Genomic DNA, 104,016 nt, shown 5'->3' on the forward strand with positions numbered 1-104,016 from the left:
TCAACATGCTCCACACGGTCAATCAGCCATCCACCGGTAATGGAGCGGTGGGTGCCGACTTTTTCCTTCAGGATATCTTTTTCCCGAAGCAGACCTTTTTTGAGAATATCGTTGACGAGAGTGGATTTGCCTGATCCGCTGACACCGGTTACACAGGTGAGAACACCGATGGGAAAACGAACATCGATATTCTTGAGGTTGTTCTGCATGGCGCCCTCAATGGCAATGCAGCTGCTGAAAACGGCCTCCCGGCGTTTCTCCGGAATGGGTATGCACCGCTTTCCCTGAAGATATTCGGCCGTCAGCGAGCTCCCCGACTCCTTCATGGCTTCTACCGAACCATGGAAGACCACTTCGCCGCCAAGCCTTCCGGCGCGGGGGCCAAGGTCAACAACTTCGTCGGCCGCTTCAATGATTTCACGGTCATGCTCAACCACTACAACGGTATTGCCAAGATCGCGCAGTTTGCAGAGGAGGGTAATGAGGCGGGCTGAATCGCTTTGATGGAGGCCGATGCTGGGTTCGTCAAGAATATAGATGGCGCCGACAAGAGGAGAACCGAGCGAGGTTGACAGATTGATGCGCTGGAACTCTCCTCCAGAGAGCGTGTGTGTCAACCGGTCGAGCGTCAGATAGTTGAGCCCTACATCAAGAAGATAGCCGAGCCGCTTCCGGATTTCCTGAAGCACCGCATCGGCTACTTTCCGGTCAAACGGGGAGATGTCGAGATTCTGGAAAAAAGCGTGCGCGTCGTCAATATTCATCCGTGCAACATCGCTGATGCTCTTCCCCGACACTCTGACCATCCGGGCATCGGGATTGAGCCGCGATCCCTCACAGTCGTGACAGGTGGCATAACCGCGATACCGGCTCAGAAAAACGCGCAAATGCATTTTATAGCCGGCATCTTTCTCGATCTCTGCAAAAAAGGGCCAGATTCCCTTGAATCCGCTATCGGGAATCCCTTTCCAGATACGGTCCCTGCTTGCCTGTGAAAGCTTTGCATAGGGCACATCAACTGCTATTCCAGCCTTTGGTGCTGCCGCAAGAAGCTCTTCAAGATTCCACCGGTATTTCTCTGAGTTCCAGCAGACAATGGCTCCATCTTCAAGCGTCAGGGACTTGTCGGGGATGACGGCATCTTCATCAATTCCTGCAATCCTGCCGAACCCCTGGCACGACGAACATGCACCGATAGGGGAATTGAAGGCGAAGAGCTGGGGAGAGGGCTCCTGATATTCAACTCCGTTGAGCTCAAGCCGGTCACTGAACCTGTAGGTTTTCCCCCCCACAACCCTCAGCACGGCATACCCTCCCGATTCAGCAAAGCAGCTCTCGGCAGCCTGGGCTACACGGCTGCTGAACTTCTCATCATGACGGGTCACAAACCGGTCGACAAGAACGAGAAGCGTGGCCCGATCGGCCTCACGCATTGCCGCAACCTTTTCCCATGAGGCGGCGTCGTTCAAATCAAGCAGCGTGTCTCCGAAAACAAGACGGAAAAAACCTTTTTTCTTGAGATTCGTCATCTCGTCACGAACCGGGCAGGCATGCCGGGAACTGTCGTGATGGGAGGGAAAGGGAAAACCTGCATAAAATTTTGTACCCTCTTCAAAAAAGCCGGCCTGCATGCCGACATCATCAGGGGTATGCTTCAGGACAAGTTCATTGGTATCGGCCGAATAAATTTTGCCTATCCTGGCATAGAGCAGCCGGAGGTAGTCATAAATTTCCGACACGGTACCTACCGTTGAACGGGGGTTTTTCGGTATGGGTTTCTGCTCGATTGCAATGGCGGGAGCAATTCCCTCCACCACTTCAATTTCCGGCCGGGGCATGCGTTCAAGGAACTGGCGGACATAGGCAGAAAGCGACTCCACATACCGGCGGTGCCCTTCGGCATACAGCGTATCAAACGCAAGGCTTGACTTGCCTGATCCGCTTACCCCGGTGAAAACGACAAAACGGTTTCTGGGTATGCGGACGGTAATGTTTTGAAGATTGTGAGTGGTAATGCCTTTCAGAAGTATATCCGGCAGACTCGATTCAGAGGGGACTGAATCCGTGAGCCTTTTCTTGGTCATGAGCGTGGAATGTCTTGAGCGTTAGTGTTCGTTGCGCTGCAGCAGTGTGGCAACGGTTGTGGAGGCAAGGAGACCCTGAATGCTGTTCTGCAGCCCTATAATGTAACCGCGCATTCTGCAGGAGGAATAAATTTCGCAGCTGTCGGCATTGACGATACAGCGGACCATATGAGGCTCTCCCTCAATGGCCAGGCCAATATCGGCAACAGTAATCTCCGACGGAAGCCGGGCAAGCATATATCCACCTTTGACCCCCTGAGCTGAAGAGGCAATGCCTGCACGGGTCAGGTTCTGCATTGCCTTGGCAAGGAACTCCTGCGAAAAACCGATATCCCGGGCCATCTCTTTGACGGTTACTGCTTCACCTGAGCCCTTCATCGCCAGATAGGCGACGGCATGAAGACCATATTCAAACTTTCTGGAAACCTGCAGCATTCTTCGCTTCACTCCGGTTGATTATCTATCGCTAAAGCTTCCCGTCTGCCATACCCACAAAGTACGCTGAGTTACTCCTGAAGCCCCTTCATCTACAAACAATATATGATTATGAAATGTAACAGGTATATTGTGAATAAAAATCATCATGAAAGCATCAGCAGCAGAGCGGTATTTCCAATGGGAACTTGATCAGGGAGTAACTGCCAAAATCCGTTACACAGAGCAGGGCACAGAGCAGGCCGGCAAACCGCCCATCCTTTTTCTGCACGGTTATGGCGGCATGATAGAACATTGGGACCTGAACATCCCGGAGTTCGCTTCGAACCATAAAATCTATGCCATGGATCTTATAGGGTTCGGACAATCCGAAAAACCCAATGTCCGCTACAGCCTGGAACTGTTTGCCACACAGATAGATGCTTTTCTGGAGCTCAAAAAAATCAGCAGGGTGGTCATTGTAGGCCATTCCATGGGGGCAGCAAGCGCAATTTTCTATGCCCACTACAAACCCGGCAATGTAGCGGCTCTTATTCTTGCCAATCCGTCGGGTCTTTTTGGCGACACCATGGACGGCATGAACAGCGTTTTTTTCGGACTTGTCGCCTCCCCGCTCATCGGCGAAGCGCTGTTTTCGGCTTTCGCCAATCCTATAGGCGTTGGACAGAGCCTGGCTCCTACCTACTACAACCAGAGCAAGGTTGACAGCAAACTGGTTACTCAGTTCACCCGCCCCCTTCAGGACCGTGGAGCATCATGGTCATACCTCTCTCCATCACGGCGTCCGAATGACTTCAAGCTCAACCATCTGGAAAAACCCTCTCACTACAAGGGGAAAACCTTTCTGATATGGGGAGCTGAAGATGTGGCTCTGCCGCCACATAAAATCATTCCTGAGTTTCAGGAACTTCTGCCGGAAGCTGCTGCATTCATTATACCTAAAGCGTCACACTGCGTCCACCACGATGCTCATGAAGCATTCAACCAGCGGCTCCGCCAGATTCTCAACACGCTCTGAATAGTGCCGTCAAGAGCCGCCGCCAAGTGATGTCCCGCTCTGTTTGAAACGGATGTCGCGAAGCTGCGGCGCCTTCAGGCCAATCTGAAGTGAGTAACTCTTGAACTCGCCGAACGGGACCCACTGAAACGCCAGCTGCCAGCAGTGGAGGTCGCGATGGATTTGCACCATCGGAAACGCCATCTCGTTTTTCTGAAGGTCATAGCCGGCATTGAGCCACAGCTGCCAATGGCTGGAAAGGCCGAGTTTCACCATGGCGTTGAGCAGCGACATTGTTTCTGCCGAAACTGTCCGGCCCGGATAGTTTGAATCAGTCCTGTCTTTGCTGAGGAGCAGCGACATCTGGATCTGCCACGGCAGGGTGTAATCAATGTCACTGAAATCACCCATGTTCATGCTTTCAAGAAATGTCGACTGATTGGCATTCATGACAAGCGGAGCCGCGGAGCTCCTTGAAGTGCCCGATACTTCCCCCCCGGGCCTGTCTCCTTCAAAACTCAGACTCATGTTGACAAACCCTTTCACAAAACGCATGATGCCATACCCTTCAGAACTGCTTGAACGGTCGATTCTTTCTCCGGTTGAGGAGTTGTAGCTGTAAGGGTCATACATCCCGCCCGCGCTCAACAGGAAATGATCAGAAAAAGGAGTGACCTCGGCTCTGAGGGTGAGGGGGGCCCACTTCAGTGAATCCGCTGCTGCATTGTATTCCGTTCTTGCTGTCAAGGAGAGGAGTTCCCGGCTCCTGTCGCTCCCTTCTTCTCCTTCAATACCGGGATACTCGCTGCCACGGAATTTCCCGTGAAGAAGGTTCTTGAGCGAAATGCCCAGTGTACTCTGGCCAGCAGGCACTCCGGTGAAGGAGGGGGCCTCGAACCTGCCGAAAAAGAGGGGGTTGTACCAGCCGTAGGGGTCATAGGAAAAATCAGTGCCCGAAAACGACGGGTTCCATGTATAGCTCACCGTCGGCACAATGGTATGGCGCAGGGCTTTCAGCCCCATAAGATGCTCAAGCCAGGGAGTGTCAACCGTGCCATAGAGCCGGGTGCTGATATCGGTGGAAAACACCACAGTTGACGAGGTGGTGGCGGAATCGGATTCGGGCTCGTAGTGGACAAAAGTCAGCGACGGGTTCACATTGAAATGACGGTAGAGGGTAGACTGCATCCGCAGCGGCATCACGACTCTTGCTCCCGTATAGGCTGTGGGGTAAAGGGTGGTATCGGGCTCGGCATTCTGAATGCTCAGCCCCTGGGTGAAGAGTGCGGTGAAGTTGTCGGAATAGCGTTTGTAATAGCCAACATCCACATTGGCATTGATGGCATTGCCGGTTGACTCGGTGTCGCCAGATGAAATGAAGTCTCCGGCATAGGAAACTCCGGTTGCGACGGAAACATTCGAGCGCCAGTCATTGGAGGTCAAAAAGGGATATATCCTGTTCTGGAAATACGAGGAGGCCACCCTCTGTGATGAGTTGTTGTTGCGCAGATCCTCTGACCGGTTGTATGAGAGCTCGGCAACACTGTTGTTGTCATGGAATGTTCGTGAAAGTGAGGCTGAAGCATTCGACTGTTCAGTGACAATGGTCTCCGAATCAATGGAGTTCAGGTCGGTCTCCCGCTCTCCTCCAATAAACTGCATGTTTGCATTGAGGGTGGTCTTTTCGTCAATTGCCTGACTGTGTATGATCCTTGCGTTCCAGCTGCTGCCTGCCTCCTCTTCACTGTATTCTCCTGTCAGTGAGCCCGAATAGTCTCCGCTCTTCACATACCGGAACCGCTCGCCGATCCTCCAGTCGCCACCTGCACCTATATCTCCCTCAAGGCGGAGATCCATGTAATCATTGATGGCCCAGAAATACCCGAGATTCGAGAGCATGAATCCGTCGCCATCCACCCCCGGCCGGGCAATCAGGAACCCTGACTTCCTGCCTGATGAAATGGGAAAGACCATGTAGGGAAGTGGAAGGAGGGGAATGACGGGAAGACGGTAGGAAAAAATTTCAGGGCGGACATACATCACAATCGGCCAGGCTGAAATCCAGCTGTCGGGCGCAATATGTGCACGGGAGGCTGAAAACCAGTAATGTGGTTCTTCAAGGTCACAGGTAGTGAACGAACACCCTTTGATGCTTAAATCGCCGTCGGGAAGGCGGGTAACATCATCGCCGTCAAAAATAATTCCATTGGACGATGAACTCGCCTCAAAGGTGCGACCCTTTCTGGTATCAAAATTATAGGTAATTACCTCACCGCTGAACCCCCCGCCGGAATCCGAAAATGCTGCCGGGTCGACAAGGGTTTTGGCTGAATCCGTTTTCCCGTATGCCGTCAGGGTTGAGGAGGCGTTGTTGATGATGATTTTCGGCGCTTTGATGGTAGCCCCTTCATGCGTCACAACTCCTTTTCCCCATAATTCAAGCTTCTTGGAGTCAAGCAGGTATACCATAGAATCCCGGGCAGCATAGACCACAGGACCTGAAACCCCTCCCCCGCTGCCGGAAAGGGTATCGGGCTGTGCTTTAAACAGCCCGCTGAATGGCTTGACTGGAGAGGAACTGCTGCTATCAGCTGCTGCAGGCTCCTGCCCCGAAGCCGCAGGAGACAAGCCGAGGCTTGAAAACGCCGGAAGAAAAAGGGTCAGGAGAAGTATCCTTATGGATTGTTGCAAGCTCTTCACGGAATGGCTGTCGGCAGTCTTTGGTTGTGATATTCTTGAGGAAATTATTAAATATAATTTTTATTGCCGTATGATACGGTACTTTCTGACAATCAGGGCTCTCCAGCCTGCTGCTGCAACCACTCGCATACAACTCATGTCGCCATCAACCTACTCTGCTCCCGATCACGCTGGAAAATTCGGTGAATTTGGCGGGAAATTCATACCCGAAACCCTTGTCCAGAACGCAGCGGCACTGGAAGAGGCATACATTCAGGCAAAAAATGACCCGAAGTTCCAGCAGACGCTGGACCGTCTTCTGGCCGATTATGTCGGCCGCCCGACACCCCTGTACCATGCCGAAGGGCTGTCAGCAAAATGTGGAGGCGCCCGGATTTACCTCAAACGGGAAGATCTCTGCCACACCGGTGCCCATAAAATAAATAACGCTCTCGGGCAGGTTCTTCTGGCCAGGCGCATGAACAGAAAACGGGTTATCGCTGAAACCGGCGCGGGGCAGCATGGCGTTGCCACTGCTACCGTCTGCGCGCTCTTCAACCTTGAGTGCGTCGTCTACATGGGAGAGGAGGATATCCGCCGCCAGGCTCCTAATGTTGCCCGCATGAAGCTCCTTGGTGCCGAAGTCCGTCCGGTGACGAGTGGCTCAAGAACCCTCAAAGATGCCACCAGCGAAGCCATCCGCGACTGGATGAACAACCCCGAAGAGACATTCTACATCATCGGCTCCGTCGTCGGCATGCACCCCTATCCCATGATTGTGCGCGATTTCCAGGCAGTCATAGGCCGCGAAACCCGTCGCCAGATTCTCGAGCAGGAGGGCCATCTCCCTGACCTCATCACTGCATGCATAGGGGGCGGAAGCAACGCCGTGGGCATGTTCTACGAGTTTCTTTCCGATACTCCAACCGTTGAACTCGTCGGTGTTGAAGCTGCTGGCGAAGGGCTGGAGGGCCGCCATGCCGCATCCCTCACCATGGGCAGCCCGGGAGTACTTCACGGAGCCATGACCAAACTCCTGCAGAACGAAGACGGTCAGATACAGGAGGCCCACTCCATATCTGCCGGGCTCGACTACCCCGGCGTCGGCCCTGAGCATTGCCACCTGCAGGAGCTCGGTCTCGTTTCCTACACTTCGGCGACTGACATTGAAGCGCTTGGGGCACTGAAAACCCTGGCTGAAACCGAAGGGATCATCTGCGCCCTTGAATCTGCCCACGCTATCCACTACGCCATACAGCGAGCCTCCACAATGCCGAAAGAGGCAATCATCATCGTGAACCTTTCAGGCAGAGGCGACAAGGATATGGAAACCATAATGAAGGAGCTCAACCTCTGAAAAAAGCTGTAAAAGAAAAATGTTCAACCGGCCGGGAAAGAAAAGCCGGAAAAATAAAGAGCGGGTTGCACAGAAAAAAAATATCCTTATATTAACAGCTCAATAATTGACGCGGGAATAGCTCAGTTGGTAGAGCACAACCTTGCCAAGGTTGGGGTCGCGAGTTCGAGTCTCGTTTCCCGCTCCAGAACACACAAAGCCTCTGATACCCTTCAGAGGCTTTTCTGCTTTCAGCGCTCCCCCGCCAGCATGAATAAAAACTGACACAATCATGCACACACCGCTTCAGAACCACCCCCGTACCCCAATTCTCAGCCAAAGCATCGCAAAGAAAACCTGCAGGGCTTGCCGGATCGGGTTCGCACTCCTCTCTCTCGTGGCAATAACCATTATCATGACCACAGGAACCCGGGACGCCTCAGCCAGGGAAAGAGAGCTCACTGTTGCCACAAAGCACTCCCCTCCTTTTGCAATGCAGAAGGAAAATGGAGAATGGGAAGGCATATCCATAGACCTGATGCGCGCCATAGCAAAAAAACAGGACCTGGGCATCACCTTCATACCGATGAGCCTGCCCGATATGATAGAAGCGGTTGCCGTGAGAAGGGTCGATATTGCAGCCGCAGCCCTCACCATGACCGTGGAACGCGAAGAGCAGCTTGATTTCTCCCACCCCTATTTCCAATCGGGCCTGGCCATTGCCGTCAGAGAAAAAGACGATGGGTGGGAATATGCCCTCCGGCGCCTGTTTTCGCCCGCATTCCTGAAAGTTCTTGGGGGGCTCTCTCTCCTGTTGCTTCTTTCGGGGTTTCTGGTCTGGGTGTTCGAACGGCGCAACAATCCCGACAACTTCGGTGGCGGGCCCGTGGAAGGCATCTGGTCGGGATTCTGGTGGGCAGCTGTAACCATGACCACCGTGGGATATGGCGACAAAGCACCCAAAACCCCTCCCGGACGGATTGTTGCTCTTATCTGGATGTTCACCAGCCTTGTTGTCATTTCCGGCTTCACCGCCGCAATGACAACCTCCCTGACCGTCGGCTCCCTCGGTACCGGAATCCGGCAGGTTGACGACCTGTACGGAAAAAAAGTTGGCACAGTCAAAGCATCAACCAGCAGCAGATTTCTGGATGAACTGGCAATCAGAGGCCAGAACTTCCCTACAGTCAACGATGCGCTCCATCTGCTTGAACAAGGAAAACTCGACGCCGTCGTCTACGATGAACCCATCCTGCGCTATCTCATCACAACAGGAGAAATCCACGGAATCAAGGTTGTCAACCGATCGTTCCGGCATGAATATTATGCCCTCGCCCTTCCCCCAAGAAGCACGGAAAGAGAAACGCTCAACCGGAACCTGCTCGAAATAATCAATTCGAAAGACTGGAAGGAGATCAGGTTCAAATACCTGCACAACGAGTAACCCGCTGACTCTTTGGGAATATCCCCCCATTTGTTAAATTCAAACCCCCCGAACTCCCTCAAAAAAAAACACCCCGGAGAGGTGGCAGAGTGGTTGAATGTGGCGGTCTCGAAAACCGTTGTGCGCGCAAGTGCACCGAGGGTTCGAATCCCTCCCTCTCCGCAAAACCCTGCCGCAAGGCAGGGTTTTGGCTTTCTGGGAGGGATTTGAACCCGAAGAGAGGGTTCGAAAACGGCCAAAGGCCGTTTAGACGGCGAGCGAATGCGAGACCGCCCCTTTAGGAGTGGAGGCCAAAGGCCGGAATCAATCCCTCCCTCTCCGCAGAAAAAAAAAGCTTCCAGCATATCGGAAGCTTTTTTGATTTAGTGAACTTCCCGCTCCGTCCGCCTTGCACTCACATCGTTCAACACAATTTGATCTGTGCATCAAGGGTATCCGGAAGAGAATTGTGTATTATCCCCCTACGCCACTCAATAAACAAGTATATGACTATATGACGAAGGTTAAAGATATCGACCCAACTGCTGCTTTTGCGATGACTAAAAAAGGTGCGCTGCTCATTGATGTGCGCGAAGCCCGTGAAGTGAAGAGAACGGCTTTTGATGTTGATGAAGTGATGCTGGTGCCCATGAGCCGGTTTTCGAGCATGATGAAGGAAATACCCACCAACCGCAAAGTGATTCTTGCCTGCCATACAGGAAGCCGCAGCATTATGGCAGCCCGCATGCTGGAGAAGCATGGGCACAAAAGAGTGCTCAACATGCAGTATGGCATTGCAAAATGGGAACGCACAGGTCTGCCTGTCAAAAAAGCACCGAAACAGCCTCCGTTCGCCTGGCTGAAAAAGCTGTTCGGTAAACAGTCCTAAGCATCCTGTTCCAATGCCAAATAAACTGCTTATTGTCCAAAACATCCGGCATGAAGGCCCCGGGCTTCTTGAAGAACTCGTGCTTCGCCGCAACATTGCCACCCGACGGGTTGATCTCTCCCTCGGCGACAGCGTTCCTGATCCCCTGCATTTCAGCGGCATGGTGGTGCTCGGCGGGCCCCAGAGCGTCAATGACGACACGCCGGCCATGCGCCAGCAGCTGAGGCAGATTGAGCAGGCTCTCTCTCACGGAATCCCTTATCTGGGCATCTGCCTCGGTATGCAGGCTCTGGTGAAGGCGGCAGGCGGCAGGGTTGTTCAGTGCCCTGTGCCTGAAACCGGCTTTCTTTCCCCATCGAATGAACCCTACCGGATGGTGGTAACAGAAACGGGGGCCGGGGATGCGCTTTTTGATGGCCTTGGCCAGAGGTTCAGGGTGTTTCAGCTGCATGGTGAAACTGTTGAACTGGCGGCAGGAACCGAGCTGATCGGACGGGGAACAGAGTGCCCGAATCAGGCGGTAAAAGTGGGTTCAAAGGCGTATGGTCTCCAGTGCCATTTTGAGATGACTCCCGCCTCGTTCAGCCAATGGATGGAGATTGACCCTTCGCTGAAGGCGATGGAGAGGGCGCTGCTTTTCAAACAGTTCAATGAAGTGGCCGATGAGTACCGGGCAACAGGGCTTCGGCTTCTTGGCAACTTTCTTGATAGTGCGGGATTCGGGGAGAACAGGAAACAATGATCGATCCACGATGCATTTCAAGACTGAACGAAGCAGAAGAGAAGCGTGGCCCGGTCATCTACTGGATGTCGCGCGACCAGCGGGTGCAGCATAACCGCGCGCTGCTCTTTGCGCAAATGAAGGCGAAGGCTCTCGGCCAGCCTTTGAGGGTCGTCTTTACTCTTGCGTCCTCTTTTATCGGGGCAACCTATCGTCAGTACCATTTCATGCTTGAGGGGCTCCGCGAGATTGAGCTCCTCCTGGGTGAGCTGAACATCGGGTTCGTCCTGCTGCAGTGCAGCCCGCAAAGCGGTGGTCCGGGAAAGGAACTTGAAGGGTACGCCGGCAGTTCCGGGGCAGGATGCGTTGTGACCGATTACTCCCCTCTCAGAATCAGCCGGCAGTGGAAGCAGCAGGCAGCTGCCTCACTCAAGGTTCCGCTCTACGAAGTTGACGCTCACAACATTGTCCCCTGCCATGCCGCATCAGGAAAACAGGAGTATGCCGCACGCACCTTCCGCCCGAAAATCAACCGGCTGCTCGGGGAGTTCCTGCAGCCGCTGCAGGCAGTTGAAGCAATGCCGCATAAGGCCGAGCTGCAGGAGGTGAACTGGAGGGAGGTTTTTGCCAACCTTTCAGTCGACAGAACGGTTGAGCCGATCGACTGGCTGAAACCCGGAGAGAGAGCCGCCGGTGAACATCTCAGGCGCTTCATCAGCGAGAAGCTTCCCCGATACTCCGAGCTTCGCAACGACCCCACGGCCGAAGGTACATCACTTCTCTCCGCCTACCTGCATTTTGGTCAGCTCAGCGCAGCGCAGGTTGCCCTTGAAGTTCAGAGCAGCGGTGCCCCGGAAGAATCGAAAGCTGCCTTTCTTGAGGAGCTGATTGTCCGGAGGGAGCTGTCGGACAATTACTGCGCACATCAGGAGCAGTACGATGCCTACGAGGGGCTTCCAGGATGGGCCCGTCAGAGTCTGGAACAGCATTCCCTTGACCCGAGGGAGGCTCTCTACTCCCCACAGGAATTTGAAACGGCAGCAACGCACGACCGTCTCTGGAATGCCGCCCAGAAGGAACTGCTGCACACGGGGAGAATCCACGGTTACATGCGGATGTACTGGGCAAAAAAAATTCTTGAGTGGAGCCCGTCTCCACGGGAGGCATTTGAGACGGCACTATGGCTGAACGACCGGTACGCACTTGATGGAAGGGACCCGAACGGGTACAGTGGAGTGGCTTGGTCAATCGGCGGCCTGCATGACCGGCCGTGGTTTGAGCGGCCGGTTTACGGGAAAATCAGGTACATGAACGCTTCAGGGTGCAGAAGGAAGTTCAATGTGGAGCGCTACATTGCGAAGCAGGGGGCTGGTTAGCCAAGTGTAAGGTCTATGGTGCGGCGCTGCATGTCTACTTCATGCACCTTCACTTTTACTTTCTGGCCAATCTGCAGGCGCTTTTTGCGGCGTTTGCCGACAAGTGAGTAGGATTTCTCATCAAATTCGTAGTAGTCGTCTGTGAGGTTGCGCATATGCACCAGCCCTTCAATGGCAAAGTCGACCATACGGACATAGATGCCGTATTCGGTTGCTCCTGAGATGACACCGGGATAAACCTTGCCGGTATGGCTCTGCATATACTCCACCTGCTTCAGCTTGATTGATTCCCGCTCGGCTTCAACGGCAATCTTTTCCCGTTCATTGGAAATGCGGCAGACCGTCTCGATTTTCTGGGTCAGTTCAGCAATCCTTGCAGGGGTAATCTTGCGGCGCTTTTTACGGAATGCTTCGTACTCAAAGAGCATACGATGGACGATGAGATCGGGGTAGCGTCTGATCGGGGAGGTGAAGTGGGTGTAGTGATCAAACCCGAGGCCGTAATGGCCGTCGTTTTCACCGGTGTAGACAGCTTTCGACATGCATCGGAGCACGAGCTCGTTGACGAGAAATTCAACATTGCTGCCGCGGACCTTCTGAAGGAGCTCCCGGAGCGCTTTGGCCGATACAATCGGGCCATCCTTGGCTTTATTGAGTTTGAGTTCGTAGCCCATCTTCTTGACAAAGTTGGCCAGAATGGTCACCCGTTCCTGCTGGGGAGAACCGTGAACACGGTAAATCACCGGCTGAGGCTCCTTCTTTCCATCCTTGAAGGTTTTGGTGAGATGCTCAGCCACCTTGCGGTTGGCCAGCAGCATAAACTCTTCAATGAGCCGGTGGCTGCCGAGTCGTTCCTTTTTCATCACCTCAAGCGGCTCTCCCTTGCTGCCGAGCCTGAAGCGGACCTCCTCGGTTTCAAAGTCGAGGCCTCCGTGACGGAAACGCTCTTCACGAAGAAGCACGCTGATCTTCTCGAGCAGCTGCAGCTCCATCAGGTAATCGCCTTTCCCGTTATTGAGTATGTCCTGTACATCTTCGTAGGTGAACCGGCGCTTGCTGTGAATTACTGTCTTGTGGAACTCCTGTTTGCTCACCTTGCCTTTTTCGTTCATGGTGAAAAACACCGAAAAGGCCATCCGGTCAACACCGGGGTTAAGGCTGCAGATATCCTCTGAAAGCCGTGAGGGAAGCATCGGAATGACGCGGTCAACAAGGTAGACGGAGGTTGCTCGTTTAAGGGCCTCTTTGTCGAGAGCCGAGTCTTCGGGCACATAGTGCGACACATCGGCAATATGGACACCGATACGCCAGTTGCCGTCGCCCAGGGATTCGACGGAGAGCGCGTCGTCAAAATCTTTGGCGTCAACAGGGTCAATGGTAAAGAGCACTTTGTCGCGAATGTCAAGCCGCTCCTTGAGATCTTTATCGGTCACACCCATTTTTATGGTTTCGGCCGCTTTGATAATCTCCTTTTCAAATGTTTCGTCAATACCCTTGCTGCGGGCAATGGCGCTTACTTCAACGGCAGAGTCGCCTGCAGTGCCGAGAATCTCAAGCACCTTTGCCTGAATGGTTCCCTCTTTGCTGAAGTCAAGTTCACCGACAAGCACTTTCTGGCCATCCTTGGCCTTGGCAGAATTCTTGATGGAGATGATGATTTCAGGCAGAATCTTCCGCTCGTCGGCTTTGAGGTTGAAGCGGCGATTGGCGCGGACAAGTGTTCCCACAATGGTGGTTATCCGGCGGTTGATGATATTGGTGATCAGGCCCTCACAGCGCTGGTGCGGCGAGGAGCGTGATGAGTAGGAGGAAGGGACCTTGGCAACAAGAACCTCGACCTCATCGCCGTGAATTGCGGAGTTCATGTCGTTGGCCTTGATGAACACATCATCATCGAAGCCATCAACCTTCACGAAACCGTAACCGTTGGGATGGGTGGTGATGAAGCCGGTATAGCTTTTATCAACCTTGTACTGTTCCTTGTCTGGAACAGGGAAAGTCTTCTGATGCTGGATATGTTCTTCATAGGAGGCATCGGGGCTCGCCATGCCGTAGCAGCGGTTGGAATCCTTGTCGACAGCACCCTCTTCCTGCAGCTTATGGAGAACATACCAGAATCCGGGGAGCTGGCGGGATTCGCCGTAACCCATCACCTTGGCAAGTTCTACCGAGCGGTACCGCTCTTTTTCATGGTCGGAAAGAAAGTTGACAATTTCAGCGGCCATGGAACTTTCGCCGCGTTTGAAAAGGAACTCGTTGATGAGGATATGATCATTGGGCTTTACCCTCTCGCCGCTTGACCGGGAGTTCGTCCGTGAATCCGGACGACGGCGGGTTCCTTCCTGGGGCTTTGTTTTTTTGCTGTATCGCTGTCTTGCCACTGCTTCTCTTCTTTTTTATTATTTCAATGTTATATAAGGTAATAACATTGATGGACAGTTCAGCAAAAAATCAGCAAATGAATGGGTCAGCGGAATGCGGGATTCCGGAGAAAATCTTCTGGAGGAACAAACCCCACCACCCTGCTGCCGGGAATTTCCGTTCCGGCTTGATCAAAAAAAACAATGGCGGGAGGGCCGAAAACACTGAACCGTTTCATCAAAAGGCGGTCATCCTCACTGTTGGCGGTTACATCAGCCTGCAGCAGCGTCATTGAACCAAGCTGCTTCATGACTGCCGGGTCACCAAAGGTGACATGCTCAAGCTCCTTGCAGGAGACGCACCAATCCGCATAAAAATCAAGCATCACCGGGCCGGTGGTGGAGTTGAGCAGGCTGTCAAGCTCGGCCGACGAACGAACCGGAGAAAACTGCAGTGTTGCAATCTCTTTCCTTTCGCTGGATGAAACGGGGCGGATTTCCGAGAGTGGCTGCAGCGGGTTCCTGGCTCCCGATAGAGACCCGGCAATTTCCAGAAGACCAATTGCAAGCATGACAATGCCAAGGGCATGACGAAACCTGCTGCCGGTGGTGGGCTTTTCTGGCAGCCGGCTCATCACTCCCAGAAACACTGCAGAGAGAATGGCGAGAGCTCCCCATAGAAACAGAAGTACCTGTGCCGGCAGCACCGGAGTCACCATCCAGATGGCAACGGCAATGAGAAGGATGCCGAACACATATTTCACCCCCTGCATCCACGCCCCTGCCCTCGGCAGGAGCCACCCGGCGGAAAGACCGATAAGCAGAAGCGGCACACTGATGCCAGCCGCCATTGAAAACAGTGCAAGGCCGCCAATCACCACATTTTTCGTCTGGCTGATATAGACCAGCGTGCCAGCCAGCGGTGCCGCTACACAGGGGCCGATAACCAGGGCGGAGATTGCTCCCATGAGAAACACCCCGAGAATACGACCGCCCTTCAGTTTGCCTGAGGCTGCGCTCAGCCTGTTCTGCATGGACGAGGGAACCTGCAGCTGGTATACATCGAACATTGAGAGGGAGAGCACAACGAGAAGAGCGGCAAAACCTGCAAGAACGGCAGGCTGCTGAAGGAAACCGGCAAGTCCCTCGCCGGCAAGTCCCGCCGCAATGCCCAGAAGGGTGTAGACCAGAGCCATGCCGCCGCTGTAGACAAGAGAGAGCAGAAAACTTCGCATCCTCGTACTCTCCCCTTCTCCGGCAATGATGGAGGAAAGGATGGGGAGCATCGGAAGAACGCAGGGGGTAAAGGCAATCAGCAAACCGAACACAAAAAATGCCAGAGCTATTTTCCAGAGACTCCCCTCCATAAGGGTAGCCGTTGCCAGAGAGCCTTCTTCACCCTGAAAGGAAGCCACGGCCGGTTCAGCCGGGAGTGTGGGCTCAGGGTTTATGCCAAAGAAGCCCGTTTGATGGACCGCAGCAAGAGCTCCCGGCTTTGCGGGATCCACAGTGAATTTCGTTGTTGAGGGGGGATAACAGAGCCCCTCTTCGGAACACCCCTGATGGGTAACACTGAGCCTGAAGGGTCCCGGTGCGGCACTGAAGGGAACAGAAACATCAAGCCGGTCATGATAGATGACAGAGGGCCCGCCCGTTTCGGAATCGACTGTTGCTATCCCTTCGGGCAGTTCGGGAACGCCGATCTCCGCGGAGCCACCCTCGGCCACAATCCTGATCTGGTCACGATAGAGCTTGTATCCTTCGGCTATCTCCCAATGGAGGGACACCGAACCGTCAGTTTCAAGAGATGCGCGGAGCCTGAAGGCTGAATCGGGATCCAGAAAATCGGCTGCCCTTAGAGAAACGGCACCAACGAGAAGGCCAAGAAGCGCCAGAAGCGGCAAGAGGATACGCCGAAAGCCGGCACCGGTGGAAGTAAAGGTTTTCATGCAGGTAAAGTACGCTTTTTCCAACTTTTCCATAACCCATAGAGAGGAGGCGAAAGTGTAGATTTCTTCTCACCAGAAAAATAAACACATTATTCGTCATAGAACACGAGATCAACACTCAAGAACACAGCCCTTATGCAGAATATTTTTTCCGGGTTTCAGGCAACGCCGACTCATGAAGCGGTTGAAGAGCTGCTTCGCTCGCCTCATGTGCGTATTGAACGCATTGTTTCAAACGGCCAGGCCTCTCCAGAGGGTTTCTGGTATTATCAGGATGAGTCGGAATGGGTGGCCGTTCTGGAAGGCAGAGCTGCAATAGGGTTTGAAAACGGAGAAGCCGTCGAGCTTTCAGCCGGAGACGCCATCACCATTCCGGCTCACACAAGGCACAGGGTGCTATGGACCCACAGTGAACAACGAACCGTGTGGCTGGCGGTCTTTTACCAGAGCTAAAAAAAAGGAAGTAGGGGACGTTGTTGAATAACGCAAATAAAAAATGAAGAGGCACAGGGCCTCCTCTCAATGCATCAAATTGATAGTTATTCACGATATTCAACAACGTCCCCTAGTTTTAGAGGACAAAGGAAAGCCCTGTAAGTCGTTATCTTACAGGGCTTTATGTAGGGTGTGGGCGATAGAAGATTCGAACTTCTGACCTCTACAGTGTCAGTGTAGCGCTCTAACCAACTGAGCTAATCGCCCTTCCTTGGTGAAGGGCTGTTAATATATGACACACTGCGTACATTTGCAACGCAAAACGGGTTCGCGCTGCTCTTTTATGCAGTTTTTTTCTTCTTCCCGTCCTCTGTGAGGTAGGTTGGGGAACCGGTGCCGTCAATGGTATCGGCAGTAATAATGCATTTGCCGATCCCTTTCATTGAGGGAAGTTCAAACATGATGTCAATCATCACATTTTCAAGGACGGAGCGCAGGGCACGGGCTCCGGTACCCCGCTCCAGGGCTATGGCAACAACCCTGTCAAGGGATTCGGGAGCAAATTCTAGCTCAACGCCATCCATTTCAAACAGCTTGGCATACTGCTTGATGAGAGCGTTCTTCGGCTCAACGAGAATGCTGCGCAGAGCGTGTTCATCAAGTGGCTCCAGGGAAGAGAGAACAGGAAGACGGCCGATGAATTCGGGAATGAGGCCATATTCGTGCAGATCGTCCTGCATCACGAATTTGAGGATTCCGGGGTCGTATCCAGCCTTTTTGTCTGCAACGCCGGCACCAAATCCCATTGATGATTTCGACATCCGACGGGCTATGAGACGATCAAGCCCTTCAAATGCCCCTCCGCAGATGAAGAGGATGTTTTTTGTGTTGATGTTGATGAGCTGCTGCTCGGGATGTTTCCTCCCCCCTTTGGGAGGAACACCGACAACGGCACCTTCAAGAATTTTCAGTAGAGCCTGCTGGACACCTTCTCCCGATACATCGCGGGTAATGGAGACATTGGCGGATTTGCGGGCAATCTTGTCAATTTCATCGACATAGATAATGCCCCGTTCAGCCCGCTCAAGATTGAAGTCGGAGGCGTGAAGCAGTCGGGCGAGAATGGTTTCAACATCGTCTCCCACATACCCTGCCTCGGTAAGGGATGTGGCGTCAACAATGGAGAAAGGAACTTCAAGCAGATTGGCAAGCGTCTGGGCAAGCAGGGTTTTTCCTGTACCGGTGGGACCGATAAGCATGATGTTGCTCTTTTCAATGACAACCTCGTCATCGTCATGTTGCCATTCCTGGGAATCAATCCGCTTATAATGGTTATAGACGGCTACTGCGAGGGCTTTTTTAGCCCGCTCCTGTCCGACCACATACTGGTCTAGCGACTCCATGAGTGCTTTCGGGCTGACCAGCTTGACAGGAAACGGCTGACCTGCTACCGGTTCGGAGTGCTGTATGGCGCTGAGTTCTTTGCGAAGAATATCATGGGATGTTCTAATGCAGCGGTCACAGATAAAGGCATTCGGGCCGGCAACCATACTGTCTACCTCCTGCGAACTTCTTCCGCAGAATGAGCAGTACACAGGTTCGCCAGGACCGCCGGATGTTCTTGCTTTTCCTTTCGCCGGAACTTTTTCTCTTGTCATCTAATTCTTGTGCGTCAACGGTTTATTGAAATCTGACAGGGCTCACAGCCCCATATTGGCCAGGCTGTCGAGCAGATGTTTGATGGTCATGCTGAGCTTGGGATGGTCCGCCTCGAAGTGCCCGACGGCGTCACTCATGCGTTCCATCAGCGGCTCGTCTTCAGCTGAGGGACATTCGGTCTGTTTTTCGCTTATGTTACGAATGTCATCGCGAAGGGTGGAAAGAACTCTGGCGGTAGTGTCATCAACACATTCAACCTTTTCCAGCTCGCGATGAAGCGCCTGAAGCTGTTCCCTCAATTTTTCCTGTTCCATATCCTGTTTCTGAGTTCTGAGTGCCTGGTTCTTAACGGCTCTGGTTTAGTGGAGAGATACCTTGTATAACTGCTGGAATGTGCAGATAGTTTAGGGTAGTGAGGTTTCTCCCATGAGAAAACGATCGCACTCGCGTGCAGCTCCCCGACCCTCCTGAATTGCCCAGACCACAAGACTCTGACCGCGCCGGGCGTCGCCGGCCGCAAATACTTTTTTGCGGCTGGTCAGGTACTGTTTTTCTGATGCTTTGATGTTTGAACGCTCGTCGCATGCTACCCCGAGCTGTTCGGCAAGAGCTGCTTCAGGACCTGCAAAGCCCATGGCAAGAAGCACCAGTTCGGCAGGAATGCTCTCTTCGGAACCTGCTACAGGCTGAGGAATGAACCGGCCATCCTTCTTGACCCATTCAACCTGTGAAACCTGAAGCGCTTTAAGATTGCCGCCTTCGTCAGCAATGAACTTTCTCGTCATCATGGAGTACCGTCTGGGGTCTTCACCCTGCAGAACAGCGGCCTCTTCCTGACCGTAATCAACCTTGAAGGTTTTCGGCCACTGGGGCCAGGGGTTGTCCCCGGTTCTCTCAAGTGCGGGTTTCGGCATGATTTCAAGCTGTACAACGCTCTTGCATCCCTGTCGCAGGGAGGTAGCCACACAATCGGTACCTGTATCACCACCACCGATGACCACCACATTTTTTCCTTCGGCTGAAAGCACCGGCTGTGAATCACCAAGGAGAGCCTTGGTTGAGGAACGGAGAAAATCCATGGCAAAATGAATCCCGCCGCTCTCCCTGCGCCCTTCGGCATCAAGGTCACGGGGCACGGTTGAGCCTGTACAGAGTACCGCGGCGTCAAAATCCTCAAGCAGTTTTTCAGCAGGGCAGCTGCTGCTGCCGACTTCTGTATTCGGCATGAACACGACCCCTTCCTCTTCCATAATGTCTATCCGGCGCTGCACAACGGCCTGCTTGTCGAGCTTCATGTTGGGAATACCATACATCAGCAATCCCCCGCAGCGGTCATCGCGTTCAAAAACCGTCACGCTGTGGCCAGCTTTGTTGAGCTGGTCGGCGCAGGCCAGACCTGCCGGACCTGACCCGACAACAGCAACCCGTTTTCCTGTCCGGTGCTCAATTTTTTTAGGAACAACAAACCCCTCTGCAAAGGCGTGCTCAATAATGTCGCACTCAATATTTTTGATTGTGACCGGTGGTTCAATAATGCCGAGCACGCACGACCCTTCACAGGGAGCCGGACATACCCGTCCGGTAAATTCAGGGAAATTGTTGGTTTTCATCAGCCGGTCGTAGGCGTCCCGCCAGAATCCGCGGTAAACATCATCGTTCCACTCGGGGATCAGGTTATGAATGGGACAACCGGTGGTCATGCCACCGAGCATGATCCCTGTATGACAGAAGGGAGTTCCGCAGTCCATGCAGCGGGCGCCCTGGCTCTGCAGCGCCTCGTCGGACATCTTCAGATGAAACTCTTTCCAGTCCTTTATTCTCTCCAGAGGCGCCCTGTCAGCAGGAACCTCCCTCTGGAACTCCATAAAACCCTTCACTTTGCCCATAGCAATAATTTAGTCTTTTCGTGTCCGGGCCATCTGCCCGGCGCCATTGGTTTAATTTCCCGACACCCTTGACGGGTCATGAACATTTTTCTCGAATGCAGCCATCACAGCGTCATCGCCACTCATGCCCGTGGCTTCAACTTCCTGCATTGCTTCAAGGGCACGGAGGTAATCATGCGGCATAACCTTGATGAATTTGGAGCACCGGGCATCAAAATCATCGGCAATACGACGGCCAAGAGCGCTGTCGGTAGTGGCCACATGCTTCTTGATCCAGGAGAGCAGCATGGCACAATCCTGTTCGTCATCAACAGGATACATACCGACCATATCGGTATTGCAGTGCTCGGCAAAGGAACCGTCCTCATCGTAAACATAGGCTACGCCTCCCGACATTCCGGCACCGAAGTTTCTGCCGGTTTTACCCAGAATGATGACGGTACCTCCCGTCATGTACTCACATCCGTGGTCGCCGATGGCCTCAACAACTGCCGTAAGGCCGCTGTTGCGGACACAGAATCGTTCACCGGCCATACCCCGTATGAAGGCCTCACCTGATGTTGCGCCATAAAAGCCAACATTTCCGATGATGATGTTCTCTTCAGAGAGGAAGGTGGATCCTTTCGAGGGATAGACAACAATGCGGCCTCCGGAAAGCCCTTTGCCTACATAATCATTCGCATCTCCCTCAAGCTCAAGCGTCATTCCTTTCGGAATGAATGCCCCGAAGCTCTGTCCTGCTGAGCCGGTAAACGAGAGGTGTATCGTATCGTCAGGAAGCCCTGCGGCTCCATAGGCTCTGGTGACCTCATAGCCGACAATGGTGCCGACCACGCGGTTCGTGTTTCGGATCGGGAGTCTGCTGACTACCTTCTCACCCCTCTTGATTGCGGGCTGGCAAAGCGCAAGAAGCGTAGTGCTGTCAAGGCTCTCTTCCAGCGCATGTTCCTGCGCCATGCTGCAGTAGCGGGTTCCCTCTTCGGGAAGATCCATCTGGTAAAGAATCTTGGAAAGGTCAATTCCGTGGGCCTTCCAGTGATCAACTGTTTTCTTCATACTGAGCAGCTCGGAACGGCCTACCAGCTCATTGAGGCTCCGGACTCCGAGACGGGCCATATAGCCACGCACGCCCTCAGCGAGAAAGCGCATGAAGTTCTCGACATGTTCGGGTTTGCCCTTGAAATTCTTCCTGAGTTTCGGGTTCTGGGTCGCAATGCCAACTGCGCAGGAATCGTCCTGACAGCACCGCATCATGATGCAGCCCATCACCACAAGCGTGGTGGTGGCAAAGCCGAACTCTTCGGCACCGAGCAATGCGGCAACAACAATGTCGCGAGCGGTTTTCAGCTGTCCGTCAGCTTCAACAACAATACGGCTGCGCAGGTTGTTGAGCATCAGGGTCTGGTGTGTTTCTGCAAGTCCGAGCTCCCACGGCATACCCGCATGCATGATGCTGGATACGGGAGAGGCACCGGTTCCGCCGTCATGGCCGCTGACAAGAACCACATCGGCGTGCGCCTTGGCAACACCTGCCGCAATAGTACCAACGCCAACGGTTGAAACCAGCTTCACATTGATGCGGGCCGAGGGATTTGCGTTTTTCAGATCGTGAATGAGCTGCGCAAGATCCTCAATGGAATAAATGTCGTGATGAGGCGGAGGTGAAATCAGGCCGACGCCCGGAGTTGAATGGCGAACCTTTGCAACCCAGGGATACACTTTCATTCCGGGAAGCTGGCCTCCCTCACCGGGTTTGGCTCCCTGTGCCATCTTGATCTGAATTTCAACAGCGTTGGCAAGGTACTCGCTGGTGACGCCGAAGCGTCCGGAAGCAACCTGCTTGATGGCCGACATTCTGGAATCGCCATTGGCATCTTTCAGGAAACGGGCAGAATCTTCACCACCCTCACCGGTATTGCTCTTGCCGCCAACCCTGTTCATGGCAATCGCCAGAGTTTCGTGGGCTTCCTGGCTGATGGAACCATAGGACATGGCTCCCGTTTTGAAGCGTTTCATGATTGCCTCGGCTGGCTCCACCTCATCAAGAGGAATCGGCTCACCCGAAAAACGGATATCCATCAGGCCGCGAATGGTACAGAAGTGCTGGCTCTGGTCGTCAATAAGGTTCTCGTATTTCTGGAACAGCTCATAGTTGCCGGTACGGCAGGAGTGCTGAAGAAAATGGAGCGCTTCGGGACTGAACAGGTGATACTCGCCGTTATGACGCCACTTGCGGTCGCCACCGGCGTCGAGCCCCCGGTCAACCTTGTTCCCGGAAGGGGGGAAAACTGATTCATGACGCCTGCGTACCTCTTCGGCAACCGTTGAAAGGCCAATACCCTCAATACGGCTTGGCGTGCGGGTGAAGTAGGAGTCAACAAGCTGCGAGTTCAGACCCACCGCCTCAAAAATCTGTGCTCCCCGATAACTCTGCACGGTGGAAATGCCCATTTTTGCCATGGTTTTCACAACACCCTTCACCGCGGCCTTGACATAGTTCTTTATCGCAGTTTTTTCATCAAAACGGATGTGACCGTCCGAAACAAGCGAACGGATGGTCTCAAATGCCATATAGGGGTTGACGGCACCGACGCCATAACCGATAAGCATGGCAAAGTGATGCACTGCTCGGGGTTCCGCAGACTCAAGCACAAGACCTATCTGGGTACGGATGCCTGCATTGATGAGGAAATTGTGCAGACCGGCAACAGCCAGAAGAGCTGGAATCGGCGCGCGTTTGCTGTCAATCTCACCCTTATCGGAAAGGATGATGATGTTGACGCCAACCTGTGCAGCCTGCTCCGCCTGCCTGTAAATATCCTGCATGGCCGATTCAATGCCGCGACCGCCCTTCGCCACATCATAAAAAATGGGGATGGTCACCGCCCTGAAACCGGGACGGTCAATCCCGCGGATCTTTTCAAGATCCTGATTGGTCAGAATGGGATGAGGTAGTTTGATGCGGCGGCAGTTGACCTCATGGGCTTCCAGAAGGTTCCCTTCCGTGCCGAGCATGACCGAGGTTGAGGTGACAATCTCTTCACGAAGTGAATCAATCGGCGGGTTGGTCACCTGCGCAAACAGCTGCTTGAAATAATCATACAGAAGCTTGGGCCTGTTTGAGAGTGCCGCCAGAGGGGTATCGTTACCCATTGAACCAACCATCTCAACACCCTTTTCACTCATCGGGACAATCTGCATGGTAATATCCTCACGGCTGTAGCCAAAAACCTTCTGGCGTGCCGTAAGGCTGTACTTGTCCTCGTCGGGATTCTTCAGTTGCGGGTGATCCTGCAGTGACTCGATGTCAATCACATTGCGGGATATCCATTCGCCGTAGGGCTTCTCGGAGGCAATGCTCTCCTTGATCTCCTCGTCGGCAATGATTCGTCCTTCGGCAGTGTCCACCAGGAACATCTTTCCAGGCTGCAGACGGTCTTTGCGGAGAATGCGCTCGGGCTCAATGTCAAGCACGCCGACTTCAGAAGCCATGATGACCATATCGTCGGTCGTAATGTAGTATCGGGAAGGTCGCAGACCGTTACGGTCAAGCATGGCGCCAATCTGCACGCCGTCAGTGAAAACCACCGATGCGGGCCCGTCCCAGGGCTCCATCAGGCAGCTGTGGTACTCATAAAAAGCCTTCTTTTCAGGCGACATGAATTTGTTCCCGCCCCATGGTTCAGGAATGATCATCATCGCAGCATGTGCAAGCGAGCGGCCGGACAGAACCAGAAACTCAAAAGCATTGTCCAGAATGGCCGAATCACTGCCATCCTCAAGAATCACCGGTTTGATGTCCTCAATGGCCTCACCGAACACCGGGGAGCTTACATTCTTTTCGCGGGCCTTCATCCAGTTGACATTGCCCTTGAGCGTGTTGATCTCTCCGTTATGGCTGAGAAAACGGTAGGGGTGAGCCCTGTCCCAGCTTGGGAATGTATTGGTGCTGAAACGGGAGTGCACCATGGCAATGGCACTCTCCATGTCAGGATCGTGGAGTTCGGAATAATAATCGCCGACCTGCTCGGGCAGGAGCATCCCCTTGTAGACCATGGTTCTGGCCGACAGACTGCTGACATAGAAATAATTGCTTCCGAGAAGAGCTGCCGTATACTTGACCCGCTTGGTGATGCGGCGCCTGATGATATAGAGCTTCCGCTCGAACTCCAGTTCCGAGGTAATCTCTTCGCCCCATCCAACAAAAAGCTGCTTGACAACCGGCTCTTCGGAACGGGCAGTCTGGCCTATAGTGGAGTTGTCGGTAGGCACCTTCCGGAACCCGAGGCACTTCTGCCCTTCGGCCTCAATCATCAGACGGCAGATATCCTCTATGGCCCGGCGCTGTGAAATATCGGGAGGGAGAAACAGCATGCCAACACCATACCGGCCGGCCTCGGGAAGCTCAATGTTCCGTTCGCCGCATACCCTGCGGAGGAAACGGTCGGGAACCTGGATCAGGATACCCGCACCATCTCCGGTATTTTTTTCACAGCCGCACGCTCCGCGATGCTTGAGATTTTCATTGATCTGCAGACCCTGCTCTATAATGGCATGAGACTTTAGTCCCTTGATATTGGCAACAAACCCCACGCCGCAGGCATCATGCTCAAACTGCGGATCATAAAGCCCGGTGTTGGAAGTAACATTCATATTTTTCAGGCACAACTTTTCTTGAAGATTCAAAACAAAGGCAATCGGGAATCCAAAGTGCGGAATATAAGGCGATTCAGCAAAACATTCTTCACCCTCTCCCGCCCCTCTCAGGCTTTTCCCTGTCCGGCCACTGCGTCTACAGCCTTTTTCAACTCTTCCTGGTCTCCCAGATAATAGCTTTTCAACGGCTTCAGGTTATCGTCAAGTTCATAGACAAGGGGGATACCGGTAGGAATATTCAGCCCGACGATATCCTCTTCGGATATGCCGTCAAGGTATTTGACCAGTGCGCGAAGTGAGTTTCCATGGGCGACAATAAGAACATTGCGGCCTTTGCTGATTTCAGGAGCAATGGTCTCATGCCAGAACGGCAGAAAGCGCGCAACTGTATCCTTCAGGCACTCGGTAAGAGGAACCTCATCGGCGTCAAGTGCGGCATAGCGACGGTCGGAACCCGGCCACCGCTCATCGGTGCGCTCAAGCGGAGGAGGAGGGGTATCATAACTTCTGCGCCACACAAGAACCTGCTCGTCGCCATATTTCTGGGCTGTTTCAGCTTTATTGAGGCCCTGAAGCGCACCGTAATGGCGCTCATTGAGCCTCCAGTTCCTGATGACGGGAATCCACATCAGATTCATCTCATCCAGTACATTCCAGAGGGTCCTGATGGCCCGCTTCAGTACCGAAACATAGGCCACATCAAACTCGAAACCCGCTTCGCAAAGCAGTTTCCCGGCATTGGAGGCTTCACGGCGACCCTTGTCAGTCAAATCAATATCATGCCATCCGGTAAACCGGTTATCCAGGTTCCACTGACTTTCACCATGCCGCAACAATACAAGTTTGATCATAATACCCCCTAAATTCAGGATGTTTTCAAAGTGCAGAGAATCCGCTTCAGCCCTATTTGACAGGCCACTAATTTACGATTCTCCACACCTTTTCTCAAACATGATATTCATTGAGACTAACGGTCACCACCAGAATAGCATAAACCACTCCTGCAATGGGTTTTTCTAAGAATTGGCTGTAGATTTATAGCACAAAATATGATATCTTAAATAATTTTTGACGAAGGGTATACGGAGCACATGATTCAGCTCCCCTATCTTTCAAGGAGTGACGCGGCCGGCAACTGCCCCTACTATCTTATTTATTAACAAAGGACCATGAAGGTAGATAATTTCAGGCTGACACTGGGCGGGAAGGAATATGTCCCCATCATCATCGGAGGAATGGGGGTTAACATTTCAACAACCGAACTTGCCCTTGCGGCTGAAAAACTCGGAGGAATCGGCCATATTTCTGATGCAGAAAACGGCTATGTATGCGACAGGATTTTCAACACCTCCTTCGTCAGCAGGAAAAGAAAAAAATATGCCGAGTTCATCGACAACCCCGACAAGTCCAAAGTTCTCTTCGACCTTGCAGAGGTGGAAGCCGCGCAGAAAAAGTATGTAGAGCACACCATCTCCCAGAAAACAGGGAACGGTGCGATTTTTCTGAACTGCATGGAGAAGCTGACCATGAACAGCTCTTCGCCCACCCTCAAAGTCCGTCTGAGGGCGGCAATGGATGCGGGCATTGACGGCCTCACCCTTGCTGCCGGACTGAACCTCAGAACCCTTGACCTGATTCAGGACCATCCCCGCTTCAATGATGTCAAAATCGGCATCATCATTTCCTCTGTCAGAGCGCTCTCCATTTTTCTCAAGCGGGCTGTGCGCCTGAATCGTCTGCCGGACTATATTATTGTTGAAGGACCTCTTGCAGGAGGCCACCTCGGATTCGGCCCTGACGACTGGCATACCTTTGATCTCCATACCATTTTCACCGAAGTGGCTGCATTCCTGAAACAAGAAGGCCTTGATATTCCCCTCATTCCGGCAGGAGGAATTTTCACCGGAACGGATGCTGCGGAATACCTTCAAGAGGGAGCTGGAGCAGTTCAGGTTGCCACCCGTTTTGCAATCACCCGGGAGGCGGGACTTCCAGCCAATGTGAAGCAGCAGTATCTGAGCGCAGAGGAAGAGGATATTGTCATCAACATGGCCTCCACCACCGGCTACCCGATGCGCATGCTCCGCCAGTCGCCGACATTGCGCTACGCCATAAAGCCAAACTGCGAAGGGCTGGGATACCTGCTTGAAAACGGCGGGAAATGCACCTATATCGACGCATACTACAAAGCACTTGCCGAGAAAAAACCGGGGGAGCCACTTGTCGTTGAGGAAAAAACATGCCTCTGCACCGGTATGGCAAAATATGACTGCTGGACCTGCGGCCACACAACATACCGCCTCAAAGAGACGACCAACCGCCTGGCGGACGGCAGCTGGCAGATCCCTTCAGCTGAAGACATCTTTCTTGACTATCAGCACAGCACCGACCACTCCATCAAACTACCGGAACCCGAAACGGGCGCCTGAAGAAATTTTCCCCGGAGAAATTCTTACCTTGCCTGAAGTAATGCAGGAGAGGCTTTTTCCAGCTCAATACAACTTCGGCAGAGAAAGAGGGCGGCATGAAAAAGAAAACAATACCATTTCTTCTGGCTTTTCTGGTAGCGGCACTGCTGCTCACAGCCGTGTTCACATTCAACCAGCTCAATACCGCCGCAAACCTGCTTTCAACTCTGCATCCCTATGCAGGAGCCGCGTTCCTGATGCTTGCTGCCGCATCATTTCTCGCACTATTCTTCAGCGCATGCCAGCTGTTCAGAATGCCCCGCCAGCCATCCCTGCCTGAAAATGACAGCTCAGGCGCGATGGAAGAGTATGCCCGCCATAGTGCAGAGCGCATGCCAGCCCACCCGATGCACCCCGAAACCAATGCAGAACAGAAAGACCTCCGGTGGGTAAAAACCAACCTGAAATTTCTTGAAGTTGACGCTCTTGCCTCAACCAAGGAGATTGCCACAAAAAACTTTTTCGTTGGCGCTTTTGCCCAGAACACCTCATATGGCACCACCACCTCAACCCTCAACATGCTCAAGCTGACATGGCGCATTTACAGCCTGCACCATAAAGAGCAGAACCTGAGGGAGTTCAGTTCAGTCCTTCTCGGCGCCTATAGGCTGATGCCGCTTTCCGATTTCCGCAAAGAGGAGATCCCCACCCACATCAAACCAATCATACAGTCCGCCTTCAGCAACACCCTCTCTTCGCTGCTGCCAGCGGGAAACCTTCTGGCGCCCCTTTTCCTCAACCTCTTTATGGCCGGCGCAACCAATGCATACCTTACCTGCCTTGTTGGCATCATAACAGCCCGCCGATGCCAGATGCTCTCTGAGGAGGATCACAGGGAGATTGTTCAGCAAAGCACCTTTGAGGCTGCATTCATGCTGAAAGAAATTGTCCGGGAGTGCAACCCGGTCCTCTCAGTCACCATCAGCAACGCCGTCAAGAAAGCAGGGATTGAAAGCCTTGATACGGTAACTCCCCCTTCTGCAGGAAGCGGCATTGCGCAGGATATCGTTTCGCATCTTGCCAGCTCCATCAAGCACATCATGAAGGAAAGCAGTTAGCCTTTTTTCCGGAGCTCTTTGAAAAAGTCCTGAAGAAGCCCCTGACAGCGCCCCTCCATAATGCCACCGAACACTTCCGGCTGGTGGTTCAGCGGCCGGCATCCGGTCACATTCAGCACAGAACCCGAAGCCCCCATCTTTGCGTCATAGGCACCGAACACCACGCGACCCACCTTTGCGTTCACTATGGCTCCCGCACACATCGGGCAGGGCTCCATTGTAACCGCAAGAGTGCAGTCCTGCAGATACTTCGTCCCAAGCGTCGCCATTGCGGAAGTAAGGGCAATCATCTCCGCATGGGCAGTTGCATCACACAGCGCCTCAACCTGATTGTACCCTTTTCCCACCACATGACCCCCACCATCAAGAACAACCGCTCCAACAGGGACCTCCCTGCTCTCAAAAGCCTTGAGCGCCTCCCGGAACGCCAGTTCCATACAATAACTGAAATCCATCATTCATGCGTTATGGCGGCACGGGAACAATTCCCCGCCCCACCAGTTGACCAAGGCTCTGCGCAACAGCAAGGGAACAACAAAAGTGCCGCGAAGAGCATCCAATATTTCACCGTAAGCGTTTATTTCACTATACTGACAGTTTATGCGCAAACTTCTATTCATCCCTCCCTGTAGCGCACAAAAGGCCGTCAGTAACCCAAGACCGGAATCAATATGAACATTCATGAATATCAAGGCAAGGATATCCTGAGAAAATTCGGAGTTACCGTCCCGAAAGGAATCGTTGCCCACTCTCCTGAAGAAGCAAAACAGGCTGCCGAACAGCTTTTTGAAGAACAGACCAGTCCTGTCGTTGTCGTCAAAGCCCAGATCCACGCAGGGGGAAGAGGAAAAGCAGGGGGCGTGAAACTCGCAAAATCCCCCGAAGAGGCATATGAGATTGCCAGCCAGATGATAGGCACCACTCTCGTAACGCACCAGACAGGGCCTGAAGGCAAAGAGGTACGGAGACTTCTTGTTGAAGAGGGAATGAACATTGACAGAGAGTTTTATGTCGGAATCACCCTCGACCGCGCCACATCGCAGAATGTGCTGATGATCTCCACCGAAGGCGGTATGGAAATTGAAAAAGTGGCTGAAGAAACTCCTGAAAGACTGCTGAAAATCCAGGTTGACCCGCTCTTCGGACTCCAGGGATTCCAGGCCCGTGAGGCGGCATTCTTCCTGGGCCTCGAAGGCGAGCAGTTCCGCAGTGCCGTCAGCTTCATCATGAGCCTCTACAAGGCATACACATCCATTGATGCCGCGTTGGCTGAAATCAACCCTCTTGTTGTCACAAAAGAGGGCCGTGTGCTTGCGCTTGACGCCAAAATCAATTTTGACTCAAATGCATTGTACCGCCACAAGGATTTCCTCGAACTCCGCGACATCACCGAAGAGGATCCTTTTGAAGTGGAAGCCTCAAAATCAAACCTCAACTATGTCCGCCTTGACGGCAATGTCGGCTGCATGGTGAACGGTGCAGGTCTGGCCATGGGCACCATGGACATAATTCAGCTGGCAGGCGGTAAACCCGCCAACTTTCTGGATGTTGGCGGTGGAGCAAGCCCCCAGACTGTTGAGGAAGGATTTAAAATCATTCTCAGCGACAAAAATGTCAAAGCCATTCTTGTCAACATTTTCGGCGGAATCGTCCGTTGCGACAGGGTTGCAGGAGGCATCATCGAGGCTGCCAAAAAAATCGGACTGAACCTTCCCGTTATTGTCCGGCTTGAGGGAACAAACGCCGACATAGCCCAGAAAATGCTGGACGAGTCGGGATTGAACCTGATTGCGGCTGACGGCCTGAAAGATGCCGCCCAGAAGGTCACCGAAGCTCTCTCTGCCTGAGAAGCCGCCCTGACCCCCCGCATAGGGGACCAGAAGCATACCATCAATAAAAAAAGCACCCCGATAGAGAGTCGGGGTGCTTTTTTTATTGTCAAATGAAGCAAAAAAAAGACAGGCCGGCAGATTTCTCCACAGGCCTGTCCAAATCAACAACAAGTCATACCCCGCATCTCAGTCATCAGTCATCTTTGCGATTCGTTATCATCATGGTTTCACCATAACTTCAGAGTAGACCAGTTGCCGAAATCCAACCACACATCACACATCACACTACCTTTTAGGTGAACTCAACTGCAACCACACAGGTGCGTTCAATACATAAGACGAGCATTGTGGAAGAACCTTGCACAAAAAAATATTTTTTTTCTCTACTCATAACGAAGCGCCTCTACCGGCTTCAGATCCGCGGCTTTCCTCGCAGGCCAGAGACCGAAAAAAATACCGATGAGTGCTGAAAAACATGTTGCAAGCACCACCGAAAGCAGCGAAGCCTTCACGCTCCACCCGGCGAAAAGAGCCAGAAGAAACGCAATACCGGTGCCACTCACCACACCCATGATACCACCACTGAGGGTCAAGCCGACCGACTCCACAAGAAACTGCAGCAGAATGTCGCTCCGCCGCGCACCAATTGCCTTACGAAGCCCGATCTCTCTGGTCCTTTCCGTCACCGACACCAGCATGATGTTCATAATGCCTATGCCGCCAACAAGGAGCGAAATCGCCGCAATGGAGCCCAACAGGAGGCTCATCGTCTGTGTTGTGCTGGAAAGCATCTCCTGGATTTCCGTCATATCCCTGATGTAGAACGCCTCATCAGCTTCCCTCAGCCGGTGGTTTTTCATGATAAGCGCACTGATGGCCTTTTTGGCTTTTTTAATCTCCGCCGCATGGCGTACCTCAACATAGATATAGCTCAGGTAATCTTTTCCCAGAACACGGTACATGGCTGTTGTTACCGGAATCATCACCACATCGTCCCCATCTCTGGGTCCCGAAAATCCTTTTGGTGGTGCCACGCCGATAACCCTGAAATTTATCCTGTTGATTTTCACGGTACGCCCGAGAGGGTTGGCGTTGCCGAACAGCTCCCTCACAACCGTCATGCCGAGAATGGCCACTTTATCCCGTTTCTGAATCTCTTCACGGGTAAACCATCTGCCTATTGAAGGCACTGCCGCCCGCATGAGGCCGAACTCAAAACCAACACCATCAAGGCTCGCACTCCAGTTTTTGTTGCCATACACAATCCGGGCACTGCCACTGACCGTTCCCGCTGCATTGCGTATCATGGGTCGCATGGCCGCAATATCCTTGACATCGGTAAAAGTAAACGGCGCAATTGCACCCGCAGCCCGGGCAGAGCCTCTGACTTTTGAAGAACCTCCACGCACCGACAGCAGGTTTGAGCCCATGGACTTCAGCTCCTCCTGCATCGCTGACTTCGCCCCTTCGCCAAGAGCCATAAGGGCTATCACTGAAGCCACACCCACAAGAATGCCAAGCACTGAAAGAAAAGAGCGGACCTTGTTGGCAAAAATCGCCTGAAAAGCCTGCTGCATGAACCCGATGAACCGGCCATCCTTCCAGAGGGAAATGGGGCGGGAGGCATGCCACATTGACTCCCCTGCTTTTTCATAGTCATTGGGTATCTCAGTCGGCCCGTCCACCACATCTCTTTGCTCATCGCTCACAACCAACCCGTCGCGCATGGTAAGAACACGCCCCGCATAGGCAGCTATATCGTGCTCATGCGTCACCATGATGATGGTCCGCCCCTCACGGTGAAGATCCTGAAGAATCTTCATGATCTCGGCAGAATTCACGGAATCAAGGTTTCCGGTGGGCTCATCGGCGAAAATGATGCCGGGATCGCGGATGAGTGCACGGGCAATGGCAACCCGCTGCTGCTCGCCGCCCGAAAGCTGGTTTGGTGTATGGTCGGTACGATGCCCGAGACCAACCTCCTCCAGCCGCCTCAATGCCTCCTGCCGGAAATCTCCCTGTTCACCGCTATAGATATGAGGAAGACGAACATTATCCACAACACTCATCCGCTTGAGAAGATGAAACTGCTGAAAGACGAACCCGGCCATATGGTTTCGCAGCCCCGCCTGTTCATCTCCTGAAAGATCGTTCACATTCCGCCCGAATATCCGATACTCGCCACTATCGGGGTTGTCAAGCAGGCCGAGAATGTGCAGCAGGGAAGATTTCCCCGACCCCGATGAACCCATAACAGCCACAAACTCGCCGCGACGGATTTTCAGTGACACGCCACGAAGGGCATGCACCGTACTCTCCCCTATCTTGTAGGAGCGATGCACATCAACAAGTTCAAGCAACGGCATCATGAGTCTTTTTTCTTCTTCCGCCTGGGCATAAAGGGGTTGGTTGCATCTTTTTCAGATGGAAGAACAAAAGAAGCATCCGGCATGAGCACTCTGGCGCTATCGGAAATCCCGCCGAGTATCTCAATGCTGTCATCATCGGAAATACCAGTGATCACCGCAACATTCCGCCCCCCGGAGCCGCCACCACCTGATTCTTCCAGCAGAACCTCAGAGCGTTTTCCCGAAACCCTCACAGCCGCCCGGGGAAGCAGCAGCGCATGCTGCCTTTCCCTCACAGCAATATCAATATTGGCACTCATCCCTGAACGATACACCGAAGGGATACTGTCAGGAACGACATCCACAAAATAAATAGACACATTGTTCTGCAGGTGCGACTCATAATAAATATGCGAAACCTCTCCACCGACCCTGATATCGGGATAAGCGTCAAGGCTTATCACCGCCCTCTGACCGTTCTGCACACGGCCGATATCCGTCTCATCCACAAATGCCGTCACCGTCAGCCGGTCTGAAAGCACAAAGAGTGAGTCGGAAGCGCTCACCGTCTGCCCCGGCTCAATGCTCCGGACAATAACCTGTCCATCAATAGGCGCGAGGACAGCCGTTTCGCGATAAACGCTCTTCCAGTATGCCTGTTCGTCCTTTCCCTGAAGCTTTGCTGCGTCAAGCAGCGCAGCCCGTTCACTTGAACTCAGAAGAGCCAGCACCCGACCCTTTTCAACCATTTCGCCCTCCTGAACCATCACCTCCTCCACCCTTCCAGCTATGGCAGGCTGAATTTTCAGCCTGTTGCGGGGCTCAACCACGCCGGTCGTTGAAACCGTTTCAACAAGTGTCCCCCGTGAAGGATTGATCACTGTATACTGCTGTCCAGCCGTTTTTCTGCCGGCAAACACAAACAGAAGAATCACAACGGCAGCAACAGCCGCCGCCGAAAGCCCCCACACAACCTTATTCCCCGATGCCATCAAGCCCTTCTCCTTTTGACTGTATCCATTGAGCCTCGGCGATAAGCAGATCCGCCCCGGCATTGAGAAACTCCTTTTTTGCACTGACAAGACTGTCTTCAATAATGACCCAGTCGTCAAACGAAATCAACCCGTTCGAATACTGGGCATTAGCTATGGCCGCCCGCTCAACAGCAGCCTCAAGAAATTTTTTCCGCACCGCAACATACTGCAAGGCATCGAGATAACTCTTCCACCGCTCCTCGAGAAGATCAAGCACACTGTGCAGACCGCTTTTCAGTTCCGCTTCATCCCGACTTACCACCGCACGGGCTTTCGCAACACCAGCACGACCGCTGCCACCCTCATAAATCGGAACAGCAAGATCAAGGCCGACCCTCCATTCCGACTCATCCGGATTCCAGTCATCCGCTGCACTGCGCCCAATCGAAGAGCTCAGGGACAGTTCAGGAGAAAACGCGCTTCGGGCTGCACGCAAATCAAACCCGGAAGCACGCATCCGCGCCTCCAGACTCCTCACCACGGGACTTTCCGAGGCAAGCGTCATGAAATCAGGACGCTGTTCTGCTGGCTCCACAGCAGTGAACGAACCGCGCACCTTAAGATGGGTACTGCCGAGGCCACGACCCATGGCCGTTGACAGTGCAGAACGGGAAACACCAAGTCCGCGTGAAGCCCGTGCAACCTCAAACTCGGCATCAGCCAAATCAGCCTCCGCCTTGCGAAGTGAACCGATATGCTCCCGCCCTGCCCGGTAGCGAAGGCCGATGAGACGAACATTACGCAGCCGCCTGCCCTGGATATCAGCTGCAAGCGTCACATATTCCTGAGCTTTCAAGAGACTCGTAAAAGCCGAGCGCAGAGCGAAGCGAACATCCGCAGACACCGCCTCACGGGAGCTTTCCGCCCCCTTCACCCCCTCCCCCGCCGCACGGGCAAGCCCTGAACTTTTGCCGCCATCATAGAGCAGCTGAGCGCCGGCAAGGGCATAAGAATACTGAGCGCCGGCTGAACCGGCCCTGCTTCCCGTATACCCGAGCTCCCTCGCCCCGCCCTGAACAGAAAGCGAAGGCAGAAGCGGCGATCCCGCTATCTTCCGCTCCTCCTCTGCAGCCCTGATTGAGGCCATGGCCGACTGCAGATCAGGATGGCGGCTTCGCGCCTCAGCAACACACTGCTCCCAACTCAGCACCTCCTCCGCCCGCAAAGAAGCAAAAGGAATTGCCTCACAAACAAGAAGCAACACAAGCACTACAATTCTCATAAGAAACTTTACCTGTTTGACGACCAACACGCAAGAACTCTCCCACCATAGAACAGCCCGACCTTACAATAAACAAAACCCAACTCACACTCTTTGTAAAAACCACGCAAAAGTTGGGGACACTCATGACTGAGTGTACTAACTTCATGAAGCTATGAGCGGCCGGCCGGTCGGGGGTCCGAAAGTCCGAAACATTTGAGGAAAAATTACTACCTTCATCCCCCGAGACCCCCCGGATGCATTTATCATACAATGATGATTGACTATGTTTGAAGCCCGAAACCTATCGCTCAGCGTCGGCACCAAAGAGCTCCTTTCCGACACTTCGTTCCGTGTTGGTGACACCGACCATGTTGGCCTGGTGGGGCTCAACGGCACGGGCAAGTCCACACTGCTGCGCCTCATCAGCGGCACCGGAAGCGATTCGGCGCTCATCAGCAACGGGCAGTTCATCAAATCGGCTGAAACCACAATAGGCTACCTGCCGCAGGAAATATCTTTTGAGGGGGATCTTGAAAAAACCGCTCTGCATTATGCCCTGCAGGCCAATGCCCGGCTGTTTGAGCTGTCGGGGAAAATCACCACGATGGAGCATGAACTGGCGCTGCCTGAACAGGATTATGAAAGCGCTGCCTACCACGACCTGATTGAACGCTACTCGGACGCCATGCATGAGTTCGACCATCTCGGCGGATACAGCATGCAGTCGGATGCAGAGAAGGTGCTTGCGGGACTCGGGTTCAGTGAAATCGACTTCCACAAAAAGGTCAAATCATTTTCCGGCGGATGGCAGATGCGTCTGCATATTGCCAAACTGCTCCTGCAGAACCCTACCCTGCTCCTGCTTGATGAACCGACCAACCACCTTGATATAGATTCGCTCCGCTGGCTTGAGAATTACCTGCTGAATTACGAACACAGTTACATGATTGTGTCGCACGACAGGTTTTTTCTTGACAAGCTGACCACAAAAACGCTTGAAATCTCATTCCAGCGTATTGATGAATACAAGGGAAACTACTCCCGCTATGAAATAGACAAGGCGGAGCGCTTTGAGCTGATGATGGGCAAGTATCAGAACGACAAGAAAAAAATTGCCGAACTGCAGTCGTTCGTCAACCGGTTCCGCGCCAAGGCGACCAAAGCCCGTCAGGCCCAGAGCAGGCTGCGCCAGATGGAAAAGCTTGAGAAGGAGATGGAATGTCCCGAAGAGGACCTCTCCCGCATCTCCTTCCGTTTCCCCAAGGCACAGCCTTCAGGACGCGAGGTCATGCGGCTTGAAGGCGTAGGAAAAAGCTACCCCCTGCCGGACGGAACAACCAAACAGGTGCTCAAAGGTCTTGATCTGGAAATCATGCGGGGTGACAGAATTGCCATTGTAGGCTCAAACGGTGCCGGAAAAACAACCTTCTGTAAAATCCTGGCCGATGAAATCGAGTTCGACGGCAAACTCACTGTTGGCCATAATGTGACGCTCAACTATTTTGCGCAGCACCAGACTGAAAATCTCGCTCCCGACAAAAGCATCTACAAGGAGATGCTTGATGCTGCACCAACTGCAGAAGCGCAGAAAAAAGTACGCGACATCCTCGGCTGCTTTCTCTTCAGCGGAGATGCCATTGAAAAGAAAATAAAGGTGCTGTCGGGCGGTGAAAAATCGCGTGTGGCGCTTGCAAGAATACTGCTGCAGGCCTCCAACCTTCTGGTGATGGATGAACCGACCAACCATCTCGACATGCGTTCAAAGGAGATGCTGATCGATTCGCTTGAAAACTATGACGGCACCCTTCTTCTGGTAAGCCACGACCGGTATTTTCTCGACAGTCTCGTCAACAAGGTTGTTGCCCTGAAAAACGGCTCTCTGCAGCTCTATCTTGGCACTTATGCCGAGTATCTGGAGAAATCGGAACAGGAGCATGAGGAGGAAAAGCGCCGTGAATGCGCTGCACTGAAAGCAAAATCAGCCGCCACAAAAGCACCTGAGGCTAAAAAACCGACTGGCCGGGCAAAGGCTGAAAAGCAGAAAGACCCGAAAAAGATTGCCGCTCTGGAAAAGGAGATCAATCGGCTGGAGCAGGACAAAGAGCGCATGGAAACGCTGATGGCCACGGAAGATTTCTACAGAAAAAGCCAGAACGAGACCGCGAAAGTGCTTGAAGAGTACCATGCACTCTCTGAAAAACTGGAGAAACTCTTTGCGGACTGGGAAGCGGCCGGGGGGTAAGCATCCCTGCAGAAAAGCCTCCTTTCCTGTTCAGAAAAATGTTCAGTATATTTTGCAGCAGATGACCCCAGACAACAAGCCCATCCCTATGGCGGACATGAACCATCTCACCGGACTCAGCGGACTCAGTGCAGATTCCATCACCGGACTGCTTGATACAGCGGCCGGATTCAAGCAGACACTCCGCTCCCCCAATGCATCCTTCAGCCCGACGCTCAAGAACAGGCGCATAGCTCTGGTTTTTTTCGAGAACTCAACCCGCACCCGTTTCTCCTTTGAAATAGCCGCCAGAAACCTTGGAGCAGGAACACTCGGCTTCAGCGCTGCATCAAGCAGTGTCAGCAAAGGTGAAACCCTGAGCGACACGATAAAAAACCTTGAGGCAATGCAGGTAGACGCTTTCGTCCTCCGCCACCCCTCATCGGGCAGCGCAAAACTCATCAGCCGCATCACCCCGAAACCTGTCATCAACGCCGGCGACGGCTCAAACGAGCATCCCACCCAGGCCCTGCTCGACATGTTCACTCTTCGGGAGCACTTCGGCTCACTCAAAGGGCTGAAGGTCACCATCATCGGCGATGTGCTTCACAGCAGGGTTGCCCGCTCAAACATTTACGGCCTGCTGAGGGCCGGTGCTGAAGTAGGGCTCTGCGGCCCGGTAACACTGATCCCCCCTGATGCGGAAAAACTCGGAGTCCGTCTTTTCACCGACCTCGACCGCGCAATTGCCTGGGCCGATACGGCCATTGTACTCCGCCTGCAGCTTGAACGGGCCAGCGGAACCTATCTGCCTTCGCTTGAAGAATACTCACGCCATTACGGCCTGACCGACGAACGCCTTGAGAGAACCGGCAAACACCTTCTGGTTCTGCATCCCGGCCCCATCAACCGTGAAATAGAAATTTCAAACCATGTAGCCGACCGGATACAGCCGCCCGGCTATTCCAAAAGCATGCTGCTCGAGCAGGTCACCAACGGCATTGCCATCCGTATGGCGGTACTTGAGACCCTGCTCGGCGGAACCCCTTAGCAGTACCACACACAACAACACACAACCACAAAACAGAACAGCCATGAAAAACCTCCACGGGAAATTCATAGCAGCCAGCCTGCTGCTCACCTCTCTATTCCTCTCCCCCCTGCAGACACATGCAGAATCAAGGGGCACAGTGCTCCATGAATACCGCATCGGCATCATGGCCCACGATACCGACATCAACCTCTGGGGCGCAGCCCCCTCTGAACAAGGCATCGATTTCAACGGCGAGCTCATTTTCACTCCTGAGTGGGAAGTTCTGGGCGGCATTGCACGCCCCAACCTCGGCATGTCGATCAACAGCGCAGGCGACACGAGCTACATTTACAGCGGCGGCCTCTGGGAGTACCAGTGGAAGAACGGCGTCTTTTTTGATGCGGCAGTCGGACTCTCGGCAAACAACGAATCCGGCAAGGATCTCGGAAGCGCCGTTCTCCTCCGGCTCGCACTCGAGGTAGGATACAACCTCAGCGAGTGCAACAGGATGTCGCTCATGATGGACCATATTTCCAACGCCAACACTGCCGATCCCAATCCTGGCATCGACAACATCGGCATCCGCTTCGGCCATCTGTTCTGAACCGGAAACACGGACCAACATACCCATAACGCAAAAGCCCCTGAACTGCAGGGGCTTTTGAATCGTAAATGCGGACAGGGTGGAAGACTCAGAGCAGAGAATCGAAAAACTCAGGTGCTGCTGAATGGAATCCGGCCGAAGCCCCTTTTTGCACAAACTCCCCGAGAAAGGGAGGATAGAGTTCATACCGGCCAAGTTCAGCCAGCGGAATCCAGTCGACCTTCAGAATCATCTGCTCGTCATCCGGATACTCGGGATCCTTCCCCGTCACTGTCTCACCACCCGTCACTTCGCAGTGAAAGCCAAGCGAGAGCGAATGGTGGCGGCTGCCCTGTGCCTCAGCGCCCGGATACGGATAGAGCAGCTCCTTGATAAACACCATCCCCCCGACGCTGCAGCTGAGCCCGGTCTCCTCAAGCATCTCACGCCTCACAGCTTCGTCAAGCGTTTCACCCCGTTCAACACCGCCGCCAGGAAGTATCCAGTAGCTTTCCGGCAAGGCCGGATCGTCCGGAGCAAAGCTTTTATGCTCAATAAGAAGCAGCGCACCATCCCGTATGCAGAGCGCGCTGACCCTGAGTTTCACCTCGTTCATATGCGTCAATCCTATTACTTGTGAATCACAAAAAGAGACAACCCGCCTCCATCATGATGAAAACCAATAATTAAAAATTTTCTTCATTGTGCGTTAATTTTATTAAATTTAATGTTAAGCACACACACTATTGTTCTTTTGAGCGACCGGCACCGATTCCTTCACAGCAGGAACGGCGCAGTTTTTTTGAAGACACACACACAACCTAACGGAGAACACAATGAAAAAAATGCTCTCACTTGCTGCACTGCTTGCAGTAGTGGCATACGCCACACCCGCTTCAGCTGAGCTGAAATTCGGCGGTGATGCCGGCGTCCGCGTACGCAGCGAATTCAAATCGACCACCACGGGCGAAGATAACCGTGATGACGTGAGCTTCCAGTACCGTGTCAGGCTGAAAGCTGCAGCCGACATCGGCAGCGGATACTTCTTCAAGGCCATGATCATGAACGAGAATGCCAATATCGCAGGCGGATGGCAAAAACTCGCGGAGAACGCTGAAAGAATTGAGCTTGATGTCTCGAACTTCTACTTCGGCCGCATGATGGAAAACAGCCATTACATGATGGGCCGTCTTCCGCTCAACAGCCTCAACAACCCTGTCTTCGACCTCACACTCTACCCGATGCAGCCACTGGACCAGCCGGTGTTCAACATCAACTTCGACCGTGTCTACGGAATGAACTACGGAATGAAGCTTGGTGATGGTGAAGCCAATGCAACATTTGTGGTGCTTGACAACAACTCCACCATTGTCAGCGATAATGAGAACGACGGTCTCTTCAACGACGGCTATGCGCTCCACCTCGCCTACAAAACCACCATCGGCGACTTCACCATCGAGCCTCAGGTCATCACGGTGCTGACCCAATCGAACATCCGCGATCAGGATGAGGTGATTGCTTATTCGACAGGCACCACAACGGCAAATTACAACCTGGCCAACAATGTCACCCCGGTGACTTTCGGCGCCAACGCTTCGATGCCGGTCGGTGATGTGAAAATGTCCTGCAGCGCATTCTATACCATCTGTGACGACACCAACGACGGTACAGTCTCTCATGCCGCCAACCGCAGGGCCGATTACCACGGTGCCCTCCTCCGTCTGAAAGGCGAGAGCGGTCCGGTCATGGCCTGGATCGATTACAGTGCCTCGAAAGATAAAGTAACCGACACCAACTACTCCGGCACCTTCGTGTGGGCACAGTACCAGTATAAGGTCTACGAGTCAGCTGCCGGCAGCTTCACCCTGCAGCCGACCCTTCGCTGGCTCGCCACCTCCAAAGAGACAGTCGACACCGATGTCGATGCAAGCACTTTCCGTACGGAGCTCTGGGCAACTGTCAGCTTCTAAGCCACAACCTTACGCTTGAAGTCAAAGATGAAAAGGCCGCCTGAAAAGGTGGCCTTTTCTCTTTTATTGGCATTTGCCAGAAAAGAGATTTCACCGTACATTGTTTTCGATATGCCGCAATCCTCACAACCGTTTCTGCAACTACAAAAATCAAGAACAATGAACAAAGCTGTCACTTTTATTACGGGACTCATCGCTGGCGTCATTCTCACAGGAATACTCGCCATGAAAATGATGCCCGGCATGATGCTCAACACGCATGAAAGCCGTTATACCACAGTTGAAGAAACATGCGCCGCGCTGAAAACCTCCATAGAGGCGAACAACTGGCAGTCACCGGCCACCAGAAACATGACTGCTGCCATCACAAAGCAGGGATTCACACTCGACAAGCAGGTCAGCATCGTCGAACTCTGCAACGCCAGGTATGCAGGCGATGTACTCGCAACGAACCCCGAGGTATCCACACTCATGCCCTGCGCCTGGGGAGTGTATGAAGGAAACGATGGAAAGATCTACATCACCGGAATGAACATGGGCCTCATGGCAAAAATTTTCGGCGGCAACATCGCCAAGGTTATGGGCGGGAGCGTTGCTGATGATGAAGCAAAAATGCTTACTCCGGTCATAGCCGAATAAAGGCAAACACCAGGATAAAACGCCCGAAAGCGCTTGAACTGCTGAGCGCTTTCGGGCGTTTTGCGTCAGCGCGTGTTAACAATTATGAAACCCGTACAAAAGGCAGAACTTTTTCATTATCTTACGGGTATGTGTTTTCAGCATTACAACCACAACAACAAACACACAAAACCAAATGGAACAAGGAAAACTCAAAGAGTACTGGAAAATCAACCTCAGCTACCTCATCAGTCTGCTGGTGGTATGGTTTGTCGTTTCGTTCGGGTTCGGCATCCTGCTTGTCGACCAGCTCAATGCCATCCATATTGGCGGGTTCAAGCTCGGCTTCTGGTTTGCGCAGCAGGGCTCCATCTACACCTTCGTGGTGCTGATTTTCGTTTATGTGGCTCTCATGAACCGGCTCGACAAGAAGTTTGATGTCCGCGAGGATTAAGGGCATCCAAAAAAAATCACACACACCAAACCTTAACACTGTATCGCTATGGATGTACAGAGCTTGACTTACACCATCGTAGGAATAACCTTTCTGATCTATATCGCAATTGCGGTATGGGCGAAAGCGGGATCCACGAAAGAATTCTATGTTGCCGGAGGCGGCGTTCCGCCGGTCCTCAACGGCATGGCAACAGCAGCCGACTGGATGTCGGCAGCTTCATTCATTTCAATGGCCGGCCTTATCTCCTTCATGGGGTATGACGGCTCGGTATACCTTATGGGCTGGACAGGCGGCTATGTGCTTCTGGCGCTGCTTCTTGCCCCGTATCTCCGCAAGTTCGGCAAGTTCACCGTGCCGGATTTTGTAGGCGACCGCTACTACTCGAACGCAGCACGAACAGTTGCCATCATCTGCGCCATCTTCGTCTCCTTCACCTATGTGGCAGGCCAGATGCGCGGCGTCGGCGTGGTGTTCTCGCGGTTCCTTGAGGTCGACATCAACACCGGCATCATCATCGGCATGTGCATCGTCTTCTTCTACGCCGTACTCGGCGGCATGAAGGGAATCACCTATACGCAGGTGGCTCAGTTCTGTGTGCTGATATTCGCATACATGGTTCCGGCCATCTTCATTTCCATGCTTATCGCCGGCACCCCCATCCCGCAGATTGGCTTCGGCAGCGAGCTTGTTGACGGAGGAGGCTTTCTGCTCGACAGGCTTAACGGACTGCATGAAGAACTCGGCTTCGCATCATATACCGACGGCTCAAAACCAATGATCGATGTCTTCTTCATCACCTTTGCGCTGATGGTCGGTACCGCTGGCCTTCCGCATGTGATCGTCCGCTTCTTTACGGTTCCCAAAGTTCGTGATGCACGCATCTCGGCCGGCTGGGCGCTTATTTTCATCTCGCTTCTCTACACCACGGCACCCGCAATTGCCGCCTTTGCCCGTTACAACCTGATCAATACGGTCAGCAACCAGCAGTACAGCGAACTCCCTTCATGGTTCAAGACCTGGGAAGGCACAGGCCTGCTTGCATGGGCCGACAAGAATGGCGACGGAGCAATCCAGTATGTGAAAGGTGATCCGTTTGCCGGGAAACCTGCTTTCACCGGCGAAACAGGCGAACTCGGCCAGCGGCTTGTCTCCAACGAAACAACCACAGACAACGCTAACGAGCTCTACATCGACCGCGATATCATTGTGCTCGCCAACCCTGAAATCGCCAAACTTCCTGCATGGGTCATCGCACTTGTTGCGGCTGGAGGCCTTGCCGCAGCGCTTTCGACCGCAGCCGGTCTCCTGCTGGTCATTTCAACATCAATAGCGCATGACCTGATCAAAAAGCAGCTGAATCCCGGCATCAGCGAAAAGTCAGAGCTGCTCTCCGCCCGTATTGCAGTAGCAATAGCCATTGTTGTTGCCGGCTACTTCGGCATCAACCCTCCGGGATTCGTTGCCCAGGTTGTGGCATTCGCCTTCGGCCTTGCCGCCGCATCGTTCTTCCCGGTCATCATCCTCGGTATTTTCTCAAAGAGGATGAACAAGGAGGGCGCCATTGCAGGCATGTTGACAGGCATCATCTTCACGGCTGCCTACATCATATACTTCAAGTTTGTGAACCCCGGCATGAACAAGCCCGAGTTCTGGCTCTTCGGGATTTCGCCTGAAGGTATCGGAACCCTTGGCATGCTCATCAACTTTGCCGTGAGCTTCGTGGTCTCCCGACTCACCCCTGCACCTCCTCAGGAGATACAGGAGCTGGTCGACAGCCTTCGCTACCCTAAAGGGGCCGGTGAAGCATCAGCTCACTGAAGCACTCAGGATTCAAGAGAAAAAAGGCGCGGAACCAACCGCGCCTTTTTTTTGTACCTTTGGAATGAACAGCGACGGACAACATACAGAACAGCAAGCAGTACCTATGGCTGCCGAAGAAAAAGAGCAGGAAAAGCTTCTCAGGGAAAAAATAGCATCGCTCCCCAAAGAGCCCGGAGTCTACCAGTTCAGGAATGACAAAGGGCGGGTCATTTATGTGGGTAAAGCAAAAAACCTCCGTTCACGGGTTCGTTCATATTTCAGCAACCCGCTGCAGCAGAGTGGAAAAACACAGGTACTGGTCACTCATATCCGCGATCTTGAGATCATCATCACCTCATCGGAGGTGGAAGCGCTGATTCTTGAAAACAACCTGATCAAGGAGCTGAAACCCCGATACAACATCAACCTGAAAGATGACAAGACCTACCCGTGGCTTGTCATCACCGCTGAACCCTTCCCCCGGATTTTCATCACCAGGAACCGCACACGCGACCGTTCCATCTGGTTCGGTCCATACACGGAAGCCGGTCAGCTGCGGACCATTCTCGACCTCATCAGCTCCATTTTTCCGGTACGAAGCTGCCGCCACCCTCTCACACCAGAAAACATAGCCTCAAAAAAATACAAGCTCTGCCTCGACTACCATATCCACAAATGCAAAGGGCCATGCGAAGGGTTGCAGGAAGAAGGTGACTATCTGGAAATGATAGGAGAAATTGTCCGTCTGCTCAAAGGCAAAACAGCCGGGCTCAGACGGGACCTTCACGAAAAAATGCTGACGGCCGCTGAAGATCTTCGATTTGAGGAAGCCGCTGAAATCAAACTCCAGCTCGACAGCCTCAAGCGGTACAGCGAACGGCAGAAAATTGTTGCGGCCGACGGGGCAGATCGGGACGCGGTTGCTGTGGCCATAGGTGAAGACGAAGCATGCGGTGTGGTGTTCCGGATCAGAGAAGGGAAAATGCTTGGTTCACAGCACTTCATTCTCACCAATACCAAGGGAGAGAGCGAAGCGACAATCCTTGGCAGGGTTCTTGAAACCCACTACCTCAAAACCGCAGACCTTATGCCCGACGAAGTCCTGCTGCCGGAACTGCCGGAAGAGGAGGCCGCCGAAGCGCTGAGAGCTCTGGGGCGTGAACAGCAGGGCGAAGGCGGGAGGCAGAAGGAGATGCGGTTCACTGTGCCGCAGATAGGGGAAAAGGCACACCTGCTTGACATGTGCCGCCAGAATGCACGCCACCATCTGGCTGAATACATGGTTCAGAAACAGAAACGGGGGGAAGCAGCAAGAGAACACAGCGGGAGCAAAGCACTGGCCGAAGCCCTGCATCTGGAAAACACGCCGAACAGAATTGAATGTTTCGACAACTCACACCTTCAGGGTACCGACTATGTCAGTGCAATGGTCTGTTTCGTTATGGGCCGCCCTCTGAAAGGTGGATACAGAAAATTCAAACTCAACTCCTTTGAGGGCTCCGATGACTATGCAGCCATGGAAGAGGCCATCAACCGACGCTACGGAGGCTCTCTGAGTAAAGAGCTCCCCCTCCCCGACCTCATTATTGTTGACGGTGGCAAGGGGCAGGTCAACACGGCCCGAAAAGCACTTGACGCACTTGGCGTTTCCGTTCCGGTCATCGGACTTGCCAAACGGCTGGAGGAAATTTTCATCCCCTTCACCCCCGACCCCTTCAACCTCCCGAAAACCTCTCCCGCGCTCAAGCTATTGCAGCAGCTGCGAGACGAGTCGCACCGTTTTGCCATTTCCTATCACCGCACCCTTCGGCGGAAGCGCACCCTGCAGACAGAACTCACAGCAATCGAAGGCATCGGCGAAAAAACCGCATTCACCCTGCTTGAACGGTTTGGCTCAGCTGAAGGAGTGGCCGCAGCAACACTTGAAGAACTCGCGAAAACCGCCGGAACAATGAAGGCTGAAACAGTGTTCAATCATTATCATTCCGAATAAGAATTACGGGTTTTGTAACCTTCACGAAATCTGTTTTGTAAGGAAATTCTCTTATATTTATTTCATGATTCTGATTCGTAACGGGTCGAAACATATGAAACACTTTACGACTGCATATGAACTTTCCTGATTTTTTTGACGACGACCGAAATACCCCAAAAGGCCTGTCAGGAAAACAGAAGCCAGATCTGGAGGGGATTGACTCCATCTTTGATTCCGAAGATCTGCTTGACAGGATCAATCAGCTCAATGAAGAAGGCTTCAACCCTGAAGCGCTTATTGTTGCCCGCAGGCTGGAAGCAATAGCCCCCTTCAATACCGAAACATGGTTCCATCTTGGAAACTGCCTCACACTCAACGGCTTTTTCGAAGAGGCACTTGAAGCGTTCCAGAAAGCGGTTCTTTTCAGCCCCTCCGACAGTGAAATGACCCTCAACCTTGCCCTTGCCTGGTTCAATACCGGACAGCTCGACAGGGCTCTTGAAGAAATTGACGGAATACTTTCAGACAGCTCCATTGAAAAAGAGTTCCATTACTACAGGGGCATCATCCTCCAGCGGCTTGAACGCTTTGCCGAGGCAGAAGCCGACTTTGAGCGGACCCTTGAGCTTGATGCTGATTTTGCCGAGGCATGGTATGAACTGGCCTACTGCAAAGACCTGCTCGATAAATTCGATGAGAGCGTCCAGTGCTACAGAAGGGCGCTTGACGAGGAACCATACAACATCAACGCCTGGTACAACAACGGGCTGGTTCTGAGTAAAATGAAGCGCTATGACGAAGCGCTCGAATGCTACGACATGGCTCTGGCCATTGCCGATGATTTCACTTCGGCATGGTACAACCGCGCCAATGTGCTTGCCATCACCGGACGCATTGCAGAGGCAGCCGAAAGCTACCGGGAAACACTGAAGCATGAGCCGGATGATCTCAATGCGCTTTACAACCTCGGCATAGCCTGCGAGGAACTTGAGCTGTACCGGGAAGCCATTGACTGCTATCGCAACTGCATTCAGCTCAGCGGAGACTTTCCTGATGCATGGTTCGCCCTTGCCTGCTGCCAGGAAGCAATTGACGAATATGACGATGCGTTTGCCTCCATCAAGGCGGCGCTTGACTCTGTACCCGACAGTATTGAATTTCTCCTCCTCAGAGCGGAAATCGAGTATAATCTCAACCAGCTCGACAGTGCCATCAGCACCTATCAGATCATCATAGATCTTGAACCCGACAGCCCGCAGATATGGGTTGATTTTGCCGTAGTACTCAGAGACGCCGGACATATAGATAGATCCATTGAAGCTTTACAGCAATCGCTGAAATTGCAGCCGCTGTCGGCAGATGCACATTTTGAAATTGCGACTGCCTACTTTGCCGCCGGTGACAAACTCAGCACCCTGAAAGCACTGAGCAAAGCCTTCAAGATTGACCCCGACAAGAAGCAGTTCTTTCAGACCGCCTTTCCTGAACTCTACCAGCAGGATGCTGTCAGGAGGATGCTGGGAATTTCATGAGGCCGGCCACAAAAATCTACGGCCTTATCGGTCGCGCAGTGGATTACTCCTACTCTCCACTGATACACAACACAGCCTTCGAGCAGCTTTCGCTTCCCTGCCGCTACACCATTTTCAACATTGCCGAAGAGCACCTGGTTGCCGACGCCTTGAAAGGGGCCCGTGCGCTTGGCATTGCAGGATTCAGCGTCACCATTCCCTACAAGAAAACTGTTGTCCCCCTTCTGGATTCGCTCTCAGAAGAGGCGAAGTCCATTCAGGCAGTCAACACCATTGTCAACCACGAGGGAACTCTTGTGGGCCACAATACCGACATTGCCGGGTTTGCCTCCCCCCTCCTGCCGCACGCCCGCTCCATTCAGGGCCGTCCGGTTGCAATTCTTGGCAGTGGCGGCGCATCCCTGGCAGCCATTGAGGCATTCCGCACGCTCTTCATGCCTTCAGAGATAACACTCTTCATGCGCAACCCGGCAAAAGAAACCCGGATGACAGACCCCGCCATCAAACGCTGCGCCCTGGGAGATCTCAAGGAGAGCGGAAGCCAATCCTCAGCACTGCTCCGCGACGCGGCAGTCGTAATCAATGCAACTCCTGTAGGAACACTCGGCCGTCCCGACGCTCACATGAGCCCGGTACCGGCTGAAAGCAACCTTCTACACCAGGGGCAGATCATCTACGACATGGTCTACAATCCGCTTGACACCCCCCTTCTCCTTGCCGCCAGAAAAGCCGGAGCCGTAACCATTCCGGGCATGGAAATGCTGCTCGCCCAGGGAGCTGCCGCGTTCAGGCTCTGGACCAACCTTGAAATGCCTATGGACGCTGTCCGCAGCGCCCTTTTGAATGAAATAGGTGCAACTGCGATCTGATCTTTTCACAATCCATTTTTCACCCGCCCGCATCATGAGATGGTTTTTCTTTCTGCTTCTCTCTGTCATCGGCCTTGACCGGTTCACCAAACAGCTCGCAATCATCTTCCTCCGCGACACAGGGGAAAGCATCACCATCATCCCCGGCCTCTTCTCCCTCACCTATGCCGAAAACCGCGGGATAGCCTTCGGCATGGAGTTCCTTCCGCCTGCAGTTCTTCTCATCCTGACCACAATCATCGTTTCAGGAGTCATCATCTACGCACTTTACCAGGGAAACAGGCAGCCGCTGTTTCTCGGTTCGTTCGGACTGATTGCAGGTGGCGGCATCGGGAACCTCATTGACAGATTCACCACAGGACGGGTGGTTGACTTCCTCTATTTCGACCTTTACAGGGGTGAACTTTTCGGTCAGTGGATAGCACTCTGGCCCATTTTCAATATTGCCGATTCCGCCATCACCATAGGGGCATGCATGCTCATCATCTTCTACGGCAGAATTTTTCCGGACAGCACTGCATCGGGAGGAAACAATGTTTGCTGACGCACACTGCCATCTCTCCTTTCCTGCCTTTGACGAAGACCGCCCGGCAGTCATTGAACGAATGAAGGAAGCCGGCGTCACCCTTCTCATCGACCCCGGCGTCAATGCGGAAACAAGCAGAACATCAATTGATCTTGCCCGGAAACACAGCTTCATCCATGCCAATGTCGGCCTGCATCCGCATGATGCCGACAGCGGAATTGAAGCTGCAACTTTTGACGAACTCCAGCAGCTTGCCCGATATCCTGAAGTGGTTGCCATTGGAGAGATCGGTCTCGACTACCACTACCCCGAAACAAGCCCGGAGAACCAGCAGGAAGCATTCCGCACCATGCTCAGAATGGCCCGGAGCCTCAATCTTCCGGTTGTCATCCACTCTCGCGATGCATGGCAGGACACCCTGCGGATTCTTGATGAAGAGAACCATTCGGCACTCCGGGGCGTCATGCACTGCTTTTCAGGCGACCTGAATACCGCACAGGAATGCATCAAAAGGGGCTTCCGCCTCTCCATACCAGGCACCCTTACCTACAAACGCTCCACCCTTCCCGAAGTGGTCAGGGCAGTCCCTCTTGAGAGCCTTCTGACAGAAACCGACTCCCCCTACCTTGCTCCCGTGCCATTCCGTGGCAAACGCAATGAACCTGCCCACGCGGCCATTGTTGCCCGCACCATCGCCGAAATCAGGGAAATCCCTGTTGAAAAGGCAGCTGAAGCCATCATGAAGAACACCGCCAGCGCATTCAACCTGGATCTCCAATGAAACAGAGGGATTTGAATTTTTTGAAAATCAGACAAACTTGTTTAGGTTGAAATCCGATAGGACAGCAAGTAACAATCAGGTTTCACAAAAACACCAACGATCCACCAACGACTTTTCAATGAACGATTTACAGCAGGGCGGCATAAACGACAGTGCCTCGTCGGCAGTGGACAACCTTCTCTTTTTTGGCATCAAATACAAGAATGCGCTCATCGGCGCCACACTGTTCTGCCTGCTTGCAGCCGCAGGAACCTATTTCTGGATGAGCCGTCAGGCAGACCGGGAACTGGAAGCCGGCATGGAGCTTTCGGCTGTTGAACAGCTGCTCCAGAGAGGCGACTACCGGGCAGCCATCAAAGGGGACAAAGAGAATCCCGGACTGGAAACCATAGCTGCCTCATATAACGGCACCCGAAGCGGCGAAATGGCAGCACTGCTGCTTGCCAACGCATGGTATTCCCTTGGTGAGCCCGATTCAGCACTCACGGCATTCAATACCGTCTCCATGAAAAATCCTGATCTTCAGGCTGCCGTCCTTGCTGGAAAAGGGGCCTGCTTCAGCAACAGGAAAGAGTACGCCAAAGCTGCAGAACACTATGAAAAAGCCTCCGGGAAAGCCGTAAACAACGCCCTGAAAGCCTCGTATCTGGTCGATGCGGCAGACTGCATGGCGAAGGATGGAAAAGAGGACAACGCCCGTCAACGCTACAGCAACATCATTGAAACATATCCCGGTTCAGCCGGAGCAGCCTCAGCCCAGCGCTCGCTCTGGATGCTTTCCGGCCACAAGTAACACACCACTTCATCCACAAAAACCAGCACCACCATCATGGCAGAACAGTTCATCATCAAAACCAGCCTGGGAAATATTACCGTAAGCCTCTACGATGACACCCCGCTGCATCGCGACAACTTCATGAAGATGGTTGCCGAAAAATACTACGATGGCATCCGCTTCCACCGGGTCATCAACGGCTTCATGGTCCAGACCGGCGACCCGCTTTCCCGTCATGACGACAAGCGTGCACTCCATGGTACCGGAGGCCCCTCCTACAAGGTTCCCGCAGAAATCCGCCATCCGAACAAAAAAGGAACCCTTGCGGCAGCCCGGGACAACAACCCCCAGAAAGCCTCATCAGGAAGCCAGTTCTACATCAACCACGCCGACAACGACTTTCTGGACGGAAACTACACGGTGTTCGGCAGTGTTGATGATGGGATGGATGTGGTTGAACTGATAGCCGCAGTGAAGGTTGACCCCAACGACAACCCGCTGACGCCGGTGACCATTGAATCAATTGAGGCGGCAGCAGCAGACTGAACAGCGATGCCATCAATAAGAGCGGGACTTCAGGACATTCAGCAGCGCATTGAAGCTGCAGCTGTGGAGGCTGGACGAGATCCCGCCTCCATACGGCTGATTGCGGTGTCAAAAACCAAGCCGGCCGGCATGATCCGCGAAGCATTTGATGCAGGTCACAGCCTTTTCGGAGAAAGTTACCTTCAGGAATTCCTTGAAAAACGCACTGACCCGCTGCTTGAAGGACTTCCGATCGAGTGGCACTTTATCGGCCACCTGCAGTCCAACAAGGTCCGATCGGTCATAGGCAAAGTCTCTCTGATACACGGTATCGACAAAATTTCGACCGCCCGGGAACTCTCCCGACAGGCTCTCCGACAGAACCTGCACGCCGACTACCTTCTTGAGGTCAACACCTCCGGCGAATCCACGAAATACGGTATGGCCGAAGACGAGGTACTTTCGGCGGCTGAAACCCTTTTCACCCTCCCCTCCATTACCCTCAGGGGGCTCATGAACATTGCCTCTCCCGACGAAGCATCGGCCCGAAATGAGTTCAGGCGACTCCGTCAGCTGCTCAAGCAGCTGCGCGAGGTGGCTCCAAATCCAGAAGAGCTGAGTGAACTCTCCATGGGAATGAGCGGTGATTTTGAATCTGCCGTCATGGAAGGGGCCACAATGATACGAGTAGGAACCGCCATTTTCGGTGCAAGATGCCTACGGTAGAGAGCGTCCGTAATTTTTTTCTCACCCCCTTCCGGATTATATTGTAAAATTTCCATTCCAGAGAGGATGACCGTTCATCATACGCCCGTCAACCAGTAAATACAATCCATCATGATTGCACAGCAGGCTAAAATTCAGGAGGCAGTCTCCTTCATCAGAAAAAAAACACAGTCCGACTACCCCGTAGGCATTGTTCTGGGAACCGGTCTTGGAGCCCTTGCCAAAGAGATTGATGTTGAATTTGCACTTGACTATGCCGACATCCCCAACTTCCCCATTTCAACTGTTGAAACCCACCACGGCAAGCTGATTTTCGGAAAGCTGGCAGGAAAGAATGTTGTGGCCATGCAGGGCCGCTTTCATTTTTATGAAGGCTACTCAATGCACCAGATTGTTTTTCCTATCCGCGTCATGAAACATCTGGGAGTCAAAACCCTCGGCATCACCAACGCCTGCGGCGGCCTGAACCCTTCGTTCAGCAAAGGTGACATCATGCTGATTGACGACCACATCAACATGCTTCCGGGCAACCCTCTCATCGGCCCGAACGATCCCGATACCGGATCGCGCTTCCCCGACATGTGCGAACCATACTCAAAAAGGATTCTCTCCATAGCCGAGCAGGTCGCGCTTGACAACAAGCTGAAAGTACAGCGGGGCGTCTATGTCGCCCTTCCGGGACCCTGCCTTGAAACCCGGGCCGAATACCGCATGCTGAGAACACTCGGCGCAGATGTCGTCGGCATGTCAACCGTTCCCGAAGTCATCGCAGCAGTCCATCAGGGAACAGAAGTCTTCGGTATGTCTATCGTTACCGACGAATGCTTCCCCGACAATCTTCAGGCGGTAAGCATTGAGGAGATCATTGAGGTGTCCAACCGGGCTGAACCGAAAATGACCACCATCTTCAAAAATGTGGTTGCAAACCTTTAACACCTCAGCAGGAACACTATGATTGATGCAATCTCCTTCAAAGACGGAACCTTCCGTTACCTTGACCAGCGATTACTCCCGCTGCAGGAAATCCATGTGGAAACCAGAGACCACCGCGAAGCCATTGAGGCCATCAAGAGCCTTGCGGTCAGAGGGGCACCGCTTATCGGCGCATCAGCCGGATACACCGTCGTCCTTGGCGTCAACAGCTTCAAGGGAGCAAAGGAAGCGTTCCCCGCATATTTCAGCCAACTCATAGCCGATGTTGAAGCATCACGCCCCACCGCCGTCAACCTTTTCTTTGCCACAAAGAAAATGAAAGCGGTCTATGACGCCAATTTTGAGTCGGACTCTCTTGATGAGCTGAAAGCGAAAATGACCGATGAGGCGCACAAAATCTACAATGACGAAGTCGACAACTGCGACCGCATAGCCCGCCACGGTGTTGAGCAGATCAAGCGCGACTGTGCAGATATCCTCAAAACACGGAAGCTCAATGTGCTGACCCACTGCAACACAGGCACCCTGGCCTGCTGCGGCATCGGCACCGCTCTCGGCGTCATCCGCCTGGCCTGGAAAGAAGGGCTCATCGAGCGCGTCATCACTGCAGAAAGCCGTCCTCTCCTTCAGGGACTGAGGCTGACTGCATGGGAGCTTGAACATGACGGCATCCCATTCATCTCGATTTCAGATTCCTCATCGGCCTTCCTCATGCAGCGCGGCATGATCGACTTCGGTGTTGTTGGCGCCGACCGCATAACAGCCAATGGAGACACCGCAAACAAAATCGGCACCTATGCCCATGCTGTCAGTGCCAGCCACCATGGTCTGCCTTTCTACATCGCCGCACCTGTCTCAACCATCGACATCACGCTCAAAGAAGGAACACAGATACCGATTGAAGAGCGGAACGCTGATGAACTGAGAACCATCTTCGGCACACAGGTTGCCACACCAACCACTCCGGTGCTGAACTACGCTTTCGATGTCACTCCGGGAACACTGCTCCGCGGCATCATCACCGAAAAGAAAGCAGTTGTCGGAAGCTATGAAACCGGTCTCAGGGAGCTGTTTACTCAACAGTGACAGACCAAACGGCATAAACCGGGCGTTACGCGCCCGGTTTATCACTCCAGAAAAAGAGACAAATACTATCCTTTTTTGGATTTAATGAAACTATAATCGTACCTTCAGGAAACAAAAATCGTTCTGGAAGCGTCATCAATACAACCGGACCTCACCCATGGACACTCTTTTTCTCGCAAAGCTGCAGTTCGGGATGACTTCGGTCTTCCATTTCTTTTTCGTCCCCCTCACTCTCGGTCTCTCCATTTTCACAGCCATACTTGAAACAGCCTGGGTTCGTACAGGAAAAGAAAAGTACCGTCAGCTGACCCGTTTCTGGGGGCACCTGTTCCTCATCAACTTTGCCGTAGGTGTGGTTACCGGCATTGTCATGGAGTTCCAGTTCGGCATGAACTGGTCGCAATACTCACGATTTGTTGGCGACATTTTCGGCGTTCCTCTTGCAATTGAAGCGTTGCTCGCCTTCTTTATCGAGTCCACCTTCCTCGGCATCTGGGTCTTCGGCTGGGACCGGCTTTCCAAAAAGCTGCACGCAGCCGCCATCTGGATTGTAGCTCTCGGCTCAAATCTTTCGGCCCTATGGATTCTCGTGGCCAACTCCTTCATGCAGGCCCCGACCGGTTTCAGAATGTCGGCAGACGGCGCAAGAGCTGAAATGACCGACTTCGGAGCCCTCCTCTTCAACCCCCATGTCTGGAAACAGTTCCCTCATGTACTTTCCGGAGGAATTGTAACCGCCGGCTTTCTTGTTATTGCCATCAGCGTCTGGCACCTTGCAAAGGGGACAAAGGACAGGGATGCCTTCATCACCTCCATGAAATTCGGCACCATCTATGCCTTTATCGGCACCATTCTGGTCACTCTGGCCGGCCACACACAGATGCAGCACCTCATGACCACGCAACCCATGAAAGTTGCTGCTGCCGAAGCACTCTGGGAGAGTGAAAATCCCGCAAGCTTCTCGCTCTTCACGGTCGGTGATCAAGAAAACCTGAAGGATGTTTTCTCAATCCGCCTCCCCGGCATGCTCTCCTTTCTCGCTTACAACTCCTTTGAGGGCGAAGTGACGGGAATCAAGGAACTGCAGAAGGAATATGAGGAAACATACGGCCCGGGCAACTACATTCCCTCTGTCATTACTGCATACTGGAGCTTCCGCTTCATGGTGGGTGCAGGCACGCTGATGCTTCTGGTCTCTGTTCTGGGTCTGGTGAAAATCATACGGGAGAACTATGACTTTTCACCCTTCATGAAAAAACTCTTTTTCTGGTCTTTCCTGCTGCCGTGGATAGCCAACTCAACCGGCTGGATACTGGCTGAAATGGGCCGTCAGCCATGGATAGTGTTCGGCCTCCTGAAAACCGAACAGGGTGTTTCACCGGCCTCAGTCGTCAGCAGTGGCGAACTGATGGTTTCAATAGCCTCGTTTTTCCTTGTCTATCTGATGCTTGCCGCGACAGACCTTTTCCTCATGAGGAAGTACGCCATGGCAGGAATTGATCATGAAGAATAAACCGTAACGGAGATACTGATGGAACTGCAGACACTATGGTTCATACTCATAACCGTCCTCTTCACCGGTTTTTTCTTTCTGGAGGGGTTTGATTTCGGAGTAGGCATCCTGCTCCCCTTCATGAGCCGCGAAGACATTGAGAGACGGACAATCATCAACACAATCGGCCCTTTCTGGGACGGCAACGAAGTCTGGCTCATTACAGCCGGCGGCGCAATGTTTGCAGCATTTCCCGAATGGTATGCAACCCTCTTCAGCGGCTTTTACCTGGCACTTCTCCTGATGCTTGTGGCCATGATATTCCGTGGTGTCGCATTCGAGTTCCGCAGCAAACACAGCGACCCGCGCTGGCGGAGTTTCTGGGACTGGAGCATTTTTGCCGGCAGCGCCATACCCGCACTGCTCTGGGGTGTTGCCCTGGCTAACTTCATCAGGGGCATTCCCATTGACGCAGAGATGAACTATGCCGGAGGCTTCTTCAACCTTCTCAACCCCTACGCACTTGCCTGCGGCCTGACATCCCTCTCCATCTTCACCCTTCACGGAGCGGTGTTCCTGACCCTGAAAACCACCGACGCCCTACAGGAAAAGGCAGTGAAAACAGCAAAATTGGCCTGGGTACCCGCGGTACTCCTTTCGTTTATTTTCATGGTCTACACCAACTATGAAACCGATCTCTACAGCCATCTCGGCATCAACCCCGGCATTATTCCCATCTTCAGCGTCATCGCTCTTGTATCTGTGATTTTTCTGCTGCAGAAAAATGCAGCCGGATGGGCATTCGCCATGACCGGCATCGCCATAGCCTTCTCAACCATCACCATCTTCATGGGGCTCTACCCGAGAGTTCTGGTATCAAGCCTTGATCCTGCCTGGAACCTGACCATATACAATGCTTCCTCATCGGAGTACACGCTCGGCATCATGTCGATTGTCGCCCTTCTCTTTGTTCCCCTCGTCCTCGTTTATCAGGGTTGGAGTTACTGGGTGTTCCGTCAGCGGGTCTCCACCGGAGGAAAACTTGAATACTGATGCCTCCCGGAAAAACCGAACCGTACGAAAGCAGAGCCAATGAATCGTGACCGGCGCCTGTTCGGGCTGATACGCGAAAACAGGACGCCGTTCGTTCTGTCATTTCTGTCTGGAGCGCTGGCAGGCCTCATGATGATAGGTCAGGCATTCTCTCTCAGTACAGCCATCAACGCAGCATTCATACTTCACAAGCCCCTCAGTGCGCTGAAGGAGCCGATAGCTCTGTTTGCCCTGTTCAGCGTGATACGGATGCTGCTCACATGGGCAGGGCATACGGAAGCCAACCGGGGAACACTCCAGATACGAAAAAAAATTTTCAGCCGTCTTGCCGCCACCGTGGCCCGGCGTGGGCCGCTTTTGGCCCGGTCAATGCAGAGCGGAAAGCTCAGTCTCACCATGCAGAAAGGGGTCGGCGCACTGGACGCCTACTTCAGCCAGTTCGTCCCACAGCTCTTTCTTGCCGTTGCAATACCGGTGTTGATACTCATCGCAGTTTTTCCAACCGACTTGATCTCCGGCATCATCCTCCTTGTGACAGCCCCTCTCATACCCGTGTTCATGGCACTCATCGGCAAGCGGGCAGGAGCCCTCACAGACCGGCAGTGGGAATCGCTCAGCCGCATGAGCGGCTACTTTCTCGACATGCTCCAGGGCATGACTACGCTGAAAATTTTCGCCCGCAGCCGCATACAGCACGATGCTATCCGGGAGGCCGGTGAAAATTTCAGGGCAGCGACCATGAAAGTTCTCAAAATCGCCTTTCTTTCCTCCCTGACCCTTGAGCTTGTGGGCACCATTGGCACTGCACTGATTGCTGTCGGCATAGGTGTCCGGCTGCTTTCAGGAAGTATGGCTTTCCAGTCGGCACTCTTTGTCCTTATTCTGACTCCCGACTTCTACCTTCCTCTCCGCCAGCTGGGGCAGAAATTCCACGCCGGCATGGAAGGAGAAAGTGCTGCAAAAGATATTTTTGCCATTCTTGAGGACGAAAGCCCCGAACCTCGAAACGGAACCGCCACCCCTGAGAGGAAATCGGTCCAGAGCCTCCCCATATCGTACCTCAATGTGAGCTACTCATACCCTCGAAGCAGCACTCAGGCGCTGAAGGCGGCAACCTGCTGCATTCCTGCCGGCACAACCACCGCCATCATCGGCCCGAGCGGTTCAGGCAAGAGCACCCTTCTCTCCATGATTCTCCGTTTTGCCGATCCAGACTCCGGAACCATCAGCATAGGCACCGACCCACTGGAAAGCTTCAGTATTGAAGCTTGGCAGAAACTGATTTCCTGGGTTCCGCAGCACCCGTTTCTCTTCAATGAAACTCTCCGCGAAAACATCCTGATGGCCAACCCTGAAGCCTCTTTAGAGGAGCTGCAGCGGGCCATCGTGTTCTCGGGACTTGAAGGTGTTGCGGCCGGCCTTCCTCAGGGCCTTGATACCCCGATTGGAGAGGAAGGGGCAAGGCTCAGCGGCGGTGAAGCACAGCGGGTTGCCCTGGCGCGGGCATTCATTAAAGATTCGCCCATTCTGGTTCTCGATGAACCGACATCACATACCGACCCGGAACTTGAAGCTTCGCTGAGCGCCTCAATAAAAACGCTGATGGAGAACCGGACAACCATCATCATTGCCCACCGGCTTGAAACGGTGCGAAACGCAGGCCATATCATCATGCTTCAGGACGGCGCCGTCATGCACAGCGGTACGCATGAGGAGATGGTACGCATCAACCCTTTCTATCAAAAGGCACTTGCGGCAGGGGAGGATCAACCATCATGAAAACATTTTTTCGCCTGAGTGCCCTTGTCCGCCCCTGGTTCTGGTGGATGGCGCTTGCCGCCCTCACGGCATTCGCCGCAACCGGCAGCGGAATCGGCCTCCTGCTCACAGCCGCATGGCTGATTGCAAAAGCAGCATTGCAACCCCCTCTTGCAGCTCTGCAGATAGGTATTGTCGGCGTCCGGTTTTTCGGCATTGCCCGTGGAGTTCTGCGCTACTTTGAACGGCTGATTGCCCACAACACCACATTCAAAATTCTGGCAAACCTGCGCCTCTGGTTTTACGACGCAATTGAACCTCTAGCTCCGGCCAGACTCATGCAGTTCAAAAGTGCCGATCTTCTCCAGAGAATAGTGGACGACATCGGCAGTCTCGAAAACATCTATACCAGAGTCCTTGCTCCACCCGTAACCGCAATTCTCACAAGCTTGCTGATGTGGTTCCTGCTTGGCTTCTGGTCACGGGATGCTGCGCTTCTGCTCCTTCTGTTCCACCTGCTTGCGGGCATTGGTATTCCCCTCCTCTCAACTCTTCTCAGCAGAGGCAACTCCAGCGGCATACTCCGCCAGCAGGCATTGCAGCAGGTTCTGGCCGTCGACTTTGCAATGGGAGTTGGAGAACTGCAGCTCACCGGCAACATCCAGAAACACCTCGACCTGCTTGAAGCCGCTGAAAGGGAAAAACTCCGTCTGGAAAGAAAAAATGCACTCGGCGACGGCATGCATGAAGCGCTCACCGGGCTCCTGATGAACGGAGCGGTCATTGCCGTTCTCTCGGCAGTCATGCCTCTGGTGGAATCTGGACAGACCAGTGGCATTGCCCTCTCAATTGTCACCCTTGCCGTCATGGCCTCTTTTGAAGCCATTCTCCCCCTTCCTGCCTCAGCAAGGCATCTGGAGGCGGACATCCATGCAGGAAAACGGCTTTTTGAAATCCTGGATGCTGCACCTGAAGTCATCACACCCGATGACCCGCGTGCCATACCTGAAGAAATGACCATTGAAGCACGAAACCTCTCCTTCACCTATCCCGGCAGCTCCATACAAGCTCTTGACAAGGTATCCTTCACCATTCCTCAAGGCAGCCATACAGCAATCGTCGGACCGAGCGGGTCAGGCAAATCAACCCTTACATCCCTTCTCATGCGCTTCTGGAACTGCAGCGAAGGGGAACTGAGCCTAGGCGGAGAGAACATCAACCGCTTCCACCCCGAAGAGCTTCGCCGCCACATCTCCCTGGTGTCGCAGAAAACCTATATTTTCGCAACAACCATCCGCGAAAACCTTCTCCTCGCAAAACCTGAAGCCACCGAGGCGCAAATCGCCTCCGCACTTCAAAGCGCAGGTCTCGGCCATTTCCAAAGCAGACTTGATGAATTCACCGGACAGCACGGCATGCAGCTCAGCGGCGGAGAACGCCAGCGCATTGCCATAGCCCGCGCAATGCTTCAGGATGCTCCAATAGTCATTCTGGACGAAGCAACGGCAAACCTCGACCCTCTCACGGAAGTGGAGATCATCCGAGCCATGGAAGAGTTCACTCAAAACAAAACCCTCATCACAATCACCCACCGCCTGCAGGCAATGGAGCACTACAACACCATTATCGTCCTCAAGAATGGCCACATTGCCGAACAGGGAACACACAAGGAACTCCTCAGCCGGAAAGGGGTCTACTGCCGGATGAACATGCTGAGCCGTATTGCAAAAACCAGCTGATTTTGCTTAAGTTGCATGAACAAGTCAGAGAAACAACCCTTCATCCACCACTCCATTGTGAACACTCTGCCAGACAACCAGTCAAGACACTCCGCACCCGGAACGGAAACCCCCAAACGCATTTTCGTCGTCGGGGCAACAGGTTATATCGGGAAATTCGTCACCCGCGAACTGGCAGCACGGGGCCACAAGGTTGTCAGCTTTGCCCGTCCCCGCTCAGGCGTCAACGCCACCGCAACAGAAGAAGAGACCAGACGGCAGCTCGACGGCTCGGAAGTACGGTTCGGTGATGTCGGAAATCCGGAGTCGATAGTACGGGACGGAATATGCGGAGAACGGTTCGACGCCGTCGTTTCCTGCCTCACCTCACGAACCGGAGGAGTGGAGGACTCATGGGCAATTGACTATCAGGCAACCCGTAACGCACTTGACGCCGGCTTGGGGGCCGGCATATCGCAGTTTATCCTTCTCTCGGCAATCTGCGTCCAGAAACCGATGCTTGAATTCCAGAGAGCGAAGCTCCAGTTTGAGCGTGAGCTCATAGCTTCAGGCGTCACCTACTCCATTGTCAGGCCGACCGCCTTTTTCAAATCCATTGCCGGACAGGTTGAAAAGGTAAAAAACGGCAGCCCCTACCTCATGTTCGGCGACGGCACATTGACCGCATGCAAACCTATCAGCGAAGCCGATCTGGCCCGTTTCATGGCCGACTGCCTTGAAGATGCCGACAAAAAGAACCGTATTCTCCCCATCGGCGGCCCGGGCAGAGCAATCACCGCAAAAGAGCAGGGCGAAATGCTCTTTGAGCTTCTTGGCCGCGAACCCAAATTCCGCCGGGCACCAATCCAGATGTTCGACATCATCATACCAATCCTCGCCACCCTCTCGAAACTCTTTCCAAACCTTAAGGACAAGGCCGAATTCGCCCGCATAGGGAAATACTACTGCTCTGAATCAATGCTGGTACTCAACCCCGAAACGGGCCGTTACGATGAAGAGATGACCCCCTCATACGGAACCGACACCCTTCGCAACTTCTACGCCCGGGTCCTCAAAGAAGGCCTCGCCGGCCAGGAACTCGGTGCCCATGCCGTTTTCTGAACCCATCTTTTCATGTATTGCGCATCGAAATAAAGAGTGTAGCCGGGTCTTATCAATCAGCCTCACCCCGAGAGTTACTTGTGATGAATTCAGGCGCACTTGTGGATAGTCAAGCTGGCCGGTGCCACGCCTGTTCTCTTCAGGTATCGCTCGCACTGCTTCTGGATATCGTAGCCAAGCATGGAACCCAGTACGAAATCCTCTTCATGGGTCATCTCTCCGAGCTTTTTGCCGCTGGTGATCTGGCGCACTACAGCCACGCACGCAGATGCTCCGAAGTAGATGTTGACCTTCGCCTGCACACATGGCTGGAGATGGTAGTCGATGCCGTAATGGCGAAGCTTTGCCGTCGCTTCCTCGGTGAGGCGTGAGGGCAGGGTATGCATGACAAGGCTGCGCAGCCCCTTTTGGAACTCGTAGATATGGTGAATAAGTACTTTCATCATGGTTCAGCTTTATGGTTACAGGTAGAGGGGCTGCATGCAGGCCGTTACTCAATGCCTCAAATGCGATGTGGCATGATGAGGATCCTCATGCTTCTCATGATGGCAGGGAGAGGGGCCCATCTGGAGGAACATGGGCTGCTGCTGATGGTGCTCGTGGCCGAGAACGGACTTGCGGACCTCTTCGTCGAAGCGGAAGAGAGCACGGCCCTCAACGGTGTGGATGATGCGGGCCTTGTGCAGCAAGGTGCCGAAAAGGTGCTCCTCTTCATGCTGCTCGGCGACATACCACTGCAGGAACGCGAAAGTTGAATAATCCTTTTCCTGGAGCGCCGCGTCGACGACATCGTTGATGCTCGCCGTAATCTTGAGTTCATGGGCGTAGGCGGCCTCGAGCAGCTCCATATGCGATGCCCATGAAGGAGCGGCAACGGGCACATCGCCGATGAGTGCAAGAGCGCCGGTTTCGTTGATGTAGTCGAAGAGCTTCATCATATGGAATTTCTCCTCCTCGGCATGGCGGCGGAAAAAAGTCGCCGTACTGTCGAGTTCCTGCGAGAGAAGCCATGCGCTCATCTGCAGGTAGAGATGCGAGGATACCGCTTCGAGGTTGACCTGGCGATTGAGCTTTTCGAGAATGTTCTGACTTATCATTGTTTGCTGATGTAAAGGTTACGGGAAAAATCCGGCGAGCTGCCGGCAAAAAAAACGCTCCTCAGGAAAGCATCGGGCTGATTGCCGCTACCCAGGCACTGACCCGAACGGAGGTAAGATGGTCCTGGTTGTCGGCGTCGAGGGCAAGGCCGACGAACTTTCCATTTCGAACGGCCGTCGATTCAGAATGCTGATAATCATCGGTGGGCCAGGACCCTACGACCTCCGCCCCCGCCGCGACGACGGCGTCGTAGATGCTCCCCATGCCATCGAGATACCAGTCGCCGAAGGAGAGCTGGTCACCGAGCCCGAACAGGGCTACCGGCTTGCCGCCCAGATCCATGGACCCGAGTTTTGGAAGGAACACCGCCCAGTCCCCCTGCAGCTCCCCCGTCCCCCAGGTCGATGTCCCGAGAATCAGCGAGTCGAATGCCATAACTTCGTCCGTACTGGCCGAAGCGATATCGCGGACATCTGAAGGCGGGATGCCAAGCTCGTCTGCGATGAGCCTGGCGGCGGCCGCAGTGTTGCCGGTCTGTGAACCGTAGAAAATGCCTGTTCTTTTCATGTTCGATATGTTTTGGTTATGATGATGTTTTGAGTAACAAAAGTCTTCAGCCCTCTCTGCCGCCCGGCGGCATGGCCAGCCTGGCGGCAAGCTCCGGAATCCCGATTTCCAGAGACACAGCGTCCTCGACGGCCCTGCAGAACATCGGAAAATCTTTCCAGGGCACCGAGATCGTCACAATCCCGAGCATGATGATGAACGGCAGCGGATACCCGTTCCGATTCATTTCCGGACCTTTCCGCTCCCTCAGAAAGCACTCCTCCATGATGCGCATGAGCGCATTGCGCCCGACCGTGATGACGGCATGGCGGTAATGGAGATGATATGCCCCGCACGCACAGCGGCTCACGAAGCATCGCGCGCCGCAGGATGAGTCCCCTTGATCGCCTGATGCACACATAGTTCTGTTTATTTAGATTTTATATAAATAAGACGATGGCCAAATAAAAAAGACGCCCCCTACGCACCCTCTCCCACCCATTCGTACCACATGTGGCTCTCACCGCTGCACTTTCCGCAGCAGCCGGGCCCGTGGGCAGGGGAGGTCCGGGCAACAACCAGACCTTTGAGAATCCAGCGGTCGAGCATAGACTCAACCAAAGAACGGTCGGCTTTGAAATGTCGGGCGATTTCCGCCAGCGATGCGCTGCCCTCCCGGGAGAGGTAACTCTTGATGTCTGACAGGGTCATGATTGGGTAGGCTGTTGTTGATGAACTGATGAAAAATAAGTGGGAAGGGGGCCACACACGCCCCCTTCCCGTAACGGAACCGGCTCTTATTTTGACCCGGTTCCGCTCTTTTTGAACAGGCCGTTTCCGGCCGCATACATGATGGCGACGGTTCCCGCAAGAACGGCGGCCATACCCGCTATCCATGCAACGGACGATGCGGGATGGGCTGAGAAGGTGCCGATCTGGTAGGCAAGGACTGCAAAGATCCAGGCCAGACCGGTTGTCCATGCTCCCGCGAACAGGGTCCATGCAAGGTTCGTTTCACGGTATACCGCAGCTATGGCGGCCACGCATGGGAAGTAGAGCAGGATGAACACCAGATAGGCGAACGCGCCTGCAGTACCGTCGAAGAGCGTGATCATGGAACCGAAAATAGAAGAACCTACCTCCTGCTCTTCGGCGAACGCTTCAGAATCGGAGACATCGCCTACCGATATGCCGAGCGGGTCAAGCAGCGAGCCGCCGACACCTGAGAGGTTGTCGGGAATGGTGGCCAGTGCTTCAGTGAATGCACCGCCAAGCGAGAACGTCTCCTCTTCCTCTTCCACGCCCTCTTCACCGGCCGCGGCCGATGCCGCATCGGCATCCATCTGGGAATAGAGATTGTCGAGGGTTCCAACAACAGCCTCCTTGGCAAAAATGCCCGTAAAAAGACCTACCGCTGCGGGCCAGTTCTCCTGGCTCACACCGAAGGGTGCGAACACCGGAGAGATAGCCTTGCCGGTAGCCGAGAGTACCGAGTTTTCCGAGTCCTCGTTGCCGAATGAACCATCAGTTCCGATAGAGTTCATGAGGCTGAGTACCATAATGACAGGAACGAGCACCTGGCCTGCCTTGACAATGAACGACTGCAGACGGTCCCATACCCTCAGAAACACACCCTTGAAACTCGGCATGCGCCATGGAGGCATCTCCATAATGAAAGGAGATACATCACCCTTCAGAAGGGTGCTCTTGAGGATGAAGCCGGTCATAATCGCCACAGCAATACCCATGAGATAGAGCAGGAAGACGAGGTTCTGGCCGCCCGACGGGAAGAAGGCTACAGCAAAGAGTGCAAAAACCGGCATCCTGGCACCGCAGGACATGAAGGGAACCATCATGATGGTCATGATGCGATCACGCCGGTCGCTCATTGTCCTTGCCGCCATAATAGCCGGCACATTGCAGCCAAACCCGACAAGAAGCGGGATGAATGCCTTTCCAGGAAGACCGATTGCACGCATGCCGCGATCCATGACATAGGCGGCACGCGACATGTAACCGGAGTCCTCAAGAAATGAGAGGAAAATGAACATAAAAGCTATCGGCGGAATAAAGGTCGCCATGGTCTGCAGGGCACCACCGATACCAGTGGAGAGAATGGCTGTCAGCCATTCTGGCGAGCCTACAGACGAGAGCAAGAGACCTGGCCCATCAACAAACAGCGCCCCGGCGGCAATATCGAAAAAGTCGATAAAGGAGCCCCCGACATTGATGGTAAAGAGGAACATCAGGTACATGAGGCCGAGAAAGATCGGAATGCCGAGATAGCGGTTGAGCACCACACTGTCGATCATGTCGCTTACGGAACGGCCCGCCGCAGCCTTACGGCGCACGGCCATGGAGGTGAGTGATGCGATGAAGCGGTAATGGGCGTCTGCGATGGTGATGTCGGCATCCTCACCGAGGGTGGAGGCAAGCGCCTGGCGTGCATGTTCGCCGATGGCGGCAGCGCTGCCGAGTCTTTCTTCAAGCAGCGGGTCCCCTTCAAGAATTTTGAGGGCGTACCAGTCGGCATCATGATGGTCAATGCCGGCCCTGCCTTCAAGATCCGACGCCAGTCCCTTCACCGCCTGGACGACGGCATCAGGATATGAGACCCTGCATCCCGGAACGCGTTTTTTCTGCATCTCTCCGGCAATAGCCTCCTTCAACTCCTCGATGCCCTCGCCCCGTGAGGCGACAATCGGCACCACCCGGCAACCGAGACCTGAGGAGAGCGCATCACTATCAATATCGATGCCGCGTTCCCCTGCTGCATCAAGCATGTTGAGTGCCACGAGCACCGGCACATTCATTTCGAGCAGACGGCTGGTGAGATAAAGGTTTCTGTCGGGATTGGAGGCGTCAACAATGTTGATGATAAGCTCAGCCTCTCCTCCAAGGATATAATCCCGCGCAACCGCCTCATCCTCTGAAATGGCCGAAAGCGAATAGATGCCGGGAAGATCAACCAGTTCATAGGCTTCACTCTTAAAAGAAAAAGTGCCGCTCTTTCTATCGACGGTAACACCGGGCCAGTTACCAACCGTCTGGTTCAGGCCCGTCAGGGCGTTGAACAGCGTTGTCTTACCGCAATTGGGGTTACCGACAACCGCAATAACCCTCCGCCTATCCGCTTTCGGGCGCAGCTTCGTTACAGCACCCACCAGTTCTTCTGCCTGTATCATCTTACCTCCTCAACTGTTATGCCTTCAACCTCGTGCTTGCGAAGTGTAAGACGGTAATTTTTAACTGAGATTTCAAATGGATCGCCAAGCGGGGCAACTCCCTCTACCTTGATGGTTTCGCCCACAAGCAACCCCATATCGAACAGGCGGCGCCTGAGCTGCGGAGAGGCCGAGACGCCAAGCACCTTCCCGCTCTGCCCTTTTTTGAGTTCAGAAAGATTCATTGTGTTTTTCTCCTTACGATGATTTCCATGGATATGGCATGGTCGATAGCCATCCTGCCGTCGCGAACCTTCAAGAGGACCGGCACGCCGCGATCGTTCTGGACAACCTCCACCACCTGCCCGGAACTGAACCCGAGCTCTGAGAGGCGGCGCTCCTGTCCGCTTCCGTCGCGGAGGCGACCATGGCCAGGGCCACGGCCGCCATGCTGGTGACGACCCGTACCGTTATTGCAGGAGAGCGGACCGCCGCCACCTTGCGCCCTCCGGAATCCAATGATTTCTGCGGATTCACCAGTGTGAAGCATACCAAGCGGAACAATCATAGCTACTCCTGTTTTTTTCTGTTGCTTAAAACTCCATTGCCAGCTGCATGGTGAAGGTATCGGTATCGGCAGTGTCCGCTTTGTTTTCAGCACGCTGGTATTCGAACGCCAGGCCTGCACCCTCTGCTACCTCCCATCCAAGGGCTGCAGCATAGCGGGAGTCGTTTGTCTCAAAGTCATCCGCCCCCTCATAACGCACGGCAAGACTGAATGGCGCTTCAAAATCGTATCCAGCTTCTACGCTCCAGGCGGAAGGCTGCTTGCCGCCGTACTCGCCATCGGTGAAGCTGTCGCAGGCACCCAGATACTCGCCCCTCAACTCAAAAGCCCCGTAGCCCGCTATGGCGTTAGCTGACCATCCACCTACAAAATCTGTCGTTTTTTTATCAGTAAAACCGTCCTGGAGTCCATCGGTATCGGCCATATTGTTCGTCCAGGAGGCGCCGAAGCCATAGCGGAAGCTGTCAACCTCTTTCTGCCAGCTGAAGGCTGCAACGAGGCTGTTGATTTCGCTTTCGCCTGCTTTCTGCACATCGCCCTTGAACACCGAAAGCGAACCGGTGATGCCATCCGCCTCATAACCCGCTTTCACTGATGCGTGCAGCTTGCTTTCACCAAGCTCGAGTGTCATGGGGTCGGAGATCATGCTGCTCTCAAACGAGCCGAACGACTGGGTAAGGCGGCCGACCTCAGCGAAGAACGGGGAGGATTCCGACTTCATCCTGATGTAGGCCTGCTCAACAAGGATGTTCTCGCTGTTTTCACCCTGTTCGTAGAGCAGAACTCCATAAGCGGTGAGCCACGGGTTCACTTTTGCCTCAAGACCGAGCTCAAGGGTTGCAAGGGTGAGGTCGGAAGTGGCTTTCGAGTCAGAAGGATCCTGATAGTTCGCTTCCACTTCCACAAGACCTCCGAATGCCAGTCCTTTGGTGATGCTGCTTTTCTCCGCCTCGGGCCGGGGGGCAGCTTCTACCCGATTCTCCAGGAGATCAAGACGGCGTTTCAGTTCAAGTACTTCATCCGAAGCAAAGAGAGCTGATGAGGGAACCATTCCAAGGGTTGCGAGTGCGGCACCAGCAATAATCATCTTTTTCATAAGACTTAATTAGATTTTGTATAATTAACGAGCAGAACAAATCTACCGTTATTTATATAAAATCCAAATAAGCGAGAAAAAAAGTTCTTCAGGATTTCAAACACCACGGAATACAGTCAGTACGGGCAGCCTGAAATCTCAGATGAGATCGCTGAAGAGCTTCTTCAGCTCTCAGTCACCTCACTTGAACGGGGGGCAGCTGAAGTCAACCGGAAAGGAAGGTTCCACTCCCCCCTGCCGGTCGATACCCTGGGGCATCGCATGCACGCCGGATGGCAGTTCATCATGTTCCATCAGGTATTCAAGCAGCCAGCCGCTCAGCCGGTAATATCCCGATGGTTTGGCCGTGGGAGACTCTGCGGCAGGGTTCGGCGGCTTTCCTTCAGCCCATTTCTCCACAAGCGCCTCAACCTGCTCCCTGTAAAGGGTTTCGCGTGCATTACTCTCCATCTGAGGCCCCTTCTGCCCGCTCCGACTGGTCCACAAGGCGAAGTTCTTCTGATGCAAAGCCAAACTCCGCACTCTTTCGTCGAAGCTCCTCAAGAAGCTCCGGATTCATTTCCGGACTTCTTGACAGTATCCAGAGAAGGTCCCTGTCATGTCCGGAGACAAGAGCCCACCTGTATTCCTCACGGTCGAGAGCAAGAATGTTGTACCCTGCGTAGAAGGGACCGAAAAAGGAGACTTTCAGGGCTCCACGGTCACTCGGGCCGTCGAACTTTGCCCTGCCTTCAACACTCTTCCACCTGTTCTTTTTCGTGTCGTATCCTCTGTTCTCTACTCTGACCTTTCCATCCGGCTTCAGGGTATAGGTTGCAGAAACAGCCTCAAAATTCTTTTCGAAGGAGTTGTCGAGACGGGCGATTTCGTACCAGGTACCAAGATAGCGCTCAAGGGAAAAATCATCAACCACATCAAGTCCTTCAGGAATACCGGTACATCCGGCGGGGAGAAGGAGCAGCAGCAGGGTAAGCAGTCGTTTCATCATGATATCGGCCGGGAATAGTTATTGAAAAAAAACAGAACACATGGATGCATGCCGGGCAGGCTTCTCAGTCAAACACAACGGTTTTGGTGCCGTTCAACAGAATTCTATGTTCACTGTGAAGCCGCACGGCGCGCGCAAGCACAAGGCGTTCAAGATCACGGCCGCGCCTGATAAGGTCGGCAAGGCTGTCCCGGTGGGTGACGCGGACCGTATCCTGTTCGATGATGGGTCCCTGGTCAAGCTCTTCGGTAATGAAATGGCTTGTCGCCCCGATAATCTTCACACCCCGCTCATAGGCCTGACGATAGGGGTTCCCGCCAACAAAAGCGGGAAGAAAAGAGTGGTGAATGTTGATGACCCGGCCCCTCCACCGCTCAACAAAAGCGGGGGAAAGCACCTGCATGTATCTGGCCAGGACAACCCAGTCAACATCGTGCGCCTCCAGGAGGGCGGTCGTCTGCTTTTCTACCGCCATGCGGTTCTCACTGCTGACGGGAATCACATGAAAGGGAATCCCGCAGTGGTCGGCAAGAGGCTGGAGATCGGGATGATTTGAAACAATCAGGGGAATCTCTATCTGAAACTCCCCGATGCCGTGACGCCACAGAAGCTCCTGCAGACAGTGGTCATATCTTGAAACAAAAACCGCTACCCGGCTCTTCCTTCCTGTGAACCGGAGAGCCCATGCTGCTCCCAGCTCTTCAGCAAGAGGACGGAACTCCTCTTCAAGCTCCTCTTCAGGTATGGAAAACTCCTCAAGGCTCCATAAAATCCTGATGAAAAACCGTCCCTCGACAGGATCGACATGTTCATCAAGGTCAATGATATTGCCCCCCCGTTCGAAAATAAACAGCGACAGCCTTGAAACAAGTCCGCGGCGATCCGGACATGAAAGAAGAAGTACCGCGTTACCGGCGGCAGCATGGGGGCTCTGTGGTGGCATGGACGGAATGCTTCAAGGGTTCAGGTAATTATGTATATTTATGTTTTTTCAGAACCATCTTCAACGACAATAAATTTCATCCGCCCCTTCATGGCTGTTTCCCGCTCCATTGCCTCCCCCTTCATCATCACTGCCGTCGTCCTTGCCTGCGTCATTGCCTGGTTCTTCATTGATCTGCCGGCAGTCACGCTGTTCCATGCGCTCGACCAACCGCCCTACCACGACCTGTTCAAAACCATCACACGGCTGGGCCAGTCGGAGTGGTACCTTGTCGGCGGCTTCGTGATTTTTCTGCTCCTGCGTAGAAAAAAACCGCAGTATTCTGCAGCAGGCCTCTTCCTCTTTACCACCACAGCTGTTTCAGGTCTCAGTGCAGACCTTGTCAAATTCATTGCAGGAAGGGCCCGGCCGAAACTTTTTTTCAGTGAAGGAATCAACGGGTTCGACTTTTTCCATATCGAACACGCATGGACCTCATTTCCTTCAGGGCATTCCGCAACGGCATTCAGCGTGGCTATGGCCTTCGCCCTGCTCTGGCCGAAAGGGCGACCGTTCTTTCTGCTTGCCGGCGCACTGATTGCCTTCAGCCGCATCTTCCTCACCCAGCACTATCCCAGCGATGTCATTGCCGGATCCTACATCGGCATTGTGTCCAGCATCCTGCTTTACAACCACTACTTCAAAAAACAGCTTCATGACTGACCGGGGACCACAGTCCGGCACGGGACTCTATGCCGCCATGCTCGGAATCCTTGTGCTTGCCAGCTTTTTCGCAGTGCTCGGCAACGCCCCTCTTTTTGATGTAGACGAAGGCGCCTTCAGCGAGGCGACCCGTGAAATGGCAGCCAGCGGCAATTATCTGACAACCTATCTGAATGGTGCTCCACGGTTTGACAAACCGGTGCTCATCTACTGGATGCAGCTCCTCAGCATCAAAACCTTCGGACTGAACGAGTTCGGCCTGCGCTTCCCCTCCGCCCTGTTTGCCGGCGGCTGGGCAATGGCAATGTTCTTTTTCGCCCGTCGCGAGTTCAGCCAGCGGGAGGCTTTTCTGGGATCGGCCATGCTTGTTCTCTCGCTGCAGGTCACCATCATTGCAAAGGCTGCCATAGCCGATGCACTCCTGAACTTTTTCCTGGCCCTGACCATGCTGGCCATCATGCGACATTACCGGACAGGCTCCAGCCGGATGCTGCTTGTCGCTTTTGCAGCCATGGGGTTCGGCATGCTCACAAAGGGGCCTATCGCACTTCTTATACCCATTGCCGTCACCTTTCTCTTCAATCTGCAGGAATTTCGATTGAAAGAGTGGTTCCGCATGGTGCTTAACCCATGGGGAATCCTGATCTTTCTGGCAATAGCCCTCCCCTGGTACCTGCTTGAGTACCACGACCAGGGCATGGCATTCATTGAAGGGTTTTTCCTCAAACACAATGTCAACCGGTTCAGCTCATCGCTTGAAGGCCACTCAGGCTCCCTCTTCTACTATATTCCCGTCATTCTCATCGGGCTGCTCCCCTTCACCGGCCTCTTCTTCACGCTCCTTTTCCATCTTCGCTCCTTTATGGCCGACAGGATCAACCGGTTCCTCTTCATATGGGCGGCTTTTGTCTTCGTATTCTTCTCGCTCTCCGGCACCAAGCTCCCCCATTACATGATTTACGGCTACACGCCGCTCTTCCTGCTCATGGCACGGGCTCTGCCGCTTTCGCCTCACCCTCGCCTGCAGGTCATCTGGCCCCTCAGCCTCTCAGCCCTCATCCTCGCCCTGCCCCTGGCACTGCCCGAAATGGCATCAGAGGCTCCCAATGCTTATGTTGGCGACATCATTGAAGCTGCCATTCTGCTTCTTGACAGCCACCACATGGCAATCACCCTTACTGCCGCCGCCGCAATGGGCGTTCTTGCTCTTTTGCCCCGTATTTCATCGGGAACCCGGCTTGTTGCAACAGGCATCGTCTTCTCTCTTTTCATCAATCTGCATATCATGCCCCTTGCCGGAAAACTCATGCAGGAGCCCGTCAAAGAGGCTGCGCTTCTGGCAAAAAGGAATGGCTGGAAAATCGTGATGTGGAAAGTCGATTACCCCTCTTTTTTAGTATATTCGGAGTCATTTGTCGAAAAAAGAGCCCCCCGTGGCGGAGAAATTGTGCTGACAACCACCCGTTATCTTGACCGACTTGAATCACCTGCCGTGCTCTACCGGAAAAACGGCATCGTTCTTCTGAAAACATATGAATGAACCCTGCCCCATGAAGCTTTCGGTCGTCATACCGGTCATGAATGAACAGGAGAGCATCAGGCCTCTGTTTGATGCTCTATGCGCCTCCCTCTCTTCGGTGGAACATGAAATCATTCTCGTTGATGACGGTTCCACCGACGGCACCGTTGCGCAAATAGAGGCACATCGCCCGTCAAATCTCAAACTGGTGGTCCTCAACAAAAACTACGGTCAGACAACAGCCATGGCTGCCGGCATTGACGAGGCCTCGGGTGAACTCATTGCAACCATGGACGGAGACCTGCAGAACGACCCCGGCGACATCCCCATGATGATGCAGTACCTCTTTGAGCATGACCTTGATGTTGTGGCAGGAAGACGCGCAGGACGAAAAGACGGCATGGTCCTCCGGAAAATCCCGAGTCTCATCGCCAACGCCATCATCCGCAACATGACCGATGTGCACATCCGCGACTACGGCTGCACCCTGAAGGTCTTCAAAAAAGATGTGGCTAAAAACCTCGGCCTCTACGGCGAACTCCACCGCTTCATACCGGTTCTTGTCCAACTCTACGGCGCAAGAATGGAGGAGGTTGATGTCCGTCATCACCCGAGGAAGTTCGGCCGGTCGAAATATGGAATCGGGCGCACATTCAAGGTTCTCAGCGACCTCCTCTTCATGGTGTTTTTCCAGAAATACAGCCAGAAGCCGATGCACCTTTTCGGCACACTCGGCTTTCTCTCCCTCTTTACCGGACTCGGGATGAACCTCTACCTGCTTGTGCTGAAAATTCTCGGGCAGGATATTGGAAACCGCCCCCTGCTTTCACTCGGCATCATCCTTACCTTTATCGGCATCCAGCTCATTACAACCGGGTTCATAGCGGAATTCATCATGCGGACCTATTATGAATCGCAGAACAAGAAACCCTACATCATCAGAAAGATCGTTGGCAAACAATAGCTCAAAAATAAAAAAACTGCTCAAAACGGCAGTTCAGATACTCGTTACCCTCATAGCCCTCACCCTCGTCCTCCGGAAAACGGACATCGGAGAAATCGGCAGGATCATTCAGGGTGCCAATATCGGATATCTTCTTCTGTCCCTGTTGTTCTTCAACATCTCGAAAGTGTTCAATGCAGTGCGTCTGAGACGGTTTTTCAAGGCGATAGGTCTTGAACTCTCATGGGTCTACAACCTCAAGCTCTACTACCTTGGAATGTTCTACAACCTCTTCCTGCCAGGAGGCATAGGAGGTGACGGGTACAAAATTTTTGTCCTGCAAAAGAACCATGAGGTCAAGACGATCAATGTTTTCCATGCTGTTTTCTGGGATCGTATATGCGGTATTTTCGCGCTTGTCTTTCTCTCCCTTATCCTCCTGATACCCAGTTCGTTCGCAACAGCACTCCCTGACGCCGTGCCCTACGCCTGGGCTGGAATCATAGCCGTCTACCCCCTTGCCTTTCTCCTGAACAGGGTTGCATACAGGCAGTTTCTGCCGATATTCGCCATCACCGCCTGGGAGTCCATTCTCGTTCAGGCAACACAGGCAATTTCCGCCTGGTTCATTCTTCTGGCCATTGCCCCCGGCATGCCGGTCATTGACCATCTTGCCATTTTCCTCATTTCGACAGTAGCCACCATCCTGCCCATCACCATCGGCGGAGCCGGAGCGCGCGAGGTCACTTTTTACTACCTGCTGAACTTCCTCCACCTGGAAACAACGACAGGCATTGCCCTCTCACTGATATTCTTTGCTATTTCAGCACTCTCCTCCCTTACCGGAATTCTGACCCGTATCCGCCATGAATCAAGCAGAACGAATGCAGAGCAGACAGCCTGAACGGACTGGCTGAAACAGCCGCAGTGCTGATGCAGTCATTTTCCGACATTCACAGACCCTGACGGTGCAGACTCTCAACGGAAAGATCCTTTACTTTTGCCTGTGGCTCTACCCGACCATTCCACTCATGCAGTTCAAGAGAGTAGACCATTGAAAACGACTGACCGGATGACTCCTTCAATGCGTCGTAAATATCTTTCCGGTCAAAGGCAATGACATCAAGTCGCTTTCCGGACGCATCCCTCACCATGAACTTCACATGACGCTCCTTCAGCAGCCTTACAGAACCATTGCACTGCAATCCTTCTGTAAGAAACAACGGCTCGGGGTTTCCCACTCCATACGGGGAAAATCGCTGAAGTGCTTTCATGAAGTTGCCGGTAATCTCACCCAGACCAAGCTCCGTATCGACAGTAAGCTCCTTCTGCCGGGCATCCATATCAAGGACTCTCGCTGAGATCTCATCAAACCGCTTTCTGAAGGCTGGAAGATTCTCCGGACGCATCGACACCCCCGCAGCCTGATGATGACCCCCGAACTGCTCAAGAAGATCTGAACACTCCTGCAGAACACTGTAGATGTTCAGTCCGGGCACACTTCTGACCGACCCCTTCACCAGCTCCTTCGAAGCCCCAAGAATAACAGTCGGAAGATGGTACCGTTCAAGCATTTTTGAAGCTACGATACCAACCACTCCAAGATGCCAGCTCTCGTCATAAAGAACAATGGATGAGCAGTATGATGCAAAATGCCCTTCAACCATCTCCTCCGCCCGTTTCAGCATCTCCAGGTCCGTACGGCGCCGAAGAATGTTCAGTTCTTCAAGCTCCCCGGTATGCACCCGGGCCTCATCTTTTGATTCAGCAAGCAGCCAGTCAACCGCCTTGCGGGCAGATCCCATCCGACCTGCAGCATTGATGCGGGGAGCAATACCAAAAGTGACACCGGTCATGCTCAAATCCCGGGGGTTCACCTTCATAAATGACAGCATGGCCTCAATACCCACCCGCGGTCGCTGCTGCATCTTTCTGAAACCTTCCCGCACCATCGTCCGGTTCTCTTCCGAAAGAACCACCATGTCGGCAGCGGTGGCAATGGCAACAAGATCGAGATACTGCTGCCAGCTCTCTGCACTGAGTTGAAGCTCTTCAGCAATGGCCTGAATGAATCTGAAGGCCACGCCGCACCCGCAGAGTTCCCTGAACGGATAGCTGCACCCCGGAACTTTAGGGTTCAGAATGGCATAGGCATCAGGCAGTTCCTCCGGTTCATGATGGTCACAGACAATGACATCCATCCCCAGCTCCCCGGCCCGTTCTATCGCCAGATTGGCACTGATGCCACAATCCACTGTTATGATGAGCCCAACCTGCCGTTCAGCTGCCGCTCTGATACCCTCCATTGACAAACCATATCCCTCTTCAAACCGGTTGTTGATGTAGTAGGAAACATCCGCATCCCGATCCCTTAAAAAAAGATTCAGCATCGCCGTTCCGGTAATGCCGTCCACATCATAGTCGCCGTATATCATGATTTTTTCACCAGAGCGGATTGCCTCCTGCACACGGCCAACCGCTGTTGGCATGGAAGCAAAGAGCGAAGGTGAAGGAAGAGTCTCCAGAGATGCAGTGAAAAAGGCTTCAGCAGCCTCATAACTCTTCACCCCTCTCATGAAAAATATCCGGGCAAGCGGAAGGGAGGCTTTGATGCTGCAGGCAAAAGATGTGAGCGCGGCGTCATCAACGGGAGGAAGGTTCCAGCGGTAGCGTTTCATGAAGAAGTACAACGGAATTGAGAGCAGGATGATGGCAAAGAATCAATGTAACGCTTCCCCGTGAACCCGCAAAAGGAAAGGGCTCCGGCTTGAATTTTGGTCAGGATATCGCTACATTGATTGCAGAACAGGCCCAGCCTTTGTCCTCCTCTGCATCAATCACCACTGAACCCACGAGCATGAGCAAGCTGATTACCATTGAACGACACATCCTTGAGCAGCAGAAAAACTTTCCGGAAGCCACCGGGGAACTGACCGATCTCCTCAGTGATGTTGCCTTTGCCGCCAAACTGGTCAGACGGGAGGTTGTGCGCGCAGGACTGGTTGACATTCTTGGATTTGCCGGAAGCACCAATGTACAGGGAGAAGAGGTAAAGAAGCTTGACTTGTTCGCCAACGACAAAATCATCAACGCTATCGGTCAGCACGGCCGGTTCGCCATTATGGGCTCTGAAGAAAACGAGGAGATCATAACCCCACCCAACAACGAAAACGGCAGCTATGCCCTGCTCTTCGACCCCCTTGATGGCTCATCCAATATTGATGTCAATGTGAGTGTCGGGACCATTTTCTCCATCTACAAAATAAAAAACAGCGACCCCCGCAAGGCCGACATCAGCGACTGCCTCCAGAAAGGATCGGAACAGGTTGCAGCAGGCTATGTCATCTATGGCTCTTCGGTCGTCATGGTCTACACCACCGGCCACGGCGTCCACGGCTTCACCTACGACCCGACCATCGGCGAGTTCCTCCTTTCGCATGAAAACATAGTCACCCCGAAACACGGGAAATACTACTCGATCAACGAGGGGTCGTACGCTCAGTTCAACGATACAACAAAAAAGTACCTCGACTACATCAAAGAAGAGGACAGCGCAACCGGCAGACCCTACAGCACCCGTTACATCGGCTCGCTGGTTGCAGATTTCCATCGCAACCTGCTGACCGGCGGCGTCTTTGTCTACCCTCCCACAACAAAGCACCCCAACGGAAAACTCCGGCTCATGTACGAAGGAAACCCCCTCGCCTACATATGCGAACAGGCTGGCGGACGGGCTACTGATGGACGGCGCCGCATTCTCGACATTGACCCGTCTGAACTGCATCAGCGTACACCGCTCTACATAGGAAGCGAAGACGATGTACGGGTAGCTGAAGAGTTTGAACAGGGCATTCGCTGAACTGCCCCGACAAAACCGTGCACCGAAAAAGAAAAGCCACCTCTCAGGTGGCTTTTCTCTGGTTACAGGCTTCCCCGCTCAAAAGGGGGATAGAAGAGCCTTTCAATACCTGTTGCCTTGCCGGTAGCAGCATCAAAAGCCATAATGATGCCTGACATGTGGACATCATCCACAGCGCACTCATATTTATGCGGAGTCTGGTAGAGCATGCGGTCCGTGGCAGATTTTATCTGCATCCCGATAACCGACTGGTGCGGCCCGGTCATTCCTGCATCGGTGCAGTATGCAGTCCCTTTCGGCAGAATCCGCTCGTCAGCCGTCTGCACATGGGTGTGCGTTCCTATCAGGGCTGACACACGGCCGTCAAGATACCAGCCGAGGGCAATTTTTTCGGCTGTTGCTTCCGCGTGGAAATCTACAAAAATGAAACGGGCCTGATCCTTGACCTGCTTGATAACCCAATCGGCTGTCCGGAAGGGGCAGTCAATGGGCGACATGAAGGTCCGTCCCTGAAGGTTGATGATGGCAATGTCGCCAAGACCTTCAGGAAGGCGATAGATGCCGTATCCTTTGCCATAGGTTCCTTTGGGGTAGTTGAGAGGCCGGAGAACCTGAGGATGGGTTTTCAGGGTATCGAAAAAATTGAAATTGCTCCAGGTATGATTCCCACCGGTCACCACATTCACACCCGCCTCCAGCAGCTGATTGAGGGCATCGACGCTCATCCCCTTCCCGTTGTGCGCATTCTCTCCATTGCAGACCACAAAATCAATATGGTGGCTGCTGATGAAGCTTTTCAGCATCCGCCCGACAATCTGCAGTCCCGGAGTGCCTACAACATCGCCAATAAAGAGTACCCTGAGGGTTTTCTGTCCCATACTCACACATCCTTCTTGTTACTGTTTTCGATCATATAATAAGGTACGCATGCAGGAGCACAATAGGAAAGTCCCCATGAGGAAAGAGCCTCCCAAAAACAGCAAAAGCCCGGAATATACCGGGCTTTTGCTGTTTTGACTCCCAAGAGTGGAGAGAACAATCACAGAGTGTCAATGATTGCGTTAAAGGTTGCGCTGGGGCGCATTGCTGCGGAAACCAGTGCATCGTCCACATGGTAATACCCTCCCATTGCAACAGGCTTGCCCTGTGCAGCAATCAGCTCTTCATTGATTGCTGTTTCAGCAGCGGCAAGTTTTGCTGCAACATCAGCAAAACGGCTCTTCAGTTCACCATCACCGCTCTGGGCTGCCAGAGCCTCGGCCCAGTAGAGGGCAAGGTAGAAATGGCTTCCACGGTTGTCAATCTGACCAACCTTACGGGCAGGTGACTTTCTGTTGTCAAGGAACTTTCCGATTGCCTGATCAAGAGTTTCAGCCAGAACCGCGGCCTTCTCATTGCTGAATGCGGAGGCAAGGTGCTCGAAGGAGGCGGCAAGTGCCGAGAACTCGCCGAGAGAATCCCAGCGGAGGTACCCCTCTTTCTCAAACTGCTGCACATGCTTTGGAGCAGAACCGCCCGCACCTGTTTCAAACAGTCCGCCACCGTTCATCAGCGGCACGACAGAGAGCATTTTGGCACTTGTGCCGAGCTCAATGATGGGGAACAGATCGGTCAGGTAGTCGCGAAGCACATTACCGGTAACCGAAATGGTGTCCTGTCCGGCACGAAGACGACCGAGAGAGAACTGCATGGCTTCAACAGGATTCATGATGCGGATATCAAGACCGGCAGTATCATGTTCTTTCAGGTAGGTGCCTACTTTTTCAATCAGCTGCGCATCATGTGCACGGCTGCTGTTGAGCCAGAAAATGGCAGGGGCTCCGGTTGCACGGGCCCGTGAAACGGCAAGCTTGACCCAGTCACGGATAGGAGCATCCTTGGCCTGGCACATCCGGAAAATATCACCGGTTTCAACAGCCTGCTCCATCAGCACAGTTCCTGCAGCATCCACCACGCGGATGAAGCCTTCGGCGGGAGCGGTGAAGGTCTTGTCATGCGAACCGTACTCCTCGGCTTTCTGCGCCATCAGCCCAACATTGGGCACAGTGCCAATGGTTGCGGGATCGAACGCACCGTTCTTTTTGCATTCCTCCACCATTGCCTGGTACATGGTGGCATAGCAGCGGTCCGGAATCATTGCGGTAGTATCGTGCAGCTCACCGTCAGGTCCCCACATTTTTCCACCGTCACGGATAACAACCGGCATGGAGGCATCGACAATGATGTCGTTGGGCACATGGAGGTTGGTGATACCCTTGTCGGAATCAACCATCGCCAGTGCAGGACGGGTGGGGTAAACAGCCTGGATATCAGCCTCTATTTCAGAGCGCTGTGCATCAGGAAGGTTCTGGATTTTCGCGTACAGGTCGCCAAGACCGTTCCTGACATTGACGCCAAGCTCCTTGATGACAGCAGCATGCTTTTCAAACACATCACGATAGAAAACAGAAACGGCATGTCCGAACATGATGGGATCGGAAACCTTCATCATGGTTGCCTTCAGGTGAAGCGAAAGAAGCGTGCCATTCTTTTTGGCCGCATCAATCTGGGCTTCAAAGAAGCTGCGCAGCGAACGGACATTCATGACCGCTGTATCGATGACCTCATCCTGCAGAAGGCTGGTTTTGTCTTTAAGCACCGTCACGGAACCCTCAGCACCGGCGAACTCAATGCGGACAGTCGTCGGAGCAGCAATGGTTACCGACTTCTCGCTGCCGTAAAAATCCCCACTTGCCATGCTGGCAATGGATGACTTTGAATCGGCAGACCAGGCGGCCATACGATGCGGATTGTTCTGAGCGTATTTTTTCACGCTGAGCGGTGCGCGACGGTCGGAATTACCCTCACGGAGAACCGGGTTCACAGCGCTTCCAAGCACTTTGGCAAATCGGGCCTGAAGAGCTTTCTCGGCATCGGTCGAAGGTGACTCGGGATAATCAGGAATCTTGTAACCCTGCGACTGGAGCTCTTTGATTGCTGCCTGGAGCTGGGGAATTGAGGCACTGATATTGGGAAGCTTGATGATGTTTGCTTCCGGCTTCAGCGCAAGCTCACCAAGTTCAGCAAGATAATCGGGAATCTTCTGCTCTTCAGTGAGATTTTCCGGGAAGTTCGCAATGATTCTGCCTGCCAGCGAAATATCACGGGTTTCCACCCCGATGCCGGTTCCCTTTACAAAGGCCTGAATGACCGGAAGAAGAGAATATGTAGCGAGAGCCGGAGCCTCGTCAATTTTGGTATAGATGATGGTCGCGTTTTTTGCCATTGGTGTTATGGTTTGTATTGTGTGGTTACTGGAACTAAAACAAGAAAGGCCAAAACATCGTCTCGCCGCACCGGTGCTCACCGGGGTGCAGGGTACTGATACCTATGACTGAAACAGGAAAACTGCGGACAGAAAACTGCCGATGCCGTTGCAGCCGGACACAGTGTCCGGCACTGAAACATAATGATACCAACCGCTTCAGCGAGTGCTTTGCGGTGAAAAGGCGCTATGGAGAATCATGCTGCGTAACGGGGAGCCGCCGGGCGGGCAGCTCCCAACCGGTGCCAGCTTATGCGGAAGGCTTGAAATCTTCAAGACCGACCCTTGTAGCGAGCTCCTGGTCATTGAGAACCTCATGGGCAAGTTTGATCATGGGTATGGTAGCACCCATGGAGCTGTAACCGCCATCATGAAAAAGGTTCTGCATGGTAACCTTGCGGGAAAGGTCGCTGAGCACCGTCATGGCATACTCGGCACATTCAACTGCCGATGCATTGCCGAGAGGCGACATCAGGTCGCTGTATTCGTACATTTTCTCAAAACCGGGGATTCCGCTGCCAGCCTTTGTGTAGGTCGGGCTCTGGGAAATGGTATTGATGCGGATACCCCTGCGGGCAAGCCGGGGTCCGTAGCTGCGGACAATAGACTCAAGCAGGGACTTGGCGTCGCCCATGTCCGAATAGGTCCAGTAATTGCGCTGTGAGGCTATATAGGAAAGCGCCAGAACACTTGCGCCGTCATTGAGCACATCGTTCTTCAGCGCATAGGAAACCAGACGGTGGAGCGAAAGACCGGAAACATCCAGCGTCTTCATGAACCACTCGTAGTTGAGTTCCTCATAAGGAAGCTGCTTGCGGATATTCTGCGACATGCCGATGGAATGCACAATGAAATCCACCTTGCCGACTTTTTCCTTGAGCTCTTTAAAACAGCTGTCGACATCATCGTTTTTCGATGCGTCGCAGACAATGACAGGGGCGTTTCCGCACAGAGCGGAAAGTTCATCGGTATTACCGAACCGCATGGCAGCAGCAACATTCGATATTGCAATACTGGCGCCCTCTCTGTATGCGTGAACCGCAATCTGCCAGCCGATACTGCTTTCATCAAGTGGGCCGAATACGATTCCTTTCTTCCCTTTCAACAGACCATAGTGCGCTTTCTCGGACATGATATAAGCTGATTCTTTAACAAAATGGGAGACAAGACCCCGTTGATTTCAATATTTTAAACAATGAAGATACATGATTCCCGTGAAAACTTAAAAGGTTACCATGATATTTCTTCAGAAAGGGCAGTTCCAGCCGCCCCCGGCAAGGCTTCAGATTTTCATGCGCCTCATTGAGCGGAGCTTGTCCAACACATTTTTATTCACATTGAGCTCCGCCTCCTCCTTCGGGACGACAATTTCCCGGAAAATCACCCTCAGGAGATTATCCTCACGGACGAACTCCTCCAGTTCAAGGCTGTAGAGCGCCCTGGGAAGGGTAATGATGCGCTGGGCACGGTCAACGGCGACGACAATATCCGTCCCCATCCTTTCAACGCTGACATCCTCGGCATCTTTCAGAAATGGAATCTTTATGCAGAGAATCTCATGATGATCCTCACGAAGTTCGTTCTTGCTGCTCTCAATCCAGAAGTTCTTTCCCGAATAGAAAATCCTGTCAGCCGCCTGATCACCGAACACCAGCCTGCTGATTTCATGGAGAGCGTCAGGCCCTATGGGCTCGTGCCGCTGCAGATGGCAGCGGAAGACCGGTGTCGGATAGAACGAGTTGTCTATCTCCATCAGGTACTTGCTGTGAAGATCGGCCCAGAACTCAAAATACTCCCCGACCGTTGTGGAGGTAGGAAGAATCTTGTTGATGAAGATACCGTCGATGTTGATGCCGTAGAGGTGCACAAAGGTGTATGCCCTCTTGGTTTCAAGGATGGATAGTTTTTCAGGGTTCAGAACCAGCCGGAAAGTAACCTCGGGACTGAGAATGAACTGGTTGATGTCCTCCATCTGCTTGAGCAGCACATTGACCTCATTGAAGAAATCGTCATCAGGAATGGAGGTTCCCGATAGCGGACGGGCAAGCGAGGACATGCTTTTGTATAGCTTGAAAAACTGCTTGCCCATGTTGCCCCCGATAATGATTTCGGGATAGGCAAGAAGCCGGAGAGTATTGCCGGTAGGAGATGTATCAAGCACCACTGCATCCCATTTTCCGGACTGCGACTCATCAAGAAGGCGGCTGAGGGCAAAAATTTCGTCAAGTCCGGGCTGTGTCGTCAGCTCCGAAGCCATACCGCTGTCAATCCCCTTATTCTTGTATGATGTGGAGACAAACTTCTGGAACCCTGACATGTTCTTTTTAAGCTCATAGACCGTATCAACCTCAAGGCCATAGAGGTTCTCCTCGATTTTCTGGGGGTCATTGCGGCTGATGCGGACATTGAAAACATCGGAAAGCGAGTGTGCCGGATCCGAGGACATGATCAGCACTTTTTTCCCCTGCCTGGCCAGTGCCACGGCAGTTGATGAGGAGATGGTGGTTTTACCGGTACCGCCTTTTCCGGAATAGATGATGACTCTGGTTTTGGATCCCTTTTCAGTTAAATCCCTGGACAGCATAGACGAACCCCGGTTACGGTAATGAATTCTTTCATTGATAACCTCGCAAGGTACCACTTTCCCGTTTCAGAGAAAAACAGTCTTTTTTGCCAGCGCCACGGCAAGCTGCTCCATATATTCCTCATGGCTGATTTCCACGGCACCAAGACGCCTGAGGTGAGGATTCATGATCTGCGCATCAAGAAGGCGGAACCCTTTCAGCCTGAGCCGGTGCACCAGAAATGAAAGTGCCACCTGCGAAGCGTATGAGCGCCATGAAAACATGGACTCACCAAAAAAAGCCCCGGCCATCGACATGCCGTAGAGTCCGCCTGCAAGCTCTCCGTCGTGCCAGCACTCAATGCTGTGGGCAAGTCCCAGCTCATGAAGTTGCTGATATGCAGCTATGATGGGCTCTGAAATCCAGGTATCCGGGTCCCCTTTCCGCGGTGCCGCACACCCACGGATCACACCCGGAAAATCATGGTTCACAGTGAGCCGGAACACCCCCTTCCTCTCCAGACGCCGCACATCCCTTGAGGGACTGAACCTGTCAAGAGGAAACACCGCCCGCATGTGGGGACGGCACCAGTAGAGCTCGCCGTCTTCGGGATCAGACATAGGAAAGAACCCCTCACGGTAGGCCTTCAGAAGCATGGCAATATTGAGCATCATCTCAGGCGGGCAACTCAGTGAAACCGAAGCAGCAGATCGGCGGCCTCCCGCTTCGGAACATGGTGAATATCGTTCCGGTCGCGATAGTAGCGAATGCTCTCCCCCTCCCCGATTCTGTCGATAACAATGGTTTCAGCAGGCTTTCCAAGAGCGATGACCATGAGAACTTCGTACTGCCAGGGAATACGCAGCTGCCGGCGAAGGGCATCCTTCTGCACGGACCCGACGATGCATCCTCCATAGCCTGCTGCAGTGGCACCCAGCAGAATGGCTCCGGCAGCTATGCCGCTGTCGCAGGATGAATCTTCAGCAATGGAAGTGTCGTTGAGCATCACCAGATAGGCGGTGGGCCGCTCCCCCTCTTCAGGACCCGACCACTCTTCAAGATAGCCTGCCCAGCCAAGCAGGGGAAACAATGCGTCGCACTCTGCCCTGGCGGTGAGGGCAATGTAGCGGAGCGGCTGCAGGTTACGCGCCGAAGGAAGGCAGCAGGCAATCTCAACCAGGTTGCCGACAGCCTCTTCGCCAACAGGTACTTCGGCATCAAAACGCCGGCAGCTCCTCGAGCGGCTCACCAGGTCCCTGAACTGCATACCGTCCGACTCCCTTAATGGATTCAACTCTTTTCCCGCCATGCCGCCCCTGCGAAATGAGCCTGATCGTCCCATCGTCCGCTTCCTATCCATTCAGCAATATAATCGACCGTATGGGCATAATGCAACGGCTCCCGACCGGGCGATTCAAGCCAGGAACGAAGAGTATCGCTGTCGAGCGAATGCATCGACATTCCATACCCAAGCTGCTCCATTGCCATGGCATTTGACTCCTGCTCAATCTGGCCGTCAAGGGGTCTCAGCAGAAGCTTTCTTCCCAGATGCAGCGCCTCTCCGGGAAGTTCGAATCCTGCATTGCAGACGACTCCCCCGCACTCCATGAGATCGCGGAGAAATCCCTCACGGGAGTAGCCGCGGAAATGCATGTTGCCCTCATCCCTATCAGCGTCAACCTTCCCGTATATAAAAAAACTGCAATCGCTGAACGGTGAAACAAGCCTTGCCACATCATCAATCTCTTCAAACGGAAGATAGACGAGAATTTTCCCCTTTACCGGAGCAACAGGATCACTTCCATAGAGCGAAGGGGGAATGACGGGAGGAAAAATCGGCTGATTGAAATGATGCCAGTGAAGGCCGGCATTATGCCGGGCGGGCGCAAAATTGAGCAGCGTATACCGCTCGAAAATATTGCCGCGGGCCATGGGAACAGGATAGGGAAATGCGTACTGGTGGCCGAATCCGAGTGAGGGTATGTTGCGTATGCGGGCCACCATGGAGGTGATTGGTTCAAAATCGGTAATGATGAGGTCAGTTCCTGCCGTATCAAGCGTCCACACATCATTCATGAGCCTGCCCAGATCAAGCTGGAACATGGTCTCCATATAGTTCATCCGCCCACGATAGGTAATAAGGGTCATCCCCTTCATCACCCGGAAGGGCTGGAACACTTCAATCTCCTTCAGCTCCTCCTCTTTCCTGCCGCTCACAAGTACCTCGACCTCATGCCCGTCGGATTTGAGCTTGCGGACAAGCTCCCTGCTGCGGCTGATATGGCCGTTGCCGGTACCCTGCACACCGAAAAGGATCCTCATGCTGCTCTGTTCTTTTATTGACTAAACGGTAGCTGAAGTTACGGAAGAACCTTGAGATTCGCATACTGCACCATCAGGGTTTTCTCACCTGAACCCCTGAACAGTATTTTCGCTTTCTGCTGCGTCCCGCGCCCCTGAAGCTCAAGCACGGTACCTGGCCCGAACACTGCATGATGAACTCTCGTACCCTTCCGCATACCCTCTTTCTCCCGGACAGGAGGGGCACCTCCTCCCGAATGGCGGACAGGCTCGGTTCTTCGCACAGAAACGGCTGCCCCGGCTCCGCCGCCATGCACCCTGCCGCTTTCGGTATGCACAATATCGCCGTCAATTTCATTGATGAACTTTGAGCGGAGGCAATGCTGCGGCTGACCGTAGAGATAACGGCTCTGTGCCCATGAAAGGAAAATTTTTTCACGCGCGCGCGTCACGGCAACATAAAAGAGCCGCCGTTCCTCCTCCATCTGCTCGGGCTCATAGCAGTTGAGGGGAAAAAGCCGCTCCTCAAGACCGGTAATGAAGACAACGGGAAATTCCAGCCCTTTTGAGGCATGCACCGTCATGAGGGAAACAAAATTATCGGACTCCTGCGTCTCGTCATAGTCAGAGGCAAGAGCAATATTCTCAAGAAAATCCCCAAGCATCCCCGCATCGGGGTTGTGGTCCGAAAAATCGCGGGCCATGCTGAGCAGTTCCTGAAGGTTATCGTGCCGGGCCATTGACTCAGGGGTGTTTTCCGCCTGCAGCAGAGACAGAAGCCCAGTCTGCACAAAGAGGCTGTTGAGCACCTCATAGACTGTTCCCGTTTCGGCAATTTCCCTGAGCGACTCAATCACGGATGAAAATGAAGAGAGCGCGTTGACAAGCCGCTGCTGATATCCCCCTTGAGGGGCACAACGGATAGCCTCATAGAGAGAAATGCCACGCTCGCGGGCGAAATCGCGGAGCTTGCCAATGCTGACATCACCAATTTTCCGGGGCGGGAAATTGATGATTCTGAGCAGCGACTCACTGTCGCGGTCATTCTGAACAAAACGGAGATAGGCAACAGCATCCTTGATTTCCTTGCGCTTGTAAAACGAGACACTGCCAAAAATCTTGTAGGGCAGCCTGTGCTGGCGCATGGTATCCTCCAGCACCCGCGACTGGGCATTGGTACGGTAAAAAATAGCGAAGCTCCGGAAATCCAGCTGCTTCTCCAACGAAAGCTTTCGTATCCAGTCCCCTACCTTTTCAGCCTCCTGCCGCTCATTGAACGCCTCAATGAGGGTCAACGGCTCCCCCGTCGCACCCTTTGCAACAAGCTCCTTTTTAATCTGGCGCTGGTTCCGGCTGATCACGCTGTTGGCTGCCTGCAGAATGGTTCCGGTACTGCGGTAGTTCTCAACCAGTTTGAAGGTTCTGGCATCCTCATAATCATCCTGAAAGTTCAGGATGTTGGAAATGTCGGCCCCACGCCAGGAATAGATCGACTGCGCATCATCACCCACCACAAAAATGTTGCGATGGCGGGATGCAAGCATTTTTGTCACCAGATACTGCGCCCTGTTGGTATCCTGATATTCATCGATGAGAATATAGCGGAACAGCTCCTGCAGCTCTTCAAGAACCTCCGGATGGTTGCCGAACAGCTCAAGGGGCTTGATGAGCAGGTCATCAAAATCAAGAGCATTATTCTCTTTAAGCTTTCGGGCGTAAAGCTCATAAATCTGCGAGGCTTTCTGCTGGTTGTAATCGGCGGCATTGCGATGAAAATCAGCCGGCAGGATAAAACTGTTTTTTGCCTTGCTGATAATGCCCTGAACCGTATTCACCGGAACGGAATCCTGAGAGATGTTGAGCTCTGCCATACATTGGCGGATAAGGCTTTTGCTGTCATCGGAATCAAAAATCGAAAAGCTCCTGCTGTAGCCGAGACGATCAATATACTCGCGAAGAAGCCGGGCAAAGACGGAATGGAAAGTACCTATCCACAGACCTCCCGAACTGCCGGGACCCAGAAGCTGATCAACCCGGTGGCGCATCTCGCCCGCCGCCTTGTTGGTAAAGGTAAGGGCAAGAATGTTTCCTGCCGGAACACCTTGATTACCAATCAGGTTTGCGATACGATAGGTAATGACCCGGGTTTTTCCCGAGCCGGCACCCGCAAGGACCATTACCGGTCCTTCAGTCGCGCTTGCGGCATCGCGCTGCACGGCGCTGAGATCTTGCAATAAATCAGCCAAAAATAAAAGGTTACCCGTTATTATGGTTAAGGGAGAAGGGATAATGCGACAACTTAACCCTTTTTACCGCTACTTTACAAACCCCGGCACTCCCTTCAACCTCATTTGTTTTTCCTCTTTTTATCCTCTTCTCTCTCATAATTGATCGTTTCAGTTTCTATATTGAAAAACTAACCGGATTCCTTTACCACCTGTAACCGCCTCGCTTCATGTTCCCTCTCGTCTACGAAATCAATACCAGAATCTGGCTGCAGAAACTCAGCCGTCTCAACGGCCATACCGTGACGCTTGGCAATGTTCCCGATTCCGAATTCCGGTTCTTCAAAGAATCCGGCTTCACCATGGTATGGCTGATGGGGGTATGGACACCCAGCCTCTACAGCAAAGCCATAGCCACATCACACCCCGGCCTTCGCGGTGAGCTTCTCGACCACCTCTCCTCTCTCCACCCGGAAGACATTGCATCATCTCCCTACTCCATACCATCATACACCGTCAATGAAGCCCTGGGCGGACGAGACGACATGCTCGTTTTCCGCAAAAAGCTTGCGGAACATGGCATCCGGCTCATGCTCGACTTCGTGCCGAATCATATGGCGCTCGACAACCAGTGGCTTCCGGCGCATCCCGAACACTTCATCTCTGTTTCAGCAGACGAGCAGAGCCAGGACCCGGGTGCCTGTTTTGAGTATGCCAAAGGCAAATACCTTGCACATGGCAGGGACCCCTATTTTGCACCATGGACCGACACCCTCCAGATCAACTATGCCAATCCCGCCACCCATGCAATGATGACGGAGAACCTCTTCACCATCAGCGAACTCTGCGACGCCGTCCGGTGCGATGTGGCCATGCTGGTGCTGAAAAGCGTTTTCAACACCACATGGAAAAGCCTCAGCGGGCACATGAAGGAGGAGTTCTGGGGGCCGGCAATAGCCGCCGTCAAGGAGCGCCATCCCGACTTTCTCTTTCTGGCGGAATCATACTGGAACAAGGAGTGGGAACTGCAGCAGCAGGGATTCGACTACACCTATGACAAGCCCTTTTACGACTTTCTCACGAGCGCACCGGTCAATGGCGACAAACTCATGGGCCACATGAAGGCGCAGTGGAACTATCAGAAACATCTCTGCCGTTTTCTTGAAAACCATGATGAAGCCAGGGCGGCAGGAAAAATAGGACTCAACAACAGGGCGGCCGCCATGATTTTCCTCACCGCCCCGGGCATGCATCTTGTCCATCAGGACCAGATGGAGGGATACCGGCACAAAATTCCTGTGCAGCTGATCCGTCAGGCGCCCGAACATGAAGACCGGGAACTCATGGAACTCTACAGAAAACTGTTCCAGCTGCAGAAAGAGGAGGTTTTTCAGGAAGGAGAGGTTGAATGGATAAGCTTTGAGGGACCTTCACACACACAATGCTTCGGGTTCCATCGCTTCACCCGCGACCGGCACGCCATGATTCTTGCCAACTTCAGTTCAACAGGAATAGCAACACAGTTCACTCACCCCGCACTCAGCGGAATCAGTGAAGAGAGCATGAACATTCTCAGTACCTCAACCGGGAACCGCGGCAACACAACCCATCTTGAGGAGGATTCACTGAAAACAAGGCTGGCGCCGCATGAAGCAATTGTCGTCACATTCTGAACAACACTCTCACACAATTCCATTCATGAACATTGTCCGATCCACGCTCTCACTGCAAAGCCTGAAGCCGATTGAAATCATCGATGTCACCGCAGATGCAGTACGCGCCGTAGAGGAATCGGGCATGCAGGAGGGGCTGCTCACCCTCATCAGCCGGCACACAACCGCATGCGTGAACATCAATGAGAACGAGGAACGGCTGATGGAAGACATGGAAACATTCCTCAAACGGCTGGCGCCGCGGGATGGAAACTACAGCCACAACCTTGAACCCATAGACGGGCGCGACAATGCCCACTCGCACCTGCTCGGCCTCTTCATGAACACATCAGAAACCATCCCCTTTGCAGAAGGAAAGCTCCTGCTTGGAAGGTGGCAGTCGATATTCTTTATTGAACTTGACGGTCCCCGCCCCCAGCGAAGCCTGCTCATGCAGGTGACCGGCATCTGAAACCCATTCGATCATGGCAGATTCACGCTCCCTACTCGATACCATCAATTCGCCACGCGACCTGAAAAAGCTCAGCATCCGCCAGCTGGAAACCCTTGCCAATGAATGCCGGCACGAACTGATCAACCTCATCTCCCTCAACGGCGGCCACTTCGCCTCCAGTCTCGGGGTCACAGAACTGAGCGTAGCGCTCCACCATGTCTATAACACGGAAAAAGACCGGATTGTCTGGGATGTCGGCCATCAGGCCTATATCCATAAAATGCTGACGGGACGACGGGAAAGGATGAACTCTAACCGGAAATACGGAGGCATCTCCGGCTTTCCGAAAATCCACGAAAGCCCGCATGATGCATTTGGAACCGGCCACGCCTCCACCTCCATTTCAGCGGCCGCTGGAATAGCCTCGGCGCGCGACCTCAAGGGTGGCAATGAGAAGGTGATTGCCGTCATCGGCGACGGAAGCATGACGGGCGGAATGGCATTTGAAGCAATGAACCATCTGGGCGATCTGAAAAACGATGTCCTCGTTATACTCAACGACAACCAGATGGCCATCTCCCCCAGCACCGGGGGGCTTAAAACCCATATGGTCAACTTCACCCTCAACAAAACCTACAACAAAGCACGCCGCCTGCTCTGGGAGAGTATGTCGATGATGAACAATGATCTTGCTGAGAGAGCAAAAACATCACTGCGGCGACTTGAAGATGGCATGAAAGCTGCGCTCACTCCGGGAGCCTTTTTTGAGGCACTTGGACTGCGCTACTTCGGACCCATAGACGGGCACAACATGGGGCAGCTCGTCCGGGCACTCAGGGAGATGCAGGAACTCCCTCACCCGAAACTACTCCATGTCATCACCACCAAGGGAAAAGGGTTTCTCCCCGCTGAAGAGAACCAGAGCGACTGGCATGCCCACAACGGAGGGTTCGACACCGTCACAGGAATAACAGCAAAAAAAGAGGGGCCTTCCGCCACGCCAAAATATCAGGAGGTGTTCGGAGAAGCCCTTGTCGAAATGGCCCTGAAAGATCCCGCCATTACGGCCATCACCGCCGCCATGCCCACCGGAACCTCGCTTGACCTGTTCCAGAAGGCCATGCCCGACCGCTTTTACGATGTCGGCATTGCCGAGGGGCACGCCGTCACCTTTGCGGCCGGACAGGCCCTTGAAGGGCTGAAACCAGTCTGCGCCATCTACTCCACATTCCTGCAGCGGGCGCTTGACCAGGTCATTCACGATGTGGCCCTGCAGAACCTCCCCGTCGTCTTTGCCATTGACCGTGCCGGCCTTGTGGGCGAAGACGGCCCGACCCACCACGGTGCCTTCGACCTCTCCTATCTGCATGCTGTGCCGGGCCTCACCATCATGGCTCCTTCAGACGGCCAGGAACTGCGCGACATGCTTCATACCGCACTCTATCATATCGATGGCCCCGTTGCAATCCGCTACCCGAGGGGAAGCACCGGCGGGGAGGAGATGCGCAAAAACTTCACGGCTCTTGAGCCCGGAAAAGGACGGATGCTCAAAGAGGGAACGGGTCCCGTCATCCTTACCCTTGGGACCATGGCGGCCACAGCACTTGAAGCAGGACGCCTGCTTGAAAATGAAGGGATCTCTGTGGAAATCGCCGACATGCGTTTCCTCAAGCCGCTTGACACATCACTTATTGACAGACTCTCTGCCTCTGCCACCCATATCGTCACTCTTGAGGAGAACAGCATCATAGGAGGGCTCGGCAGCGCCGTTGCCGACCACCTGTCCGAAGCATCAAAAAAAACCAGACTGCTCAGAATCGGGCTTCCCGATGCCTTCGTCACCCACGGCAGCATGACGGACCTCTACAGGGAAACAGGACTTGACGCCCCGGCAGTAGCCGAAAAAATCAGGCTGTTCTATACCGGCAGGGAAAGCTGAAAAAAAGCAGCGGAGAAAAGAAGAATACGGACGGCAAGATTGGCAAAAAGCCCGGCAAGAAGATCATCCATCATGATTCCCCATCCACCCGGCAGCCGCTGGACAAGGTCTACGGGACCGGGCTTGAGAATATCGAACAGACGGAAAAAAATAAAAGCAAGCAGGACGGGCAGAAGCCCTGAGGGAAGAGCAAGAAGCGCCAGCCACTGACCGGCAACCTCGTCCACAGTCACCTCGGACGGATCCTCTCCGGCAGCATCCTCCATAATGCCTCCCGACCACACGCCAATCACCGTTGCAAAAAGCACTCCGGCGGCAAGCACTGCCGGCTGTTGAAAAATCGGAAAAAAAAGATAGGGCAGAAGAGCGACGGCACTGGCAGCCGTACCGGGTGCCACAGGGAAATACCCTATCCAGAAAACGGTAGACAGCGCCCTGGCAACCTGGAACCTCAGCCCTTCAGAAGCGGCGCTCATGCATCCCCTTCATGGTTTCCGGTAATGACCTCCCAGTTGTCCATCAGGTAGGAAACTCCCGTCGCCACCGTCACCACAGTGACAGTAAGCATAATCCAGTCAAGCGCGGAAGAGAAGAGAAAGTCGCCGATCAGTTCGGCCGAACGATTGCCAAAAAGCTCTGACTTCTGAAGGAATATCAGCACCATCACCAGATAGGCAAACACATTCTGGAGGAGGGTTTTGTACTTTGCCTGCACGCTTGTCACCACCGGCTGGTTTCTGAACTCGGCCCAGCTCCTGAGCACTGTCACCACCACATCACGCACAACTACAAGAACCACCATCCAGAGAGAAAGATAGCCCATCCAGACATAGACCAGAAAAGCGGCGGTAATCAGAAGCTTGTCGGCAAGAGGATCAAGAAAGGCACCGAGACGGCTCTCCTCGTTGAACCTTCTGGCATGCCATCCGTCATAAAGATCCGTGAGTGATGCCACGGTAAAAACAATGACCCCGGCAAGCTTGAACGACGGATCCTCATGCAGGAGGAGCAGCACAAACACCGGCACCAGCAGAATCCGCAGGGCGGTAAGCTGGTTCGGTATGGTCATATATCGTTCAGAAGCGGGTTTCAAGGATAGTAGGGTTGAACGGTGACAATGAATTTCGGGGTCAAGATACCAAAAATTCAATTCATATCTGTCTGCCTGCGCCTATACTTCCCTCACAGGGTAAGAATGGTGACCCCGTCGTACCCCTCACCCCATGCACCGACACGAAACGACTTGACAGCGGCATGGCGTTTGAGAAGCTCATGAGTCCGGCGGCGGAGCACTCCGGTTCCGGTGCCATGAATGATGGTTGCAGAGTGCATTCGGCTGCGGTGCATGGCGTCAATGAAGCGTTCAACCCTGGGCACCGCCTCATCGCCGCTGAGGCCGCGGATATCGAGTGTTGTCGATTCCACTGGTGCCGGGGCAGCGCTCCACCCTTTCGGGTGAGATGCGGCTTTGTCGGCTTTCCGGGTCTGCCGCCTTGAAGTTTTTTCAAGGTTTTTCAGCAAAACAGTCACACGGAAGTTCCCGCAGAGCACTACGGCACTTTCGCCCTTAAGCTTTTCCACCTCACCGGTTGCCGACGAATCCAGAATCCTGACCAGATCCCCTTCACGGATGCTCAGGTCGGGGGGATGTGCGGTTTCCTCATGAAGGATGGCTGTTCTTTTTTCAGCTTCCGCGGCTCTGGCAGAAAGTTTTCTGCGGGCCTCCTGCAGAATGCGCGGGTCCCGGGGCGCATCACGCACATCCTGAAGGATATCGCGGATTTCGCGCCGGGCACCTTCCACTTCGCGCTGTATCTCTTTTGATGCCTTGAGTTTCTGCTCCCGCCGCTGCTTTGCCAACGAAGCTTCAGAGTCGGCAGCCGACTGCTCACGAAGTGCCAGACGCGCTTCAGCCGATTCAAGTTCACACCCGCGGAGCCGGTTTTCAGAGAGTTTCCGGTGAAGATCCGCAAGCAGTCCCTCAAGCGCCCGATGCTCTTCATGCATGAACGAGCGGGCCTCATCAAGCATTGTCTGCGGAAACCCCAGACGCTGCATCATGGCAAAGGCAAAACTGCTTCCCGGCACCCCCTTGATAAACCGGAAGGTCGGCAAGAGAGCGGTGCGGTCAAATTCCATGGCTCCATTCACCACCCCCTCGCGCTCATGGGCATAGGCTTTCAGCTCACCGATGTGGGTGGTCACAATGGCCTTGCTCCCCCGCCGCATCAGCTCCTCAACGACACTCCGCGCAATAGCGCCCCCCTCCTCAACATCTGTTCCCGAACAGAGTTCGTCAATGAGCACAAGGGAGTTCTTTCCTGCACCATCAAGAATGCGGCGCACCTGGCGAAGATGGGAGCTGAAAGTGGACAGATCGTTCTCAATGGACTGTTCATCACCTATTTCAATCCCGATTTCCGAAAAGAAAGGAAAAACGGAACTTTCGCTGCATGGAAGCAGATAACCGTGGCGCAACATGAGGGCGAGCAGACCGATGGTTTTCATGGCCACCGACTTTCCGCCGGCGTTGGGGCCCGAGATGATCAGAACCGGTTCACAGGATGAAAGCTCAAGGTCAAGCGGAAAAACTTCACGGTCGCGATGGGAAATAAGCAGCCAGGGGTGAAACCCCCGGATGAGACGAAGCTCCCCGGAGCTGCTTATCGCCGGAAGCACGGAGGCTGTTTCAAGAGCAAAACGGGCGCGCCCCACAAGAGAATCAAAAAATGCAAGCAGCTCGCAGGTATAGGAAAGGTTCCCGAGATCGGGACGGAGACGATCGGTCATCTCCCTGAGTATCCGGTCGATTTCCCGCCTCTCATGAATTTCTCCCTCCTGGATTCGGTTGGCTATTTCAAGGGTTTCAGCAGGTTCAACAAACACCGTCTGTCCACTGCCCGACCAGTCCTGCACAAACCCCGGAATCCTTTGTCGATATTCCACCTTCATGGGAAGACAGAGGCGGGAATTCTTGATGGCAACGCTCTCTTCCATCAACCAGCCGCTTCTTCTGCAATGGTCAAGAATCTTCTCCATACGGCGCAGAAGAAGCTGCCTGTCATCACCAAGAGCGTGCCGGATTTGTTTCAATTCATGGCTTGCCGAACTCCTGACCTTGCAGTCTTCGTCAATAATTGCCCTGATGGCTGAGCGTATGAATGTATCAAGCCAGAGCTTTTCGCCAAGTGAATCCAGACGCGGCCATGACTCCCGATTTGCAGCCAGAAACCGCCGCAGTGCGGCTGAAGCCTGAAGCAGATCGCTGATATCGTGAAGCTCTTCGGGCTCAAGCCTGTTGCCCTCCATTCCAATTTTCACAAGAAGCGGCCGTGTATCAGGAAGAGTGGAGAACGGGAGAGAAGAGCCTTCCTGAAGCAGTGATTTCAACTCAAGCACCCGCTCAAGCTCTACAAGCAGCTCCTCCCGTCCCAAGCATGGGGCAAGCCCCTGAAGTGCGTCCTGTCCGGGCGCTGACATGCAGAGTCCTGCGGCATAAGCCGAAACCCTGTCAAATTCAAGTTTTTTATGGTTGCTGCTGTCCATAGAATCCTCAACCGGAATTTTCTGCTTTACCTGTTTTTTTCTTTACTTTCGCATAAGTGAAATCCAGTCTGCCTCCTTGAACCGTTCTATCCTTGAATCCCATGCGCCTTGCCGTCAATATAGACCACATAGCCACGCTGCGCAATGCCCGCAATGAACACAACCCCGATCCGGTTGCAGCCGCGCTTCTCGCCGAAAAAAGCGGAGCCATTGGCATTGTCTGCCACCTTCGTGAAGACCGCCGCCACATACGCGATCATGACCTTGCCGCACTGAGAAAAGCGGTAACAACAAAGCTTGACCTTGAAATGGCCATGACGGACGAAATGGGAGCGATTGCGGTTGCCACCATGCCGGAACTGATTACGCTGGTGCCTGAGAAGCGCGAAGAGCTCACAACGGAAGGCGGGTTCGCCATTGAACGGCACTTCAACCGCCTCGTTGACTTTCTGGAGCCAATCAAAGGAGCCGGAATTGAAATCAGCCTTTTCATTGAAGCAGAACAACGGGCCATTGATCTTGCTGAAAAAGCGGGCGCCGATCTGGTTGAGCTCCACACAGGGGCATACGCCTTGAAAACAGGCGAAGAACAGGCGATTGAACTCAAAAAAATCCGTCAGGCTGCCGTATACGCCAAAAGCCTCGGCCTCAGGGTTGTTGCCGGACACGGACTCAATTATGAGAACATCGCCCCCTTCCGCGATATTGAAGAGATTGAAGAGGTCAGCATAGGCCACGCCCTCATTGCACGCGCCGCTTTTGTCGGCATTCCAGCTGCCGTCCGGGAAATGCTTGACATCATCAACTGACATGACACCCATATCCAGGGCGCCCCTCACCATCATCCTTGCCACCGCCAATCCCGACAAGGTCCGCGAACTCCGACCTCTTCTCGAGGGTATCGACCCCTGCTTCAGCGTCATCTCTCTTGCTGAAGCAGGCATAGCTGTCGACATAGAGGAGACAGAAACAACTCTTGAAGGCAATGCCATGCTGAAGGCGAATGCAATTTTCAACCTGCTCAATGGCCGCTTTCCCGCCATGATTGCTTTTGCAGACGACACCGGCCTTGAAGTCAATGCACTTGGCGGGGCTCCAGGAGTTTACTCTGCCCGTTATGCCCCCGTTGCTAATGGAGAAAAACCCACCTATCGGGACAATGTCACCCACCTGCTCAACGAAATGGAAGGAGAAAAAGACCGAAGTGCCCGGTTCCGGACGGTTATTGCGCTTAAAGGCATCGTTGAAGGAAAGAATGGCACAACAGGCATTGAAGAAACGATTGAAGGGCTGGTTGAGGGAACACTCACCACTGAAGCCGACGGCAGTGGCGGATTCGGATATGATCCGATATTCATGGTTACCGCTGCCGGAAAAACCTATGGAAGAATGAGCGGGACGGAAAAAAACAGCCTCAGCCATCGTGCGCTCGCCACAAAAAAAGCCATTGCATTCCTTCACACAATACTCTGACCCGCACCACAGACCATGACACTTTTTGAAGCCATCATGCTCGGCATTGTGCAGGGGTTGACGGAATTTCTCCCCATCAGCAGCACCGCACACCTGAAAATCGTCCCGGCCCTTCTCGGATGGAGCGACCCTGGAGCCGCATTCACAGCAATCATCCAGATTGGAACCCTTGCCGCAGTCCTGATGTATTTCTGGCGGGACATCATCACCATAGTCTCCGCTGTCATGAAAGGCATCCTCAAAGGCAAGCCACTGGAAAGCAATGAAGCCAGAATGGGGTGGATGATTGCTGCCGGCACCATTCCGATTGTGGTGTTCGGGCTGCTCTTCAAAGATCAGATAGAGACCACGCTCCGCTCGCTCTACTGGATAAGCGGCGCCCTCATAGGCCTCGCCCTTCTTCTCTCCCTTGCTGAATGGAACATCAAAAAGCACCTCAGTGGCGGCCGGCCGCTGAAAACCATGGAACAGATCGGATGGAAAGAGGCTCTCCTTATCGGCCTCGCCCAGAGCATCGCCCTCATCCCCGGCTCATCCCGTTCCGGGGTCACCATCACCGGAGGGCTCTTTTTGAACCTTTCAAGAGAAACAGCGGCCCGGTTCTCATTTCTGCTCTCCCTGCCTGCCGTCTTTGCTGCAGGAATTTTCCAGCTCTACAAAACCTGGGACATCATCACAGCCTCACCCGGCAACATCATGAACCTTGCCGCAGCCACCTTCACATCTGCAGTGGTAGGCTACCTTTCCATCGCATTCCTGCTCAGCTATCTCAAGAAACACACAACCACAATCTTCATCATCTACCGCCTCCTTGCCGGAATCCTGCTCCTTCTTTTGCTCTCCACCGGCACGCTGCTGCCATGAAACACCATAGCCCCCTCTCCGAATTGATTGCGTCCTGCGACATGCAACTTTTTACTGATCAGTATGGGTTTTTTTCTTATATATAAAGAACTTGAAATAACCTTTTAATCACCAAGCAGCCATGCCATCAAGCCTTTCAGGCACAGGGCATAATGGCTTTGAAAAAGCAGATTTACATATACACACCAAATGTTCTGACGGACTCTTTTCACCTGAAGAGATTGTTGAAAAAGCTGCAGCCGCAGGGTTGAAGGCAATCAGCATAACAGACCATGATTCCGTTGCCGGTATTGACAAAGCAAAGCCATCTGCCATAGAAAAAGGCATCGAGCTTATTACCGGTGCAGAAATGAGTTCGGCCTACAAGGGCTATGACATCCATGTCCTTGGGTATTTTTTTGATTATGAGCAGTCTGCCCTCAAGCAGTATCTCGACCACTGCCGTCTCCAGCGAACCGAAAGGGCTGAGCGGATGGTCGGAAAGCTGGCCAAGATGGGCGTCAAAATCGGAATTGAGCAGATCATACTCAAAGCGCAGAATGGAAGTGTAGGACGGCCTCACATTGCAGCAGTGCTGCAGGATGGAGGATATGTAAAAAGCTTCAGCGAAGCCTTCAGCCGTTATCTGGGCGCGCACAGCCCGGCATATGTCAAAAGCATCGAGACCCATCCGGCAGAGGTCATCAAGCTCATCAATGAGGCTTCGGGGCTGTCGTTTCTTGCCCACCCTGCCCAGAGTGTATCGGATGAAATTCTCAAGCAGCTGATCACCTTCGGTCTTGACGGGATTGAAATCATCCATCCCTCTCACGACAGCTACAAGCAGAACTACTATCGTGAAATAGCCAATGAGTATTTCCTGCTCTTTTCCGGAGGCTCCGACTTTCATGGCCTCAAAGACCGTGAGGATGAGATATTCGGAAAACTCACCATCCCCATGGACTGGGTAACAAAAATGAAAAGCCGGCTGGTCAAGGCCTGAGCATTGAGCAGCCAGCACTCATGATTGGTGAATTGATGAACATTTGCTATACTCACGACTCTCGTTTCAAGCCGCACTGCAGAGGCAGTGCGCACCCCAACACACACTGCACATGCCGGTAACTCTCATACGGAACATCGAAAAAGACCTTGTCTACAGGCTCAAGGACTTTTTCCTCACCATGCAGGATTTTTTCCTCTTTGGAGTGCGCTCATTCCTTACCATTCCCAAAATCAGACGATACTGGAGAGACTTTCTCGACCAGGCAAAAATATGCGGGGCCGACTCCATTCCAATCGTGCTGGTCAGCGCAATCTCCATCGGATCGCTCCTGGCCATTGAAGTAGGCAACCTGCTTGAGGATTTTGGCGCCAAAACCATGCTTGGCCGCTCAACCTCCATCTCCGTCATCCGTGAACTCGGCCCCCTGCTTATGGGTCTGATGCTTTCAGCCCGCTTCGGCTCACGGAACGGAGCAGAGCTCGGAGCCATGAAAATATCAGAACAGATTGATGCCCTCAGAGCGTTCGGAACGGACCCCATAGCAAAACTGGTCATGCCGCGCCTCGTCGCCGCGCTCATCATGTTCCTGCCGCTCACCGCCCTCTCCGACTTTGCCGGCCTCTACAGTGCAGCATACATGGCCGAACATTACCACCATCTCGACCCGGGAATCTTCTGGAACTCGGTCTACCCCCGCCTTGCACTGAAAGACTTTGTGGTAGGCTTTGCCAAGGCTCCGGTGTTTGCCGTCATCATCACCCTTGTCAGCAGTTTCAACGGCTTTTCGGCAAGCGGAGGCACCGCGGGAGTGGGCCGCTCAACCATCAAGGGAATCGTCGTCTCCTCGGGGCTGGTTCTGATTGCCAACTTCTATGTTTCAAAGATCGTGCTGGAAAACATGTAACTGAATGATTGAATTACGCAATGTCAGCCTGAAATATGGCGAGAAAGAGATACTGCACAGCGTCTCGCTCACCATTGAGGACAACACAATCAAGGCCATTCTCGGCCCAAGCGGCGTAGGGAAAAGCACCATCCTGAAGCTGATGCTTGGTCTCATGCGTCCCACATCGGGCCAGGTGTTTGTTGACGGTGTTGAAATTTCCAGCCTGTCGGAGGCAGAACTCTTCCCGATACGCCGGAAAATGGGCATGGTCTTTCAGGGCAACGCACTGTTCGACTCCATGACAATCAGCCAGAACCTCGGGTTCTTTCTGCGTGAAAACCTCAATCTACCTGAAGAAGAGATACTGCGCCGGGTTCAGGAACAGATCCGCTTCGCCGGCCTTGAGGGATATGAAGAGCAGCTTCCGGAAAGCCTCAGCGGCGGTATGCGCAAACGGGTTGCAATCGGACGGGCCCTGATTTTCAAGCCGCACATGATTCTCTTTGACGAGCCGACTGCGGGACTTGACCCCGTCAGCTCGAAAAAAATTCTTTCCCTGATCAGCTCATTGCGTCAACACAACAACCTGGGAGCCGTCATCGTCACCCATATCATTGACGATGTCTTCAATGTTGCCGACTGTGCCGCAGTGCTGTATAAAGGGGAAATCATTTTTGACGATGCCGCCCCGAAACTTCATGAATCGGAACATCCGTTCATCCGATCCATCCTCTCCGACAAAATTCTCGAATTGTAAACGACTAAAGAACGCCACAGGTATGAGAAACCCCAACGCGCTGAAATGGAGCGATCTGAAAACCGGAATATTTTTCATTTTCGGCATAGGCTTTGCCGCCTATCTCGGGCTGGTCATAGGCAAAAACAGCAGCCTCTTCACCGGAGTCACCACAGTCAAGGTGCTTGCCGGCAACATGCATGGCCTGGCTGAAAACAACTTTGTCTCCGTATCAGGCAAAAAAGTAGGTACGGTATCCAAAATGGAATTTGTCGGAAGCCATGACTCACTCTATGTCGTAGCCGACCTCCGGCTTCGCAAGGAATTTGCGGGGCTGGTCACCAAAGACTCGAAAGCCACAATCAAATCTCTTGGCGTTCTGGGTGACAAATATGTTGACATCACCACAGGAAAAGGAGCTTCAGTTGTGGATGGCGACTTCATTGCCCTCAATACCGAAGACGGCATGGCAGGGCTGACCAGCGGCGCCAAACAGGCAGTAGACCGCCTCAACACCCTCCTTGAACAACTCAACAGCGGGAAGGGAGTTGCCGGACGGCTTATTTCCGATGAAGCAATGGGCGAAGAGCTTGCCGGCACCATCAAAAGCCTCAGCACGACAGCTGAAGAGCTTGCCGCAATGTCGAAAAAAGCCGCCCATGGAAACGGGCTGCTCGCAAAACTCATCAATGACAAAAAGCTTGCCGACAACACAGAAAACACAATTGCCCGCCTGAACCATGCCGCACTGCAGGCCGACTCAGTCATGATGCGCATCAACAGCGGCGAAGGCACACTCGGACAGCTTCAGGAGAACCCTGCGCTCTACAACAACCTGACCAAATCGCTCGGAACACTCGACACCCTTCTTGCCGACTTGAAAAAGAACCCCGAACGCTATGTCCGCTTCACGCTTTTTTAAGCGTCGGCAGGTCGACCACCCATCACCCGCCGGCAGAGGAGTCAAGGCGCTGCTGCTTCTGCTCTGCCTTGCAGCACTCCCCTCCATTGCCCCCGGTCATGATTTTACGCCTGTTGAAAAGCTTCTGCAGGAAGGGGTAAAAAAACAGGTCTTTCCCGGAGCATCCATTGCCGTTTTCCATAAAGGAGAAACTGTTTTCCACCAGGCATTCGGCAACACCAGATGCACCCGTCACCCCACTCCGGCCGACACAACCACCATCTATGACCTGGCCTCCCTTACCAAGGTCATAGCCACAACAGCCATTGCAATGCAGCTGGCTGAGCGCGACTCGCTTGACATCGACCGTCCAGCCTCCCACTACCTTCCGGAGTTCGGGAACAACGGCAAAGAGCGCATTACCATTCGACAGCTCCTGACACACACCTCAGGCCTTCGCTCCCACGCCGACTATATCGACTCCTGCCGAACCCAAAGTGAGCTCTTCAGGGCAGTCATAAACGACACACCTGTCACTGAACCGGGAACACTTACCGCCTATAGTGACAACGGGTTCATCGTACTCGGTAAAATCATTGAAGCCATTACAAGAAGAAGCCTCGCCGACAACTTCAGAACGCGGTTTTCCGGCCCCCTCAGCCTACACTCCACCTGCTTCACCCCTGGCCGGGAACTTCAGTCGAGAGTAGCACCAACAAGCCGCACCAACGCCTGGAACCTCAACTGGAAACGCCCGCTGGTCAACGACCTCAACGCCGCAATCATGGGGGGAGTGGCCGGCCATGCCGGGCTGTTCGGCACAACCGGCGATCTGCTGCGATTCACCAGAATGCTTATGGAGGGCGGAGAGCTTGAGGGGAAAAGATATTTCAAAGCATCAACCATCAGGCGATTTACACGAAGAGAAGGCAAACAAGAGCGTGCACTCGGGTGGGATCTCCGTTCACAGGAAGGCTATGCCTCAACCGGCCCGGAATTTTCAGAAAAATCATGGGGCCACCTCGGCTTCACAGGCACAAGCCTATGGATAGATCCAGAAAAGGATCTGGCAGTCATCATGCTCTCAAACAGAGTCTGCCCCTCTCCTGAAAACAAAGCAATCAAGGAGTTCAGGCCCCTTCTGCACACTGCTGTTGCCCGTAGCCTCGGCTACGGACCTGCACCACAAGAGCAGGAAAAGCCCCTCAGGCAAAAATCCCATCCATAGGAACAATGGGCAGCGGAACCTGTTCCACACCCTCCTGCCTGAAAATGGCATTGGCCGACATTCTGCCCGTGAAGGCAGCAGCCTCCATCAGAAACACCGGCGCCTCCACCCTCACCCAGTCACCCGCAAGAAAGAGATTCGGAAACGGCGTTTCAACACCGGGCCGTCCGGCATGCTCACCCGGTGCCCAACGGGTAAAATTCGACTGTATCATGAAGAGCTCATGCAAAACCCTTGCCCCTTCCGTTTCCGGGAACATGTGATGCATCTCGGCAATCATGGAAGCCTTGATCTCCTCCTCCGGACGCATATCCTCCGGCGCAATAGCGTAGGCGTGCAGTTCAACCACACACCCGCCCGTTTGCGCTGCCCAGCTGACATAGGGCTCCTGAAAAGCCGAATAGAGAGAAATGGAATCGGTATAGGTATAACCCGAAACCGTATAGAACGGGAACGAAGCAGAATCAATCGGGCCTTCAAGCCAGAGACGGTACACCGCGTAAGGATCGGCCTCGCCAAGATCCGCAACTGATTTTTCAAAGTCCGGTCTGGCAAGGCTGGAATTTGCCACAATCTGGCGTGTACCGCGGACATCGGTGGCCATCACGCAGTAATCGCATTCCAGGAGCTGTTCGGCTGTTCCGCCACCTCCTTCAGAAGAATGAAGAACCAGCACGCCATCCACGCTTTTCACAGAAAGCTTGACAAGAGGTGCCGGCGGCGGCCCGCCAAGAACATCTCCACTGCCGCTGAACCTGCCGGCATGGCAGGGGCAGAAAAATCCACCGCTCTCATCCGGAGCAACCGGGCAGCCCATATGGGTACAGCGGGCGTCAAACGCAAGATACCCCCCGCCCTCATGCTTCACCAGCACGGGAACACCCTCCCGGCTCACAATGCTTGTCCACCCGGCGTTTTGAACATCCTCCGCATTCACATGAAAAGTCTCTCCCGAGCTGCCTGCACCCTGCACAACCACCCCGGCAACCCGATCGCCCTCCACCCTGAGCGAGAGGGCCCGGTGCCCCGAAAGCACCGTTACACCAAGCTCCCGAAGCTTTGCTTCAAGCGGATTGATGAGAGCCGTCATGCAGTCACGGTTGGTGATGTTGAATGAAAGTCCTTCAGGACTTCCCATGAAATAGAAATGGAAATACCGTATGGCTTCAGCAGCAGAGAGCACCTCCATCCGGTTCATGGTGGCATCGGCGAACGGATGGAGCACCGTATCGACGAAAGCGGGAAGAATCTCCCCCTTACGGCAGTACTCCATAAAGTCAATGCCGTCATAATCGAGGAAAGTCTTGCCATACTCATAACCAAACATGCTCACAACCGGCAGGAGACCCCGGTAATTCCTGAGAAACGATGCGATGTCAAGAGAACGGGACTGACCGACAACGGAGAGAATGTTGAAAGGAAACACTTTTGGCGTCTGACCGTAAGTTTCCGCAGGCCGCTGCCTGAAAAGCACCGGGTAGCCCGGAGAAGCATCAAACACATCATCCTTGATGCCCGCCGAAGCAAACATCTCGTTGAGGTTGTAGTACTGATCAAAAAAACCGTGGAACCCATGTTCAACTGGCATTCGCTCTCCGAGCGCCTCAATATCCCAACCGGTAAGTTTACCTCCGAGAGATCCCGAAGATTCAACCAGGCTCACGCACGCACCCTTCCCGGCCAGTTCGAGAGCCGCACTGATGCCCGCAAGACCTCCACCAACAACAATGCACCGTTTCCCGACAGGCATCATTTCACTGCCACCAACAACACTGTTCTCTGGTGAATACAACTCCCTCCGAGGCTGATAATACCCGACAAGTCCTGCCGTCACTGCTGCTCCGGCACCAACCGTAATGCCCGTTCTCTTCAGAATCCTGCTGATGAACTCTCTGCGTTCCATACTGCCGTAACTATAAAAGTGTGTGGTTCAACTGCCCGTAACAGCCTTATTAATTATATTTACTGATAAAAATGACGGTATCATAATGAACAACGAATGACCACCCGACCCGAAAACCCCGCCCGGGAGATACGCCACGCAGCACTGAAGCTCGGCTTTGCCGCCGTTGGGTTCAGCTCACCCACTCCCCGCCAGCAGGCAGCGGAACGCTATAAGGAAATGATCGCAGAAAGGCGGCACGGAGAGATGGACTATCTGGAGAGGGGTCTCACCGGACGGCTGGATCCACACCTGCTGCTCGAAGGAGTACAAACGATCGTATCGCTTGCAATCAGTTACCACACAACGCCCAGCCCGGAAGGGACAACCTCCGGCATTGCCCGATATGCCAGGATTGCCGACTACCACCAAGTGGTACGCGAACGGGCAGAAGCCCTGCTTCTCGACATTGAACACATCCTCGGAAAGCGACCCGCGTCATACATAGCAGTCGACAGCGCTCCGGTCATGGAAAAAGAGTACGCAGAAAAAGGAGGCATCGGCCGAACAGGCAAAAACACCCTTCTCATCGTACCCTCCGCAGGGTCCTATGTTTTTCTTGCCGAACTGCTCATTGATGAAGCAATCACCGAAGAACGCCCCCCGCTGCCAAACCCCTGCGGCAGCTGCACTATCTGCATCGACGCATGCCCCACAGGAGCCCTTCTTACCCCCGGAAAACTCGACGCAACCCGCTGCATAAGCTACCTTACTGTTGAACTCAAACGAGAGTTCACCGCTGAAGAAGCGGCAATGACAGGCTCAATGCTCTTCGGATGCGACGCCTGCCAGGAACACTGCCCCCATAACCAGCGCCCGCTCATTGCCGCAGACCCGGCATTCGCACCCAAAACAGAACTCCTTCAGCTTCAACCCGAACAAATCCTGAAACTCAGCCGCAGTCAATTCAAGGCACTCTTCAGAGGCACCCCCATCTGGAGAATCGGACTCAAACGCCTGAAACGAAACGCCCGCGCCGTCCTCAAAAACCAAAACCAGAAAACTAGGGGACGTTGTTGAATATCGTGAATAACTCTTATCTCAATGTGTTGAGATGATATGAAAAAAGCTCGTAAGCACTTGCCGGAACTATTGTTGAGGGTGCATTGAGTTTTTGTTCGCTATTTGCGTTATTCAACAACGTTATATAGTGCTTGTACTCAAATGGGCACGATTCATAATATCCTGTTGTAATATTAAAGGGAGTC

At 53.5% G+C, this 104,016-nt stretch carries 89 protein-coding genes and 3 tRNA genes (1 of these 92 cut by a window edge); 51 read left to right on the forward strand and 41 right to left on the reverse strand.

Annotated features, from left to right (window positions below):
• Together uvrA and EKD02_RS04740 are read right to left on the reverse strand one after the other, a co-directional pair.
• Positions 1 to 2,084 carry the 5' portion of an excinuclease ABC subunit UvrA gene (uvrA, locus tag EKD02_RS04735; RefSeq protein WP_126384094.1) on the reverse strand. It extends 781 nt beyond the left edge of the window, so 2,084 of the gene's 2,865 nt are visible here — the first part of the coding sequence; it begins with the start codon at positions 2,082 to 2,084; its stop codon lies off the left edge, out of view.
• Positions 2,085 to 2,105: 21 nt separating this feature from the next.
• Complete coding sequence (locus EKD02_RS04740; RefSeq protein WP_011889832.1) at positions 2,106 to 2,519, reverse strand: RrF2 family transcriptional regulator; 414 nt, start codon at positions 2,517 to 2,519, stop codon at positions 2,106 to 2,108.
• Positions 2,520 to 2,667: 148 nt separating this feature from the next.
• Between EKD02_RS04740 and EKD02_RS04745 the strand changes: the two genes are divergently transcribed.
• Positions 2,668 to 3,537, forward strand: a complete 870-nt coding sequence (locus EKD02_RS04745) for an alpha/beta fold hydrolase (protein ID WP_126342486.1) — start codon at positions 2,668 to 2,670, stop codon at positions 3,535 to 3,537.
• A gap of 9 nt (positions 3,538 to 3,546) precedes the next feature.
• Here EKD02_RS04745 and EKD02_RS04750 read toward each other — a convergent pair whose 3' ends face one another.
• On the reverse strand, positions 3,547 to 6,216 hold the full coding sequence (locus EKD02_RS04750) for a putative LPS assembly protein LptD (protein WP_126384097.1): 2,670 nt from the start codon (positions 6,214 to 6,216) through the stop codon (positions 3,547 to 3,549).
• Positions 6,217 to 6,352: 136 nt separating this feature from the next.
• Between EKD02_RS04750 and trpB the strand changes: the two genes are divergently transcribed.
• The 7 genes from trpB to phrB all read left to right on the forward strand — a co-directional run bounded on the left by trpB (position 6,353) and on the right by phrB (position 11,940).
• Positions 6,353 to 7,552 carry a tryptophan synthase subunit beta gene (trpB, locus tag EKD02_RS04755; protein WP_126384100.1) on the forward strand — a complete coding sequence of 400 codons (1,200 nt, stop codon included), beginning with the start codon at positions 6,353 to 6,355 and terminating at the stop codon, positions 7,550 to 7,552.
• A 111-nt stretch (positions 7,553 to 7,663) separates the two neighbouring features.
• Positions 7,664 to 7,739: transfer RNA gene (locus EKD02_RS04760), tRNA-Gly, on the forward strand.
• Between the two features lie 84 nt (positions 7,740 to 7,823).
• Positions 7,824 to 8,975, forward strand: a complete 1,152-nt coding sequence (locus EKD02_RS04765) for a transporter substrate-binding domain-containing protein (protein ID WP_126384103.1) — start codon at positions 7,824 to 7,826, stop codon at positions 8,973 to 8,975.
• Between the two features lie 75 nt (positions 8,976 to 9,050).
• A tRNA-Ser gene (locus EKD02_RS04770) sits at positions 9,051 to 9,137 on the forward strand.
• A 331-nt stretch (positions 9,138 to 9,468) separates the two neighbouring features.
• Positions 9,469 to 9,843: a rhodanese-like domain-containing protein gene (locus tag EKD02_RS04775; RefSeq protein WP_185805698.1), complete on the forward strand. Its 375-nt coding sequence runs from the start codon at positions 9,469 to 9,471 to the stop codon at positions 9,841 to 9,843.
• A gap of 13 nt (positions 9,844 to 9,856) precedes the next feature.
• Complete coding sequence (locus EKD02_RS04780) at positions 9,857 to 10,585, forward strand: type 1 glutamine amidotransferase (protein ID WP_126384109.1); 729 nt, start codon at positions 9,857 to 9,859, stop codon at positions 10,583 to 10,585.
• On the forward strand, positions 10,582 to 11,940 hold the full coding sequence (gene phrB / locus EKD02_RS04785; RefSeq protein WP_126342498.1) for a deoxyribodipyrimidine photo-lyase: 1,359 nt from the start codon (positions 10,582 to 10,584) through the stop codon (positions 11,938 to 11,940). The genes EKD02_RS04780 and phrB overlap by 4 nt, the downstream gene beginning before the upstream one ends.
• Here phrB and rnr read toward each other — a convergent pair.
• Both rnr and dsbD read right to left on the reverse strand, forming a co-directional pair.
• The gene (rnr, locus tag EKD02_RS04790; RefSeq protein ID WP_126384112.1) at positions 11,937 to 14,321 is read right to left on the reverse strand and encodes a ribonuclease R; all 2,385 of its coding nucleotides are present in this window, start codon (positions 14,319 to 14,321) and stop codon (positions 11,937 to 11,939) included. The two genes, phrB and rnr, sit on opposite strands and share 4 nt — an antisense overlap.
• An 86-nt stretch (positions 14,322 to 14,407) precedes the next feature.
• A complete protein-coding gene (gene dsbD, locus EKD02_RS04795) occupies positions 14,408 to 16,249 on the reverse strand; it encodes a protein-disulfide reductase DsbD (protein ID WP_244924399.1) in 1,842 nt (613 codons plus the stop codon).
• A 135-nt stretch (positions 16,250 to 16,384) separates the two neighbouring features.
• On the opposite strand from dsbD, the gene EKD02_RS04800 reads away from it, so the two are divergent.
• Positions 16,385 to 16,702 (forward strand): cupin domain-containing protein, encoded by a 318-nt coding sequence (locus EKD02_RS04800; RefSeq protein ID WP_126384118.1) that lies wholly within the window; start codon positions 16,385 to 16,387, stop codon positions 16,700 to 16,702.
• A gap of 175 nt (positions 16,703 to 16,877) precedes the next feature.
• Here the strand turns inward: EKD02_RS04800 and EKD02_RS04805 are convergent.
• From EKD02_RS04805 to gpmA, 6 genes are all read right to left on the reverse strand, one after another.
• A tRNA-Val gene (locus tag EKD02_RS04805) sits at positions 16,878 to 16,951 on the reverse strand.
• A gap of 74 nt (positions 16,952 to 17,025) precedes the next feature.
• Positions 17,026 to 18,342 carry an ATP-dependent Clp protease ATP-binding subunit ClpX gene (gene clpX / locus EKD02_RS04810; protein WP_126384121.1) on the reverse strand — a complete coding sequence of 439 codons (1,317 nt, stop codon included), beginning with the start codon at positions 18,340 to 18,342 and terminating at the stop codon, positions 17,026 to 17,028.
• Between the two features lie 42 nt (positions 18,343 to 18,384).
• Positions 18,385 to 18,657, reverse strand: a complete 273-nt coding sequence (locus EKD02_RS04815; protein ID WP_011889810.1) for a DUF4404 family protein — start codon at positions 18,655 to 18,657, stop codon at positions 18,385 to 18,387.
• 90 nt (positions 18,658 to 18,747) lie between these two features.
• Positions 18,748 to 20,229 (reverse strand): glutamate synthase subunit beta, encoded by a 1,482-nt coding sequence (locus tag EKD02_RS04820; RefSeq protein WP_011889809.1) that lies wholly within the window; start codon positions 20,227 to 20,229, stop codon positions 18,748 to 18,750.
• A gap of 51 nt (positions 20,230 to 20,280) precedes the next feature.
• Positions 20,281 to 24,882, reverse strand: a complete 4,602-nt coding sequence (gene gltB / locus EKD02_RS04825; RefSeq protein ID WP_126384124.1) for a glutamate synthase large subunit — start codon at positions 24,880 to 24,882, stop codon at positions 20,281 to 20,283.
• Between the two features lie 110 nt (positions 24,883 to 24,992).
• Positions 24,993 to 25,736, reverse strand: coding sequence for a 2,3-diphosphoglycerate-dependent phosphoglycerate mutase (gpmA, locus tag EKD02_RS04830; protein WP_011889807.1), 744 nt, complete (start codon positions 25,734 to 25,736; stop codon positions 24,993 to 24,995).
• A gap of 318 nt (positions 25,737 to 26,054) precedes the next feature.
• Here gpmA and EKD02_RS04835 point away from each other — a divergent pair, with 318 nt between their 5' ends.
• Both EKD02_RS04835 and EKD02_RS04840 read left to right on the forward strand, forming a co-directional pair.
• Complete coding sequence (locus EKD02_RS04835) at positions 26,055 to 27,314, forward strand: nitronate monooxygenase (protein ID WP_011889806.1); 1,260 nt, start codon at positions 26,055 to 26,057, stop codon at positions 27,312 to 27,314.
• Between the two features lie 95 nt (positions 27,315 to 27,409).
• Positions 27,410 to 28,411, forward strand: coding sequence for a hypothetical protein (locus tag EKD02_RS04840; RefSeq protein ID WP_126384127.1), 1,002 nt, complete (start codon positions 27,410 to 27,412; stop codon positions 28,409 to 28,411).
• Here EKD02_RS04840 and EKD02_RS04845 read toward each other — a convergent pair.
• Entirely contained in the window at positions 28,408 to 28,869 is a 462-nt protein-coding gene (locus EKD02_RS04845; protein ID WP_011889804.1) for a nucleoside deaminase, read from the reverse strand. The genes EKD02_RS04840 and EKD02_RS04845 overlap by 4 nt on opposite strands.
• A 213-nt stretch (positions 28,870 to 29,082) precedes the next feature.
• Between EKD02_RS04845 and sucC the strand changes: the two genes are divergently transcribed.
• The gene (sucC, locus tag EKD02_RS04850; RefSeq protein WP_126384130.1) at positions 29,083 to 30,258 is read left to right on the forward strand and encodes an ADP-forming succinate--CoA ligase subunit beta; all 1,176 of its coding nucleotides are present in this window, start codon (positions 29,083 to 29,085) and stop codon (positions 30,256 to 30,258) included.
• A gap of 368 nt (positions 30,259 to 30,626) precedes the next feature.
• Here sucC and EKD02_RS04855 read toward each other — a convergent pair whose 3' ends face one another.
• Genes EKD02_RS04855 through EKD02_RS04865 form a run of 3 tightly spaced genes read right to left on the reverse strand, consistent with a single transcriptional unit; the run spans position 30,627 to position 34,847 of the window.
• Positions 30,627 to 32,612, reverse strand: a complete 1,986-nt coding sequence (locus EKD02_RS04855; protein WP_126384133.1) for an ABC transporter permease — start codon at positions 32,610 to 32,612, stop codon at positions 30,627 to 30,629.
• The gene (locus EKD02_RS04860) at positions 32,609 to 33,583 is read right to left on the reverse strand and encodes an efflux RND transporter periplasmic adaptor subunit (RefSeq protein WP_126384136.1); all 975 of its coding nucleotides are present in this window, start codon (positions 33,581 to 33,583) and stop codon (positions 32,609 to 32,611) included. Before EKD02_RS04860 ends, EKD02_RS04855 begins: the two co-directional genes overlap by 4 nt.
• Positions 33,567 to 34,847: a TolC family protein gene (locus tag EKD02_RS04865; RefSeq protein WP_126384139.1), complete on the reverse strand. Its 1,281-nt coding sequence runs from the start codon at positions 34,845 to 34,847 to the stop codon at positions 33,567 to 33,569. Before EKD02_RS04865 ends, EKD02_RS04860 begins: the two co-directional genes overlap by 17 nt.
• 265 nt (positions 34,848 to 35,112) lie before the next feature.
• On the opposite strand from EKD02_RS04865, the gene EKD02_RS04870 reads away from it, so the two are divergent.
• The 3 genes from EKD02_RS04870 to EKD02_RS04880 all read left to right on the forward strand — a co-directional run bounded on the left by EKD02_RS04870 (position 35,113) and on the right by EKD02_RS04880 (position 38,687).
• Positions 35,113 to 37,071: an ABC-F family ATP-binding cassette domain-containing protein gene (locus EKD02_RS04870; RefSeq protein WP_126342524.1), complete on the forward strand. Its 1,959-nt coding sequence runs from the start codon at positions 35,113 to 35,115 to the stop codon at positions 37,069 to 37,071.
• Between the two features lie 97 nt (positions 37,072 to 37,168).
• Positions 37,169 to 38,101, forward strand: coding sequence for an aspartate carbamoyltransferase catalytic subunit (locus EKD02_RS04875; protein ID WP_126342599.1), 933 nt, complete (start codon positions 37,169 to 37,171; stop codon positions 38,099 to 38,101).
• Positions 38,102 to 38,144: 43 nt separating this feature from the next.
• Entirely contained in the window at positions 38,145 to 38,687 is a 543-nt protein-coding gene (locus EKD02_RS04880) for an acyloxyacyl hydrolase (protein ID WP_126384142.1), read from the forward strand.
• A gap of 88 nt (positions 38,688 to 38,775) precedes the next feature.
• Here the strand turns inward: EKD02_RS04880 and EKD02_RS04885 are convergent, their stop codons facing one another.
• Positions 38,776 to 39,282, reverse strand: coding sequence for an NUDIX domain-containing protein (locus EKD02_RS04885; protein ID WP_011889796.1), 507 nt, complete (start codon positions 39,280 to 39,282; stop codon positions 38,776 to 38,778).
• A gap of 220 nt (positions 39,283 to 39,502) precedes the next feature.
• Here EKD02_RS04885 and EKD02_RS04890 point away from each other — a divergent pair, with 220 nt between their 5' ends.
• The 19 genes from EKD02_RS04890 to EKD02_RS04980 all read left to right on the forward strand — a co-directional run bounded on the left by EKD02_RS04890 (position 39,503) and on the right by EKD02_RS04980 (position 60,382).
• Positions 39,503 to 40,636: a hypothetical protein gene (locus tag EKD02_RS04890; protein WP_126384145.1), complete on the forward strand. Its 1,134-nt coding sequence runs from the start codon at positions 39,503 to 39,505 to the stop codon at positions 40,634 to 40,636.
• 159 nt (positions 40,637 to 40,795) lie between these two features.
• Positions 40,796 to 41,275, forward strand: a complete 480-nt coding sequence (locus tag EKD02_RS04895) for a DUF302 domain-containing protein (protein ID WP_223267000.1) — start codon at positions 40,796 to 40,798, stop codon at positions 41,273 to 41,275.
• A 175-nt stretch (positions 41,276 to 41,450) separates the two neighbouring features.
• A complete protein-coding gene (locus tag EKD02_RS04900) occupies positions 41,451 to 41,708 on the forward strand; it encodes a DUF4212 domain-containing protein (RefSeq protein ID WP_011889793.1) in 258 nt (85 codons plus the stop codon).
• A 48-nt stretch (positions 41,709 to 41,756) separates the two neighbouring features.
• A complete protein-coding gene (locus tag EKD02_RS04905; RefSeq protein WP_011889792.1) occupies positions 41,757 to 43,529 on the forward strand; it encodes a sodium:solute symporter family protein in 1,773 nt (590 codons plus the stop codon).
• Positions 43,530 to 43,635: 106 nt separating this feature from the next.
• Positions 43,636 to 45,504, forward strand: a complete 1,869-nt coding sequence (gene uvrC, locus EKD02_RS04910; RefSeq protein WP_041470046.1) for an excinuclease ABC subunit UvrC — start codon at positions 43,636 to 43,638, stop codon at positions 45,502 to 45,504.
• A 116-nt stretch (positions 45,505 to 45,620) separates the two neighbouring features.
• The gene (locus EKD02_RS04915) at positions 45,621 to 47,018 is read left to right on the forward strand and encodes a tetratricopeptide repeat protein (protein ID WP_011889790.1); all 1,398 of its coding nucleotides are present in this window, start codon (positions 45,621 to 45,623) and stop codon (positions 47,016 to 47,018) included.
• On the forward strand, positions 47,015 to 47,887 hold the full coding sequence (locus tag EKD02_RS04920) for a shikimate dehydrogenase (RefSeq protein WP_126384151.1): 873 nt from the start codon (positions 47,015 to 47,017) through the stop codon (positions 47,885 to 47,887). Before EKD02_RS04915 ends, EKD02_RS04920 begins: the two co-directional genes overlap by 4 nt.
• 34 nt (positions 47,888 to 47,921) lie before the next feature.
• A complete protein-coding gene (gene lspA / locus EKD02_RS04925) occupies positions 47,922 to 48,431 on the forward strand; it encodes a signal peptidase II (protein ID WP_126384154.1) in 510 nt (169 codons plus the stop codon).
• The gene (locus EKD02_RS04930; protein ID WP_126384157.1) at positions 48,421 to 49,194 is read left to right on the forward strand and encodes a TatD family hydrolase; all 774 of its coding nucleotides are present in this window, start codon (positions 48,421 to 48,423) and stop codon (positions 49,192 to 49,194) included. The genes lspA and EKD02_RS04930 overlap by 11 nt, the downstream gene beginning before the upstream one ends.
• A 118-nt stretch (positions 49,195 to 49,312) precedes the next feature.
• Positions 49,313 to 49,987: a tetratricopeptide repeat protein gene (locus EKD02_RS04935; RefSeq protein WP_126384160.1), complete on the forward strand. Its 675-nt coding sequence runs from the start codon at positions 49,313 to 49,315 to the stop codon at positions 49,985 to 49,987.
• A gap of 36 nt (positions 49,988 to 50,023) precedes the next feature.
• Positions 50,024 to 50,515 (forward strand): peptidylprolyl isomerase, encoded by a 492-nt coding sequence (locus tag EKD02_RS04940; RefSeq protein ID WP_126384163.1) that lies wholly within the window; start codon positions 50,024 to 50,026, stop codon positions 50,513 to 50,515.
• A 6-nt stretch (positions 50,516 to 50,521) separates the two neighbouring features.
• On the forward strand, positions 50,522 to 51,220 hold the full coding sequence (locus EKD02_RS04945) for a YggS family pyridoxal phosphate-dependent enzyme (RefSeq protein ID WP_126384166.1): 699 nt from the start codon (positions 50,522 to 50,524) through the stop codon (positions 51,218 to 51,220).
• Positions 51,221 to 51,331: 111 nt separating this feature from the next.
• Positions 51,332 to 52,153 (forward strand): purine-nucleoside phosphorylase, encoded by an 822-nt coding sequence (locus EKD02_RS04950; RefSeq protein ID WP_011889783.1) that lies wholly within the window; start codon positions 51,332 to 51,334, stop codon positions 52,151 to 52,153.
• Between the two features lie 18 nt (positions 52,154 to 52,171).
• Positions 52,172 to 53,239 (forward strand): S-methyl-5-thioribose-1-phosphate isomerase, encoded by a 1,068-nt coding sequence (gene mtnA, locus EKD02_RS04955; RefSeq protein WP_126384169.1) that lies wholly within the window; start codon positions 52,172 to 52,174, stop codon positions 53,237 to 53,239.
• Positions 53,240 to 53,396: 157 nt separating this feature from the next.
• The gene (locus tag EKD02_RS04960; protein ID WP_011889781.1) at positions 53,397 to 54,752 is read left to right on the forward strand and encodes a cytochrome ubiquinol oxidase subunit I; all 1,356 of its coding nucleotides are present in this window, start codon (positions 53,397 to 53,399) and stop codon (positions 54,750 to 54,752) included.
• An 18-nt stretch (positions 54,753 to 54,770) separates the two neighbouring features.
• Positions 54,771 to 55,784 (forward strand): cytochrome d ubiquinol oxidase subunit II, encoded by a 1,014-nt coding sequence (gene cydB / locus EKD02_RS04965; RefSeq protein WP_011889780.1) that lies wholly within the window; start codon positions 54,771 to 54,773, stop codon positions 55,782 to 55,784.
• Between the two features lie 39 nt (positions 55,785 to 55,823).
• Positions 55,824 to 57,563: a thiol reductant ABC exporter subunit CydD gene (cydD, locus tag EKD02_RS04970; protein ID WP_126384173.1), complete on the forward strand. Its 1,740-nt coding sequence runs from the start codon at positions 55,824 to 55,826 to the stop codon at positions 57,561 to 57,563.
• The gene (cydC, locus tag EKD02_RS04975) at positions 57,560 to 59,281 is read left to right on the forward strand and encodes a thiol reductant ABC exporter subunit CydC (protein ID WP_126384176.1); all 1,722 of its coding nucleotides are present in this window, start codon (positions 57,560 to 57,562) and stop codon (positions 59,279 to 59,281) included. Before cydD ends, cydC begins: the two co-directional genes overlap by 4 nt.
• Positions 59,282 to 59,296: 15 nt before the next feature.
• Entirely contained in the window at positions 59,297 to 60,382 is a 1,086-nt protein-coding gene (locus tag EKD02_RS04980; protein WP_225739435.1) for an NAD(P)-dependent oxidoreductase, read from the forward strand.
• 89 nt (positions 60,383 to 60,471) lie between these two features.
• Here the strand turns inward: EKD02_RS04980 and EKD02_RS04985 are convergent, their stop codons facing one another.
• The 12 genes from EKD02_RS04985 to purU all read right to left on the reverse strand — a co-directional run bounded on the left by EKD02_RS04985 (position 60,472) and on the right by purU (position 68,785).
• Positions 60,472 to 60,828 (reverse strand): DUF2023 family protein, encoded by a 357-nt coding sequence (locus EKD02_RS04985; RefSeq protein WP_126384179.1) that lies wholly within the window; start codon positions 60,826 to 60,828, stop codon positions 60,472 to 60,474.
• Between the two features lie 48 nt (positions 60,829 to 60,876).
• Positions 60,877 to 61,479, reverse strand: a complete 603-nt coding sequence (locus EKD02_RS04990; protein WP_126384182.1) for a ferritin — start codon at positions 61,477 to 61,479, stop codon at positions 60,877 to 60,879.
• A gap of 61 nt (positions 61,480 to 61,540) precedes the next feature.
• Entirely contained in the window at positions 61,541 to 62,047 is a 507-nt protein-coding gene (locus EKD02_RS04995; protein WP_126384186.1) for a flavodoxin, read from the reverse strand.
• A gap of 46 nt (positions 62,048 to 62,093) precedes the next feature.
• A complete protein-coding gene (locus EKD02_RS05000; RefSeq protein ID WP_126384190.1) occupies positions 62,094 to 62,447 on the reverse strand; it encodes a hypothetical protein in 354 nt (117 codons plus the stop codon).
• A 59-nt stretch (positions 62,448 to 62,506) separates the two neighbouring features.
• Positions 62,507 to 62,737 carry a FeoC-like transcriptional regulator gene (locus EKD02_RS05005; protein ID WP_126384193.1) on the reverse strand — a complete coding sequence of 77 codons (231 nt, stop codon included), beginning with the start codon at positions 62,735 to 62,737 and terminating at the stop codon, positions 62,507 to 62,509.
• Between the two features lie 86 nt (positions 62,738 to 62,823).
• Positions 62,824 to 65,211 carry a Fe(2+) transporter permease subunit FeoB gene (feoB, locus tag EKD02_RS05010; protein WP_126384196.1) on the reverse strand — a complete coding sequence of 796 codons (2,388 nt, stop codon included), beginning with the start codon at positions 65,209 to 65,211 and terminating at the stop codon, positions 62,824 to 62,826.
• Positions 65,208 to 65,435 carry a FeoA family protein gene (locus EKD02_RS05015; protein WP_011889770.1) on the reverse strand — a complete coding sequence of 76 codons (228 nt, stop codon included), beginning with the start codon at positions 65,433 to 65,435 and terminating at the stop codon, positions 65,208 to 65,210. The genes feoB and EKD02_RS05015 overlap by 4 nt, the downstream gene beginning before the upstream one ends.
• Positions 65,432 to 65,758, reverse strand: a complete 327-nt coding sequence (locus EKD02_RS05020) for a FeoA family protein (protein WP_244924400.1) — start codon at positions 65,756 to 65,758, stop codon at positions 65,432 to 65,434. The genes EKD02_RS05015 and EKD02_RS05020 overlap by 4 nt, the downstream gene beginning before the upstream one ends.
• A gap of 25 nt (positions 65,759 to 65,783) precedes the next feature.
• Positions 65,784 to 66,854: an LbtU family siderophore porin gene (locus EKD02_RS05025; protein WP_126384199.1), complete on the reverse strand. Its 1,071-nt coding sequence runs from the start codon at positions 66,852 to 66,854 to the stop codon at positions 65,784 to 65,786.
• Positions 66,855 to 67,034: 180 nt separating this feature from the next.
• Positions 67,035 to 67,304, reverse strand: a complete 270-nt coding sequence (locus tag EKD02_RS05030; protein ID WP_126384202.1) for a hypothetical protein — start codon at positions 67,302 to 67,304, stop codon at positions 67,035 to 67,037.
• On the reverse strand, positions 67,294 to 67,842 hold the full coding sequence (locus EKD02_RS05035) for a lipocalin family protein (RefSeq protein WP_011889766.1): 549 nt from the start codon (positions 67,840 to 67,842) through the stop codon (positions 67,294 to 67,296). The genes EKD02_RS05030 and EKD02_RS05035 overlap by 11 nt, the downstream gene beginning before the upstream one ends.
• 64 nt (positions 67,843 to 67,906) lie before the next feature.
• On the reverse strand, positions 67,907 to 68,785 hold the full coding sequence (gene purU, locus EKD02_RS05040; protein WP_011889765.1) for a formyltetrahydrofolate deformylase: 879 nt from the start codon (positions 68,783 to 68,785) through the stop codon (positions 67,907 to 67,909).
• Positions 68,786 to 68,875: 90 nt separating this feature from the next.
• Between purU and EKD02_RS05045 the strand changes: the two genes are divergently transcribed.
• The 4 genes from EKD02_RS05045 to EKD02_RS05060 are packed head-to-tail and all read left to right on the forward strand — an operon-like array spanning position 68,876 to position 72,853.
• Entirely contained in the window at positions 68,876 to 69,487 is a 612-nt protein-coding gene (locus EKD02_RS05045; protein ID WP_011889764.1) for a phosphatase PAP2 family protein, read from the forward strand.
• Entirely contained in the window at positions 69,480 to 71,027 is a 1,548-nt protein-coding gene (locus tag EKD02_RS05050) for an ArnT family glycosyltransferase (RefSeq protein WP_126384205.1), read from the forward strand. The genes EKD02_RS05045 and EKD02_RS05050 overlap by 8 nt, the downstream gene beginning before the upstream one ends.
• A gap of 10 nt (positions 71,028 to 71,037) precedes the next feature.
• Positions 71,038 to 71,970 (forward strand): glycosyltransferase family 2 protein, encoded by a 933-nt coding sequence (locus tag EKD02_RS05055; protein WP_011889762.1) that lies wholly within the window; start codon positions 71,038 to 71,040, stop codon positions 71,968 to 71,970.
• Complete coding sequence (locus EKD02_RS05060; RefSeq protein ID WP_126342567.1) at positions 71,957 to 72,853, forward strand: lysylphosphatidylglycerol synthase transmembrane domain-containing protein; 897 nt, start codon at positions 71,957 to 71,959, stop codon at positions 72,851 to 72,853. The genes EKD02_RS05055 and EKD02_RS05060 overlap by 14 nt, the downstream gene beginning before the upstream one ends.
• 49 nt (positions 72,854 to 72,902) lie before the next feature.
• Here the strand turns inward: EKD02_RS05060 and recJ are convergent, their stop codons facing one another.
• On the reverse strand, positions 72,903 to 74,627 hold the full coding sequence (gene recJ / locus EKD02_RS05065) for a single-stranded-DNA-specific exonuclease RecJ (protein ID WP_126384208.1): 1,725 nt from the start codon (positions 74,625 to 74,627) through the stop codon (positions 72,903 to 72,905).
• A 179-nt stretch (positions 74,628 to 74,806) separates the two neighbouring features.
• Here recJ and fbp point away from each other — a divergent pair, with 179 nt between their 5' ends.
• A complete protein-coding gene (gene fbp / locus EKD02_RS05070) occupies positions 74,807 to 75,808 on the forward strand; it encodes a class 1 fructose-bisphosphatase (protein ID WP_126384211.1) in 1,002 nt (333 codons plus the stop codon).
• Positions 75,809 to 75,870: 62 nt separating this feature from the next.
• Here fbp and EKD02_RS05075 read toward each other — a convergent pair whose 3' ends face one another.
• The 8 genes from EKD02_RS05075 to EKD02_RS05110 all read right to left on the reverse strand — a co-directional run bounded on the left by EKD02_RS05075 (position 75,871) and on the right by EKD02_RS05110 (position 86,223).
• On the reverse strand, positions 75,871 to 76,686 hold the full coding sequence (locus EKD02_RS05075; RefSeq protein ID WP_011889758.1) for a TIGR00282 family metallophosphoesterase: 816 nt from the start codon (positions 76,684 to 76,686) through the stop codon (positions 75,871 to 75,873).
• 161 nt (positions 76,687 to 76,847) lie between these two features.
• Positions 76,848 to 79,073 (reverse strand): NADP-dependent isocitrate dehydrogenase, encoded by a 2,226-nt coding sequence (locus tag EKD02_RS05080; protein WP_126342573.1) that lies wholly within the window; start codon positions 79,071 to 79,073, stop codon positions 76,848 to 76,850.
• Between the two features lie 289 nt (positions 79,074 to 79,362).
• The gene (locus EKD02_RS05085) at positions 79,363 to 80,244 is read right to left on the reverse strand and encodes an enoyl-ACP reductase FabI (RefSeq protein WP_126384213.1); all 882 of its coding nucleotides are present in this window, start codon (positions 80,242 to 80,244) and stop codon (positions 79,363 to 79,365) included.
• 150 nt (positions 80,245 to 80,394) lie between these two features.
• A complete protein-coding gene (locus EKD02_RS05090) occupies positions 80,395 to 81,696 on the reverse strand; it encodes an ArsA family ATPase (protein WP_011889755.1) in 1,302 nt (433 codons plus the stop codon).
• Positions 81,697 to 81,762: 66 nt separating this feature from the next.
• Positions 81,763 to 82,347 carry a leucyl/phenylalanyl-tRNA--protein transferase gene (aat, locus tag EKD02_RS05095; protein WP_041470038.1) on the reverse strand — a complete coding sequence of 195 codons (585 nt, stop codon included), beginning with the start codon at positions 82,345 to 82,347 and terminating at the stop codon, positions 81,763 to 81,765.
• 17 nt (positions 82,348 to 82,364) lie between these two features.
• A complete protein-coding gene (locus EKD02_RS05100; RefSeq protein ID WP_342352899.1) occupies positions 82,365 to 83,018 on the reverse strand; it encodes a nitroreductase family protein in 654 nt (217 codons plus the stop codon).
• Positions 82,967 to 83,998: an MJ1255/VC2487 family glycosyltransferase gene (locus tag EKD02_RS05105; RefSeq protein WP_126384215.1), complete on the reverse strand. Its 1,032-nt coding sequence runs from the start codon at positions 83,996 to 83,998 to the stop codon at positions 82,967 to 82,969. Before EKD02_RS05105 ends, EKD02_RS05100 begins: the two co-directional genes overlap by 52 nt.
• A gap of 38 nt (positions 83,999 to 84,036) precedes the next feature.
• On the reverse strand, positions 84,037 to 86,223 hold the full coding sequence (locus EKD02_RS05110; RefSeq protein ID WP_126384218.1) for an ATP-dependent helicase: 2,187 nt from the start codon (positions 86,221 to 86,223) through the stop codon (positions 84,037 to 84,039).
• A gap of 209 nt (positions 86,224 to 86,432) precedes the next feature.
• Here EKD02_RS05110 and EKD02_RS05115 point away from each other — a divergent pair, with 209 nt between their 5' ends.
• From EKD02_RS05115 to dxs, 3 genes are read left to right on the forward strand one after another with little or no spacing between them, the layout of a single operon-like run.
• Positions 86,433 to 87,875 (forward strand): alpha-amylase family glycosyl hydrolase, encoded by a 1,443-nt coding sequence (locus tag EKD02_RS05115; protein WP_126384221.1) that lies wholly within the window; start codon positions 86,433 to 86,435, stop codon positions 87,873 to 87,875.
• 25 nt (positions 87,876 to 87,900) lie between these two features.
• Positions 87,901 to 88,326: a secondary thiamine-phosphate synthase enzyme YjbQ gene (locus tag EKD02_RS05120; protein WP_041469719.1), complete on the forward strand. Its 426-nt coding sequence runs from the start codon at positions 87,901 to 87,903 to the stop codon at positions 88,324 to 88,326.
• A gap of 13 nt (positions 88,327 to 88,339) precedes the next feature.
• Positions 88,340 to 90,247 carry a 1-deoxy-D-xylulose-5-phosphate synthase gene (gene dxs, locus EKD02_RS05125; RefSeq protein WP_126384224.1) on the forward strand — a complete coding sequence of 636 codons (1,908 nt, stop codon included), beginning with the start codon at positions 88,340 to 88,342 and terminating at the stop codon, positions 90,245 to 90,247.
• Here the strand turns inward: dxs and EKD02_RS05130 are convergent.
• The 3 genes from EKD02_RS05130 to EKD02_RS05140 form a co-directional block, all read right to left on the reverse strand.
• Positions 90,226 to 90,723, reverse strand: a complete 498-nt coding sequence (locus EKD02_RS05130) for a phosphatidylglycerophosphatase A family protein (protein ID WP_126384227.1) — start codon at positions 90,721 to 90,723, stop codon at positions 90,226 to 90,228. The genes dxs and EKD02_RS05130 overlap by 22 nt on opposite strands.
• Positions 90,720 to 91,316: a CDP-diacylglycerol--glycerol-3-phosphate 3-phosphatidyltransferase gene (gene pgsA, locus EKD02_RS05135; RefSeq protein WP_126384230.1), complete on the reverse strand. Its 597-nt coding sequence runs from the start codon at positions 91,314 to 91,316 to the stop codon at positions 90,720 to 90,722. Before pgsA ends, EKD02_RS05130 begins: the two co-directional genes overlap by 4 nt.
• Before the next feature lie 113 nt (positions 91,317 to 91,429).
• Positions 91,430 to 93,793, reverse strand: a complete 2,364-nt coding sequence (locus EKD02_RS05140) for an endonuclease MutS2 (protein WP_126384233.1) — start codon at positions 93,791 to 93,793, stop codon at positions 91,430 to 91,432.
• A gap of 101 nt (positions 93,794 to 93,894) precedes the next feature.
• Here EKD02_RS05140 and EKD02_RS05145 point away from each other — a divergent pair, with 101 nt between their 5' ends.
• The 8 genes from EKD02_RS05145 (at position 93,895) to EKD02_RS05180 (ending at position 100,866) form a co-directional block, all read left to right on the forward strand.
• Positions 93,895 to 94,602, forward strand: coding sequence for a pyridoxine 5'-phosphate synthase (locus tag EKD02_RS05145; protein WP_126384276.1), 708 nt, complete (start codon positions 93,895 to 93,897; stop codon positions 94,600 to 94,602).
• Between the two features lies 1 nt (position 94,603).
• A complete protein-coding gene (gene rdgB, locus EKD02_RS05150; protein ID WP_126384236.1) occupies positions 94,604 to 95,266 on the forward strand; it encodes an RdgB/HAM1 family non-canonical purine NTP pyrophosphatase in 663 nt (220 codons plus the stop codon).
• A gap of 15 nt (positions 95,267 to 95,281) precedes the next feature.
• Complete coding sequence (gene uppP / locus EKD02_RS05155; RefSeq protein WP_011889742.1) at positions 95,282 to 96,130, forward strand: undecaprenyl-diphosphatase UppP; 849 nt, start codon at positions 95,282 to 95,284, stop codon at positions 96,128 to 96,130.
• Positions 96,131 to 96,251: 121 nt separating this feature from the next.
• Positions 96,252 to 97,112 (forward strand): PHP domain-containing protein, encoded by an 861-nt coding sequence (locus EKD02_RS05160; protein ID WP_011889741.1) that lies wholly within the window; start codon positions 96,252 to 96,254, stop codon positions 97,110 to 97,112.
• A 112-nt stretch (positions 97,113 to 97,224) separates the two neighbouring features.
• Complete coding sequence (locus tag EKD02_RS05165) at positions 97,225 to 98,019, forward strand: MlaE family ABC transporter permease (RefSeq protein ID WP_011889740.1); 795 nt, start codon at positions 97,225 to 97,227, stop codon at positions 98,017 to 98,019.
• Positions 98,020 to 98,023: 4 nt separating this feature from the next.
• Complete coding sequence (locus EKD02_RS05170) at positions 98,024 to 98,758, forward strand: ABC transporter ATP-binding protein (RefSeq protein ID WP_011889739.1); 735 nt, start codon at positions 98,024 to 98,026, stop codon at positions 98,756 to 98,758.
• Positions 98,759 to 98,780: 22 nt separating this feature from the next.
• Complete coding sequence (locus tag EKD02_RS05175) at positions 98,781 to 99,659, forward strand: MlaD family protein (RefSeq protein ID WP_126384239.1); 879 nt, start codon at positions 98,781 to 98,783, stop codon at positions 99,657 to 99,659.
• The gene (locus tag EKD02_RS05180; RefSeq protein WP_126384242.1) at positions 99,637 to 100,866 is read left to right on the forward strand and encodes a serine hydrolase domain-containing protein; all 1,230 of its coding nucleotides are present in this window, start codon (positions 99,637 to 99,639) and stop codon (positions 100,864 to 100,866) included. Before EKD02_RS05175 ends, EKD02_RS05180 begins: the two co-directional genes overlap by 23 nt.
• Here EKD02_RS05180 and EKD02_RS05185 read toward each other — a convergent pair.
• Positions 100,844 to 102,769 (reverse strand): FAD-dependent oxidoreductase, encoded by a 1,926-nt coding sequence (locus EKD02_RS05185; RefSeq protein WP_126384245.1) that lies wholly within the window; start codon positions 102,767 to 102,769, stop codon positions 100,844 to 100,846. The genes EKD02_RS05180 and EKD02_RS05185 overlap by 23 nt on opposite strands.
• Positions 102,770 to 102,865: 96 nt before the next feature.
• Here EKD02_RS05185 and queG point away from each other — a divergent pair, with 96 nt between their 5' ends.
• Positions 102,866 to 103,828 (forward strand): tRNA epoxyqueuosine(34) reductase QueG, encoded by a 963-nt coding sequence (gene queG / locus EKD02_RS05190; RefSeq protein WP_126384248.1) that lies wholly within the window; start codon positions 102,866 to 102,868, stop codon positions 103,826 to 103,828.
• Positions 103,829 to 104,016: the final 188 nt, after the last annotated feature.

Source organism: Chlorobium phaeovibrioides (genome assembly GCF_003968655.1).
GTDB classification, from domain to species: Bacteria; Bacteroidota; Chlorobiia; order Chlorobiales; family Chlorobiaceae; genus Chlorobium; species Chlorobium phaeovibrioides.

Excerpts from the sequence above, each read along its gene's own strand:
- EKD02_RS04740 (WP_011889832.1), bottom strand. The coding sequence starts at position 2,519 with ATGCTGCAGGTTTCCAGAAAGTTTGAATATGGTCTTCATGCCGTCGCC.
- EKD02_RS04745 (WP_126342486.1), top strand. The coding sequence starts at position 2,668 with ATGAAAGCATCAGCAGCAGAGCGGTATTTCCAATGGGAACTTGATCAG.
- trpB (WP_126384100.1), top strand. The coding sequence starts at position 6,353 with ATGTCGCCATCAACCTACTCTGCTCCCGATCACGCTGGAAAATTCGGT.
- EKD02_RS04765 (WP_126384103.1), top strand. The coding sequence starts at position 7,824 with ATGCACACACCGCTTCAGAACCACCCCCGTACCCCAATTCTCAGCCAA.
- EKD02_RS04775 (WP_185805698.1), top strand. The coding sequence starts at position 9,469 with ATGACGAAGGTTAAAGATATCGACCCAACTGCTGCTTTTGCGATGACT.
- EKD02_RS04780 (WP_126384109.1), top strand. The coding sequence starts at position 9,857 with ATGCCAAATAAACTGCTTATTGTCCAAAACATCCGGCATGAAGGCCCC.
- phrB (WP_126342498.1), top strand. The coding sequence starts at position 10,582 with ATGATCGATCCACGATGCATTTCAAGACTGAACGAAGCAGAAGAGAAG.
- dsbD (WP_244924399.1), bottom strand. The coding sequence starts at position 16,249 with ATGAAAACCTTTACTTCCACCGGTGCCGGCTTTCGGCGTATCCTCTTG.
- EKD02_RS04800 (WP_126384118.1), top strand. The coding sequence starts at position 16,385 with ATGCAGAATATTTTTTCCGGGTTTCAGGCAACGCCGACTCATGAAGCG.
- clpX (WP_126384121.1), bottom strand. The coding sequence starts at position 18,342 with ATGACAAGAGAAAAAGTTCCGGCGAAAGGAAAAGCAAGAACATCCGGC.
- EKD02_RS04815 (WP_011889810.1), bottom strand. The coding sequence starts at position 18,657 with ATGGAACAGGAAAAATTGAGGGAACAGCTTCAGGCGCTTCATCGCGAG.
- EKD02_RS04820 (WP_011889809.1), bottom strand. The coding sequence starts at position 20,229 with ATGGGCAAAGTGAAGGGTTTTATGGAGTTCCAGAGGGAGGTTCCTGCT.
- gltB (WP_126384124.1), bottom strand. The coding sequence starts at position 24,882 with ATGAATGTTACTTCCAACACCGGGCTTTATGATCCGCAGTTTGAGCAT.
- gpmA (WP_011889807.1), bottom strand. The coding sequence starts at position 25,736 with ATGATCAAACTTGTATTGTTGCGGCATGGTGAAAGTCAGTGGAACCTG.
- EKD02_RS04835 (WP_011889806.1), top strand. The coding sequence starts at position 26,055 with ATGAAGGTAGATAATTTCAGGCTGACACTGGGCGGGAAGGAATATGTC.
- EKD02_RS04840 (WP_126384127.1), top strand. The coding sequence starts at position 27,410 with ATGAAAAAGAAAACAATACCATTTCTTCTGGCTTTTCTGGTAGCGGCA.
- EKD02_RS04845 (WP_011889804.1), bottom strand. The coding sequence starts at position 28,869 with ATGATGGATTTCAGTTATTGTATGGAACTGGCGTTCCGGGAGGCGCTC.
- sucC (WP_126384130.1), top strand. The coding sequence starts at position 29,083 with ATGAACATTCATGAATATCAAGGCAAGGATATCCTGAGAAAATTCGGA.
- EKD02_RS04855 (WP_126384133.1), bottom strand. The coding sequence starts at position 32,612 with ATGATGCCGTTGCTTGAACTTGTTGATGTGCATCGCTCCTACAAGATA.
- EKD02_RS04860 (WP_126384136.1), bottom strand. The coding sequence starts at position 33,583 with ATGGCATCGGGGAATAAGGTTGTGTGGGGGCTTTCGGCGGCGGCTGTT.
- EKD02_RS04865 (WP_126384139.1), bottom strand. The coding sequence starts at position 34,847 with ATGAGAATTGTAGTGCTTGTGTTGCTTCTTGTTTGTGAGGCAATTCCT.
- EKD02_RS04870 (WP_126342524.1), top strand. The coding sequence starts at position 35,113 with ATGTTTGAAGCCCGAAACCTATCGCTCAGCGTCGGCACCAAAGAGCTC.
- EKD02_RS04875 (WP_126342599.1), top strand. The coding sequence starts at position 37,169 with ATGAACCATCTCACCGGACTCAGCGGACTCAGTGCAGATTCCATCACC.
- EKD02_RS04880 (WP_126384142.1), top strand. The coding sequence starts at position 38,145 with ATGAAAAACCTCCACGGGAAATTCATAGCAGCCAGCCTGCTGCTCACC.
- EKD02_RS04885 (WP_011889796.1), bottom strand. The coding sequence starts at position 39,282 with ATGAACGAGGTGAAACTCAGGGTCAGCGCGCTCTGCATACGGGATGGT.
- EKD02_RS04890 (WP_126384145.1), top strand. The coding sequence starts at position 39,503 with ATGAAAAAAATGCTCTCACTTGCTGCACTGCTTGCAGTAGTGGCATAC.
- EKD02_RS04895 (WP_223267000.1), top strand. The coding sequence starts at position 40,796 with ATGAACAAAGCTGTCACTTTTATTACGGGACTCATCGCTGGCGTCATT.
- EKD02_RS04900 (WP_011889793.1), top strand. The coding sequence starts at position 41,451 with ATGGAACAAGGAAAACTCAAAGAGTACTGGAAAATCAACCTCAGCTAC.
- EKD02_RS04905 (WP_011889792.1), top strand. The coding sequence starts at position 41,757 with ATGGATGTACAGAGCTTGACTTACACCATCGTAGGAATAACCTTTCTG.
- uvrC (WP_041470046.1), top strand. The coding sequence starts at position 43,636 with ATGGCTGCCGAAGAAAAAGAGCAGGAAAAGCTTCTCAGGGAAAAAATA.
- EKD02_RS04915 (WP_011889790.1), top strand. The coding sequence starts at position 45,621 with ATGAACTTTCCTGATTTTTTTGACGACGACCGAAATACCCCAAAAGGC.
- EKD02_RS04920 (WP_126384151.1), top strand. The coding sequence starts at position 47,015 with ATGAGGCCGGCCACAAAAATCTACGGCCTTATCGGTCGCGCAGTGGAT.
- lspA (WP_126384154.1), top strand. The coding sequence starts at position 47,922 with ATGAGATGGTTTTTCTTTCTGCTTCTCTCTGTCATCGGCCTTGACCGG.
- EKD02_RS04930 (WP_126384157.1), top strand. The coding sequence starts at position 48,421 with ATGTTTGCTGACGCACACTGCCATCTCTCCTTTCCTGCCTTTGACGAA.
- EKD02_RS04935 (WP_126384160.1), top strand. The coding sequence starts at position 49,313 with ATGAACGATTTACAGCAGGGCGGCATAAACGACAGTGCCTCGTCGGCA.
- EKD02_RS04940 (WP_126384163.1), top strand. The coding sequence starts at position 50,024 with ATGGCAGAACAGTTCATCATCAAAACCAGCCTGGGAAATATTACCGTA.
- EKD02_RS04945 (WP_126384166.1), top strand. The coding sequence starts at position 50,522 with ATGCCATCAATAAGAGCGGGACTTCAGGACATTCAGCAGCGCATTGAA.
- EKD02_RS04950 (WP_011889783.1), top strand. The coding sequence starts at position 51,332 with ATGATTGCACAGCAGGCTAAAATTCAGGAGGCAGTCTCCTTCATCAGA.
- mtnA (WP_126384169.1), top strand. The coding sequence starts at position 52,172 with ATGATTGATGCAATCTCCTTCAAAGACGGAACCTTCCGTTACCTTGAC.
- EKD02_RS04960 (WP_011889781.1), top strand. The coding sequence starts at position 53,397 with ATGGACACTCTTTTTCTCGCAAAGCTGCAGTTCGGGATGACTTCGGTC.
- cydB (WP_011889780.1), top strand. The coding sequence starts at position 54,771 with ATGGAACTGCAGACACTATGGTTCATACTCATAACCGTCCTCTTCACC.
- cydD (WP_126384173.1), top strand. The coding sequence starts at position 55,824 with ATGAATCGTGACCGGCGCCTGTTCGGGCTGATACGCGAAAACAGGACG.
- cydC (WP_126384176.1), top strand. The coding sequence starts at position 57,560 with ATGAAAACATTTTTTCGCCTGAGTGCCCTTGTCCGCCCCTGGTTCTGG.
- EKD02_RS04980 (WP_225739435.1), top strand. The coding sequence starts at position 59,297 with ATGAACAAGTCAGAGAAACAACCCTTCATCCACCACTCCATTGTGAAC.
- EKD02_RS04985 (WP_126384179.1), bottom strand. The coding sequence starts at position 60,828 with ATGATGAAAGTACTTATTCACCATATCTACGAGTTCCAAAAGGGGCTG.
- EKD02_RS04990 (WP_126384182.1), bottom strand. The coding sequence starts at position 61,479 with ATGATAAGTCAGAACATTCTCGAAAAGCTCAATCGCCAGGTCAACCTC.
- EKD02_RS04995 (WP_126384186.1), bottom strand. The coding sequence starts at position 62,047 with ATGAAAAGAACAGGCATTTTCTACGGTTCACAGACCGGCAACACTGCG.
- EKD02_RS05000 (WP_126384190.1), bottom strand. The coding sequence starts at position 62,447 with ATGTGTGCATCAGGCGATCAAGGGGACTCATCCTGCGGCGCGCGATGC.
- EKD02_RS05005 (WP_126384193.1), bottom strand. The coding sequence starts at position 62,737 with ATGACCCTGTCAGACATCAAGAGTTACCTCTCCCGGGAGGGCAGCGCA.
- feoB (WP_126384196.1), bottom strand. The coding sequence starts at position 65,211 with ATGATACAGGCAGAAGAACTGGTGGGTGCTGTAACGAAGCTGCGCCCG.
- EKD02_RS05015 (WP_011889770.1), bottom strand. The coding sequence starts at position 65,435 with ATGAATCTTTCTGAACTCAAAAAAGGGCAGAGCGGGAAGGTGCTTGGC.
- EKD02_RS05020 (WP_244924400.1), bottom strand. The coding sequence starts at position 65,758 with ATGATTGTTCCGCTTGGTATGCTTCACACTGGTGAATCCGCAGAAATC.
- EKD02_RS05025 (WP_126384199.1), bottom strand. The coding sequence starts at position 66,854 with ATGAAAAAGATGATTATTGCTGGTGCCGCACTCGCAACCCTTGGAATG.
- EKD02_RS05030 (WP_126384202.1), bottom strand. The coding sequence starts at position 67,304 with ATGGAGAGTAATGCACGCGAAACCCTTTACAGGGAGCAGGTTGAGGCG.
- EKD02_RS05035 (WP_011889766.1), bottom strand. The coding sequence starts at position 67,842 with ATGATGAAACGACTGCTTACCCTGCTGCTGCTCCTTCTCCCCGCCGGA.
- purU (WP_011889765.1), bottom strand. The coding sequence starts at position 68,785 with ATGCCACCACAGAGCCCCCATGCTGCCGCCGGTAACGCGGTACTTCTT.
- EKD02_RS05045 (WP_011889764.1), top strand. The coding sequence starts at position 68,876 with ATGGCTGTTTCCCGCTCCATTGCCTCCCCCTTCATCATCACTGCCGTC.
- EKD02_RS05050 (WP_126384205.1), top strand. The coding sequence starts at position 69,480 with ATGACTGACCGGGGACCACAGTCCGGCACGGGACTCTATGCCGCCATG.
- EKD02_RS05055 (WP_011889762.1), top strand. The coding sequence starts at position 71,038 with ATGAAGCTTTCGGTCGTCATACCGGTCATGAATGAACAGGAGAGCATC.
- recJ (WP_126384208.1), bottom strand. The coding sequence starts at position 74,627 with ATGAAACGCTACCGCTGGAACCTTCCTCCCGTTGATGACGCCGCGCTC.
- fbp (WP_126384211.1), top strand. The coding sequence starts at position 74,807 with ATGAGCAAGCTGATTACCATTGAACGACACATCCTTGAGCAGCAGAAA.
- EKD02_RS05075 (WP_011889758.1), bottom strand. The coding sequence starts at position 76,686 with ATGGGACAGAAAACCCTCAGGGTACTCTTTATTGGCGATGTTGTAGGC.
- EKD02_RS05080 (WP_126342573.1), bottom strand. The coding sequence starts at position 79,073 with ATGGCAAAAAACGCGACCATCATCTATACCAAAATTGACGAGGCTCCG.
- EKD02_RS05085 (WP_126384213.1), bottom strand. The coding sequence starts at position 80,244 with ATGTCCGAGAAAGCGCACTATGGTCTGTTGAAAGGGAAGAAAGGAATC.
- EKD02_RS05090 (WP_011889755.1), bottom strand. The coding sequence starts at position 81,696 with ATGCTGTCCAGGGATTTAACTGAAAAGGGATCCAAAACCAGAGTCATC.
- aat (WP_041470038.1), bottom strand. The coding sequence starts at position 82,347 with ATGCTCAATATTGCCATGCTTCTGAAGGCCTACCGTGAGGGGTTCTTT.
- EKD02_RS05100 (WP_342352899.1), bottom strand. The coding sequence starts at position 83,018 with ATGGGACGATCAGGCTCATTTCGCAGGGGCGGCATGGCGGGAAAAGAG.
- EKD02_RS05105 (WP_126384215.1), bottom strand. The coding sequence starts at position 83,998 with ATGAGGATCCTTTTCGGTGTGCAGGGTACCGGCAACGGCCATATCAGC.
- EKD02_RS05115 (WP_126384221.1), top strand. The coding sequence starts at position 86,433 with ATGTTCCCTCTCGTCTACGAAATCAATACCAGAATCTGGCTGCAGAAA.
- EKD02_RS05120 (WP_041469719.1), top strand. The coding sequence starts at position 87,901 with ATGAACATTGTCCGATCCACGCTCTCACTGCAAAGCCTGAAGCCGATT.
- dxs (WP_126384224.1), top strand. The coding sequence starts at position 88,340 with ATGGCAGATTCACGCTCCCTACTCGATACCATCAATTCGCCACGCGAC.
- EKD02_RS05130 (WP_126384227.1), bottom strand. The coding sequence starts at position 90,723 with ATGAGCGCCGCTTCTGAAGGGCTGAGGTTCCAGGTTGCCAGGGCGCTG.
- pgsA (WP_126384230.1), bottom strand. The coding sequence starts at position 91,316 with ATGACCATACCGAACCAGCTTACCGCCCTGCGGATTCTGCTGGTGCCG.
- EKD02_RS05140 (WP_126384233.1), bottom strand. The coding sequence starts at position 93,793 with ATGGACAGCAGCAACCATAAAAAACTTGAATTTGACAGGGTTTCGGCT.
- EKD02_RS05145 (WP_126384276.1), top strand. The coding sequence starts at position 93,895 with ATGCGCCTTGCCGTCAATATAGACCACATAGCCACGCTGCGCAATGCC.
- rdgB (WP_126384236.1), top strand. The coding sequence starts at position 94,604 with ATGACACCCATATCCAGGGCGCCCCTCACCATCATCCTTGCCACCGCC.
- uppP (WP_011889742.1), top strand. The coding sequence starts at position 95,282 with ATGACACTTTTTGAAGCCATCATGCTCGGCATTGTGCAGGGGTTGACG.
- EKD02_RS05160 (WP_011889741.1), top strand. The coding sequence starts at position 96,252 with ATGCCATCAAGCCTTTCAGGCACAGGGCATAATGGCTTTGAAAAAGCA.
- EKD02_RS05165 (WP_011889740.1), top strand. The coding sequence starts at position 97,225 with ATGCCGGTAACTCTCATACGGAACATCGAAAAAGACCTTGTCTACAGG.
- EKD02_RS05170 (WP_011889739.1), top strand. The coding sequence starts at position 98,024 with ATGATTGAATTACGCAATGTCAGCCTGAAATATGGCGAGAAAGAGATA.
- EKD02_RS05175 (WP_126384239.1), top strand. The coding sequence starts at position 98,781 with ATGAGAAACCCCAACGCGCTGAAATGGAGCGATCTGAAAACCGGAATA.
- EKD02_RS05180 (WP_126384242.1), top strand. The coding sequence starts at position 99,637 with ATGTCCGCTTCACGCTTTTTTAAGCGTCGGCAGGTCGACCACCCATCA.
- EKD02_RS05185 (WP_126384245.1), bottom strand. The coding sequence starts at position 102,769 with ATGGAACGCAGAGAGTTCATCAGCAGGATTCTGAAGAGAACGGGCATT.
- queG (WP_126384248.1), top strand. The coding sequence starts at position 102,866 with ATGACCACCCGACCCGAAAACCCCGCCCGGGAGATACGCCACGCAGCA.